Below are 111,194 nucleotides of genomic sequence, written 5' to 3'. Positions count from 1 at the left end.
GGCATGGCACTCACGGCCTCGGCGAACTTCTTCAGCCAGGCGTCCGAATGGTCGGCGCTCTCGACTGACACGAACACGGAGATGCCGAGCCCGATCTTGTTCTGGTCGACCAGGGCGACCCGCTTCAGGATCACGCCGTCGGCCTCGAGGCGCTGGATGCGCTTCCAGCAGGGGGTCGAGGACAGCCCGACGCGGTCGCCGATCTCGGCGACGGAGAGGGAGGCATCCTCCTGGAGCACCATCAGAATCTTGCGGTCGATGGCATCGAGGCGGCGGCTGGTCTCGGGGAGTTGCACGGCGAGGTCAGTCATTTGAAGAACTTTGTTCCATTTCAGGGGCTGATTTCCCTGATATAGAGAAAATCTTTCCACGGCAAGCCCATAATCTCGGCTCCGTGGTGGAACCGCTCTAGAGTCGGCCTCGCAAAAGCTCTTCAACTTCAACGCGTTGTGGGGCGGCCATGCCGCCACCGTGGCGGGTGCATTTCAGCGCTGCGGCGGCCGCGGCGAATCGCAGCGCCTCCCGCACCTCCTCGCCCTCGGCGAGGCGAAGCGTGAAGGCGCCATGGAAGACGTCGCCGGCCCCGAGCGTATCGACCGCCTGAACCGGGAAGGCCGGTGTCTCCTCCAGCTCGCCCGCCTCGTCCAGCCAGATCGTGCCACGCGGGCCGCGCGTGGCGGCGAGGAAGGCCGGCGTCAGCCCTGCCAGGCGCTTCAATGCCTCGCCGTCATCGGCGACACCGGCCGTCTCCTGCACCTGGTCGCTGGCGAACAGCAGGTGCGAGGCGGCCGTGAGCAGGCCGTCCTGCAACGACATCGCGCGATCGACGCCGACGATGACGGGAATGCCGCGTCGTCGCGCCTCGGCGCAGAGATCGATACAAAGGGCGCCGCAGCGGCTCTCGACGAGGACCGCCCGGCAATCGGCGAGCAGTGCGTCACCGTCTGGCAGCTTCACGCCCCACAGAGCGGGATCGCGATAGATCGTCAGCGTCCGCTCGCCCGAGGGCTCGATCAGGATCGCGGAGACCGGCGTGGTCAGGCCGGGCATGCGCACGACGTGCGTCGTGTCGATGCCTTCACTGGCCATCTGTTCGAGAATGAAGCCGCTCGACGCTTCCCGTGCATCACCCATCGGTCCTGCGAAGGAGACCCGGCCACCGAGCCGCGCGATGGCGATCGCAGCATTGAGCGCGTTGCCGCCGCAGATCTCGGCGAGATGCGTGGCGTTGGCCTTGCTGCCGCGCGCGGGCACGGCCTCGACGCGAAAGGTGAGGTCGCGCACGGGAATGCCGATGCAAAGGGTGTGTGGCGCGGTCCGTGATGTGGCCACCGGCGGCCCCAGCTTACGCGCCGGTCTTGTCGTGCACCCAGCGGCCGAGCAGGTGGTGGGCGATCGCGAACGGATGCGGGCCGGCGAGCCCGTCCGGATGCGTCCGCGTCAGCATCAGCGCGGCCTCCTCGCGGGTGAACCAGCGCGCGTCCTCTAGCTCGGAATGATCGACGACGACGTCCTCGTTGAGCGCCCGCGCGCTGCAGCCGATCATCAGCGACGATGGATAGGGCCAAGGCTGCGTCATGTAATACTGCACGTCGGTGCAGCGGATTCCGGATTCTTCGAGGATTTCCCGGCGTACCGCGTCCTCGATGGTCTCGGCGACCTCGACGAAGCCGGCGAGGCAGGAATACATGCCCGGCGGAAACTGCTTCTGGCGGCCGAGCAGGCACTTCTCGCCCGAGGCGACCAGCATGATCACGACGGGATCGGTGCGCGGAAAATGCTCGGCCTTGCAAGCAGGGCACTCGCGCTTCCAGCCGCCTTCCTTCATCGCGCTCCGCGTGCCGCAATTGGCGCAATAGCCATGGCGCTGGTGCCAGCTCACCATCGACTTCGCCATCGCGATCGCCGAGAGCTCGTCGGGCGGAATCGCGCCCTGCATCGCCATGCCGCGCAGCTCGGTGACGGTGTAGTCCTCGCGGCCGATCAGCTTCTCGGCCGCCGCCTGCGACATCCCCATGCCGAACACCGCGGCGCCGTCGCGCAACCCTAAGAAGATCGTGCCGGGGTTGGCGCCGCATTTCAGCGCCTCGTCTACTCCCAGCAGCGCGCGCGCCTTGTCGCCCTCGCGCTTCACCAGCAGCGAGTCGCGGTAGACGACATAGGCGCGTGACGATGGCTTCTGCTCCATCGCGAACAGCTTCTCGTCGTCGCGGCGCAGATGCGCGGCGCGATCGAGGATGTTGGTGACGAAAGCCGGCTGTCCCAGCGGAAACGAGTCGAATGCTGACATTTCTTGTTCTCAACCCAACCAGATCTTGCGGCGAAGCGCGCTGATGAAAGTCTGCACCTCGGTGGCGTCATGCGCCAAGGGCTTCATCACGCCCCAGACCGGCCGCGGCCATGCAGCGTCGCTGGTCCGGCGTGCGATGATGTGGACATGAAGCTGCGGCACGAGGTTGCCGAGCGCGGCGACATTGAGCTTGTCGCATTTGGTGATCTCTTTCAGCGCGCGCGAGACGCGGGAGATCTCCGTCATGAGTTGCGCCTGCTCCACCTCGTCGAGATCGATGATCTCGACCGCATCGGGCCGCCGCGGCACCAGCAGCAGCCAGGGATAATGCGCGTCCTTGATGACCAGGACCTTCGACAGCGGCAGGTCGCCGATGTCGATGGTGTCCTCTTTCAGGCGGGAGTGCAGCGACCAGGCGGGATCAGACATATGCGTTTCCGGATAGCCCGATGGGGCGGGCGTGTTTGGCCGGACCATACGATAGGGAGTCCCTGAGGGGAAGGTTAGGGGCCGCGGGGGCGGCATGCTCCGCTGTCGTCCCGGGGCGCGCAAAGCGCGAGCCCGGGACCCATAACCACAGGGAGAAGTTTGGCGAAGATGCGTGGTGACCAGCTCGCGCGACAACCACTTCCTGTGGCTATGGATTCCGGGCTCGCGCTGCGCGCGCCCCGGAATGGCGGAATTACGCCTCCGCAAGCACCCGCGCATTGGCGCGGACGGAGGCCTCGCTGACGCGGATGCCGAGGCCCGGGCCGTCGGGCACCACGACATGGCCGGCTCGGTTGGCAACGCGCTCTTCCAGCACGTCCTCGGTCAGCACGTGATGCGGCATGTAGAATTCGCAGCCGAGCGAGATGCCCGGCGTTGCCGCGATCAGCTGCGTCCCGGCGGCAAGCCCGATGCCGCCCTCCCACAGCGTGCCGCCATAGCCGGGCAGGCCGGCGATGTCGGCGATCGCCATGATCGCCTGCGCCTCGAACAGGCCGCCGGCTTTCATCAGCTTGATCGAGACGGCATCGGCCGCCTCGCGGCGCACCACCTCCATCATGTCGCGGCGGTCGAAGCAGCTTTCGTCGGCGAGAACGGGTGTTTCCAGCGCCGCGGTGAGCTGCGCCATCACGTCGAGATATTTGCGCGGCACCGGCTGTTCGATGAAGGTCGGCGCAAACTCTTCGACATCGCGCAAAATCTTGATCGCGCCGAACGGCGCCAGCGCCTGGTTGTAATCGACGCGCAGGTCGACCTTGTCGCCGAATTCCTTGCGGATCGCTTCGAGATGATCGAGGTCCTCGCGATGCGGTTTTACGCCGGTCTTGACCTTGTAGATGACGTTGCCGTCCGGAACCATTTTTCGCATGCGTTCGAGATCGGCGGCGAAATCGGGATCGGCGATGGAGAAGGAGAGGGGAATCGTGTCGCGCACGCGGCCGCCGAGCAGGTCGGCGACCGATAATCCTGACGACTTGCCGACGATGTCGAGCAGCGCCATCTCGATTCCGACCTTGGCCTCGGCATGACCGACCAGCGTACGGTCGAGCTCGGCCATCAGCGCGCGAATGCGGCGCACGGGTTTGCCGAGCACGATCGGCCGCAGATAGATGTCGAGCGCGGAGAAGGCCGCTTCCGGCGTTCCCGTGAACACTTCCCACGGTGCCGCCTCGCCCCAGCCGATCACGCCGTCGCTCGCGGTGAGCTCGATCAGCACGCGCTTCACCGTGCCCTTGACGTTGCCGACGCCTTGGAGGCGCGCCATCTTGATCGGGCTCTCGATCAGGAACAGCCTGATGCGTTCGATGGTTGCTTCGGTCATGTCAGGCCTCCATTGACGTGCCAGACCTGGCCGGTGACGTAGGACGCCTTCGGTGATGCCAGGAAGACGATGATCTCGGCCACTTCTTCCGGCCGCCCGCGACGGCGCATCGGGATCAGTGCCTCGGTGGTGGCGATCTGCTCGGGCGAGAGCCGGCTCTCGCTCGGCTTGTCCTTGATGATGAGGCCGGGTGACACCGCATTGACGGTGATGCCGTCTTTGGCGAGCTCGATCGCGGTGAGACGCACCAGCGCTTCGAGCGCGGAGCGGCTTGCCGCCGTTGCGGCAAACGGTGCGAATTCCGGCCGGATCGCATGCGCGACGAAAGAGGACACCGCCACGATCCGCGCATCGCGCCCGTCACGCAGCAGCGGCAGCGCGGCGTCGACCAGCCGCGTGAACGCCAGCGCCGATTCGTCCATCGCCTGCCGGAACTGATCCGCCGGCGTGCCGATCGCGCTGCCGCGACGGGCATGACCGCCGACCAGGATCAATCCATCGAGCCGTCCGAAAGCGCGTTGCGCGGCGGCGGCGGCGTCGGTGACGACTGCTTCCTCGGCGAGATCGCCGAGGCATTTTGCCACCGCGGCGCCTTTCGCTTCGGCTTCGGCCGCGGTGGCATCGAGACCTTCCACGTTCGAGCGGGTGTGGAGCAGAAGCGCGGTGCCGGGGGCCGCGAGCAGTTTTGCGGTGGCGCGGCCGATGCCGCTGGCGGCACCGGTGACGAGATAGGTGCGATCGATATCAGGCATCACGGTGCTACGTTGGCCGGCGGCAACGCGCCGGTGCGGTGGAAATGGCTGAGGAAGGCGCGCGTCGCGGCTTGCTGCGGATTGTCGATCACCTGCCGCGCCGGACCTTCCTCGACCACGACGCCGTCGCGCATGAAGATGAGGCGGTCGGCGACTTCGCGGGCGAAGGCGATCTCATGGGTGACGATCACCATGGTCATGCCTTCCGAGGCCAGCCGCTGCATGACGGCGAGCACCTCGCCGACGAGCTCGGGATCGAGCGCCGAGGTGGCCTCGTCGAACAGCATCACGTCCGGCTCCATCGCGAGCGCACGCGCGATCGCGACGCGCTGCTTTTGCCCGCCGGACAGCGTCGCCGGATATTGGTCGGCCTTCTCCGCGAGGCCCACCTTGGCAAGTTGCGCCCGCGCGAGCTTCTCGGCGTCCGCCTTGGCCATGCGGCGCACCGTGACCGGTCCCTCCATGACGTTCTGAAGCGTCGTCATGTGCGGGAACAGGTTAAAATGCTGGAACACCATGCCGGTGGTGGTGCGGAATTTTGCGAGTGTCTTCACGTCCGGAAGCCTCGCGCCTTCGCCGAATTGGAAGCTTGTGTCGCCGACGCGGACGCTGCCGCCGTCGGGTACGACCAGCAGATTGATGCAGCGGAGCAGTGTCGACTTGCCGGAGCCGGATGGGCCGATCAGCGCCACCACGCCCCCCTTGACCACGTCGAGGCTGATGTTCTTCAAAACCTCGTTGCTGCCAAAGCTCTTGCGCAGGCTGCGGATCTCGATCTTCGAAGCGTTCTTGGATGGCTCGCTCATTCGCTGACCGCCAGTCGCTTCTCGCCGCGGCGGACGATGATGGTCAGGGGAATCAGGATCGCCGCATAGGCGACCGCGACCGCGGTGTAGGTCTCCAGCGGCCGGTAGCTGTCATGGGCGGCGACCTGGCTCTGGTAGACGAGGTCGGGCACGGCGAGCACCGAAACCAGCGAGGTGTTCTTGAACTGGATGATCGACTGGTTCATCAGCGCCGGGATCATGCGCTTGATCGCCTGCGGCAGCACGATGCGCCGCATGCTCTGGCCCGGTGTCATGCCGAGCGCGGCGCCGGCTTCGGACTGGCCCTTGTCGATCGAGATGATGCCGCCGCGGATGATCTCGGAATAGAACGAGCCGCCATAGAGCGAGAGCGCGAGCGCCGAGGCCGTGATCGGCGTCATCTCGACGCCGGCCAGGATCGGCAGCGCGTAATAGAACCAGATCAGCTGCACCAGGATCGGCGTGCAGCGGAACGCCTCGATGAAGGTGAGGGCGATCAGACGCACCGCCTTGAAGCGCGACAGGCTGCCGAACGCGCCGAACAGGCCGAAGACGAGACCGAGCACGACGATGACCACGGTGAAGCCGACGGTGACGCCGAGCCCGTTGAGAAAGAGCCAGCGATAGCTCCAGAGGATGCCGAAGTCCCACTGATACATGCGTGTTCTTACTCGTACCCGATGTCGCCCAGAAATTCGTCGTCATGCCCGGGCGTAGCCGTCCGAAGGACGGCGTCGCTTCCGCTTGCCTATGTCCCGGGCATCCACGTTCTTGGTGCCGCGGGTCAGACGTGGATGGCCGGGACAAGCCCGGCCATGACGATGTGGATACTTCAGGTGCTCATCACACCTTACAGCGAAACGCCCGGCGGAATGTCCGCTTCGGTCACGCCCACCAGCTCCATGTTGGTGATGATCGCGTTGCGGATGAAGCCGAGGCCCTTGTTGAAGTCGATCCAGGTGTTGACGTAGTCGCGGAAGGTCTTGTCGTTCTCGCGGCGGAAGCCGGCATTCGACGTGGTGGCGAAGATCGGCGTCGGCAGCACGAACTGGCCGAGCGAGGGATTCTTCTTCAGCACGGTCAGCGACAGCATGGTGATCAGGCACTGTGCGTCGACGCGGCCGGTTTGCAGCGCGGCGGTGGCATCGTCGGCGGTCTTCAGTCGCGAGATCTGCGCCTTCGGCGTCAGGCGGCTGACGACCTGGTCGTGGGACGAGCCCTGGTCGACGGCGATCTTGACGTCGGGCGAGTTCAGCTCGGCCCAGCTCTTCGGCTTGAAGTCCTTCTTGCAGAGGATGCCGAAGGCGTTGTTGAAGACCGGCACCGAGAAGTCGACCACCAGCGCGCGCTTCGGGGTCGGGTTGAGGCCGAAGAAGATGTCGATCTTGTTGGACTGCAGATCGAGCACCGAATTGCCCCAGGTGGTCTCGGTGATCTCGAGTTCAGCCTCCATGTCGTCGGCGAGCGCCTTGGCGATGTCGACATAGAAGCCCTTCCACTGGCCGCTGGCGAGGTCCTTCATGTAATAGGGCGCGCCGCCGCCGACCGCGCCGATCCGCATCTTCTTGGTGCGGCGAATGCGGGCAAAGGTCGATTCGCTGGGATCCGCTGCGGTCTGCGCCACGGCCGGTGAGGCCAGCGTGGCCGCAGCCATCGCGCCAAGTCCGACAATCGATGCGACATCACGACGTGTAACCATTTTGAGGAATCGCTTTTCTGGTTGGATGAAGGTGTGTGGTTGATCTCGCGCGAAAAATTCGCCCATCAATCGGCGTCAGCCGGCTGAAGAATGCTCAGGATCGGATTTTCGCGCACCCTTTGTTTCGGTTCCGGCAGGATTTCATAGAAAGGCGCTGCCGGGCGGGCCCTGTCAAGACTCGATTGCCTCAGAGATGTGCGGGGCCTCGAAGATAGGCAGGGAGCCTATCGGCTTGACGCATTCGGAGGCGAATTGCGGCGTCTGTGCTTCGCGGCAAAAATGCCGCGGCGATGCGCTACAGCACCGGCCGGCGGGCGCGTCGGCTCGAGCTATTTTCGCGAGAAAATTGATAGGTTTCGGCGGTTCGCTTTAAAAATGCGAACGGCGCCCTGTCGGCGCCGTTCGCCGAAGACGGCGAGAGCTCGGTGCGGATCGACCGACCCTATTCTGCGGCCTTTTCCGTTCCCTTGGCACGAACGGTCGCGAGGCGCGTCAGCGCGTCGCGGACGCCCGCGCCATAGGCGGGATCGGCCTTGGCGCAGTTGGCGATGTGCCGTTCCTGGATCGGGATGGCAGCGGCGCCGACAGCACGCGCCGTGTTGTCGAACAAGGCCTGCCGCTGGGCTGCGTTCATCTTGCGAAAGAGGTCGCCGGGCTGCCGATAGTGATCGTCGTCGATGCGGTGATCCCAATGTGCGGCTGCACCATCGATCTCGAGCGGCGGCTCGTTGAGATCGGGCTGGTCCGTCCACTCGCCACCGCTGTTCGGGAAATAGGTCGGCGTCCTCCCGAGATTGCCGTCGGTCCGCATTGCGCCATCGCGATGGTAGCTGTGATACGGGCATTTCGGCGCGTTGACCGGGATCAGATGATGGTTGACGCCGAGGCGATAGCGCGCCGCGTCCCCGTAGGAGAACAGCCTCGCCTGCAGCATCTTGTCGGGCGAGAAGCCGATGCCGGGAACGACATGGGCCGGCGAGAAGGATGCCTGTTCGACCTCGGCGAAGACGTTTTCCGGATTGCGGTTCAGCTCGAAATAGCCGACCTCGATCAGTGGAAAGTCCGCCTTCGGCCAGATCTTGGTCAGGTCGAACGGGTTGAAGGCAAACGCCTTGGCCTGATCGTCGGTCATGGTCTGCAAGAACATCGTCCAGCGCGGGAAATCGCCGCATTCGATGCTCTCGAACAGGTCGCGCTGGTGAGTCTCGCGGTCCTTGCCGATGAGGGCTTCGGCCTCGGCGTCGGTCAGGTTTTCGATGCCCTGCTGCGTCCGGAAGTGAAACTTCACCCAGGTCCGCTCGTTGGCGGCATTGATGAAGCTGTAGGTATGGCTGCCGAAGCCATGCATGTGCCTGAAGCTTCTGGGAAGGCCGCGCTCGCTCATCACGATGGTGACCTGGTGCAGAGCCTCCGGCAACAACGTCCAGAAATCCCAATTGTTGTCGGCGCTGCGCATTCCGGTTCGGGGATCGCGCTTGATCGCATGATTGAGGTCGGGAAAGCGCAAGGGATCGCGGAAGAAGAACACGGGCGTGTTGTTGCCCACCATGTCCCAATTGCCTTCCTCGGTGTAGAACTTCAGCGCAAAGCCGCGGATGTCGCGTTCGGCGTCGGCTGCGCCGCGCTCGCCGGCCACCGTCGAGATGCGCGCGAACATCGGCGTGACCTTGCCGATCTCCGAGAAGATCCTGGCCTTGCTGTAGCGGGAGATGTCATGGGTGACCGTGAAGGTCCCGAAGGCGCCGGATCCCTTGGCGTGCATGCGTCGCTCGGGAATCACCTCGCGATCGAAGTGAGCCAGCTTCTCGATCAGCCAGACATCCTGCAACAATGCGGGCCCGCGGCGGCCCGCGGTCATGATGTTGAGGTTATCGCTGACGGGCGCGCCCGTCGCATGGGTCAAACGTTTCGGCTCATCGGCCATGGGATGCTCCTGAATATGGGGTCATTGGCTATTGCGGCCCGCGTGCGAAATCTCAGGCTCGCATGGGTCCACAGCAGTCGATTTCGAGATCGCACTGTCCTTGCGCGAACGCCGGTCAGCCGTGCCAATGCGAGTTGCGGATGACGCTGCAGAAATTGCCGCGATGGAAATGCGGCTCCTTGTCGGCGATGACGTCGGCCTTGACGTTGCCGAACGTCGTATCGGGCCGATGCTTGATGCCGTCGTAGAAGGCCTGGATGATGTCTTCCTTGAAGTGCGGCGTGCGCGGAAACGCCTTCACGACCGCCTCGCGCTCCGCGTCGGAATATTCGTCGTAGGTGAGCCCGAGCACGTCCATCTCGACGCCCGCGGTCACCAGCGCGACGACGGGGTGCATGTGCTGGGGAACGCCCGGCGTGGTGTGCAGGGCGATCGCGGTCCAGACCGTGTAGGCGTCGGCTTCCGAAATGCCGTGGCTGCGCAGGAAGTCGCGCGCGGCGTGCGCGCCGTCGACCTCGAACCGCTCGTGCTGGCTGCCATGGCCCGGCATCAGGCCGATGTCGTGAAACATGGCGCCGGCGTAAAGCAGCTCGCGGTCGAATGTCAGCCCGCGGCGGACGCCGGCCATCGTGCCGAACTGGTAGACGCGGCTGGAATGGTTGAAGAGCAAATCCGTTTCGGTGTCGCGGATGTATTCGGTGATGGCACGCGCCAGCTTGCTGTCGGGAATGACGGCGGCCTCGGTGATTTCTGACATGAGCAGCTCCTGAAATTTTGGATCGCGTTTACTGTAAATCCGAGCTACGTTGTCTTAAATCAACGTAACACGTCAAAAACGGACAAATCCGGATCGAGGCGGACATGGGCGCAAAGCCGAAACCAAGGACGGTTGTGATCGTGGCACTGCCAGGCGTGCAGCTGCTCGATGTCGCAGGGCCGCTCGATGTGTTCGCTGAGGCGAACAACCAGGCCGGCTATCCCGCCTATGCCTTGTTCGTGGCGGGCGCGGAGCCGGGGCCGATCCGCAGTTCCTCAGGTATCCAGCTGATGCCCGACCGAATCGTCGACCGCGACTTCCAGGAGCCGATCGACACCTTGCTGGTGGCGGGATGCCCGAACGCGGCCGAAGTCCCGGCGGATGGGAGCGTGATCGACTGGCTGCGGCGGCGGGCTTCGCGGACCCGCAGATTCGGCTCGGTGTGCAGCGGGGCCTTCTTCCTTGCCGCCGCCGGTCTCCTTGATGGCAGGCGGGTCACGACGCATTGGGCGGTCGCAGACATGCTGGCCAGCAAATTCCCGTCGGTCACCGTGGACAAGGATGCCATCTACGTCACCGACGGCAAGCTCCGCACGGCCGCCGGCGTGACCGCAGGGCTCGATCTGGCGCTGGCACTGGTCGAGGAAGATCTCGGGCGCGATACGGCCATGAAGGTCGCAAGCCAGCTCGTGATGTTCTTCAAGCGTCCGGGTGGGCAGATGCAGTTCACCCGCAAGGGCGAGGCTGTTCCCGCCGGCCGCGCCGCGCTGCAGGAGCTGCAGCGCTGGGTCGCCGCCAATCCCGGGCTCGACCACAGCGTTGCGAGCCTGGCGACGCGCATGGAGCTCAGCCCGAGGCACTTTGCACGGCTGTTCCGCGCCGAGGTGGGCGTCACGCCTGCGACCTGGGTCGAGGAAGCCCGCGTCAATGCGGCGAGGCGGCTGCTCGAGTTTGGCAATGAAGCCCCGAAGCAGGTCGCGCTTCATTGTGGCTTCGCGGACGCCGATACGCTGCGTCGCGCGTTCAATCGTCACGTCGGCGTGACGCCCGCCGAGTATCGCAAGCGGTTTGCGCGAATCACGGAGGTTCCAGCTCGCCAGCACTGAGCCGGCTTCCGCGTCCAAATGGGCCGGCGGGGGCCGCCCAGCGGGGTGTGCGGGACCCACGGATACCCGCTTGCTTTCCCGACCTTTTGGCCCCAAATAGGGACCGGGAGATTGGCGGTGGACGAGCCACTCGCCAACCGGGTCAGGTCCGGAAGGAAGCAGCCCTAACGAGGTCCGGATCGGGTCGCTCGTCAGTCTCCTACCTGTTTTTCCGAGCGAATTGCGCCGGCGGGCTTCCCGCCAGCGCGCTCCTTTCCGCAAAAGCCGGGCGAAAGACATTCCATTGCGGATCGACCGATGACCGACGCTGGCGCCCCTCCCAACCCCGACAGCGCCGGCCAGGCCACCACGCCCTACCGGGTGCTGGCGCGCAAATACCGGCCCTCCAGCTTTGACGACCTGATCGGCCAGGAGGCTGTGGTCCGCACCGTCTCGAACGCGTTCGAGACCGGGCGCATTCCGCAGGCCTGGATCCTCACCGGCGTCCGCGGCGTCGGCAAGACCACCACCGCGCGTATTCTGGCCCGTGCGCTCAACTATGAGATGCCGGATGGATCGGTGAAGGGCCCGACCATCCACATGCCGACGTTAGGGGTGCATTGCCAGGCGATCATGGAAAGCCGGCACATGGACGTGCTGGAGATGGACGCGGCCTCGCACACCGGCGTCGACGACGTCCGCCAGATCAATGACAGCGTGCGCTACGCGCCGGCCAGCGCCCGCTACAAGGTCTACATTATCGACGAAGTCCACATGCTGTCGACGGCGGCGTTCAACGCCTTCCTGAAGACGCTGGAGGAACCGCCGGAGCACGCCAAATTCGTGTTCGCGACCACCGAGATCCGCAAGGTTCCGGTCACCGTGCTGTCGCGCTGCCAGCGTTTTGACCTGCGCCGGGGTCGAGGCCGACGTGCTGATGAAGCACCTCGCCAATATCGCGGCCAAGGAGAACGTCGAGATCGAGCCCGAGGCGCTCGGCATCATCGCGCGCGCCGCGGAAGGCTCGGTGCGCGACTCTCTGTCGCTGCTCGACCAGGCGATCGCGCACGCGGCGGGCACCGTGAAGGCGGATGCGGTCAGGCAGATGCTGGGGCTCGCCGATCGCACCCGCGTCATAGACCTCTTCGATTCGCTGGCGCGCGGCGACATCGCTGCCGCTTTCAAGGAGTTCCGCGACCAGTACGACGTCGGCGCCGATCCGATCGTCGTGCTGTCGGACCTTGCCGAGTTCGTCAATTTCGTCACCCGCGTGAAGATCGTGCCGGCGACCGCCGACAACGTCGCCTATGGCGAGACCGAGCGCGTGCGCGCGCGGGATTTTGCCTCGAAGATCTCGATGCGCGTACTGTCGCGGATGTGGCAGATGCTGCTCAAGGGCATCACCGAGGTGCAGGCCGCGACGCGCCCGGCAGCGGCCGCCGAGATGGTGCTGGTGCGCATCGCCTATGTCGCCGACCTGCCGACGCCGGACGAAGCGCTCAGGATGCTGGAGCAGAACGGCGGCGGCTCGCCGGTCGTGGGCGGCGAAAGCGCCGCGCGCAGCGGCACGCCGGGTGCGCCGGTGGCCTCCGCGGCGCCGATTGCTTCGGCTGCACCCATGCGCGCACCGACCTCGTCACCGTCCGCGTTCGGCGGCGGCGCCGCCCGGCCGCAGATGGCGGCGCCCGCGCCGGATCCGCAAGGGGCCGCGCCCCAGCTGCGCATCACGAGCTTCACCCAGCTCGTCGCAGTCGCCGGGCAGAAGCGCGATCTCATGACCAAGGCCGCGCTCGAAGGCGACATGCGCCTCGTTCGTTTCGAGGAGGGCCGGCTGGAAGTCGCGCTCGAGCCCAACGCCTCCAAAACCATGATCTCCGAGCTCGCGCGAAAATTCGAGCTCTGGACCGGCCGGCGCTGGACCGTGATCGTCTCCAACGAGCAGGGCCAGCCGACGCTGCGTTCGGTGAACCACGCGGCGAAGCAGGAACATGCGCGCTCCGCCGAAGCCGATCCGCGCGTGCAGGAGGTGCTGTCGCTTTTTCCCGGTGCGAAGGTCGTCGAGGTCCGCAGGCTTGCCCCCGAGGCGCCGGAAACCAATATGAATGCGGACTATGGCAGTGACGATCCGCCCGATGGTTCCGACGGCGACGATCTCTAGAGCATGATCCGGACCCGAAGGGCCGCGTAGCGCAAAGTGTGAAGCGGTTTTCCGATTAGATCAGGCTCAAACCAAAAGTTAAGGCGCGATGACGAGTCATCGCGCCAACCAAGGACAGCACCGATGGTCGATATTTTCGGCATGATGAAGCAGGCGCAGCAGCTGCAATCCAAGATGCAGGAGATGCAGGATCAGCTCTCCAACGTCGAGGTCGAAGGCATCTCCGGCGGCGGTCTCGTCGCCGTGCGCATGACCGCGAAGATGGACGTGAAGGGCATCAAGATCGATCCTTCGCTGATGAAGCCGGAAGAGCGCGAGGTGCTCGAGGACCTGCTCGTCACCGCCCTCGGCGATGCCCGCCGCAAGGCCGAGACGGCCGTGCAGGAGAAGATGCAGGCGCTCACGGGCGGGCTCAGCCTGCCGCCGGGTATGTTCGGCCAATAAGATGGGTTCGGTTGCAGGTCCCGAAATCGAGCGGCTGGTCCAGCTCCTCGCACGGCTGCCGGGCTTGGGCCCGCGCTCCGCGCGGCGTGCGGCGCTGCATCTGATCAAGAAGCGCGAAGCGCTGATGATGCCGCTGTCCTCGGCCCTGCAGGTCGCGCTCGACAAGGTCCAGGTCTGCAAGACCTGCGGCAACATCGACACGCAAAATCCCTGCACGGTCTGTACCGATCCGAAGCGCGATGATGCAATCATCGTCGTCGTCGCCGATGTCGCCGATCTCTGGGCGCTGGAACGGGCCAATGCGACCCAGGGGCGCTATCATGTGCTCGGCGCGACCTTGTCGCCGCTCGACGGCGTCGGGCCGCAGGACCTCACCATCGACGCGCTGGTGGCGCGCGCGCATGCTGCCGAGGTGCATGAGATCATCCTGGCGCTGAACGCGACGGTCGACGGCCAGACCACGGCGCACTACATCACCGACCTGCTTCAGGACGCCAACGTAAAAGTAACCCGCCTGGCCCATGGTGTGCCGGTCGGTGGCGAGCTTGATTATCTCGACGAAGGTACGCTATCGGCCGCGATGCGGCAGCGGACCCTGTTCTAGCCATCCAGACTTACGGAACGGACGACATGACGAAACTTTTCGCCACACGATCGGCTTTGGTCGCGACGATGATAATGCTGGCGACCCCGGCCATCTCCGCGCAGCAGGACGACGGGGCGCCGCCGCCGCCGAAGCCCGGCAAGCCGATCAGTGCCGGCGAGGTGCTCTCGGGCGAATTGAACGCAATGAAGGTGCGCGACATCAAAAATGCCGGCAAGCGGATTGCGATGTACCAGATCACCTCGGAGCCGCGTCGACTGCCGGCGCCGAACGGGCTGTGCAATCTCGAGACCGGTCCTGAGACGTTCCAGCTCGTCACTTCGAGCGACGCGCAGGCCACGCAGCTGAAATCCTTCGTCGGCAAGGCGATCTCGGTCAAGGTCGACGAAGTCGCCTGCGCCAGCGATCCCGGCCAGATGAGCGAAGCCGTGATCACGAAGTGGAGCCTGATCAAGAAGCAGTAGGGGGCGCGGCTCCAGCCGAGCTACCGTAGGGTGGGCAAAGGCGCAAAGCGCCGTGCCCACCATTCTCCCGGCGACGATTCAGGTGGTGGGCACGCTTCGCTTTGCCCACCCTACGGCATCGCGGGCGTGGCGCGTGCCGAGTTTAAACCCTCACCGGCCCCAGCGCCTCAAAGTGCCCGCGCTTCTGCAGCCAGGCCAGTAGCACCAGGCTCGGGATCGCCACCAGCACGCAGATCACGAAGAACAGCGGCCAGCCCGTCGTGTCCGCCACGAAGCCCGCACTCGCTGACAGATATGTGCGCCCGACCGCGGCGAGCGCGGTGAGCAGCGCGTATTGCGTCGCCGTGTGCAGCGGATTCTGACACAGCGCGGAGAGATAGGCGACGAAGATCACGGTGCCGATGGCGCTGGTAAAGTTCTCGCAGGTGATGGCAAAGGCCAGCGCCCATTGGCTGGTGCCGACGAATGCCAGCCAGGAGAAGGAGAGATTGGCGAGCGCCTGCACCACGCCGCCGATCCACAGGCTGGTCGCGAGCGAATAGCGCCGCGCGAGGAAGCCGCCGGCAAAGCCGCCGATCAGCGTTGCCGCGAGACCAACGCCCTTCACGATCGCCGCATAATCGTTGCGGGAAAAGCCGAGGTCGATCACGAACGGCGCGGTCATGGTGCCGGAGAAGGCGTCGGTGAACTTGAACAGCACGACGAAGGCGAGCGCGGCGAGCGCATCCTTGCGCGACAGGAATTCCGAGAAGGCTCCGATCGCCGCGTGCAGCACGCGCGCGAACGCCGTCTCGGTTTGTGTCGCGGCTTCCGCCCGCACCGATTGCTCGGGCTCTGTCGCGGCCAGCGCGGTGATCGTGCCGATCAGCACCATCGCCGCCATCACCACGTAGCCCCACATCCAGGCCGACGCGCGCGGAATGCCGGTGCCCTCGAAGCCGGACACGATGAACAGCGCGCCCGCGGTCGAAACCAGCATGCCGATGCGGTAGGCCGCGACGTAGGAAGCCATTCCGGCAGCCTGCTCGCTCTCCGGCAGGCTCTCGACGCGGAACGCGTCGACCACGATGTCCTGCGTCGAGGACGTCGTCGCGACCAGCAGCGCGCCGAGCGCGACGTAGAACGGCGAGCGCGCGGGATCGGTAAGCGCCAGCAGCAGGATCGCGATGATCAGCAGCAATTGCGAGAACAGCAGCCAACCGCGCCGCCGCCCGAACGCGCGAGTGAACAGCGGCACATGCAGCGCATCCACCAGCGGCGCCCACAGGAATTTCAGCGTGTAGGGCGTGCCGACCAGCGCAAACAGCCCGATGGTCTTGAGGTCGACCCCGGCCTCGCGCATCCACACCAGCAGCGTCGAGCCCGACAGCGCCAGCGGCAGCCCGGACGAGAAGCCGAGGAACAGCACGATCAGCACCCGCGGTTGCAGGTACACGGCCAGGCCATCGCGCCAGGACGTGGGGGCCGTGTCGGGGCTGGCAGGGGAGGTCGCGTCGGGTGCGGTCATGGGGAGGTGTTAGCAGATTCTGGCTGCCACAAGTGAGGTGTCGTCGCCCGGTCAAGCCGGGCGACGACAGTGTGCCTCAAAACTCACTCCCCCGCCTGGAGCTTCCTCGGGAACAGCTCCGCGGCACCGGTTGCCACCAGATGCGGCCCCTCCGGCGCATCGGTCTTGCTGAAATCGAGCTCCTCGATTCGCCCGGCGCGCTTCTCGATCTTGTCGGCGGAGATCAGCACCTGCCGCACGTCCTCGTTGGCGTCGGCAAAATGCTTCTGCAATTTCAGCACGCGGTCGCGCAGGCGTCCCAAATCGTCGCCGAGCTTGATCACCTCGGTGCGGATCTGGTCGGCGGCGTCGCGCATGCGCGCGTCTTTCATGATCTGCTGCATCACCTGGATCGCGAGCATCAGCAGCGAAGGCGACACCAGCACGACGCGGGCGCGATAGGCCTTCTGGATCACGTCGTCGAAACCGTCATGGATCTCGGCGTAGACCGATTCCGACGGCACGAACATCAGCGCCATCTCCTGGGTCTCGCCGGCGACGAGATATTTGTCGGCAATGTCGCTGACATGCTTCATCACGTCGCCGCGCAGCCGCTGCGTGGCGATGCGCTTCTCCTCGTCGGTGCGGGCGTCGTGCAGCGCGGTCATCGCCTCCAGCGGAAATTTTGCGTCGATGCAGAGCGGGCGCTGGTCGGGCAGGAACACCACGCAGTCCGGCCGCTTTCCCGTCGAGAGCGTGAACTGGAACTCGTAGGCGCCCTTCGGCAAGCCGTCCTGGACGATCGCCTCCATCCTTGCCTGGCCGAAGGCGCCGCGCGACTGCTTGTTGGCGAGCACGTCGCGCAGGGTCGTCACCTGCGTGGTGAGGTCGGTGAGGTTCTTGTGCGCGTTGTCGATGATGCCGAGCCGCTCGTGCAGGGCGCGCAGGCTCTCCATGGTGTTGCGGGTCGAGTGTTCCATGGATTGGCCGACCCGATGGGTCACCGAATCCAGCCGCTCGTTGACCGCGCGCGCCATGTCAGCCTGGCGGCCGGCCAGCGCCTGGGTCATGGCGTCGGCTCGGCCGGCAGCCTCGCTCTGGGCGTGCAGCACCTGGCTGAGGCGCTCCTCGAGCTCGTCCGCGCGGATGGCATTGGCCATGGCGAGTTCCGCGCCGCGCCGCCCGGATCGCGCGATCACGACCGCGATCACCAGCAGCAGGATGACGACGAGGGCGCCGAAGCCGATCAGCGCATCGATCGTGCGGACCGGCCAGTCGCCAGCCAGGAAAATGATCTCGTTCATGGCGGCCCTTGTAGCCGATTCGACACCCTCCGCGAACGAATAGCGAACGCTTATGGTTAATAGCCCCCTAATTTTTATGGTTAACGAAACCTGAAGTTTTATGGTTAGCGGAGGGTTAACGGAGTTCCTCGCCGCATTGACCGCATCCGGCATGCGGCTTAAATCGCGGCCATGGCCCTCAGAGAAATCATCATCCTGCCCGACAAGCAGCTGCGTCTGGTCTCCAAGCCGATCGAGAAGGTCACGACGGAGATCCGCAAGCTTGCTGACGACATGTTCGAGACCATGTACGACGCGCCCGGCATCGGGCTCGCGGCGATCCAGATCGCGCAGCCCTTGCGGCTGATCACCATGGACCTCGCCAAGCCTGACCCGGACGGCGAGACAAAGCCGGAGCCGCGTGTCTTCATCAACCCTGAAATCATCGCATCCTCCGAGGATCTGTCGGTCTACGAGGAAGGCTGCCTCTCGATTCCCGAATATTACGAGGAGGTCGAAAGGCCCGCGAAGGTGCGGGTGCGCTTCACCGACCTCGACGGCAAGGTGCACGAGGAGGACGCCGAAGGCCTCTACGCCACCTGCATCCAGCACGAGATCGACCATCTCAACGGCGTGCTGTTCGTCGACTATCTGTCAAAACTCAAGCGCGACCGCGTGATCAAGAAGTTCGAGAAAGCCGCCAAGCGCGCGGAGTAGCCACGTCCTCCGCCGTCATGCCCGGCCTTGTGCCGGGCATCCACGTTCTTTGCCGCCGCGAGCAGCGAGAACGTGGATGGCCGGGACAAGCCCGGCCATGACGAGTAACTTGCTCGTTCCCGAGGATTGTCTCGTCATATGTCTCTCCGCCTGATCTTCATGGGTACGCCCGATTTCTCCGTGCCGACGCTGCTCGAGCTGGTCTCGCACGGCCACGAGATCGCGGCGGTCTATACCCGCGCGCCCAAGCCCGGCGGACGGCGCGGCCTGCAATTGCAGCCGACTCCGGTCGAGGAAGCCGCGCGAAAGCTCGGCGTGCCCGTGCTGACGCCGAAGTCGTTGAAGCCGCCCGAAGCGCTCGACGAGTTTCGTGCCTTTGATGCGGATGCCGCCGTCGTCGTCGCCTACGGCATGATCCTGCCGCAGGCGATCCTCGATGCGCCAAAGCTCGGCTGTTACAATCTGCACGCTTCGCTGCTGCCGCGCTGGCGCGGCGCCGCGCCGATCAACCGCGCGATCATGGAAGGCGATGCGGAGAGCGGCGTCATGGTGATGAAGATGGATGTCGGTCTCGACACCGGTGACGTCGCCATGGCCGAGCGCATCGCGATTCCCGACAACATGACCGCGGTCGATCTGCATGACCGCCTCTCCCGGATCGGTGCCGATCTGATGGTGCGCGCGATGGCCGCGCTCGCCCGCGGCGGGCTCCAGCTCAAGAAGCAGAGCGAGGATGGCGTCACCTACGCCGCCAAGATCGACAAGGCCGAAGCGCGGATCGACTGGTCCAGGCCGGCGCGCGCTGTGCTGCGCCACATCCACGGCCTGTCGCCGTTTCCCGGCGCCTGGGCAGAGCTTGAGAATGCGCGCGTAAAAATCCTGCGCTGCGAGCTGGCGAAGGGCTCCGGTGCACCCGGAGAGGTGCTCGACGACCAGCTCACGATTGCCTGCGGTGAGGGCGCGATCCGCATCCTCGAGCTTCAGCGCGAGGGCAAGGCGCGGATGCAGGCCACGGACTTCCTGCGCGGCGTGCCTGTGAAGCCGCCGATGCGGCTGGCCTGATGCCCCGCTACAAGCTCACCATCGAATATGACGGCGCGCCGTTCTTCGGCTGGCAGGTGCAGGACACGCTGCCTTCCGTGCAGGGCGCGCTCGAAGCGGCGGTGAAGGCGATGACCGGCGCGGATCTGCGCGTGCACGGTGCGGGCCGCACCGATGCCGGCGTGCATGCGCGCGGCCAGGTCGCGCATGTCGACATCGACAAGCAGTTTCCGCCGGGCCGGTTTCGCGACGGACTGAACGCGCATCTGCGCCCGCATCCGATCGCGGTGCTGGAGGCCGAGATCGTCCTTGACACCTTCGAGGCACGCTTCTCGGCCGTGAAGCGGCACTACCGCTACCGTGTCGTCAACACCCGCGCCAATCTCGCGCTTGATATCGGTCACGCCTGGCGCGTGCCGCGCCGGCTCGATGCCGATGCGATGCATGCGGCGGCACAACGCCTGCTTGGCAAGCACGATTTCACGACGTTTCGCGACACCGAGTGCCAGGCCAAGTCGCCGGAGAAAACGCTCGACCAGCTCGACGTGCACCGCGACGGCCGCGAGATCACGATTCTCACCTCGGCGCGCTCGTTCCTGCACAGCCAGGTGCGCTCGATGGTGGGATCGCTGGTCTGGGTCGGCGAGGGCCGCTGGACCGCGGACGATCTCACCGCAGCGCTCGAAGCCCGCAACCGCGCGGCGTGCGGCATCGTCGCGCCGCCTGACGGGCTGTATCTGATGAAGGTGGATTACTAGCGCCCGCTGCCGCCACAGACGTCATGGCCGGGCTTGTCCCGGCCATCCACGTGCGCCAACATGCAACCATGCATGGTGGATGGGTCTACATCCTGGCGAGCGCGCCAAACGGCATTTTGTATGTCGGTGTGAGGAGCGACATTATTCGCCGCATCTATGAGCATCGAAACGGACTCGTTCCCGGCTTCACCAAGAAGTACGGCGTCAAGCTGCTGGTCTATTTCGAGCGCTATGAGGATATCCAAACCGCTATCCAGCGCGAGCACAACATCAAGCATTGGTCGCGGACGTGGAAGGTGAGGTTGATCCTCAGGGATAATCCCGAATGGAAGGATCTGTACGAGACGATTGTTCAATAAGTCGTGCCGAGCTCTCGCCACATCGTCATGGCCGGGCTCGTCCCGGCCATCCACGATCTTTCTTGTCAGGAGCGCCGAAGAACGTGGATGCCCGGGACAAGCCCGGGCATGACGGCGGTGGGTTGGGCGGCGATTAGCGCCCTACCCAAAATACCGCGCCAAAATCCCCCGATACACCTGCGTCAGCTTCTCCAGATCCACCACCGGCACGCGCTCGTCGACTTGGTGCATGGTCTGGCCGACCAGGCCGAACTCGATCACCGGGCAATAGCTCGAGATGAAGCGCGCGTCCGAGGTGCCGCCTGAGGTCGATAGTTCCGGCTTGCGCCCCGTCACCTCTTCGATCGCCGACACCGCAAGATCGGTGAACGGGCCGGGCTTGGTCACGAACACATTCGAGTTCGAGGGCTCCCAGACGATGCGAGCCTTGATGCGGTTGCCGCAGGCTTTCGTCAGGCGCGTCTCGACCAGCTCGCGCAAGGATGCCTGGGTGTGGTTGTCATTGTAGCGGATGTTGAATTTTGCGCGCGCCTCGCCGGGGATGACGTTGTTGGCCTTGTTGCCGACGTCCACCGAGGTGAATTCGAGATTGGAGGCCTGGAACTGCGCACTGCCATGGTCGAGCGGCTCGTCACTGATCGCCACGATCAGCCGCGAAATGTCAGGCACCGGATTGGCGGCGCGGTGCGGGTAGGCGACATGGCCTTGCACGCCGTCGACGAACAGCGTGCCCGATTGCGAGCCGCGCCGGCCGACCTTGATGGTGTCGCCGAGCGTCTCGACATTGGAGGGCTCGCCGAGCACGCAATGGTCGAATTTTTCGCCGCGCTCCGCGGCCCATTTCAACAGCTTGATGGTGCCGTTGACCGAGACGTCTTCCTCGTCGCCCGTGATCAGGAACGAGATCGAGCCCTTTCCATCGGCGCGCGGCGCGCCGCCATTGGCGGCGAGATGCTCGAGCACGGCTGCCACCGAGCAGGCGATGCCGCCCTTCATGTCGACCGCGCCGCGGCCGTGCAAAAAGCCGTCCTTCACCTCGCCCGAGAATGCGCCGACGCTCCAGGCGTTCTCGTCGCCGGGCGGCACCACGTCGGTGTGGCCGGCGAAGGTGATGTGCGGGCCCTCAGTGCCGATCCGCGCATAGAGATTGTCGACGTCGGCTGTGCCTGCTTCGCTGAAGGTCACGCGGTGGCAAGTGAAGCCGGCAGCGTTGAGGGCTTTCTCAAGCACGCCCAGCGCACCGGCATCGGCCGGGGTTACCGAGGGGCAGCGGATGAGATCGCGGGCAATCGAGAGAGCATCGGTCATGCGCCCCGCTTAACATGCATGCCGCCGGGTGGGCTAGCGCTGGGCGGCACCAATTCGAGCTCGCTTTGCTGGTCCCAGCTTTTTGCAGGGGACGAGCCGTCCTCGGTCTTGGCCAATGGATCAGGACCGAACCGGTTATCGCCGACGCTGCCTGATACGATGAACATCTCGACAAACCCCCACAGCCACGGGATGGACGCGACCAGCCAGAACGGAAGCATCCAGGTGGAGTTCGGCAGCAGGTCCGAGAACTGGTTGTACAGGCCGGGCAGGAAGAAGAACGGAACGAGCCACCAGCCACTCCTGTCGCGATCATGCAGCCGCTTGATCGCCGTCGCGAGATAGATCCAGAGGAACAGCGACAAGCCGAACGCCTTCAGGATCAGGTTGGTGCGATCAACGGGCGCCAGCGAGCGATAGGCCCGGGGATCGACCAGCTTGAAGAGGTCGTCGAGGCCGAAGTCGAAATCGAGTTTCAGGGATAGCTTCAACGCCCCCTCGGCGTTGATGAGGTGGATCACCTGACCGATCACCCCGAGCAGGGCCGCCAGCAACGCGACGATCAGCAGCGCCTGCCACAGCAAGGCGCGATTGATGCGGCCGTCGAAGCGAAAAAGATACCAGGTCCAGTCCATGGCGAAGGTTCCGGGCAGCGGAGGCCGTCCGGTGATTGGTCGCGATGGGGAGAAGGAGGGTTCGATACGGTAGCAAACCCGTCATCCCCGCGCAGCGGCGAAGCCGCTGTCGCTGGAGGTGCGAGTGGCGCGATGCAAAGCATCGCGCCGGGAGCCTCGAAGGATGGGCGGCCGGGATGTGGCGGCAGCCGGGCCGTCGCCCTTCGAGGGCCGCCGAAGGGGCGGCCACCTCAGGGTGACGGTAAGGGAATGGCGCTGGTGGCGCCGATCAATCCCGCAGCAGCTCGTTGATGCTGGTCTTCGAGCGCGTGCGCTCGTCGACGCGCTTGACGATCACGGCGCAGGCCGTGCTTGGGCCGATCTGGCCGTTCTTCATCGGCTTGCCGGGCAGCGCGCCGGGCACCACCACCGAATATTCCGGCACCTCGCCGATGAAGATCTCGCCGGTCTCGCGGTCGACGATCTTGGTCGAGGCGCCCAGGAACACGCCCATCGCCAGCACCGCGCCCTTGCGCACGATCACGCCTTCGGCGACTTCGCTGCGCGCGCCGATGAAGCAGTCGTCCTCGATGATGACGGGCTCGGCCTGCAGCGGCTCGAGCACGCCGCCGATGCCGGCGCCGCCGGAGATGTGCACGCGCTTGCCGATCTGCGCGCAGGAGCCGACGGTCGCCCAGGTGTCGACCATGGTGCTCTCATCGACATAGGCGCCGAGATTGACGAAGGACGGCATCAGCACGACGTTCTTGGCAATGAAGGCCGAGCGGCGCACCACCGAACCCGGCACCGCGCGAAAGCCGGCATCGCGAAAACGGTTCTCGCCCCAGCCCTCGAACTTCGAGGGCACCTTGTCCCACCAGGTCGCCTTGCCGGAACCGCCGGGAATGACACCCATGTCGTTGAGGCGGAAGGACAGCAGCACGGCCTTCTTCAGCCATTGATTGACCTTCCACTTGCCATCGGCCCCGCGCTCGGCGACCCGTGCCTCGCCCTTGTCCAGGATCTCCAGCGCCTGGTCCACGGCCTCGCGCACCTCGCCCTTGGTCGAGGTCGAGATGCCGTCACGCGCGTCGAAGGCGCTGTTGATGGTGGATTCGAGGGCGGACAGGGACATCGGGATTTCCTCTGGGGAATGAGAATTTTGGCGGATTGGGGCGCTTTTTCGGGATTTGGCGGGGAGGAGTCAAGGCATACTCCGCCGTCGTCCCGGGGCGCGCGAAGCGCGAGCCCGGGACCCATAGCCACGGGCAGTCATTTGGCGAGGATTCGGAGTAATCGATCTCGCGCCACAACCGCTCCCTGTGGTTATGGGTCCCGGGCTCGCTTCGCGCCTCGGGACGACGGCGGCTATTTGGGCGACAGCTTGCCCAAAAACCCCGTCAGGTCATCCGTGACGTGGTCGACATGGGGCGCGTCCCGGCCCTCCAGTTCCCAGTCCTCCCGCACCACTTCCTTGGTGCCATCAGGCACCACCAGCACGGTGGTCATGCCGAGCGCGTGCGGGACGGTGAGGTTGCGGGCGAGGTCTTCGAACATCGCGGCTTTGGTCGGATCGACCGCATGGTCGGCGAGGAATTTTTGATAGGTCTGCGGCGACGGCTTCGGCTCGAACCCGGCGGCGATGATGTCGAACACGCCGTCGAAATGCGTTGCCAGGCCGAGCCGCGCCAGCACGGCATCGACATGGTCGACCGAGCCGTTGGTCAGGATCAGCTTGCGCCCCGACAGTTTTGCTATGGCTTCGCCGAGCGCCGGGTTCGGCTCCAGCGGCGAGTGGTCGATCTTGTGGACGTAGGCGAGGTAGTCGTCGGCGTGCACGCCGTGCAGGGTCATCATGCCGCGCATGGTGGTGCCGAAGCGCTGATAATAATCCTTCTGGATCTTGCGCGCTTCCTCCGGGCCGACGTTCAGCCAGTTGCAGACGAACTCCCCGATCCGCGCGTCGACCTGCTGCCACAGATTGACGTGATGCGGGTAGAGCGTGTTGTCGAGGTCGAACACCCAGGTGTCGACATGGGCAAAGGTGCGCGAGGAGGTCATATCAAATCTCTATCGGTTGGGTGCAAGCGCCGCCCCACTCTCCGCTGTCGTCCCGGACAAGCGTAAGCGCAGATCCGGGACCCATAACCACAGGGAGGAATCGTTTGCGGGATCGTAGTTACATCGTGCCCAACAACTGCGGCCTGTGGTTATGGGTCCCCGCGTTCGCGGGGACGACAGCGGAGTTTGTGGCGCGGTCTGACCCATCACGGCATCGCAAAGCGCAGCGTCTTGCCGCCGCTCGACATATCCACCACGCCAAAACCCGTCGCCGCGAATCCGCGCGCGCCGCAATCGGCCTGCTCGTTGGTCTCGAACTTGGTCTCGCGCGTGCACAGCTGTTTGTCGCCGCCCCAGTTCAGCGGCTTGTCTTTCAGCTTGATGACGCGGTTGTCAGCATCGATGGCCTCCGCGAAGCTGAAGATCTGCTTCGGCTGCCCGGTCACATCGGGGTGCAGGCACGTCTTGGGATCGATGCGATACCAGCCGCGGCTGGTCACGGACTTGCCGTCGTCGGTGGCGACCGCCGCCATCACCTTGTGCGGCGTGTCGTTGCACCAGGTGAGGCCGGTTGCAGAAGGCGTCTGCACCGCATCGACCATGGTCTTGAAGAAGTTCGGCGACGACATGATGTCCGCCGCCAGTCCGCGGCTCTTCAGGAAGGCGGCAAGTGCTGCTTGCGTCTTCGGCCCGTCGACGCCGTCGATCGGCGCCGCGTCGTAGCCCGCGATCACCAGCAGCCGCTGGATGCCGGCGAGGCGGGCCTGCTCGTCGTCATATTCGGAATCCTCGGCGAGATAGGCCGTGAAATTGCCGTCCGCGGCTTGCGTCGGCGTGATCTGGGTGAACGCGGCCTGGGTCTGGCCGCTGCGGCATTGCCGCGCAGCCGCGATAACGAAATTGTCCTGTGCCACGCACAGCATGTCGCTGCCGTTCTGCGGGATTGGCGAGGCGCCGTAAACGCCGAGCGCGCGGGCGTTGAGCAGGATGCGGTCGGCGGTCAGCGTGCCCTGCACCACGACGCGGCAGGTGGCGGGATCGATCCTGAACCAGCCGCGCGTCGCGGTCGCCGCCTTGTCGTCGATGCCGATCGCGGCCTCGACAACATAGGACATGCGGTTGCAGATTTTCAGGTCGGCCAGGGCGGGCGCGGAGGAGAAGAAGAACGAGACGGCTGCCGCGGGCAGCGTCATCAGCAAGCGGGTCAGGGTCGAGCGGCGGGGACGACGCGCTCGCTCGACATGCCCGGCCTTGTGCCGGGCATCCACGTTCTTGGCGCGAGACGAAAGGTCGTGGATGGCCGGGACAAGCCCGGCCATGACGGCTTGCTTTGGCCCGCTCATCATCACTTATGGATCAGCGTTCCCGTGCCCGTGTTGGTGAAGAGCTCGAGCAGCACCGCGTGCTGCATCTTGCCGTCGATGATGACGACGCCCTCCACGCCCTGTTCGAGCGCGTAGATGCAGGTCTCGACCTTCGGAATCATGCCGCCGGAAATGGTGCCGTCGGCGATCAGCTTTCGCGCGTCCTTCACCGAAAGCTGCGGGATCAGCTTCTTCGACTTGTCGAGCACGCCAGGCACATCGGTGAGCAGCAGCAGGCGCTTCGCCTTCAGCGCGCCGGCGACCGCGCCGGCAAAGGTGTCGGCGTTGACGTTGAGCGTCTGGCCGTCCTTGGAGGTCGCGAGCGGCGCCAGCACCGGGATCAGCTCGTAGCCGATCAGCTGGTTGAGCAGCGTGAGGTCGACCTTCTCGGGGTCGCCGACGAAGCCGAGATCGATCGCCTTCTCGATGTTCGAACCCGGATCGACGATGGTGCGCGTCGTCTTCGACGCCTTCACCATGTTGGCGTCCTTGCCCGACAGCCCCACGGCCTTGCCGCCGGCTTCGTTGATGTAGCCGACGATCTGCTTGTTGACGGAGCCGGCCAGCACCATCTCGACGATCTCGATGGTCGCGGCATCGGTGATGCGCAGGCCCGCTGCGAACTCCGACTGGATGCCGAGGCGCTTGAGCATGGTGGCGATCTGCGGCCCGCCGCCATGCACCACCACCGGGTTGATCGCGGTCTGCTCGAGCAGCACGATGTCGCGGGCAAAGTTCTTCGCGGTCTCCTCGTCGCCCATGGCATGGCCGCCATATTTGATGACGATGGTTTCCTCGTCATACTGCTGCATGTGCGGCAGCGCTTCGGACAGGATGCGGGCCTGGTCGAGCGGGGAGATGTCGGTCATGAGGCGGATCTCGCTGGCGGGACTGTCGGTGCGCGTTCTATCCGATTGGCGGGCGCGGCGCAAAGTGTGACTGGCATGTCGCTCTCGTGTCCCCGGACGGAGCCTCGTAGCCCGGATGGAGTGCAGCGTAATCCGGGATTCTTACCGCAGGCACCGGCCCCGGATTACGCTGCGCTCCATCCGGGCTACAGGTCAGCGCTTTGCCACCACCGCTGCGAGCGTCACCGCCAGCCAGCTCAGGATCATCACCGTTCCACCCGTCGGCGCGGCATACGGAAACAGCGAGTGCCCCGCATATTGCCGCAAGGTGAGATCGCCCGCGAACAGCGCGGCGCCGATCACGAAGCCGAACGCCGCGATGAGGCCAATTCCGCCGTGCAGAAGGCCGCGCGCGAGCAGGGCGACACCTGCGAGTATGGCAGTTGCGTGAAACAGCAGCATGGCGCTGGCGGAGGCGAGCCGGCTGGCGTCGGCGCCGTGGGCCGAGGCGGCGGCCAGCGCGACGCCGGCGGCGCCCATCAAACCGGCAAGCCCAATCAGCAGGTGGAATGCAGGCGTCACGAGGTTCGCTCTTCCAGCAGCTTCGCCATCGCGGCGCGCAGTTCGGCCATGCCGGTCGAGCTCCGTGACGAGGTCGCGAGCACGTTCGGAAACGCCGCCGGATGTTTTGCCAGCGCGGCCTCGGTCTCGGTGATGCGGGACTCAAGCTCGGACGCCTTCACCTGGTCGGCCTTGGTCAGCACGATCTGGTAGCTCACCGCGGAACGGTCGAGCGTCCCCAGGATTTCGAGGTCGACGTCCTTGAGGCCATGCCGCGCGTCGATCAGCACGTAGACGCGTGCGAGTGAGGCGCGCCCCAGCAGGAATTTGTGGATCAGCTCGGTCCAGGACGCGACTTGCGTCTTCGGCGCCTTGGCGTAGCCGTAGCCGGGCATGTCGACGAGGCGCAGGTCCTTCTTGCCGGGGACCTCGAAGAAGATCAGCTCCTGGGTGCGGCCCGGCGTGTGCGAGGTGCGCGCAAGCGCGTTGCGGCCGGTCAGCGCGTTGATCAGGCTGGACTTGCCGACATTGGAGCGGCCGGCAAAGGCGATCTCCAGCCCGTCCATCGGCGGCAGCGTCGCAATCGAGGGCGAGGCCCAGATGAACTGCCAGTCGCGGGTGAACAGCTTTCGCCCGGTTTCGATCAGCTTCGCATCTTTGTCGTCGGTCATGCGAAGATCTCACCTCTCGTCATGGCCGGGCTTGTCCCGGCCATCCACGTCTGTCCACACGGTACCCTCCAAAACGTGGATGCCCGGGACAAGCCCGGGCATGACGATGTGGAGGCATTTGCGCCCAACAATGACTGCGCTACGTCGCCTTCTTCGCGAACGTCGCCTTGAGATTGTCGAACAGCTCCACCTTCACGCCGTTGCGGCGCATGATGAAGCTCTGCTGGAGCACCGAGAGCGTGTTGTTCCAGGCCCAGTAGATCACGAGACCGGCCGGGAAGCCCGCCAGCATGAAGGTGAAGATCAGCGGCATCCAGTTGAAGATCAGCTGCTGGGTCGGATCCGGCGGCGTCGGGTTCAGCTTCATCTGGAACCACATCGTGATGCCCATGATGATCGGCCAGATGCCGAGCGCGAGGTAGTGGCCGAACACCGGAATCGTCGTCGGATCGAACGGGATCAGGCCGAACAAGGTGAAGAGGTTGGTCGGATCGGGCGCGGAGAGATCCTTGATCCAGCCGAAGAACGGCGCGTGCCGCATCTCGATGGTGACGAACAGCACCTTGTAGAGCGAGAAGAACACCGGGATCTGGATCACCACGGGAAGACAGCCGGCGACCGGATTGATCTTCTCCTTGCGGTAGATCTCCATCATCTCCTGCTGCTGCTTCACCTTGTCGTCGGGAAAGCGCTCCTTCAGCGCCTGGAGCTGCGGCTGGACCGACTTCATCTTCGCCATCGAGGCGTAGGACTTGTTGGCCAGCGGGAAGAACAGCAGCTTGACGATCACGGTGACGAGCAGGATCGAGATGCCGAAATTGCCGAAGAAGCGGTAGAAGAAGTCGAGGCCGAGGAACATCGGCTTGGTGATGAAGTAGAACCAGCCCCAGTCGATCAACAGATCGAAATGGTTGAGGCCGAGCTCCTTGTTGTAGCCGCCGAGGCCGGCGAACGGGAACACGCCGACCACGCCGGCTTCCTTGGCGCCGGCGAACAGCCGCGCGTTCGCAGTCGCGGTGCCGCCGATCGCGACGGTGACGGGGTCGAGCAGATAGTCGGTCTGGTAGGTGTGGACGTTGCCGACCGGGTTCGACGAGAAACGCGCCTGGAGCTGCGCACTGGTGTCCGGCAGCAGCGCCGAAGCCCAGTACTTGTCGGTGATGCCGAGCCAGCCATTGGTGGCCTTGAAGTTCACCGCCTTGGCTTCGTCGATCTTCTTGTAGGCGTATTCCTGCAAGCCATCGAGATAGCCGATCAGGCCTTCATGCAGGATGTAATAGCCGGAGACCTGCGGCGTGCCGTGGCGCGAGATCAGCGCGAACGGGTAGAGCGTAACAGGCGCGTTGCCGACATTGCTCACCTCGTCCTTGAGCGTGAAGAGATAATGGTCGTCGACCGCGATGGTGCGGCGGAAGGTGAGGCCCTCGCCATTGTCCCATTTCAGCACCACCGGCGTCGTCGGCGTCAGGCTGCCGCTGCCGTCCTGCTGCCAGAGGGTCTGGGCGTCCGGCAGCTTGGCCGTCACGCCCGTCGCCGGCACCCAGCCGAACTCGGCGTAATAGGGTTCTGCGGTGCCCGAGGGCGAATAGAGCACGATCGGCGGCGACTTCGGGTCGACCGTCTCGCGGTATTGCACCAGCGCAATGTCGTCGATGCGGCCGCCCTTCAGCGAGATGCTGCCGGCAATCCGCGGCGTGTCGATCTTCACGCGCGGGCTGGCTGCAATCGCGCTTTCGCGGGAAACGACCGGCTGGGCCTGGTTCGCGGCCGGTGTTGCCGGCTGGGCCGCGCTGCCGGGCTGCGGCGCGGCGCCCGGCGTTGCGGAGGCCGTCGGCTGCGGCGTGTTCTTCTGGAGCTCGGCCTGCGCCTGCTGCTGGGCGCGCTGCTTCTCCATCGCCGGCACATTGTAGAAATATTGCCAGGCGATCAGGACGAGGCCCGACAGAATGACGGCGAGGATGGTATTGCGATTGTCGGTCATCACTATTGTCTCGTCATCAATCCGGTTTGCGGCTGGTCGCAGGAGCGGGGCCGGGCCTTGAGCCGTCGGTTCTTGAGCCGCGTCCCTTGTGCGTATGCCGCGCAGGCTTCGTGAACGCTATGCGCAGATCGTCGAGCATGGTGGCGAAGTCGCGCGAGAGCGCGTCCCTTCGGCCGACCAGTACATAGTCATGATGGGGCTGCATCGACACCGGGTCGAGCCGCTTCACCAATTCGCGAAGCCGGCGCCGGATGCGATTGCGCTGGGGGGCGTTGCCGTTCTTTTTGGTAACGGTGAAGCCGATCCGGATCGGGCCGCTGTCGTCGCGGCGGCGGCTTTGCAGGACGAACGCGGGACTATTCGCCCGCGCGCCATTGGCAACGGCGAGGAAATCCGCTCGCTGCCTCAGCCGATCCATGATGAAATCCCAAAAATGGGGGTCCGGCTCAGGCGCTCAGACGCTTGCGGCCGCGGGCGCGGCGGGCGGCGAGAACCTTGCGGCCGCCGGCAGTGGCGAGACGGGCACGGAAGCCGTGACGGCGCTTGCGCACCAGTTTGCTGGGTTGATAAGTCCGCTTCACGGGTTTTTCTCCGCTGACCGGGCAATTTGCCTGTAGAATTGATGATAAAGTCCGGAAGATGCGGCCCAAAACGGGCCCTTTTCGGCCCCAAGAGAGCCGCTCCCGGCGTGCGCACCGGGTCATCGCGGACAATTTGCGCGGCTTATATGCGAGCGTCTTCTTTTCGTCAACGTCGCAAGAGCGCGCTGTTCCGGTGAATATCACTGTTTGTGCGGGGTTTTTAACCCTTGAGGTGGCGACTCGCGATATCAGAGCTTACATCCCACCTTGAGAGATTAGCGATCCGTAATTTGACCGGCCCCCGGCCGGGTCGCATCCTTCATCAGCCAGGCTCTATTACAAAGCCAACAGGGGCGAATTTCGTGGCAGCGACAGACCTCCAGCCGGTCCATGATACGGATCAGCCGGGCCAGCCGGCGATGCGGCCGCGTGGGCCCAGCGGGCTCGGGCTATCCGGCAAGCTGCTGCTGCTCACCGTCCCCCTGGTGATGATCGCCGCTGTCCTGCTCTACGTGCCCGCCATCGCCAACTTCTGGGTCAACCGGCTCAATGACCGCGTCGCGGCGGCTAACACCGCCGCGCTGGTGCTCGACGCCGCCCCGCTCGGCATGGTCCCCGAGTCGCTGTCGCGCGAGATCCTGAAAAGCATCAATGCGCGTGCCGTCGCCATCAAGATGGGGCAGCAGCGACGGCTGCTCGCCAGCGACAACCTTCCCACGGCCATCGAGCATGACATCGACCTGCGCGACATGACGGTGTGGGAGGCGATCACCGGCTCGTTCCGGATGATGCTGGAGACCGGCAACCAGGCCATCCGCATCGTCGGGCCCGGCGTCGGCAATGCCCAGTTCATCGAGATCGTGACCGATGAGCTGCCGCTGCGGCAGCAGATGTATCGCTTCTCCCGCAACGTCGTGGTGGTCGCGCTGATCATCGCGGTGCTGACCGCGGGCCTCGTCTATCTCGTGCTGCATTATCTCTTCGTGCGCCCGATGCGGCGGCTGACCGCGAGCCTGGTCGGCTTCCACGAAAACCCCGAAAGCTCGGCGCGGATCATCGTGCCAAGCCAGCGCAGCGATGAAATAGGCGTCGCCGAGCGCGAATTGTCGGACATGCAGCGCGATCTGATGTCGATGCTGCACCAGAAGAGCCGGCTCGCCGCCCTCGGCCTCGCCGTCTCCAAGATCAACCACGATCTGCGCAATCTGCTCGCGTCGGCCCAGCTCCTGTCCGACCAGCTCGCCAGCGTGCCCGATCCGCGGGTGCAGCGCTTTGCGCCGAAGCTGGTGCGCTCGCTCGAGCGCGCCATCGCCTTCTGCCAGTCGACGCTGTCCTACGGCCGCGCCCAGGAAGCGGCCCCCGACCGCCGCATGATCATGATCGAGCCCGTGGTGCTGGAGGTGCGCGAAACCGCGGGCCTCGCCAGCGACGCCTCGATCGCCTGGGTCGCCGCGATCGAGCGCGGGCTTGCGGTCGATGCCGATCCCGACCAGCTCTTCCGCGTGCTGCTCAACCTCGTCCGCAACGCCGCCCAGGCGCTGGAAAGCCATTCGTCGGGCGACGGCGGCGCCCAGCAGATCCGGATCACGGGAAAGCGCGAAGGTGCCGTCGCCATCCTGGAGGTCTCCGACACCGGCCCCGGCGTCCCGCAGAAGACCCGGGACCATCTGTTCGAGGCGTTCCAGACCTCCGGCCGCCCCGGCGGCAGCGGGCTTGGCTTGGCGATCGCCGCCGAGCTGGTCCGTGCCCATGGCGGCGAGATCCATCTGGTCGAGGGCACCATCGGCGCCACCTTCCGGATCGTCATCCCCGACCGCCCCGTGGAACTCCTCTCCATCCGCAACGAGCGGCAGAGGGCGTAGTCGGCCAGCGACCGAGCCTCTTTCGTCATTCCGGGTATCGAGCACTCATCTATCCGTCATTCCGGGGCGCGACGAAGTCGCGAGCTATGGTGCGCTATTGCGCACCTGAGAATCCATAACCACCAGCCGGGGTTATGGATTCCGGGCCTGGCCCTTTGGGCCATCCCGGAATGACACCGAAACCCTCATCTCCCTACAAAATCTCCCCAATCCAGACCTTGCCAATCGAGGCAAGAGCGGTTAGTCAGAGCGCTCTTTCGCACCCCTCCGGCGCTGTCCGGAGGCTGCCTGCGGGCCTAGCCCGCACTGTTTGCGAAAAACGCGCCCGTAGCTCAGCTGGATAGAGCATCAGACTACGAATCTGAGGGTCGGACGTTCGAATCGTTCCGGGCGCGCCATTTGCAGTCTTGTTCCACTGCAGGAACCCCCTAGTTTCTAATGGCCCGTTATTCATTTGCCGTTCAAGGCATCGTTCCTATATTGTGCGCCTACGGAAATGGAGTGGGCCATGCTGCGCCTCTTCGGAATTTATGCTTTTGGGATGCTTCTGACGCTGGCTGCTCTGTCGCCGGCGTTGGCGACCGTGACGCCTCCGTAAGCCTGCGCCCTTGATCGGACCACGCGAACAGGTGAGCCTATCCGCTCAGGTCGGCTCGTGCCTTCTCAATCTTCAAAAGCTGCTGCCTTAGCAACTCCTGAACCGAGACGGCGAGGCTCGGTGCGATTCGCTCCAGATATGGCCGATGCGATCGTTCGCGATCGATCCTGGCCAGATCATCGACGACTTGCATTCCGAGTTTGACGGCGCGCTCGGCTTCGTCGAGCCGCTTTTGCTGGGCGACCTGGTCATCCAACTTGGCGCGCAGCATGGTATAGGCAACGGCGTTCTCGGCGAACCCGAGCAGCGATTGCCCATAGATCACCTCCCGCTCCGGAAATTTGGTGCCGCACGACATGTCGAAATTGGCGAGTCGATGGGCGGCGTCGTTCACCGCTTCGGCAAGTTTCGCGGCGTAGTCTGGATGCTCCAGTGCCCGGTGGATATAGGTGTACTCCATGGTCACGTAGGACGTGTACAGGCCCCCCCAAAGCTTCATCCGTGTTTGCGATTCATCCGATTCGCATGTTGCCGGCCGCTTGAAGGTGAGCGGGCATGTCGTGGGACACTGCTTATTCAACGCCTGGAAGAAATCGACCTTCAACAACCGGCTCTTGAGGCCGTCGATTGTCTCCTGGAGATTTTGCAGGTGCTCCGTCCGGACGATGGTGGCTGCTTGTGAGTTCTGGTCTTCCAGCCATTCTTCCACATAGGTTACGAGCATCGCGCGTATGCGCAGGGCGAACCATTCGTCCCTGACCTGCAGCATTGGATTGGCCGCATATCTTCGCTGTTGTTCGTCGCTTGAATTTGTCTCCCGTCGTTCTCGGAGCCAGTTGTCCAGAACGGCGGCTGCAGCCTCGTGTTGTCCAGCTTGCGTCATCAGGCTAGCACGACCGATCGCGAAGTAAGGCAGCGTCTCCAGCCCGCGCCGGTTGGCTGGCTGTGGTGTGATCATCTTCTCCAGATTTCGGAAAACATAGTCGAGCCGGTCCTGGACATTGTCCGACCTGGCTGCGCCATCCGACCGGGTGAACTCGGACAGCGTTTCGCGCAGGCACCGACCGGCATACGTGTCGTCGTCGATTGACGCCGGTTTTTCGTTAAGAGGGCAATAGATATCATACCATGGCTTGCAGGCCTCGAAGGTTTTTGGAGACGTCGATGACAAGGCGATATCCACCGCCATGCGAAGGCCGTTATGAACGAAGTCCGAGCTGACCTGCTTCAATCCGGCTTCGAACTCCCTCGGGTCGATTGCCGGGCCGCGGGCGGCCGCTCGGCGATCGAGTGCTTCAAGTCGGCGGAATACGTTGCTGTAGCTTGCGAGATATCTTTCGACAGGACCGGAATCCGCGGATTGCTCGAACCAGGCGGACAGACACTGCAACGGAAGTGCGATGGTGGACTGCGTGAACGTCTCGCTGCTGCGCAAGTCGTCGACCGGCATATCCGAAACCGGCCTATCCTGCGGCCTTCGGGTGAATATCTCGGTCAAATAGTCCTTGTCGCGTCTGATGATGAGGTGAAGCCTCGCGAGATTTTGCAGGCCGTTCGGTCCCCCGGCCGCATATGTTTCCTTGCTGGCGCTCGGAATGGTCGTCGATGCGAGCCGATCCCGGCTGCCCTGCTCCTTGGATGCAAACGACAATTCGGCGACGCCGAGCTTCACGGATGACAAGCTTCTTGCGTACTGCTTGATCAGGCCCGACCCCTCGCCACCGAGGACTCCCAGGAGGAACAGGAGTGCCAAGCCCGCCCCTGCGAACATCTGGCCGCGGGTCAAGTCCTCATTGGCGCGGTGAACGACGACACTGTTGATCCAGATCGCAAACAGCGGGCCGAAGATGAAGCCAATGATGACGTTGACCTCATACCTCGCGAGTGTGCTGAATGGTGATGAGACCTCATGGATGGTCAGGACACCAAGCAGGATTACAAGGACAATCAGAAATTGGACCATCCTGCGCAACGCCCGTGCAGCAGGCCCTTGCAGACCCAGGGTTTCCTCGCTGAATTCTATGAAGCTTCCCTGTGGCGGCCATTGCGTGAATGCAATCAACTCGAACAGCGCGAATGCTATGGTGGCAGACAGGATGAATGCAGTCATTCGCGGTGCCCCTCTCGCGTGTCCCGACCAGCGGCGGACGCAGTCAACAGAGCTGCTCGATCGACTGCGCAAAAAAACCAATGCGGGGCGCATTATAGATATGGTGTAGCTTATGGTTGCAAATGCTTTCTGATGTGACTAAAATTTCGCGTGGCCGGGATTTCCACCAATGAAGCTTTTTTCGCAGATCATGCTGATTGTCGTGGGACTCGGTGTGATCTATTTCGGCTGCAATCTGCTGTTTCAGCACGAAACGAATGAGTTCGCGTTCCAGAAGAATCTTCTGGCCACGTTCCAGACAGAGTATCATTGGCGGTCGATCGGCGTTGCCTATGGCGGCATCGCCACGGTGATAGTCGGGGCTGCAATGATGGCCGTTGCAGCCATCGTGGCCCGCCTCGGCTGAAATCACCTCGGGTCGCAATCCGGTTACGTCGCGAGCGGCTGCCGGAGCGCGCTACTCGCGCCTGGCTCACTCCGGCAGTTGCACCGCGGCGAAGCGGCAGTGCCCATCTTTATCGGCCGTGTGGCGCCGGTTAGATTGAGGACCGGCCAGAGACGCCTGGACATTTCGGTGAATACGGAGATGACCCATGAAGCTCGCGCATAACGGAATCCAGCTGTCCTTCGACATTGCCGGCGCGGGACCGCTTCAATTCCTGTTCGTCCATGGCCTCGGCGGGGATCGCACGCATTTTGCGCCGCAGATGGAGTATTTCGCCCGTCAAGGTCGGGCATTGAATGCCGAGCTGCGGGGGCATGGTGAGAGCGACAAGCCGCAACAGGCGTATTCGATCGAAGGCTTCGCCGATGATCTCGTCTTTCTGTGCAACCGACAGCAGATCACAAAGCCGATCATCGTGGGTCAGAGCATGGGTGGCAACATGGCGCTCGAAATCGCCGCCCGCTATCCGGACTTTCCTGCAGGCCTGGTGCTGCTCGACTCAGGGGTGCTCTTCCCTGCCTCGGCAGGGACGGTGTTCGCCGGGTATCTGGAGGGCTTAAGGGGCGCGAATTTTGCGGACGAGGTACGGAAGATCGTGGCGGACTCCTGTCTGCCGACCGACCGATGCCGCGCCCATGTTGAACAGACCTTTCTGGCGACGCCACAGCACGTGCTGGTGTCCACGTTTACAAGTCTGTTTCCCTGGGATGTGCATCGGGCGCGTGAATGCGCCCAGGCGTGCCGGGTCCCGGTGCTCTACATCGAAGCGGCCCATCGGCTCGCGGATCTGGATCGTTTTGCGGAGCTGTGTCCGCAACTGGTCACGGCCAAGGCCGTCGGCTCCGGGCATTTCCTGTCGCTGGAAGTGCCGGAGCAGATCAACCCGATGATCGACCGGTTTATCTCGCTCTACGTGCGAAGACCCGGGTAAGCTTCGTCATCGGCCGTGACGCGCCGCGACCGGCGTCCGTCGGGAAGCCACAATGCGCTGCCGGGCAGGGACGAAACCCTTTGCAGGCCGGGTGAAGCCGGCCGGAAACAAACCGGGCCTAACCTCCCGGGAGCTTTCCCGTCCAACCCGATTCAAGGGAGGATTTTATGAAAGCAGCGCTCTTGGTCCTGTCGCTTCTTGGCCAGCCCACGATTCCGATTTCAGACCGTGTGCCCATCTTCAATGTGGAAGCCCTTTGCCGGGACGTTTCCGCCGACGACAAGGCCTCAGGGCTCACCCTGGCGCAGGACGCCGGCGAGTGCGTGCGTGACGAGACAATTGCGCAGCAACAGCTGAGCTCGACCTGGCTGACTGTTCCGGGCCCCGCGCGCGCTAGTTGCGAAGGCGAGGCTGCGGCAGGGGGAATAGAAAGCTATGTCGATCTACTCACCTGCCTGCAGATGGCAGGTTGGGCGAATCCGACTCCGCCGCCGAAGCCCCCGCTCAGGGGAGCGAGCAAGATGCGGAACGCCAAGAATGAGCTGCGGAACGAATTGAAGAATTAGCTGCGCAGGTGACAATGGGGACGAGAAGACGGCGGAGCAGCTTCTTGGCAGGTCGCGTATCATAGCCTGCGCGTTCGCCGGCAGCGGGGTCCTGCGAGCGATGCGACGAAGTTCCGGGCGCCGGGTGGCGGTCGCCATCAATGATGGGCCGACACGCCCTTGACGCATTGGGTCAACAGATCAACGCTGGCGAATTGGCTGACATCGCCCAGGCTGATCATGCCGACCATCCGCCTGCTCTTGTTGATCACGGGCAGCCTGCGGATTTTCAGCGTCTCCATGTGATGCACGGCTTTCGCCAGATCGTCGTCTTCCCGGCAGCAATGGATGCCTTCGGTCATCACGTCCCGCGCCGTCATGCGCGCGGCGTTGAAGTTCTTGCTCGCGAGGCCTTTGCAGACGATGTCGCGATCGGTCACCATCCCGATCAGATGGTCGTCATCGCCGATCGGAATGCAGCCGATGTCGTGCCCTTGCATCAACTTCGCGATCTCGGTGATCGGGGTGTCCGGGCTGACCCAATCGACACCCTTGTGCATCACGTCCTTGACCTTCATGGAGGACCTCCGTTGCGAACGCAGCCCCCGTGACGTGATTATACTACGAACCGGGCGCGACCGCACGCGCGCCGCGACGAAGGCGCAGGAAAAATCATCCCGCCGCCATGCTGCGTCAACCGTGCGTGCTGAAGCGTCCATGCGGCGCATTGGCCGTCAGCCGTTCAAACTGTGCATGCGTCAGGTGAAGCAGCGTCTCATGGTCGCCGGCTTCGATATAGATCTCGGGCTGCGCCCGGATGCTGTCATCGACGATGAGATCGAGCCCGTAGCATCGGCCTACCGCCGGAACGGCTCCATGCGCGCAGTCCGCGAACAGCCTGTTGATCTCGGTTTCGTTCGCCATCACGAGATCCGCGCCGAGCTTCTCCTTCAAGTCCGGCAAGTTGAGACGGTGCGATGCCGGAACGATCGCGAGCATATAGCCGCCGTCATGGCGCAGCACGACGGCCTTGGCGAAACGATCGCCCGAGACGTGGCAGGCCTGCGCCGTGCGCGCGGATGACATGGTGAAAACGTGCGGGATCTCGACATACTGGATGTTCTCGGCAGCCAGGTATCGGTGGAGCGTGGGGGCAATGGTCATGGCGTAGCCTTTCGGATGGATATGCGAGCCATCCATCGTGAGGCTGCCCCGCCGCACGATGGGCGGCCGCGTGATTGCCGGATGCCAGCATAGGCCTCGCGCTCGAATGCGGCAATCGAGTCGGGGGTTCAGATCGTTCCGGGCGCGCCTTTCCGCTTCGTTTGCCGCCGATCGATTGTGGCTTTTGCTGCGCTTCTCGTGTCCTACGGGATCCTTGCCACAACGTTGGGCCGGTTCTCCCTGAGCCACGCGACGGCCTCGGGTCCATCGACGACGCACGCGAAGGTTTCCCAGGTCGGGTCCTCCAGGGATTCCGATTGCAATCGCTTCGCCGCATATTCGACGAGGTCGTGCAAGCCTTCGTAGCCTCGCCGGTGTTCGAGGGACTCTGCAATCGCCGTGCTGGTCCAGCCTCGTCGGGCCAGATCGACAATGCTCGGAGCGTCAGCCTCGCTGAACCACGGTGTGGCATCGAACTCGATGCAGCGGACATTATCGGCGGTGTGGCAAGTGGCGTGGATCATGGGGTTCCTCCGTTCGCCGGCTCAGTTTCACATCGCTGCCTCGCACGCTCTCAGACTTTGACCAGGTCCCCCAGCAGGTTCGCCGCCACCGTCAGCTTGGCAAGCGTCAGGCCGCTGGCCGCAATCTCCTCGACCGAGCGGCGGATACGCGCCGCTTCGGGGTGAGCCGCAAGCCACGTCTCGACGGCCTGCTGGCCGGACTGGCCGGTTGCCAGCATATCCGCGGCCAGTCTTCTCTCGGCGCTGGCGATCTGCTCGACGGCGCGATCGACCGCCATGCGTTCGAAATAATCATTTGCCGGCACGCTGCGCGCGGCGGCGATGATGCGGTCGAGACGGAAATTGGCTTCCGCAGCGAAGAAGGTTGCGGCAGCATCGCCGATGGCGCGGGAGGTGCGCTCGGCGACCGTCACGATATCGGGTGCCGCAATCAGAGGGTCGAGATCGGCGAGCTCGCCGGCGAGGCCGGCCGGGACGCCGGCATCGGTGAGTTCCTGGCGCCGCTTGCCGCGCGCGGCCTGCAGGTCCGGCGGCAGTGTGGTGTCGAGGGAGGCCGCGATCTCGCGGATACCCGGGCCAAAACGCCCGATGACCGCCTCGAGGCCGTCCTTGAAATCGACATTGCGCACGTACCAGACCATGCGGGAAATCAGGAGGTCCTGGACCGTCGCGCAGAGGCCGAGCTGCACCTGCCCGTCGATCCGGGTGTCGAGCGCGTCGATCGCGTCATTGAGCCGCCTGAGCTCGTAGATCGCGTCCACCGCCACCTGCGCCATGACGATGGTGGAGATATCGGCGTCGGTCTCGTCGGTCAGGCGGACGACACACGCCGGGCCGCCGCGGTTGATCACGGCATTGACGAGACTGGTCGCGATGATCTCGCGTCGCAGGCGATGGAGCTCGACCGCGGCCGGGAATTTATCGGGAACCTCGCGCGGAAAATACAGGGACAGTCTGCGAGCGAGGTAAGGATCATCAGGCACGCTGGTGAGGAGCAGGTCCTCGTAGAGCGTCAGCTTGGCGTAGGCGAGCAGCACGGCAAGCTCGGGCCGTGTCAGGGCCTGGCCGCGCCGTGTCCGCTCGGTGAGCGCTGCGTCGTCGGGCAAGAACTCCACGGCGCGGCTGAGCAGGCCGCGCTGCTCGAGCGACTGCATCAGGCGGGTGAGGAAGCCGGTCTCGGCCACGCCCTTGCGCTCGGCCAGCGAGAGCGCCAGCGTCTGCAGATAGTTGTTGCGCAGCACCAGCGTGCCGACCTCGTCGGTCATCGCGGCCAGCAGGCTGTTGCGATCGGCGAAGCTGAGGCGTCCCTCGCGTTCGGGGCGCGCCAGCGCGACCTTGATATTGACCTCGACGTCGGAGGTGTTGACGCCGGCCGAATTGTCGATGGCGTCGGTGTTGAGCTTGACGCCCTTCTGTGCCGCTTCGATGCGGCCGCGCTGGGTGACGCCGAGATTGGCGCCTTCGCCGATCACCCGGGCGCGAACGTCAGTGCCTGCGATGCGGATCGGATCGTTGGCGCGGTCGCCGGCCTGATCGTCGCTCTCTGCCGATGCGCGGATATAGGTGCCGATGCCGCCGAACCACAACAGGTCCGTGCGCGCTTTCAGGATCGCCGTCATCACCTCGAACGGCGTGGCCTGCTCCTTGTCGAGATCGAGCAGGCTGCGGACTTCCGGTGCGAGCGGGATCGCCTTGAGCGTGCGCGAGAACACGCCGCCGCCCTGCGAGATCAGCGACTTGTTGTAGTCCTGCCAGCTCGATCGCGGCAGGTCGAACAGACGCTTGCGCTCGGCGAAGCTGGTCGAAGGGTCGGGGGAGGGATCGATGAAGATGTCGCGATGATCGAACGCGGCCACGAGCCTTGTCGCCGGCGAGAGCAGCATGCCGTTGCCGAAGACGTCGCCGGACATGTCGCCGACGCCGGCAGCCGTGAACGGCATGGTCTGAATGTCGGTGCCGAGCTCACGGAAGTGGCGCTTGACCGCCTCCCAGGCGCCGCGCGCCGTGATCCCCATCTTCTTGTGGTCGTAGCCCTGGCTGCCGCCGGAGGCGAAGGCGTCGCCGAGCCAATGGTTCTTCTCGGCCGAGATCGCGTTGGCGACATCGGAGAAGGTGGCGGTGCCCTTGTCGGCGGCGACCACGAGGTAGGGGTCGTCGCCGTCATGGCGCACGGTGGAATCGGGCGGCACGACGGCGTCGCCGTCGAGATTGTCGGTGAGCTCGAGCAGCGAGCGCACGAAGATGCGATAGGCCGCGGTGCCTTCCGCGAGCCAGGCGTCGCGATTGGACGGTGGCGGCAGGCGCTTGGGCACGAAACCGCCCTTGGCGCCGACCGGCACGATCACGGCGTTCTTGACCTGCTGCGCCTTCACGAGACCCAGGATCTCGGTGCGGAAATCCTGCGGCCGGTCGGACCAGCGCAAGCCGCCGCGCGCGACCTTGCCGAAGCGCAGGTGAATGCCTTCGACCCGCGGCGAGGAGACGAAGATCTCGTAGAGAGGCCGCGGCGCCGGCAAATCGTCGATCCGCCGCGCGTCGAACTTGAAGGAGATGACCGGACGCGGATGTCCATCGTCGCCGATCTGCCAGAGATTGGTGCGGATGGTTGACTGCACCAGATTGGTGAAGCGGCGCAGGATGCGGTCTTCATCGAGCGAGGCGACGGATTTGAGCTGCTCCTCGATCTCGGCAAGGAGTGCCGTCTCGCGCGCCGAACGCTCGCGATCGGTAAGCACGAGGCGTGGATCGAGGCGGGTCTGGAACAGTGCGACGAGGGTGGCCGTGATCGCGGCGTTCTTGCGCAAGGTCTCCCACATGTAATCCTGGGTGAACGGAGCGCGGATCTGGTGCAGATAGCGCGACAGCGCCCGGATCGTCGAGACCTCGCGCCAGCCCAGCGCGGTGCGCAGGATCAGGGCGTTGTATCCGTCGGATTCGGCGCGATCTGTGACCACCGCCATGATCGAGGCTTCCAGGCGATGGCTGAATTCCGGGTTGATCTCGATCGGCTGGCCGTCGCTGGTCTCGATCGTCATCTCATGCAGCCAGACCGGCTCCGGCCTGTTGCCGGGCACGATCTGATAGGTGCGTTCGTCGACCACGCGCAGGCCGTGATTTTCGATCACCGGCACGCGGTAGGACAGCGATAGCGGTGCGGCGTCGGAGAACACCTTGAGGCCGAAGCGCCTGGGATCGTCCTCGCCCTTGTCGCGGTGCACCGAGATCGTCACCGGGCGTGCCGGCGTCAGCTTTTCGATGGTGGCGATGTCGGCGATGGCCTGCTCCGCCGTGAAAACCTCGGTATAGCCGCCGCTAAAGGCCTGGGCATAACGATTGGCGATCATGCGCGCCCGCATGCCGTCGGTCGACGCGGTGAGCGCGGCCTTGAGCTTGTCGGTCCAGGTCGCGGCAATGGCGCTGATGCCGGCTTCGAGCGCGGCGCGCTCGACGACGGGCGTTTTGCCTTCATAGCGTCCGATGATGAAGTGGACGCGCGCCAGCGCGCCTTCAGGGAACGATACGTAGGACGCCGACAGGGTCCCCTTGTAGACCTGCGACAGGAAGGCTCCGACGCGCGTGCGGACGTCGGTGTCGTATTTGTCGCGCGGAATGAAGGTGAGGATGGAGACGAAGCGATCGAACTTGTCGACCCGCGCCAGCGCCCGGACGCGCGGGCGCTCGTAGAGGATCAGGACCTCGATGACGAAGTTGTAGAGCGTGTCGACGTCGATCTGGAACAGCTCGTCACGCGGATAATCTTCGAGGATATGCATGAGCGCCTTGCCCGAATGGCCGTTCGGGTCGAAGCCGGCGCGCTGCAGCACCCGCGCAACCTTGTGGCGCACATAAGGGATCTGCCGCACCGAGCGGGTATAGGCGCCGGAGGTAAACAGGCCGACGACGCGCAATTCGCCCTCGAGCCGGCCGTCGGGTGCATAGAGCTTGATCCCCACATAATCCATCCGGATGCGCCGATGGACGAGGCTTGAGACATTGGCCTTGATGACGATCAGCAGCGTCGGCTCGTGCATGAACTCGCGGATTTCCGATGTCATCACCACCATTTCGTTGCCGCGTCGCAGGACTTTCACGTCGGGATCGCGCAGGATGCCGAGGCCTTCGCCGGTGGTGATGTCGTCCGACGCGTCGCTGTCGGGCGAGAAGCGATATTCGCGCACGCCGAGGAAGGTGAAATTGTCCGCGCAGAGCCATTGCAGGAACTGATTGGCTTCGGCGACCTCGTCGATCGGCAGCGGCGGCGGATTGGAAGCGAACGTCTTGATTGCCTCCTCGACGCGGTCACGCATGGCGCGCCAGTCGGTGACGCAGGCGCGGACGTTGTTCAATGCCCTGGTCAGTCCGTCGATCAGCTTCTGGCGATCGGCGTCGGCGTCCAGGCGGGTGATGTGGAGGTGAATCAGGCTTTCGCGAACGCCTCTTGCTCCCTCCGGCAGTGCTTCGCCGTAGAATCTCAGCAGCTTGCCCTCGGCATCGCGCTCGACGGCGATGATCGGGTGGGCGACGAGGGTGACTTCGATGCCCTGCTCGGCGAGTTCCGCCATCGTGGAGTCGTACAGGAAAGGCATGTTGTCGTTGAGAATCTCGAGCACGGAAATCTCGCGCCCGTTCGGCAACGTCGGATTGACCACGCGGATATCGGCGCTGCCCGACGTGCGCCGCTGCACATGCTCCCAGGCTTGCTCCGCCAGGACGGCAAGCGAGGCGGCATCGTAATTGTCGAGATCCTCGATATTGCTGTAGCCGAACAGGGGCTCGGCAAAGGCCCGCGGGCTCTTGCCCGGCGGCACGCTGCCGGCTGCATCGCGGATCAGGGTTGCCCGGGCCTTGTCGTCACGCCACGCCATCATGTCCTCCATTTGCCGCGCCGTCCGACCGCAGTCGCGATCCTCAGCCTAATTCTGGAGTGCATCTCGTCGAGCACCGCGATCGAGTGGATACGCAAGATCCTCGGTCTCGTGCGTCGGCGACTTCCGGCGACAATACTACGATCCCGGAGCGAAAGGCGCACGCTGTTGTGAGGCGTGCCGAAATTCCCGACGGCAGCGGCGCTGACGGCCGCCGAATCATTGAGGCGAGAAAAATCACGAGCAATTTCAAATCTGTATGAGCTCGTGGTTTTATTCTGAATGGCGCGCTGGAGCTCCGTTCCGATTGCGCTGCAGCGGGCTCTAGTGAGTGCGGGTCAGCTCCACGCCATCGACCACCATTTTCCAGGTTCCCGCTTCCCGGTGAGGCGGCGTCGACACCTCGAATGTCGTCGAGAGGAATGCAATGCCGACGACGAAATGATCGCCCTCGAACTGCCGCAGCGGAGCGTTGATCGACGTCGTGGTGGTCGCGCCAGCCCGGTTCAAAACCGGACTCGCCGATGCAGCGCGGCGCATCGGCACGCGCGTTAACAGATTGTTCATTGAGCACGGCGCGCCAGCCGTAACCGCCGGTTAACCATGGATATTTACGGTGTAGCAAGCCTCTGAACCGGGGCTGTCAGTTGATTTCGAGTCCAACCTTATGGCGTTCGGTCGAAGCGCATCTCCGCGAAGCATCGCCCCGACGGAGCCTGCGGCTTCGTGGGAAGCGCCGCGGGCTGCGACGGCGAAGCCTGACAGCGCTGCTCCTGCGCTGATCAAGGGATCGCTGACCGTCACCGGTGCGCTCTCCTTCCTGCGCGAGAATGGCCGGCGCATCCTGACGCTGGCGCTGGCGCTGTTCGCCCTGGGCGTCATTGTCCTGATGGTCTTGCCGGTCCGGTATGCCGCGACGGCCCTGGTCGTCGTCGATCCCCGCGAGCTGCGCGTCACCTCGGAGCAGGACGTACTGCCGGGCATCGGCCAGGATGCCGCGGCACTTCAGAGCCAGATCGAGATCGCCAAATCGGACGGCTTTCTCCGCCCCCTGATCGAGCAGCTCAAGATCGCCGACGACGCGGACATCGCGGGTGGTTACACCGACATGACGCGCCTGCTCGAAAAATTCCGCAACCGTCTCGATATCTCGCGCCGCGGACTGACCTACGTCATTGCGATTTCATTCACCTCGAACAATGCGGAACGGGCCGCGCATTACGCCAATGCCATCGCCGAGGCGTTCGTCGCCAGCCAGGGCCGTGTCCGCACCGAGGCGACGGACGAGGCGGCCGACTGGCTCAAGGACCGGCTGAAGGCATTGAACGAGCGCCTGCGCGTATCGGAAGATGCCGTTGCCGCCTTCAGGTTCGAGCACAAGATACTCAATGCCGGCAAGGATTCCACGACCCAGCAATTGCGGGTGACCGATCTCAACCAGCAGGTCTCCGCTGCTCGCGCGCGCACCGAGGAAGCCAAGGCGCGTTACGAGCAGGTGCAACGCGATCTCAAGGCCAATGTCGAAGGTCCGGTGAAGCAGGACCTTCTGAGCATGCTGCGCGCGCAGCGCTCGACCCTGAACGATCAGATCGCGCAGAAGAAAGCGGTGTACGGCGACCGCCATCCCGACCTCGCGATCTCCTACAGCCAGCTGGCTGACATCAACAGGCAGATCGAGGTCGAGCGGAAGAAGAACATCGACACGGCGAAGTCCGAATATGAGGCTCAGCTGGAGCAGCAGAACGCGCTGGAAAAGCAGCTCAGGGCGGTCGAGACGCAGATGCTGGTCGACGGTCAGGCACTCGTGAAGCTGCAGGAGCTGCAGCGCGACGCCGATGCCAACAAGAACATCTACGAGCAGTTCCTGTCGCGGTTCAAGACGACCAACGAGCAGCGCCAGCTGCAGAGCTCCCAGACCAAGATCGCCTCGCTCGCCATTCCGCCGATGCGCTCGACGCGTCCGCCCCTCGCCTTGCTGCTCGCGGCGCTCGCGATCGGCTCGATCCTGACCTCGACGGCGGCCGTTGCGGCGATGGGAAGCATGTCCGACGGGCCTGCGCCTGCCGAGGCTCCTGCTCAAACTCCTGCTCAAACTCTTGCGCGTGCTGAAGCGGCGGAGGCGCAAGTCCAGCGACCGGCCCCGGCCGCGCGCCAGCCCGAGGCGATGCCGAACCTGCCTGTCTGGGCCCGCATTCCCGATCTGGCGCCTGGCGCCGTGGCCAACACTGTATGGCAAAGGCCAATCACTGCGACGGCCGAGCTCGATCTCGGCGCATATCTGCGTCCGCTTCTCGAGCGGATCGATCGCGCGCCGGTGCGTGGCTGCAAGGTCGCCCTCGTGTTGTCGGTCGGCAAAGGTGCCGGCGGCAACACCGTTGCGCGCTCGCTCAATCGCGCGGCGGTGAATCGGGGCATGATGAGCGTGCTGATCCGGCTCCAGCCGGAATTCGCCGGTACCCAGCCTCCGGTGACCGAATGGCAGGACGGCTCCACCACGGCAGGGCTCCAGTCGATCGACGAGCTGCTGAGCGCCGGCAGAAAAGCCGATGCGCGGCCCGAGGACGATATTCGCTCGGAGTTCGATCTGATCGTCGTCCATGCGAGCAATCTCGCACTTCAGCCCGACGCCATCGCGCTGGCCGCGCACGCGGATCTGATCATCCCGGTGGTCCGCGCCGGCGAGCTCGGTTCGGCGGCGATGCGGCGGGTCACCGCTGCGCTGTCGAGGTACAACACCGTGCCGACCGGTCTCGTCGTCAATCACGCGCCGGCGGGTTCGGTGGCGCCTGAGGGCAGCGCGTTAAGCAGGGCGGTTTGACGATGCCGACCGGTGGCAAAGCTACGGCTTGCGTCTGAGGCGCAGCACGCAAGCGCACCTGTAATCTGCTTCACACGCAAACGCGCCCAATCACGCTAGATGAACCAGGGCCCGCCTCCGCGCGGCCCGGTTCGGAGCTGGCGATGATGGCTGCACTGGCAAAGGCGATATCCCGCGCGACGAGAACCAACGTTGATGTCGAAACCGTAAAGGTGCTCGTGATTTTCTCGGGCGCGGGCTTGCTGCTCTCCCTCGTCGCCGCGATGATCTACGGACAGGCCGTCAGCGCCGCCTTGTTCTGAGATCGCGCGAGTTGATCCCCAGGAGCCCGCCCAAAGCGGGCGTCTCGCAGGTGCCGGCCTTGCATTCGAGCCGTCATTGACGCCGCGAGGCGGCGCCCGCAGGATGCGGCGTCTCCAATGCGCGACTATTTCGGCTCGGGATTGCGGCGATGACTTCTCAAGCTCACTCCGCAACGTTGGTGCTCATTGCCCGAATACCGCCTGAGGGTATCGAGGCCTTCCGCGCCTACGAGGATGCCGTCTTGCCGCTATTCGCTGCGTTCAACGGGCGTGTGTAGCGTCGTCTTCGAAATCCGGATGGCACGATCGAGGTGCACATCGTCAGCTTCGCATCCGATGCGGACTTCCAAGACTATCGCAATGATCCCCGGCGCCTTGCGCATGCCTCATTGTTGGAAAAATCGTCCGCGAAGCTGGAATTGCTTTCGATGGCGGACGTCTCGCAATGGCCGGTGACATCGGCGCCGGGATGATCGACGGGGCAATGACCGAAATGTAACCGGGCGGCCGGGCATCATCGAACTGTCATCCCTTCGTCATGCGCGCTCTATGGATCGCTGCTCCCTTCGCCGCGCATCGTGGGGGGCTGATATGCATCTGAATGAGACAATGTCGTCCGACCGCCGGTCGATCCTGAAGGGCCTCGCGGCCGCAGCCGTCACGTCCCTGGCGGCACCGGCCATGGCAGCCGACGGCCTGCCGGCGCAGCCGACCGGAGCGGCGGCCGCCATCGCCACCGACAATGCCTATTGGGCGGCGGTGAAGGGGCTCTATTCAGTGACGCCGGATGTCGTCAATCTGGAGAACGGCTTTTGGGGCATTATGGCCGAGCCGGTGAGGCGCGAGTTCATTCGCCAGACCGATATGGTCAACTATCAAAACACCTACTACGCGCGGCAGCGCGCGGGTGCGGATTTCGAGGCCGTGCGCATCAAGGTGGCCCAGGCGGTCGGCGCGGCGCCCGAGGAGATCGCGCTCACCCGCGGCGCGACCGAAGCGCTGCAGCTCCTGATCGGCGGCTACAACATGCTGAAGCCCGGCGACAGCGTTCTCTACGCCGACCTCGACTACGATTCGATGCAGTACGCGATGAACGCGCTTAAGGCGCGCCGCGGTGTCGACGTGGTCAGGTTCGATGTGCCGGAGCCGGCCACCCGCCAGGCCGTGCTCGACGCCTATGCCCGCGCCCTCGAGGCGAATCCCAGGACCAGGCTCCTCCTCCTCACCCATGTCAGCCATCGCACCGGCCTCGTCATGCCGGTCGCCGAGATCGCCCGCATGGCCAGGGTCAAGGGCATCGACACCATCGTCGACGCCGCGCATTCCTGGGGGCAGATCGACTTCAGGGTAGGCGAGCTCGACGTCGATTTCGTCGGCTTCAACCTGCACAAATGGATCGGCGCGCCGCTCGGCGTGGGCTTCCTCTACATCAGGAAGGATCGCCTCGCCGACATCGATCGTGACATGGGCGACGAGGATTTTGCGGAGACCGATATCCGCTCGCGGGTGCACACCGGCACGGTCAATTTCGCGACGGTCCTGACGGTGCCCGCGGCCGTGGCGCTCCATCAACAGATCGGCGCGGCGGCAAAGCAAGCCCGCCTCCGCTATTTGCGCGATTACTGGGTGAGCCGCGCCCGCGGATTCAAGGACATCGAGATCCTGACGCCGGATGAGGTCGGCTCATATGGCGCGATCACGTCCTTCCGTCTCGCCGGCAAGACCAGCAAGGCGGACAACGATGCTATCGTCGTGAAGCTGAGGGATAGCCACAAGGTCATGACGGTGCGCCGGGCGGGCGTCGCCAAGGGCCAATGCATCCGTGTGACGCCGGCGCTCTTTACCGACGAGGCCGATCTCGACCGCCTCGTCGAGGCGCTCGCCGTCGTCACGGGGACGAAGACGGGGTAGGCCCGGGCGCGGGACTGACATCACCACGAATTCACGGGACTTCATCCTCCGCGCATCTGACAAATGTGAGATGCGGGGGCGTCCATGAGCCCTGGCCGCCCCATTTTATCGGCCCACGGTCTGGTTTATCTCTGTCACTCCGGTGCCCTGCGCAAGGAGGAGACGCGTGCTCGACCATATTCTCAGATTCGTGACGCTCGGATCGATCATCGTTGGCATGGCTGCGATCTATGCGGCGCTACACACCAACAATCGGCGTCTGGGCGCGGACATCTTCCTTCGATATTCCGACCGGGTCTCCGACCTGCGACGCCGCCTTCCGGTCGCGGCATTCCTCGAGCGAGGGGCTGCCGGCGACATTGAGATCACACCGGAAGAGCGCCGGGCGGTACACGAGATCATTCATTCGATCTTCGAGCTCTACGAACTCAAGGTGCATGGCTTCTTTCCGCCGGCGATCTGGAAGATCAGGGAGCCCGATATCGAACGGCTGCTCTCGCTGCCGGTCTTTCAGCAGGAACTGGCGGGCCTGGAGGGCCGATATACGAGACATCCGCGTTTGACAGCTTGGCTTGAGAAGATCAGGGGCCAGCGCGAGACGGCCTGACTTTCGCAGTGAATCGGTCGGCGGTCTCACCGCCAGCCAAGCGCCGGCGCGACGTGCTTCAAGATCGCCTCGATCGCATGTGCGCAATAGTCGACGCCGAGCTGGTTCGGAATCGTCAGCAGCAGCGTATCGGCCTCGGCGATCGCCTCGTCCTGCCGTAGTTGCTCGATCAGTGCCTCCGGCTCGGCCGCATAACTCCGGCCGAAGATCGCACGCGTTTGCGGGTCGATGAAGCCGATCTGGTCTTCGCCTCCGCGCTCCCCGCCGAAATAGGCGCGGTCGCGATCATTCATCAGCGCGAAGATGCTGCGGCTGACGGACACGCGGGGCTCGCGGGCGTGGCCGGCCTCCGTCCACGCGGCGCGATAGCTCCGGATTTGCGCCGCCTGCTGCACATGAAAAGCTTCGCCGGTCTCGTCGTTCTTCAGCGTCGAGCTCTGCAGATTCATGCCGAGCTTCGCTGCCCACACCGCGGTCGCGTTCGAGCCGGCGCCCCACCAGATCCGTTCGCGAAGGCCCGCCGCATGCGGTTCGAGGCGCAGCAGCCCCGGCGGATTGGGAAACATCGGTTGCGGATTGGGCTCGGCAAAACCTTCGCCGCGCAACAGGTCCAGAAAGACCTCCGCATGGCGCCGGCCCATGTCGGCATCGCTCTGGCCGTCGGCCGGGCGATAACCAAAGTAGCGCCAGCCGTCGATCACCTGCTCCGGCGAGCCGCGGCTGATGCCGAGCTGGAGCCTCCCGCCGGCGATGAGATCGGCGCTACCCGCATCCTCGATCATGTAGAGCGGGTTTTCGTAGCGCATGTCGATCACGGCCGTGCCGATCTCGATTGTGCTGGTTCTCGCGCCGACGGCGGCGAGCAGCGGGAAGGGCGAGGCCAGCTGGCGCGCGAAGTGATGCACGCGGAAATAGGCGCCATCCGCGCCGAGCTGTTCCGCCGCGACGGCCAGCTCGATGGATTGCAGCAGCGTGTCCGCCGCCGAGCGGGTCTGCGATTGCGGCGAGGGCGTCCAGTGTCCGAAGGACAGAAATCCGATCTTTTTCATGGGCGTCATTTAATGATGGCGGGGGCGGCGTCAACCGCCTGCGCCGGCGGTGCGGGTATGCGACGGGGCTGGCGCGAAATGCTCGGCGCGGTCGACCAGGAGATCCAGAAAGCTTCGCGCGCGCAACGACATCCACTGCGTCTCCGGATAGACCGCGTGCAGGGGCAGCGCGGCGATGGTGTACTCCGGAAGCACATGTTCGAGCTCGCCGCTGCGAAGGCCCTCCGCGGCATTCCATTCGGGCAGGATCGCGATGCCGAGATGCTGCATCGTCGCCTCCTGCATCGCATCGGCGTCGTCGACGTGAATGGGTCCGTTGATCGATGCGACGTGACGGCCATGCTCGGATTCGAAGGCCCATTGCTGCGCCGGCGACATCCGCGAATAGACGATGCACTGGTGCGAGCTGAGATCGTCAGGTGTCCGCGGCAGCGGGCGGCCGTGCAGATAGGTGGGTGTCGCAACAAGATGGCGCTGCACGGTCCCGAGCCGGCGGGCGACCAGCGTGCTCGCTTCCAGGTTTCCAATGCGCAGCGCCAATTCGATGCCTTCTTCCACCAGATTGACGAACCGCTCGCTGAAGCGGATGTCGACCCGCACTTCCGGATAATTCCGAATGTACTCGGCGATGACGGGCATCACGTAGCGCCGTCCGAACGACGACGGCACGCCGATCCGGAGCGTGCCGGTGGGGCGGGGTGCGGCCTGTTCGACACTCGACCGCGCCATGTCGAAGCTGTCGAGGATCTGCCGCGCGAGATCGTAGATCCGGTGCGCTTCGGCCGTCGGCTTCAGTGTGCGCGTCGTGCGCGAAAACAGCTGCGTGCCGAATTCGCTTTCAAGCATCGCAATGCGCTTGCTGATCGCGGGCTGGCCGATTCCGAGCTCCTTGGCCGCAGCCGAGAAGCTGCCGCCCTCCAGGGCGCGAACGAAAGCGCGCAGGCAATCGATCCGGTCCATAATTCATTCCGATCTGGAATAAATTATATCCCATTTATTCCGTAGTGCGCAACTCGGCGGGTCGCTAGGCTCCCTCAAAACAAGCATTCACAGGGGAGGAGACGAAATTGGCACGCCATATCGGAATTGTCGGCGCCGGCATCGCCGGCCTGCATCTCGCGCTTTACCTGCAGAAGCACGGCGTGGACGCGACGATCATCACGGATCGACCGCCCGAGGAATACAAGAACATCCGCCTGCTCAACACCGTCGCGCATCACCACGTGACGATCGCGCGCGAGGACTATCTCGGCGTCAATCACTGGAGCGATCCGAAGGACCATTATTACTACCACGATCACGTCTTCAATTTTCCGCAGCCGCTGAGCTTTCGCGGTGATTTCTCGAAGCCGAGCCGCGCCGTCGACTACCGGATCTATCTTCCTGCCCTGATGCAGGATTTTGTCAGCCGCGGCGGCAAGATCGAATATCGCCGCATCGAAGAGCGCGACATCCGTCCGCTGGTCGCCCGTTTCGATCTCCTGGTCGTCTCGACCGGCAAGGGTCCGCTGGGCCAGCTCTTCACTTACCGGCCGGAGCACACCCCCTATTCGCAGCCGCAACGGCGGCTGTGCGTCGGGCTTTACACCGGCATGCGGCAGCCCGATCCCATGAACGTCACGCTCTCGGTGTCTCCAGGCCATGGCGAGATGATCGTGATCCCGACCATTACGTTCGGCGGTGTCGCCAACGCGCTGCTGATGGAGAATGTGCCGGGCGGCGACATGGAGGAACTGGCCACGCTCAGCTACGACGACAACCCGAAGCACTTCTTGAAAGTGCTGCTCGGCAAGCTCGAGAAGCATCACCCGACGACCTACGACCGCATCGACACCGCGCGCTTCGATCTCGCGCAGCCGCAGGATCTGCTGCAAGGCGGCGTGGTCCCGACGGTGCGCAACACTGTGGTCGAGTTCGACGACGGCAAATGCGCGATCGCGCTCGGTGACGTCCATGCGATCGTCGATCCCATGATGGGCCAGGGCGCCAATGTCGCCTCCTATGCGGCCTTCGTGCTCGGCGAGGAGATCGTCAACGCGGATGCGCTCGACTTGCGCCTGTGCGAGAAGATCGAGCTGAAACGACAGGATCGCGTGCTGGCGGCCTCGCGCTGGACCAATGTGATGCTGCAGCCGCCGACGGAAGCGCTGGGCATGCTGATCGGCGCGATGAGCCAGAACCCGGCGCTGGCCAACGAGTTCACCGAGAATTTCAACTACCCGGACCGGCAGTGGGACCGCATCTGCACGCCGCAGCGCATCCAGGCCTGGATCGAGCGCATGTCGGCGCCGCCTGAGCCGGTCAGGGCGATTGCGTGAGGACCGATGCGAGTGGGGATTGACATGCCGCGCGCCAATCCGGCCTCATTCCGCGAGGCCGCATCGCGCTTTACGACCGGTGTCGCGGTGCTGACCGCGCTGGACGAGCACGGCCGCGTCTGCGGCATGACCGCGAACAGTTTTGTCACCGTCAGCCTGTCCCCGCCGACCGTGCTGGTGTCGGTCATGCCAGGACGCATGCACCGGGCGATCTCGGCGACTGGACGCTACTGCGTCAACGTCCTGCCCGAGCATGGCCGGGACCTGTCGCGGCACTTCGCGAGCCAGCCGAACACCGGCGCGACGCCGGATTACGTCATCGTCGACGGCCTGCCGCGTCTGTCGGGCTGCATGGCCTGGTTCGCCTGCGAGGTCACACGCCACGTCGATGTCAGCGACCACACGCTGATCATCGCCGAAGTTTCGAGCTGCGACTATCGCGACACTACGCCGCTGGTGTTCTTCTCGAGCCGGTATCATCTCGGGCCGGGCGTGCCGGTGGATCGGTGAGGGTTGCAGCGGTCCGCGGCTTGACTGGATCTGGTGTTTTCCTGGCTGCATCGGGGCGCTTTGGCGTTACCGCCGGGACTAGCTTGCCCTGGCGTTCTTTGCGCGAGGGGGCGTATCGTTGACGTTGTCGGCGCGCTTGGGATCGTCCGCGGCACGCCATTGTCGTGGCGTCATTCCGGTCCAGCGCCTGAAGGCGTGGGTGAATGCGCTGACTTCGCCATAGCCGAGCAGCCAGGCGGTTTGCGAAATCGGCAACTCGTCCTTTTTCAAATAGCTTTTGGCGAGGTCGATTTTCAGCTCGTCCATAATGCCGGTGAAGGTCAGTCCTTCCGACGCGAGGCGCCGCGCCAACGTGCGGTGGCTCATGCCGAGCCGGCGCGCGATCTCCTCAGCCCGTGCCTCGCGATGGGGAAGCAGTGGCGCGATGGCATTCTCGACGCTCGATCTGAGCGAAACTCCCCCAGGCTTCCGATGTGCAAGCGCCTCCTCGCAGAAGGTCACCAGCAGATCGTTCAAGTGGTGATCGGCACTTTCGATGGGCATCTGTCCCACGGACTGAGGGAAGGCGATCTCATCGACGTCTGATCCGAACTCGATCTCGCAACCAAGGAACGACCTGACCTCCGCGGGCATCGCTCGACGGCGATGGGCGACTTTGACACGGCTTGGCACCACGCGGCGGTTGGTCAGTGCGCGGTTGATTCGAATGATAGAGGTCACCCAGAATTCGATCTGGTGCCGATCCGACCGCCGTTCCACGCCGACATAGCTCAACGCAATCGCCATGTCCTTCGCGGCAAATCGCAGTGAAATTCCCTCGTTCGCGAGGCGGCAATAGCGCTCCGTCTTTGACAATGCTTCAGCGACTGTCCCGGATGAGGCCGCGACATAGTAGAGCAGGCCGATCTCACGAAGGTCGAAGTCCCGTGCCAGGTGAAATCCCAGGGCGTCGTCGTGCAGCGCCTCGGCACCAAGCTCCAGAAACTTGATCTGGCTTTCAACGCTAAGCCGCGCCTTGCGGTCTTGGATCTGCTCGAGGGTCAATCTGGCCTTGGACAGCAAGCCGTCCGCCTGAATGCCGGCTTCGCGCAGGCGGGCCCACACCAGGCGGGCGATGCCGCCGGTCGCACTGGGCATGGCTTGCAATTGGGGCGAACGGGCAGCAGCCACATCGAACCCTTTCGTCGTTGCCGCTGCGGCCTTGAGTCCTCGGCTCGCGCATCGGGATCGCGGCATAGAAAATCAAGTTATTGGCTCACGATAACAAGAAACCGGGTGTCATGTGACTTAAATCGGCGATCTGTCCCCCTAGGTGCGTCGTCTGTACTCGGGGGCGAACCCACCCCGAAAAAGCCCGAAGGCCTTGATGTCCAGCTGCGATGGCGCGCCGCCTATAAACGTGAAGATATTGCGAAGTTACGGAAAATTGCTCGGAATTCCTCATATCGCTCATGGCCCACGGACGGTTGCGCTTGAGCGCGTTGGCGATTGCGAGATCAACATGTTCGAAACGCTTGAAGCCGGTTCAGCTGCGGCGCCCCTGTTCTGGATGGAGCTGTTCGATCTTCGCGTTCACGCCTCGCGCGACAGCCGCGGATGCCGCAACATGAGCGACGCAGTCGCAGCGTTCAACGATTTTGCTTCGCAGGCGAGCCGCCTGGCGGAGGTGCCGCCGTGCGACACCGGCGAAGCCGTAGGCTGACAATTGCCGCGTCCACCGAGAGTATCCCCAGCGGAAAACGCAGCGCTTCTGACGCGCGGCCAGATTCTTGGCTACGACACGGAGCGGATGGCGTTTCTGTTTACGATGACGTATGGCGCCAGCATCGTCGACTGCGAGATAAGCAGCGTCGCGCTGGACGACCTTCACGGCTCGAAGGGCACGCGTCCCGACGAAAGGGAGACCCAATTCAGGTGTCTCCGCGACGCGGTCGAGCGCCTTGCATCATACGCTTTCGAACAGCAGGGCAGGCGGCAGCGCGAGCGGCTCCGCATCTTCTCCAAGCACGTCAAGGCGCTCTGACGACCGCCAAAGCAAGGCCGCCGCCGCAACGGCAACGCATATGCAATTTGTGCCACGTGAGATGCTCGACATCTCCCTCTTAAACATTTCACTCGACCATGGTCTGCAAGACCGGGTTCCGCAGTTGTCGCCGGCTGGGTGTTGCCGCGCCGTGACATCCAGGCACGCTCAGCCGGTATAGACTGGTCGATATCCGGTGCCCCTTCCGTTGCCCGGATGGTGAGTTATCGCGCTCTTGCGTCCAGTTGTGAGTGTTGCCGGTGGTCCGGACGAGTCGCATCAGTGCTCCAGCAGTTTTGTTGGCTTTGTCGATCGCAGCAGTCCTGGGCGGCTGTGCAGGACGTCCGTCGCAGGGCGTGCTTGTTCCGACAGCGCAGGTCGCCCCCGGAAACACAAATGTCCCGATCTACGTCGTCACCAATCGCAAGCGATCCGACGTCGATCCCGGTGAGATGTTCAGCGGGGACCGTTCGGACGAGCTGTCCTTTGCCGAGGTGACTGTCTCGATCCCGCCAGATGCCGCGCGGAAGATCGGCGAAGTGCAGTGGCCCGCGAGCCTGCCCGGCGACCCCCAACGGGATTTCACGACTGTGTCGGCCGACTATCTCGACAAGACGCATTTCGCTGCGTCTGTCGCCGCGGCGATGAAGCAGTCCGGTCGCAACAAGGTGCTTGTCTTCGTCCACGGCTTCAACAACCGCTTCGATGATGCGGTCTATCGCTTCGCGCAGATCGTGCACGACTCCAAAGTGCCGGTCGTTCCCGTGCTTTTCACCTGGCCATCGCGCGGCGAGCTGAGGCTGCGCGCGTATACCTATGACCGGGAAAGCGCCAATTTTTCGCGTGACGCGCTCGACAATCTGTTGAGCACGCTCGACGCCTCGTCTGCCGTCGGCGAAGTTTATCTTCTGGCTCATTCGATGGGCAATTGGATCGCACTGGAAGCACTGCGAACGCGGGCGATCCGCGCCCCGGCTGTCGCGTCGAAGCGCAGCAAGCTGAAGAATGTGATGCTGGTGGCACCCGACGTGGATGTCGATGTCTTCCGCTCGCAACTGAACCGGATGAGCGGCGCGCGGCCCCCCATCTCGTTGTTCGTCTCGCGTGACGACGGCGCGCTCTCGCTGTCGAAGACGATCTGGGGAGACGTCGCCCGCCTGGGCGATATCGACCCGACCCAGGAGCCTTATCGAACTGAGCTCGCGCGCGACCGGATCGACGTCTACGACCTGACGAAACTGGCGGTCGCCGGCGACGACGCCCACGACCGGGCTTTCGAGCAGGTAGGCCCGGTTGTCGCAATGATCCGCCAACGCATGGCCCAGGGCCAAGCGCTGGGTGAACAGAAGGCGGCCGCGGGCCCGCTCGCGCGGCTTGCGGAGTAGCGCGAGAGGCAGGCCCTGCCTGGCTTCTTCATGGCGACGTGTCGACGAGGCCGTGACGTCTCAGGCGTAGGCGACCCAGCCGCGGAACGTGAAGCCGATGTAGAACAGGGTTGGGACGGAGAAGCCTGCGTCGCGCAAAATTGCTTCGTCTCGCGCGGGCGCCAGAATGCTCAACTGGCCGTCGACCGCCTTTCGCGCGGCGGCCGCCTTGTCGGGCTCGACTCCGGCTGCGGCGAGAAAGGCGGAATAGCGCGAGAGCCAAAGCGGCCGTTCATCGTCGTCGCCGGGGATGCTGAAATGGGCCGCGACGAACGGCGCGCCGGGCTTGAGGCGGCGGCGGATTTCGGACGCTATTCGCAGCCGTTCCTCGACATCGACGAAGTGCAGGGTCAACAGGCACGTCGCGCCGTCGAACGGCCCCTCCGGTGCATCGTCGATATAGCCTTGGTGCAGACGCGCGCGCGACGCGAGCGGGCCCAGCGTCTGCTTCGCGAGATTCAGCATCGCAGCGGACGGGTCCACGCCGTCGAAGGTCCAGCGCGGCTGCGCTTGCGCAAAGGCATTCAGCTCCAGGCCGCCGCCGGCGCCAAGAACGAGTATTCGCGCATCTTCACGCGCACGCTCGCCCAAAAGGATCGCCGCCATGGACAGCATCGAATTGTAGCCGGGAACAAACCGTGGCGGCCCTTCGGTGTACTTCGCCACCATCTGCGGATCGGAGAACGCGTTTTGAATGTCGGTCACGATGTTGTCCTGCTGAGGGGAATGGGTCACGCGTGATGCGCGCTCATGCTGTGAAGCTTTCGCGCACCCAGGCGCTTGCGCAGATCGTCGCTCAGCATCGCCAGCGTCACTTCGCCAAAGCGCGACAGCAGCAACGCCTCTGCATCGTCAAAGGCCTGATCGAGCGCGGCATTGACGGCCTGCTCGACGAGGCAGCCAGGCGCCTCGGTCCGGTTGCCCATGGCCAGAATCGAGGGGCTGCCGAGCGCGGTGTAGACGTCGCGCAGCGTCACCCTCGACAGATCGCAAGCCAGCGTCCAGCCACCGCCGTGCCCCTTCTCGGAGCGGACGTAACCGAGGTCGCGCAGGCCCGCCATGATGCGGCGGATCACCACCGGGTTGGTGTCCATGGCCTTCGCCAGGGTCTCGGAGGTGAACGGGCCAGGCTGCTGCGCCATGTGCAGCAGGACGTGGAGAACCCCTGATAATCGGCCGTCTCGTTTCATGTAACTTCATATGTTACATGATGGCGCCGAGGTCAACTGGTTTCGGAGCGTGCGTTAAGGAACGCGCGCCTCATCGGCCGGCGCGTCGATTGGATTCGAATCGATGGAAGATGCCGTTTCGAGCATGATCCGCACAGCGCGCGCGGAAAAAGCTTGCGTGCGGGACGCGATGTGAAGCTTTGGGATATCGATACGGAGGAGCGTCGGGGACTTGCTCAGCCAACGCTGCCGAGGATGCCATCCAGCGCCTGTTTTGCCCGACGGGTCAACGTCGCCGCAGACCGCCTAAGCCATTGATCCCGCTCATGCCGTCTACTGTGCATGGGGTTGTTTTCGACATTTTATTTTGGAGCACAACTGCCGCAGGCCGAACCGGACCTCATCCGGCTCTGCCGCTACTTCATCACCCGCAGACCCTTGGTCGTGAACCGCTGCGTCTTGCCGCCGGGGCGCACCGGTCGCCGTGTGCCGGCGGCCTTGCCGGTGCCGGGCGGCTGATGCGCGGGCACGAGCTGGTCGGGACGCGAGCCGATCAGGTCGCGGCGGCCCATCTCGATCAAGGCCTCGCGGAGCACCGGCCAATTGTCGGGGTCGTGATAGCGCAAAAACGCCTTGTGCAGCCTTCGCTGCCGCAGGCCCTTGATCGCCTCGACCTTGTCGCTGCCGCCGCGGCGTACGCCGCGCAGCGGGTTGACGCCGGTGTGGTACATCGCGGTCGCGGTCGCCATCGGCGAGGGCAGGAAGGTCTGCACCTGATCGGCGCGATAGCGGTTCTTCTTGAGCCAGAGCGCGAGGTTCATCATGTCCTCGTCGGTCGTGCCCGGATGCGCCGCGATGAAATACGGGATCAGATAGTATTTCTTGCCGGCCTGCTCGGCCGCGGCATCGAACATCCGCTTGAACTGGTTGTAGGCGCCGATGCCCGGCTTCATCATCTTGTCGAGCGGGCCGCGCTCGGTATGTTCGGGCGCGATCTTCAGGTAACCACCGACGTGATGGGTGACGAGCTCCTTGATGTATTCGGGGCTCTCGACCGCGAGGTCGTAGCGCACGCCCGAAGCGACCATCACCTTCTTGATGCCCTTGGTCTCGCGCACCTTGCGATAGAGCCGGATCAGATCGTCATGCGAGGTGTTGAGGTTCGGGCAGATCTCGGGGAAGACGCAGGACGGCCGGCGGCACGCCGCCTCGACCTTCGGATCCTTGCACGCCATCCGGTACATGTTGGCCGTGGGGCCGCCGATGTCGGAGATCACGCCGGTGAAGCCCGGCGTCTTGTCGCGGATCTTTTCGATCTCGCGCAGAATAGAACCCTCAGAGCGGTTCTGGATGATGCGGCCCTCATGCTCGGTGATCGAGCAGAAGGTGCAGCCGCCAAAGCAGCCGCGCATGATCGTCACCGAGAACTTGATCATGTCCCAGGCGGGGATCTTTGCCTCGCCATAGGACGGATGCGGCGCGCGTGCGTAAGGCAGGTCGTAGACCGCATCCATCTCGTCGCTGGTCAGCGGGATCGGCGGCGGATTGAGCCAGAGGTCGCGGTCGCCATGACGCTGCACCAGCGGCCGTGCATTGCCGGGATTGCTCTCCCGATGCAGCACGCGTGACGCGCGCGCATAGGCTTCCTTGTCCTGCTCGACCTGCTCCAGCGCCGGCAGCCGGATGACGGTCGCACCCTTCTGGCGCGTTGCGCCCTCGTCGGCGGAATCGAGATCGTCGGCGTGCAGTTCGCTGTAGTCCTCCGGGACGCGGCGGAACAGCGCGACGCCTCTGATGTCGTTGAGGTCGCGCGGTGCCTCGCCGTCAGCGAGCCGCTGCGCCACTTCGACGACGGCGCGCTCGGCATTGCCGTAAAGCAAGAGGTCGGCCTTGGCGTCGGCCAGCACCGAGCGGCGCACCTTGTCGGACCAGTAATCGTAATGCGCGATCCGGCGCAGCGAGGCCTCGATGCCGCCGAGCACGATCGGCACGTCCTTGAACGCCTCGCGGCAGCGCTGCGCGTAGACGACGGTGCAGCGGTCGGGCCGCTTGCCGCCTTCGCCGCCGGCCGTATAGGCGTCGTCGCTGCGGATGCGCCGGTCCGCGGTGTAGCGGTTCACCATCGAGTCCATGTTGCCGCCGGTGACGCCGAAAAACACTTTTGGCTTGCCGAGCACCTTGAACGGATCGGCCGAATGCCAGTCGGGCTGGGAGATGATGCCGACCCGAAAGCCCTGCGCCTCCAGCAGCCGGCCGATGATGGCCATGCCAAAGCTCGGATGGTCGACATAGGCATCGCCGGTCACCAGCACGATGTCGCAGGCGTCCCAGCCGAGCGCGTCCATCTCGGCGCGGCTCATGGGAAGGAATGGCGCCGGCTTGCGCGGGCGCGCCTGCGCCATCAGGGGCTTTTCGGCGGTGATGATCTGGATGTCCATGGCGCCTACGCATAGGACTCCGGGCGTACGAATACAACCGACGGACGCGTGAAGATTTGCGGTTCCGCCAGGGGCTATCCGGCTTGCGGGAGTGCGTTAACCGTTCGCGAACCCTTGCCGGACCTCGGCAGTCGTGGCCGGCTCGCCGCCATGCTGGCGGACCATCGGTACGGCGTCCTCGACGAGGCGGAGATTGGTTGCCGTCGAGCCCGGCAACGCCGCTTCGATCCAGACCTTGCGCATGGCGCGCATCGCCTCGCCGCCCGGAACAGTGCGCGTGCCCCATATGCACATGAGCGATCCCTCTTCCGGGTTCTCACCGCGGCCGACATCGGATATCCGATTGCTCCATGGGCAAGGAAACTTCTGACGGCGGTGATGACGCCGGCGCGGCGCCGTCCACCGAGGCCTGGCTCGGTGCGGTTGCGTTGATCGGCTTCATCCTGGTGGCGACCGCGCAGGCCTCAAATCAGATTCTGGCGCGCGGGCTTGCGGGCTCGGTCCCGCCCTTCGCGCTCGCCTTCTTCCGCTGGAGCATCGTTGCCATCGGGCTCGCGCCGATCGCGTTCGCCGAGATCCGCGCCGGCCGCGTGCCACTTGGCAAGAACATCTGGCCGATCCTCGCCGCCGGCTTCATGGGCATGTTCCTCTGCGGCGGCCCGGTCTATGCCGCGGGTCTCGACGACGGCGATCCACATCGCGTTGATCATGGCGCTGTCGCCGGTCACGGTGCTGATGATCTCTGCGGTGCTCGGCATCGAGCAGGTCGGCCCGCTGCAATGGCTCGGCACGGCGCTTGCGCTCGCCGGCGCCTTGCTCATCATCTCCGGCGGTCATCCGGAGACCTTGTTCGCACTGGAGACGGCAGCGGGCGACGGCCTGGTCGTGATCGCGATGCTCGGCTGGTCCGGCTACACGCTGCTGCAATCGCGCGCGGCGCCCAAGGCGTCGCTGCTGGCGCGCATGAGCCTGTTCGCAGGCGCCGGCGCGCTGTTCTCGCTGCCGCAGGCGCTGATCGAGATGTGGACCACGCCGGCGCAGGTCTTCAGCACGAAAGCGGTGTCGGCTTACGTCTTCGCCGGGATCGTTCCCGGGCTGCTCGCCTATGCCGGCTTTGCCTGGCTCGGCGGCAAATTCGGTTCGGTCCGAACCTCGCTCGTGCTTTATCTCGGACCGATCGCGAGCGCCCTGCTGTCGTTCGCAATTCTCGGTGAACCGCCAAAACTGATCCATCTGTTCGGCGGTGTGCTGATCCTCGGCGGGGTCTGGGCGAGCCTGCGCAAATAGTTCCATCGATCGGAGTTGTGGTTCATTCGCAGGAACCAACCGCCTCCGCGAACATTCTGATCAAGGGACCGGTGCGAGCCATGCTCGCGCGCGCCCCGACCATCCCGGCGCCAGTGCCGTAACCGGATTTTGCCTCGACGTTTCGTTTCGGGGCGATGGGGGACTTGTGAGTACGGTCATAGAGAACTTGTTGTCACGGAAGCAGAAGCTTGTGGAACAGCTCGAGAAGGCGCAGTCGGTCGACGATCGCGACAAGATCGAGCACCAGCTCGAACAGATCAACACCGCGCTGGATTTTCTGGACAGGCCGGGATCGAAGGACGCGGGGTAGAGGCGCTCAGTCCACCTTCAGCGCCTCCACTTTCAAGGCCTCCACTTTCAAGGCCTTGGCGTAGACCAGGCCGGAATTGGTGATGTGCGTCGTCATCAGCGCTTCGAAGGCCGCGAACTCGCCGCGCGCGAACAGATCGAGCAGCTTGCGATGCTCGTCGAAGGACGAGCGGGTGCGCACGTCGATCGGCGACGTCAGGTTGGTGCGCAGCGCGGCGACGCGGCCCGAGACGAGCTGGTAGGATTCGATGAGATAGCGGTTGCCGCAATGCGCGAACAACCCTTCGTGAAAGCTCGCATCGGCGCGGCCATAGGCGATGTTGTCCTTCGCCGCGATCGCCGGCTCCATCGCCGCGATTGCCTCGCTCATCGTCGCAATTGCGCCGTCGCGATCGTGACGAAACGCGAGCTCGGCGGCCTTGGGCTCGAGCGCGATCCGGAAGGTGCAGAGCGCAGTGATGTCGTCCGCGCTCGGCGTGAACACGAAGCTGCCGACCTGCGGCCGGATCACGACCAGGCCCTGCGCCTGCAACTGGCCCATCGCCTCGCGCACCGGCGTGCGGCTGACGCCGAAGGAATTCGCCACCATCTCCTCGGAGATGGCGGCGCCAAGCGCGAACTCGCCGTCGATGATAGCCTGGCGCAGCCGCAGCACCACCCGCTGCGACAGCGATTTCGGCGTATCGAGCTTGAGCGATCGCATCTGCTGTCTCAGATCACCTTGCCGGGATTGAGCAGGTGATCGGGATCGAGCGCGGCCTTCAGCGTCCGCATCAACGCAATCTCGGCTTCGCTCCTGGCATGGCCCAGCCACTTCTTCTTCAGCGTGCCGATGCCGTGCTCGGCGGAGACGCTGCCGCCCAGTTCACGCACCAGACCGTAGATGATCGCGTCCATCTCTTCCTTCGGCTGCTGCGCGACGGAAAGACCGGTGACCCAGGACACGAGATGCAGATTGCCGTCGCCGATATGGCCGTAATAGACGCTCTCGCATCCCTTGATGCCGGAGGCCAACGCGGCCTTGCAGCGGGTGACGAACTCGTCCATCCGCGCCACCGCAAGCCCGATGTCGTAGGAGATGTGCGGACCCAGCACCTGGCCGAACTCGGCGCAGATGTCGCGCACGCGCCAGAACGCCTGCGTCTGCGCCAGCGATTGCGCCACGGCGGCATCTGCGAGCAGCCCGCGCTCCATCAGCTCTTCGAGCCAGGCCTGGAAACGCGGTGCATCCAGGCTCTCGTCGGTGCCTTGGGCCTCGACGAGCACGTAGAGACCGTGGCCTGCGGCGACCGGCGGCTTCACCCCGGCGCGATTCGTGATCACGTCCCAATAGTCCGGCCACATCACCTCGAATGCCGACAGCAGCGGTCCGAGCCCGCTTCGCGCGGCATCGAGCAGGGCGATCACCGCGGCATAGTCCTTCAGCGCGCACAGCGCCGCCATGGTCGAGCGCGGTTTCGGGAACAGCCGCAACACCACGCGGGTGATGATGCCGAGCGTGCCTTCGGAGCCGATGAAGAGATGCTTGAGGTCATAGCCCGCGTTGTTCTTCATCAGCTTGTTGAGGCTGGTGATGATGGTGCCGTCGGGCAGCACCACCTCCAGGCCGAGCACCAGTTCGCGCGTCATGCCGTAGCGGATCACGCGGTTGCCGCCGGCATTGGTGGAGAGATTGCCGCCGATCGCGCAGGAGCCGCGCGAGCCGAGATCGAGCGGAAAGAAGAAACCGGCTTCGTCGGCGGCCTTCTGGATCGTCTCCAGCGGCGTGCCCGATTTCACCGTCATCGTCATTGACGCCCGATCGATCTCCTCGATGCCGGTCATGCGCTCGAGCGAGATCGCGACCCAGCCCGCTTCGGGCGATGCGCCGCGGCACAGCCCGGTCAATCCGCCCTGCGGCACGAAGGGCAGCCGCGCCTGCCGGCAGGCCGCAATCGCATCGGCGACGCCTTGCGCATCGACCGGCCGGATCACCGCAAGCGGCGTTTGCGGCAGGCTCGCGCTCCAGTCGTTGCAATTGCGCGTCGGCACCTCGGTGCCCATCAGCACGGCGGCCGCGCCGAGCTTGTCGCGCAAGGCGCCAAGCAACTGATCGGGACGCTCAATGGGGCTCAACATGTTCATGCGAGACCTCCTCGGAATCTGGCTGCGTCTCATGCGCGCCGTGATGGTGGAAAGGATTTGCGTCCGTCTTGTATGTAAGGTACAACATAAAAAGTAAAGCAAAAACAAGGCTCGGAAGGCCTCCTAAGATCGTTCGAGATCAGGGGCTTAGTCCGGGACCGCAGCTAATGGGTGGTGAGATGACGGAGGCAATTCGCGGGTTCTGGGTGGCGTCGGCGACGCCGCTGGCGACTGATGGCAGCGTGGACTCCGCCAAGCTCGCCGCTCACGCCAGGCAGCTCTTCGGCAAGGGCGTCGACGGCGTTGTGCTGTTCGGTACCACCGGCGAGGGCACCTCCTTCAATGTCACCGAGCGTGTCGCGACCATCGAGGCCGTGCTCAAGGCCGGCGTCGCGCCCGAGCGTATCGGCATCGGCGGCGGCTTTCCCGCCATCACCGACAGCATCGCGCTGACGCGCACCGTGCTCGGCCTCGGCCTGCGCCACCTGCTGTATCTGCCGCCCTATTTCGACCGTGGTGTCACGCCCGAAGGCATCGAGGATGCTTTTGCTGCGATCATCGACGGCGTCGCCGACGATCGCCTGCGCGCCTCGCTCTATCACATCCCGCAGGTCTCCGGCGTTGCGATCCCGACCGGTGTCGCTGCGAACTTGCGCAAGCGTTACGGCAAGGTGGTTGCGGGCCTGAAGGACTCCAGCGGCGACTTCAAGCAGTTCCAGGCATTCCGTGCTGCCGCGCCGGATCTCGCCATCACCGTCGGCAACGAAGCCGACATCACCCGCGCGATCGTCGCCGGCGGCGCCGGCACCATCTGCGGCATGGCCAACGTCGTGCCCGAGCTGGTCAAGGGCATGGTTGACGGCAAGGACGTCGAGGCGCGCATGCAAGCCGCGACCGATGTCGTGCTGAACACGCCGTCGTTCCTCGCGACGCTGAAGGCAATCCTCGCCGCACAGACGGGCGACGCCGGCTGGCTGCGCGTACGCCCGCCGTTCCGTGCTTCGTCCGATGGTGCGGCGCTCAAGCGAAAGATTGACGAGCTGATTGCTCCTGCCATCGCGTGAGATGCGAAACTTTCGTGACACGTTGCCGCGGATTCGCGTGCAGCGTGTTGCGATCCCTGCGACGTCAATCGGTGATTGCCGTTCGGTGCGCCGATGCGCTTAGAACGATTCAACACTAGAGCGATTCAAGCTCGCCTACGGTTCTCTTCGATCCCGCCGACTGTTACAGGCGCACACTTCAATGTTCTTGACTTGAAGTGGAATGAAAGTGCGTGCCCTCGTGGATGGCCAACGCGTCAGCGGCCATCGTCATCATGCCGGCAAGAGCCGTGCAGGTCTTCTCCTCGGCGCAGCGGTGCTGCTCGTCGAATCCCCCTCGAACACGACGACCGCGCAGGCGCAGTCAGCGCTGCCGCCGGTGACAGTGGAAGCGCCGGTGCAGCGACCGAAGCCGGCCCGCGCATCTGAATCGCCCCAGCGCCGGACGCAAGCCGCCGCGCGCCAGCGCAGCCGGAATGCCGCCACACCAGCAGCACCGACAATATCGGAACGTGCTGCAGCCGCGGCCGCCGCGCAGCAAGCTGCCAAGCTCGGTTACCGCGCGATGCCGAGTTCGACCACACTGCGCAGCGGCGCCTCGCCCCTCGATACCTCGCAGGCGGTCAACATCGTGCCTGAACAGGTGTTGAAGGACCAGCTCCCGCGGAACATCGACGATGCGCTCATCAATGTCTCCGGCATCACTCAGACCAACACGCTCGCCGGCAGCCAGGACGCGGTGATCCGCCGCGGCTTCGGCGACAACCGCGACGGTTCGATCATGCGCAACGGCATGCCGCTGGTGCAGGGCCGCAGCTTCAATCCCGCGGTCGAAAGCGTCGAGGTGCTGAAGGGGCCGGCCTCGCTGCTCTACGGCATCATGGATCCCGGCGGCATCGTCAACACGATCAGCAAACGCCCGGAGCTCTATCAGCACGGTTCGGTCACGCTGCTCGGCTCGGCATTCAGTGCCTCGAAAACCGGCGCTGACGGCCTGCTCGACGTTACCGGTCCGATCGGCGATCAGGGCCTTGCCTATCGCTTCATCGGCTACGGCGTCAGCGAAGATTACTGGCGGAATTTCGGCCGTCACCGCGAAATGCTGGTCGCACCGTCGCTGGCCTGGTACGGCCAGGACACGACGGTCCAGCTCAATTACGAGCACCGTGAATTCATCTATCCGTTCGATCGTGGCACGGCGTTCAATCCGGTGACCAAGGCACCGCTCGCAGTGCCGTCCACGCGCCGGCTCGATGAGCCCTTCAACAACACCTGGGGCACCTCGGACTTGATGCAAGCCTCGATCGAGCATCGCTTCAACCAGGACTGGAAGCTTTACGCCGGCTACAGCTACAACACCGAAACCTTCAGCGCCAACCAGCTCCGCATCTCCACCCTCAACTTCACGACGGGCGTCGAGACGCGCAGCAACGACGGCACGCAGGGCTCGCTCAGTAATGCCAGCTATGGAACGTCGTACATTTCCGGCGGCTTCTGGCTCGGCAATATGCGCAACGAGGTGGTATTCGGCGGCGACGGCCAGTATCGCACCATCTATCGCGACAATCTGATACGGCAGGCGACTCCCGCCATCAACGTCTACAATCCAGTCTACGGGCTGGTCGGACCGGGCACGACGGTGTCGAACAGCGATAGCGCACAGACAGACAAGCTCGGCCAATGGTCGCTGTTCTTCCAGGACACCCTGCATCTCACCGAACGGTTCGCGCTGGTCGGCGGCGTCCGTTACATGGACTACGACCAGATCGCCGGGCGCGGGAAACCGTTCGTCACCAATACCAACGTGTCGCAAGACAAGGTGCTTCCCCTCGGCGGCGCCATCTTCAAGCTGACCGACGAGATCTCGCTGTATGCGAGCTACACCGAATCGCTGAAGCCCAACTCGACCATCGCGCCGATCGGCATCGTGATCGATTCCAACGTCGCGCCCGAAGAAGGCGTGTCATATGAGACCGGCGTGAAGTTCGATCTGAACAAGCGTATCTCCGGTACGCTGGCGCTCTACGATCTCGACAAGAAGAACGTGCAGACGACGAAGACGAACAGCGCTGGCGTGGTGGAACTCCATACCGTCGGCCGCGCCCGCTCCCGGGGCGTCGAGCTGGACGTGACCGGCAGGCTTACCGACAGCTGGGCCTTGATCGGCAGCTATGGCTATACCGACGCGCGGGTGACGGCATCCGAAGATCGGTCGCTCTACGGCATGAAGCTGCAGAACGTCGCGCTGAACACGGCCTCGCTCTATCTGGTCTATGATTTCGGTACAGCTTTGCCGGGCCAGCTCCGCCTCGGCGGCGGCGCGCGCTATGTCGGCGACCGTCCCGGTGATGCGATCAACAGCTTCTTCTTGCCGTCCTATGTGGTCGCCGATATTTTCGCGACCTATGAGACGAACTACCAGAACACGCCGGTGATCTATCAGCTCAACGTCAAGAACCTGTTCGACACCGTCTATTATCCCTCCGCCGTCAACAATCTGAACGTCGCGATCGGCGATGCGCGCCGCGTTTCGCTGTCGGCAACGGTGAAGTTCTAGCGATGGCGGTGCGGCACAAAGCCATCGCGGTCCTGATCGCGGCGGCGTCTGCCTGCCTTGCTGCCACAGGTGCGAGCCGCGCCGAGGAGATCACGCTCTATTCGACCAGGGAGGTTGCCCTGGTCGAGCCTGTCGTTGCGGCCTTCACGGAAGCCAGCGGCGTCAAGGTGAAAATCGTCTTCGTCGAGGACAGTCTCGTCAAGCACTTGGTATCGGAAGGTGACGCGTCGTCTGCCGACCTATTGATGACGATCGGGCTGGACAAGACGACCCAGCTCTCCACCCGCGGTCTGACGCAAGCCTTCACGCCGTCGCGTCTCGACCAGGTGGTCCCTCCAAATCTCCGTGGTAACGGCGCGCAATGGCTTGCGCTTTCCGTCCGCCCGCGCGTTGCCTTTGTGCGCAAGGACAGCGCGCTTGCTTCGATCGACTATGAAGACCTCTCCGATCCCAGATGGCGCGGCAAGCTCTGCATGCGCTCGCCGCTGCATCAGAACAATGTCGCGCTGGTTGCGGCCTATCTCGTCCATCACGGCGAGGCCGCGACGGAGGCCTGGCTCGCCGGGCTGAAGGCCAATCTCGCGCACAAGCCTGATGGCAAGGACAACGACGTGATCCGCGAGATCGCGCAAGGCGCGTGCAAGATCGGCATCGGCAACACCGTGGCATTGGCGCAATTGCGCGACGGACGCGAAGGGGCCGACTGGCGTGCCTGGGCGATGGAGGTCAAGGCGGTGCCATCGACCTTCAAGGGCGGCGGCACGCATGTGAACCTCACCGGCGCGGCCATCGCGAAACAGGCGCCACATCCGGCGTTGGCGCGACAATTCCTCGAATTCCTTGTCACGCCGGCAGCGCAGCGGATCTTTGCCGCTGCCGAGTTGGAATACCCCGTGCTTGCAGCAGCGGAGCGTGCACCGATCGTTGCCGAAATGGGCACGTTCATCGCCGATGCAATTTCGATCGACCAGATCGCCGCACGTCAGCAGGCCGCGATCTCGCTTATCAAGAAGGTTGGCTTCGATGAGTAGGGTGGGGCATCACATCAAGGCCGCTCTGCACCAGATTCACTCGATCGCGGGCCTCGTGCTTGCGCTGCTGCTGGCCTTGATCGCGCTGACCGGCGCGATCATGAGCTTTGAGGACGAGATCGGCGATCATCTGAATAGCGGTATCATGCAGGTCGCGCCGCGCCAGGCGCCGGCGCTGATGCCGGACGAACTGGTGGCCCGGCTGAAGGCGGGGCAGGACCTCGGCAAGGTCTCGGCCGTCACGCTGTCGAGCGATCCGGCCGCGGCGGTGCGTGTCCGCTTCGCGCGTGACGAGCAGGGCGCGCGGCCGACATCGCTCTATGTCGATCCCTACGACGCGCGCGTGCTGGGTGCGCCGCGTGGCGAGGAGTTCTTCGCGACCGTGCGCAGGCTGCATCGATGGCTGTTGATCCCCGGCGATGCCAAGGGGTGGGGACGCCAGATCACCGGCATCGCCGCGCTCGGCCTGATCGTCATGCTCATCTCGGGCCTCGTGCTGCGCTGGCCGCGCCGCGCCGGCAGCGTGAAGATGTGGCTGAAACCCAATCTCGGACTCAGCGGGCGCGGCCTGCACCGCTCGCTGCATGCCGTCATCGGCACCTGGGTACTGCCGGTCTATCTGGTGATGACGCTGACCGGGCTGTGGTACTCGTTCGACTGGTACAAGGACGGGGTGGTCTGGCTGCTGTCGCGTCCAGAGGTCGCTGCTGCGAAGATGCAGCCGAAGATGTCCGCAAAGGTGCCGCGTCCGTCCGCCCGGCCCGAGCCGGCCCAGCCGATCGGATTCGATCAGGCATGGACGACGCTCCAGCATGAGGAGGGGAAACATTTCTCCAGAGCGTTGCTGACGCTGCCCGCCGGACCCGGCACGGTCATCCGGATCCGGTCGTGGCCGAAGGATTCGACGCTCGATACCACGCGCGACGAATTCCGCGTGGATGCGGTCACGGGGCAGGTGATTTCGGCGGAGCGCTATGCCGACAAGACGCTCGGCCAGAAGATCATCGCGAACGTGCTCGACATCCATCGCGGCGCGTTCCTGGGCTGGCCGGGCAAGCTCGCCTTCATGATTGCAGCAGCGTTGATGCCGCTGTTCTCGGTCACCGGCATTTTGCTCTATCTGTCGCGCCGCAGGCTGCGGCGTCCCGCGCAGCCGCCGCTCGGGCGGCTGGTTCCGGGCGAGTGAACGGCCGCGAAGGCTAGCCAAGCGCGCGACAATCGTTCAAAAGCCCTTGGCCGTACTTGCCAGGGTTCACGCCATGAAGCTCTTCACCGTTACCCCCGCCGATATCCGCCGCGCGCTGCTGCTCCGCGAGGAGATCGCGCTGCTCGATCTCAGGTACGAGGCCGGCTTCGCCACCGGGCATCCGCTGTTTGCCGCCAACATGGCCGCGGACCGGATCGCGATCGAGGCCGAGCTGCGGTTGCCGCGCAAGGACGTCGCGATCGTGCTCTACGATGATGGCGAGGGACTTGTTGCAACCGGCGCCGAGCGGCTTGCCGCGCTCGGCTACACCAATGTCAGCGCGCTCGACGGCGGGCTGAAGGCCTGGCGCGATGCGGGCTATCAGGTGTTCGAGGACGTCAATTCCTATTCCAAGGCATTCGGCGAGCTGGTCGAGGCCCGCCGCCACACGCCGTCGTTCAGTGCCGACGAAGTGGCAAAGCTGATCGCGGACAAGGCCGACATCGCCATCCTCGATGTTCGCCGCTTCGACGAATATGCGACCATGAACATTCCGGGCTCGGTCAGCGTGCCCGGCGCTGAGCTGGTGCTGCGCGCAGGACAGGCCGCGCCCGACCCTGAGACCACCATCATCGTGAATTGCGCCGGGCGCACGCGCTCGATCATCGGCACCCAGTCGCTGATCAACGCCGGCGTGCCCAACAAGGTGCGGGCGTTGCGCAACGGCACGATCGGCTGGACGCTGGCGCGGCACACGCTCGATCATGGCGCGGACCGGCGTGGCGCGATCGGGCCATTCGAGGGGGGCCCGGCCAATGCGCGCGACGTCGCCTATCGCGCCGGTGTTCGCCATATCGGCGCGAGCGAGGCGAAGGCGCTCGCAGCTCAGACCGATCGCACGCTCTATCGTTTCGACGTGCGCGACGCAGAGGAGTATGCGGCCGGCCATCTCCCCGGCTTCCGCCATTATCCCGGTGGCCAGCTCGTCCAGGAAACCGACATGGCCGCGCCCGTGCGCGGCGCGCGCATCCTCCTGACCGACGACAAGGGCGTGCGTGCCGACATGACGGCATCCTGGCTCGCGCAGATGGGCTGGGAGGTCTACGTCCTCGAAGGCGGTTACGAGGGTGAGCTCGAGGTCGGCCCGCCGCGCGTGCTGCCGAAGCCCGATCCGGCGCACCGCTACCGCCGGCCCTATGAGGGCACTGACGTCGCCGAGCGCGCGATGCAGGCCTATCTCGACTGGGAATATGGCTTGGTCGAGCAGCTGCGTCTCGACGGCACGCATGGGTTTTACGTCATTTGACCGGGCGGCCACCGTAAACACTTACCGCCCCGCCATCTTCTCCCCATATCCAAACCCTATTGTGCTGCATCTCCCCCGCGGTCTATGAGCTGCGGCAAAGCTGTGACCTACGGAGATTCCATGCCAGCCCCAGGCCAAAGCCCCGAGCGGAACGCGAAGGCGCTGTTGCTCGAAGGCGTCAATGACAGCGCTGTCGACCTGTTCCGGAGCGCGGGCTTCACCAATGTCGAGCGGTTGACCAAGGCGCTGGACGGCGAAGACCTGCGGCGCGCGCTGAAGGGCGTGTCGCTGCTCGGCATCCGCTCGCGCACCCAGATCACCGATGAGGTGCTCGCGGCCGCGGACGGGCTTCTCGCGGTTGGCTGCTTCAGCGTCGGCACCAACCAGGTCGATCTCCTGGCGGCCCGCAAGCGCGGCATTCCCGTGTTCAACGCGCCGTTTTCCAACACGCGCAGCGTCGCCGAGCTCGTGATCGGCGAGATCGTGATGCTGCTGCGGCGCATCTTCCCGCGCTCGGTGTCGGCCCATGAGGGCGGCTGGGACAAGTCGGCGACCGGCAGCCGCGAGGTGCGCGGCCGCACGCTCGGAATCATCGGCTACGGCAATATCGGCTCGCAGCTCTCGACGCTGGCCGAAGCGATCGGCATGCGCGTGATCTATTTCGACCGCACCGACAAGCTCCGCCACGGCAACACCGAGCCGGTCGAGAAGCTGGAAGAGCTGCTGGCGCAGAGCGATGTCGTCAGCCTTCACGTGCCCGAGACGCCGGAGACCGCGGGCATGATCGGCGAGACGGAGGTGCGGGCGATGAAAGCAGGCTCGTTCCTGATCAACAACAGCCGCGGCACCGTGGTTGATCTCGATGCGCTCGCGGGCGCCCTGCGCGACGGCCATCTCGCCGGCGCAGCCATTGACGTGTTTCCGGTCGAGCCGTCCTCGAACTCGGATCGCTTCAAGAGCCCGGTGCAGGGCCTCGAGAACGTCATCCTCACCCCGCATATCGGCGGCTCGACCGAGGAAGCACAAGAGCGCATCGGCGGGGAAGTCGCGCGAAAACTGGTCGACTATTTCATCACGGGATCGACCATGGGCGCGGTGAATTTCCCGGAGGTGCAACTGCACTTGCGTCCCGCCGGTGCGCGCTTCAGCCATGTCCATCGCAACGTGCCGGGCATGCTGCGGCGGCTGAACGAGGTTTTCCTCCAGCGCGACATCAACATCGTCGCGCAATATCTGGAGACCGCCGGCGACCTCGGCTACGTCGTGCTCGACGCCGACCTCGGGGGCGAGGATTCAGGCGCGCTGCTTGCGCAGATCCGCGCGCTTGAGGGCACGGTCGGCGCACGGCTGGTATTCGAGCACTGAACCGCCCTACGTTCCGGTTGCATCTTGCGGTCACAGCTCCCACACTGCTGTCATCCTCGGCGTGCTACAATCACGTCGAATTTGAGCTTCAGTTGCGTGAGTGTCCGCCATGGAACGAGACGCCGTACTGATTGATCTCGCGCTTCAGGGCGGCGGTTCGCACGGCGCCTTCACTTGGGGTGTGCTCGACCGCCTCCTGGAAGAGAGATGGCTAGAGATCGCAGCGATCTCCGGAACCTCCGCAGGCGCGATGAACGCGGCCGTGCTGGCGGACGGCTGGACGGCCGGTGGCGCCGAGGGCGCGCGCGACGCGCTCGAAAAATACTGGCGCCGCGTTTCGAAGGCTGCCGCCTTTAGTCCGCTCCAGCGCTCGCCGCTCGATCGATTGATGGGGCGCTGGACGCTCGATACGTCGCCCTTCTACATTCTCACCGATTTGATGTCGCGCGTGCTGTCGCCCTACGATCTCAATCCGACCGGCTACAATCCGCTGCGCGCCGTGCTGGCCGAGAGTATCGATTTCGAGCGGCTCGCGAACTCGCCAATAAAGCTGTTCGTCACCGCGACGCGGGTGCGCACCGGCCGTGGACGGATCTTCCGCAATGCCGAGATCACGGCGGACGTGCTGCTGGCGTCGGCCTGCCTGCCGACCATGTTCCGCGCGATCGACATCGACGGCGAACCCTATTGGGACGGCGGCTTCGCCGGCAACCCCACGATCACGCCGCTTATTCGCGAAAGCGATGCGCACGACACGATCCTGGTGCAGATCAATCCGACCGAAACGCTCGAAGAGCCGCGGACGGCTGCGGAGATTCTCAATCGATTGAACGAGATTTCGTTCAATTCGCCCCTGATGAAGGAATTGCGCATGATCGCGCTGCTGCGCCAGGCGGCCGACCCCGGCAGCGGCGAGGGCGCGCGCTGGGCAAAGATGCGGACCCACCGCGTCAAGAGCGACATGCTGGCGAAGTTCGGCGCGTCATCCAAGCTCAACGCCGAATGGGAGTTCGTCTCGATGCTGCGCGCCGAGGGGCGCCTGGCCGCGGACGCGTTTCTCGCCGCGCACGGTGCCGACATCGGCCGGCAATCGACCGCCGATCTCGACGTCCTGCTGTCGGAGTGCTGAGGCATGGGTCTTCTCGGCCTCCTCGTCGGGCTCGCCCTGCTCGTCCTGTTCGCTTTTCGCGGCTGGAGCGTGCTTCTGCTGGCGCCGTTTGCAGCGCTCGTTGCCGCGTTGTTCGGCGGCGAGCCGCTGCTTGCGAACCTGACCCAGGTGTTCATGGTGCATGCGGCGGGATTTCTGGCGCAATTCTTCCCGATCTTCCTGCTTGGCGCGGTCTTCGGCAAGCTGATGGACGATAGCGGTGCGGTCACGTCGGTCGCCGCCTTCATGGCGGAGCGCCTCGGCGAGCGTCGCGTGATCCTGGCGGTGGTGCTCGCCGGTGCCGCGGTGACCTATGGCGGCGTCAGCCTGTTCGTTGCGTTTTTCGTCATCGTTCCCATGGCCCGCTCGCTGTTTCGCGCGGCTTCGATCCCGCGTCGCCTGATCCCGGCTGCGATCGTGCTGGGAACGTCGACCTTCACCATGTCGGCCTTGCCGGGCACGCCGTCGATCCAGAATGCGATCCCGATGCCGTTCTTCGGCACGACGCCGTTCGCAGCGCCAGGTCTCGGTATCATCGCCTCCCTCATCATGCTCGTGACAGGATTGTGGTGGCTGCACCGCGCTGAAGCCGCAGCGCGCCGTACCGGAGAAGGCTATGGCGACGACATCGAGGGCGCGACCGAGCGCGCCGCCGCCGACGAGCTCGTGCGCGAGCGCGCCACGACCGCGCGCGAGTTCGATCCGGCGGAACTCCAGCACGGTCAGCGCAGCGAGCGGCCGTCGCCCGTGTGGAGTGCGATCGCGCCGCTGATCGTGGTCGTCATCGTGAATCTGGTGATGTCGCTCGTAGTGCTGCCGCGGCTCGATGTCAGCTATCTCGCCGAGCAGCGTTTTGGTGAAACCACGCTCGCGGCCGTCGCAGGCGTGTGGTCGGTCGCGGTCGCGCTGACTGCGGCCATCGTCACGACCATCGTGCTGAACCGGGCTCGCCTGCCGGCGCTTCGCCGCACCATGGACGCCGGAGCCAATGCATCCGTCCTGCCTGCGTTCAGCGTCGCGAGCCTCGTCGGGTTCGGCGCGGTCGTCGCCTCGCTGCCGGCGTTTACGATCGTGCGCGACTGGGTGCTGGCGATCGAAGGCGGACCGCTGGTCTCGCTAGCGGTCGCGACCAACATCCTGGCCGCTCTGACCGGGTCGGCGTCAGGCGGCCTGACCATTGCCCTCGACGCGCTCGGCCAGACTTATGTCGAGCTCGCCGCGCGCACCGGCATAGCCCCTGCGCTGATGCACCGCGTGGCGGTGATCGGCTCGGGGACGCTCGACATCCTGCCGCACAATGGCGCGGTGGTCAGCCTGCTCGCGATCTGCGGCCTGACGCATCGCGATAGCTATTTCGACATCGTCATGGTCGGCATCGTGACCTCGCTGCTGGCGCTGGTGGCTGTGATCGCCCTGGGCAGCGCGCTGGGATCGTTCTGAAGGAAGGCCAGCGCAAGCGATTGACGGAAGGGCGAAGGTTGCATTGAATGCGGCCAACCGTCGGATACAAAAATAGGGAAAGCCAGGGTGGAAACGATGACGCGAAAGAACGCGAAGCGGTGTGCATTGCTCGTGGGTGCGGCGGTCGCGCTGAGTGCGAATGCCGTGTCGGCGGCGACGCTGGCGGAGGATGCGGAGATGGTCTGCAAAAGCCTCGCTGGCGGCGCCGATGCCGTGAAGATCGTTTCCGCGACATTGCTGGCGCCGTCGCAACTGGCTGTCGCCGAGCGCGGGCCGACGCCGTCTGGGCGCATCACGCCGGCCAATCCCGGTTTCTGCAAGGTGCTGGGTCACATCGACCCAACCGATCCCAAGGCGCCGCCGATTAAATTCCAGGTCAACCTTCCCGTCGAATGGAACGGGCGCTCCGTTCAGTATGGCGGTGGGGGCTTTAACGGCGTGCTGATCACCGGCCTTGGGCTGCCGCCGGCCTATCCGTTCGACAAGCCGTCGCCGCTGGCGCGCGGCTTCGTCACCTACGGCACCGATTCCGGCCATGAGTCCAAGCCAGGCGAGCCGCCGCAACTGTTCGCGCTGAATGACGAAGCCTTCGAGAATTTCGCCCACCGTGCCTACAAGAAGGTGCGCGACGCCGCGGTTGGGCTGATGGAGCGCACATACGGCAAGAAGCCGGAAAAAATGTACTTCATGGGCTCGTCCGAGGGCGGCCGCGAAGGCCTCACCATGGCGCAGCGTTACCCTGATGATTTCGATGGCATCTTCGCCCGCGTGCCCGTGATCAACTGGGTCGGCCTGCAGCATGCCGGCACGCGCTCGGGGCTCGCGACCATGGGCGAGGGCTGGATCAATCCGGCGCAGGTCAAGCTCGTGGCCGATTCCGTGCGGCAGGCTTGCGACAAGGCCGACGGCTCCGATAATGCGCTGGTGCAGGACCCCGTAGCCTGCAAGGCAGCGTTCAAGGTCGAGACGCTGCGTTGTGCGGCGGGCCAGAGCGGCGATCAGTGCCTCACCGATGCACAGATCAAGGCCGTGAACACGCTGCACGGGACCTACAAATTCCCGTTCGCGCTCGCCAACGGGCTCGACGATTATCCGGGCTGGGGCGTGTCGGGCGAGGATGCGGCGGCGATCGGACCGACCGGTGGCTGGGTGGCGTGGTGGCTTGGCACAGCGCCACCCGCGCAGCCGCCTGCCCCCAACAACGGCATCGCCTGGATCTACGGCGCCGGCGGCATTCAACATGTGTTCGCACGCGATCCCAAGCTCGACGTCACCACCTACAAGGTCGAGGAGCACAAGGCGCGGCTGCTAGAGGTCTCGAGCCTGATGGATTCGACCGATCCGGATCTCAGCCGTTTTCGCGGACGCGGCGGCCGGCTGATCATGCTCGAGCACATGGCCGACTATGCGCAGAGCCCCTATGCCGGCATCCGCTATTTCGAAAGCGTCGAGCGCAAGCTCGGCAAGGCCGAGACGGCGGAATTCGCGCGGCTCTACACCGCCCCCGGCGTCGACCATGTCGGCTCCGGCGCGCCGGCCAATGTCGACATGCTGAGCGCATTGGTCGACTGGGTCGAGAAGGGCAAGGCGCCCGGCGATCTCGAAGTTAGCGAGCAGAAGGTCGAGGCGCCGTCGTTTGCCGTGTTGCGCGCGATGCCGCTGTGCCGCTGGCCGTCCTGGCCGCGTTACAAGAGCGGCCCGGTCACGGAGGCGTCCAGCTTCACCTGCGCGCCGTGAGGCGGCTCTTCACCTCTCCCGCTTGCGGGGAGAGGTCGGATCGCTCTTGCGATCCGGGTGAGGGGGTACAGGTCCCTCGACGATCTCACGTGTGGAGAGAGGCCCCTCACCCCGACCTTCTCCCCGTAAGAACGGGGAGAGGGGGAAGAAGAGCCTAATGCACCGGCCCACCGGCCGCCTTCACGCGCCGCGTCAGCAGCACCGCGATCGCGGCGATCACCAGCACGATGCCGATCACGGCAAAGGCGTCGGAATAGCCCATCACCAGCGCCTGGCGCTTGACCGTCTTGCCGAGCGCGATGATGGCCTGCTCGCGCGCGGCGTGGGGGTCGGGCACGCCGTGGGCCATGAAGTAATCCGTCATCTGCGCGATGCGGGTGCGGACTTCCTCGCGGCCGAGCGTGACCGATTGGCCGATGATGTTGGAGTGGAACTGCTCGCGCTTGGTGATGATGGTCGCGAGCGTCGCCGTGCCGATCGCGCCGCCGAGATTGCGGAACATGTTGCTGATGCCGGAGGCCGCGGCCGCGTCCTGCGGCGCGATGCCGCCCGTCAGCACCGAGGTCAGCGGCGTCAGCACCATGGCCTGTCCCACGGCACGCACGATGTTCGGAATCCAGAGCTGGTCGCCGGCATAGTCCGGCGACATCGCCGTGTTCATGAAGCAGCTATAGGCGAAGATCAGAAGGCCGGTGATCGCGATATAGCGCGTGTCGAAGCGTTGCATCAGCTTCGGGATCAGCGGGATCAGCACGAGCTGCGGCAGGCCGGTCCAGGCCAGCACATTGCCGATCTGCTCGGCGTTGTAGCCCTGCGCCTGGCCGAGATAGGCGGGCAGGATATAGACCGAGCCGAACAGCGCGAAGCCGACCATCGTCATCGCAATGGTGCCGAAGCCGAAATTACGCTGCGTCAGGAGACGCAGCCGGATCAGCGGCTTCTCGATCGTGAGCTCGATCGTGACGAACAGCGTCAGGCTGACGGCCGCGATCACGGCGAGCTTGACGATGAAGGGCGAGGAGAACCAGTCGTCCTTGTTGCCTTCCTCGAGCACGGCCTGCAGTGCCGACAGCCCGATCGCCATGGTGAAGATGCCGGCCCAGTCGCCTTCCTTCAAGAGACCGAGCTGCATCTTCTGCTTCTCCAGCGTCAGATAGAGCGCCGCCACCATCACCGCGGTCGGGATCACGTTGACGAAGAAGATGGTACGCCAGCCGTAGTTCTCCGTGAGATAGCCGCCGATGGTCGGGCCGATCGCGGGTGCGAAGGTGACGGACAGCGCGAAGATCGCAAGACCCACCGGCTGCTGCGGCTTCGGCAGCTTGGTCAGCACCAGCGTGAACGCCATCGGGATCAGCACGCCGCCGGCAAAGCCCTGCAGGCCGCGCATCGCGATCATCGACGGCAAATCATGTGTGAAGGCGCAGGCGACCGAGAACGCCGCGAACAGCGTCGCGCTCGCCAGCATGTAGCGGCGGAACGAGAACACGCGGCTCAAATAGTCGGTCAACGGGATCACGATGATCTCGCCGATCAGATACGACGTCGAGATCCAGGAGCCGTTGTCGGCGCCGGTTCCGATGCCGCCCTCGATGTTGGCCAGCGAGGCGTTGGTGATCTGGATGTTCAGGATCGCCATGAACGAGCCGATCATGGCGGCGAGCACGGCGATCCAGATCGCGGCACTCGCGCGGTTCGGGTCGGCTATTGCCGGATCAGGCGTCGCGGCCGGTGTTGCTGGCGTCGAAAGTGAGAGGCTGTTTGACATAGCACGACCCTCCGGAAACGAGCTTCGCCTTTACGTTTGTCTTGGGCGTCACGGCCGCATTCGCGGTCGGCGCGGTCGAACGTGTTGCAATAGTCGGGATCACCGACATGCCCGGCCGTAGCGCGATCGCGGGACCGTGCGCGGCATCGAGCGCGATCTTGACGGGGATGCGCTGCACCACCTTGGTGAAATTGCCGGTGGCGTTGTCGGGCGGCAGCAGCGCGAACTCCTGGCCGCTCGCCGGCGCGATGGAATCGACGTGGCCGTGCACGACCTGGCCCGGGAAGGTGTCGACCTCGATATCGACGGCCTGGCCGGCCTGCACGTGGGTGAGCTGCGTCTCCTTGAAGTTGGCGACCACATAGGCGCCCTCGGCCGGCACGATGGCCATCAGCTGCGTGCCCGCCTGTACGAACTGGCCGACGCGCAAGGAGCGGTTGCCGACCACGCCGTCGATCGGCGAGACGATTGTGGTGTAGCCGAGATTGAGCTCGGCCTGACGCTGGAGTGCGGCCGCGCGTGCGGCGGCGGCCCTGGCTTGCAATATCTCGGCGTTGAGGAGATCGACCTGCTTCAAGGCGGAGGTGAGATTGGCGATATCGCGCTGGATCGCCGCGTCTGCGCCGGCGTCGCGCGCTTGCGCCTGCTGCGCGTTCTGCACGCTGCCGAAACCCGTTGCCGCGAGATCGGTGTAGCGCTTGTTCTCCTGCTTCGCGAAAACCTTCGCGGCATTGTCGACATCAATGGTCGCTCTTGCCGCCGCGATCACGGCCTCCTGGACCTCGAGCTGCGCTTGCTTGCTTGTCACCGTCGCATTCGCGGCGGCGACGTCGGCCTTGGCCTGGTCGAGCGCGACGCGGAAGTCGCGATCGTCGATCCTGGCGAGCACCTGGCCGGCCTTCACATGCTCGTTATCGCCGACCAGGACGCGGTCGAGGTAGCCGCTGACCTTCGGCGCGATCGTGGTGTTGTCAGCCTTCACATAGGCGTCATCGGTGGAGACGAGGTACTGCCCGACGGTCCAGTAGTCGTAGCCGTACCAGCTCGCGCCGGCCAGCGCGACGATCGCCGCACCCATCAGCAACAGCTTGCGGAGATTGATTTTTTGCCGGCGGACGCCGGTCGGTGCGGTGGGCAGCACGCCCTCCGGCACGGTTGCTGGAATAGCGGTTTGGGTCGCAGCAGATGGGGTCGTGTGGACGGACATGGCCGGCTCCCCTGAATTAGGAAACTTGACGATTTCCAAAATGAGACTAGCTTTGGAATTGTCAATGGAATGACAGGCGTCATTTAAAAGCATGGCTCAGGCAAAGCCATCAGGTGAATGCCGCCCCCGCGGGCGGCCGCAACTGCGCAGCGACGAGGAGACGAGGCAGATCGTCTTCGACGCCGGGCGCCACGCCTTCGCCGTCGACGGCTATGCCGCGACCAGCACCGAAGAGCTGGCACGCCGCGCCGGCATCTCGACCAAGACGCTCTATCGCCTGTTTCCGGGCAAGGCCGCGCTGTTCGAGGCGATGTGCGCGGACAGGCTCGAGCGGCTGCTCTCCGCCGTCGATCTGCAAGGAAGCGACGAGGTCGATATCGAGACGGGCCTGCGTGCCGCGCTGCTGGCCTGCGCCGATCTCGCGCTCGATCCTGAGGTCGTGGCGCTGCAGCGCATGGTGCTGCAGGAATCCGCCGCGTTCCCCGAGCTCGCCGCCAACTTCTACAGCAACGGCATTTCCCGCACCGTCAGGACGCTCGCGGGCTGGCTGCGTGTCCAGGTCAAGCGCAAGCGCATCGCCATCGATGATGCGGAGGAAGTTGCCGGCATGCTGATCGGCATGGTCGCATCGGCGCCGCAGCGCGCGGCGATCTATGGGGGCATGCCGCTGCCGTCACGCAAGCAGATCGAGCGCCGCGTGCAAACCTGCGCGGCGCTGTTCCTCGATGGCTGCCGCGCCGCGTAGCCGTCTCCCTTTGACAATCCGGTTCGGCTCGGCTATCTATTTCGCATGCGAAATAAAGAAGCCGCAGCGAGGCATCATCGGCTTATTTACCTCCTGAACGTCGCGCAACGCCGTTTGCAGCGCTGGATGGCGGCGCAGCCGCAGAACGAGGTCACGCCGGCGCAGGCGGGGCTGTTGTTCATCCTCGGCAAGCAGGACGGCGTGCTGATGGGCGAGGCAGGCGCGGCGCTCGACATGGGGCCGGCCGGCATCTCAGGCCTCGTCGATCGCAGTGCTGCGGCGAGGCTGGTCGAGCGGCGGGCCGATCGCGAGGATGGCCGGGCCTGGCGCGTATGGCTGACGCCGAAGGGGCGCACCGTGCTGACGCAGGCGAAGACTGACGCGGCGCAGATCAACGCCGCGTTGACGGACGGATTTACCAGCGCGGAGATCGACATCGTCGCGCGCTGGCTGACCAGCATTCAGGACAAGTTTCCAAGACCTTCAGACGACTAAAGGAGAGACCCATGACCGAGCACGTCCGGATCGAGAACAACAACGGAATTCTCACCCTCACGCTGGCGCGCCCCGACAAGAAGAACGCGCTGACGGATGCGATGTACGGCAAGCTCGCCGACACCATCGAATCCGCCGAGTTCGATCCGTCCGCCCGCGTGATCCTGATCCGCGGCGAGGGTGACATGTTCACCGCCGGCAACGATGTCGGCGAATTCGCCGCCGTGGCAGCCGGCAAGTCCGAAGGCAGCCGTAACGTCGTGCGCTTCATCCAGTCGCTGGCGCGCTGCACCCGGCCGCTCGTCGCGGCCGTGCAGGGCCGCGCCGTCGGCGTCGGCACCACGACGCTGCTGCATTGCGACCTCGTCGTGCTCGCCGACAACGCGCAATTGTCGACGCCCTTCGTCAGCCTCGCGCTGGTGCCGGAGGCCGCCTCCAGCCTGCTGATGCCGGCACGCATCGGCTACGCCCGCGCCTACGAGATGTTCGCGCTGGGCGAGACCGTACCGGCGAGGTCGGCGTTGGAATGGGGCCTTGCCAACCGTGTGGTGCCGCTCGACAAGCTCGATGCCGAGGCGCTCGCGCTGGCGCAGCGGCTCGCTCGCCAGCCGGCCGGCGCGCTTACTGCGACCAAGAAGTTGATGCGCAACGGCGAGGCGCTGGTCGCACAGATGCAGGCCGAAGGCGAGCAATTCGCGCAGCGTTTGCGCACGGCGGAAGCACGCGAGGCCTTCACCGCCTTCGCCGAGCGCCGGCCGCCGGATTTCACCAAGGTTGCCTGATTTCGCTAGTCTTAAAGCGCTTACAGACCGGGCACTTCCGGCAATTTGACTAAAACCTTAACCGATCCTTGGCATGTCGCGATGCAGGGTGGCCGGCAGTACAATGCAGGCCCCCTGACTCATGGCAATGTTTAAGAAATCGGTAAGCTCGCTTCTCCTGACCTTGATGGCTCTGCTGGCCGCCGGTGCGCTGGCCTCTACCGCGATCCAGATGTTCGGAGCGTTCGGTCGCTACAGCGACAGTCTCGAGACGGCGCGGCTCGCCGCTGCCGACAAGGCGATCTTCCATGGCGTGCTCGCGTTGCGCAACAATCGTGGCGATGCCCAGAGCGCCATCCTTGGCGAGGACGATCCCAAGGCAAAACTCGCCGAAGCCGAGAAGGCCGAGCAGGGCGGCTATGAAGGGATCAGCGCTGCACTCCCGACCGTCGATTTCGCACGCCGCGACGAGCTCGCCGGCACGCTGAAGCAGCGCTGGAACGAAGCCGCGCCGCAATTCCAGCTGTTCTACGACGAGGCCAGGCTTCCGCGCGCCGAGCGCAAGATGGAGCGAACCAATTCCTGGTACGATGCCGTCACCAAGGTCATCGACACTGCGAACCTCGCCTCCACCGCGGTGTCGAACCGCGCCTGGATGAACGATCCCTACATCGCCCGCATGATCCAGGTCCGCCGCTTCGCCTGGCAGGTGCGCGACCGCTATGGGGTCCATTGTTCGTCGCTTCGCTCGAACATCAACAGCAGCAAGCCGCTCGACGACGTTCAGAAGCGGTCGGTGGCGCAATGGGACGGCACGATCGCCTCCGGCTGGGCGGGCATGGCCGAGTTGCTGGCCGCGCCCGACGTGACGGCGGAGCTGGTGACGGCAGCGTCGGACGCGAAGACCAAGACCGATGGCGTCCTGAAGCAGATCGGCGATCTCACCAAGAATCTCGACGGCAGCGGCAAGCCCGCGATGCCCGCTTCGGAGTGGAATACGCTCTGCCAGTCGCCGTTCCCGCTCATTGTCGGGGTCGCGACCAAAGCGCTGGATCAGTCGATCGCGCGTGCCGAGGCCGTGCAGACCAAGGCGCTCACCAACCTCATCGTGCAGTCGCTCGCGTTTCTGCTCGCGCTCGCCGTGACCCTCGCCGGCGTCTACGTGGTGCGCAATCGCCTGATGCGCCCGGTCCGCGCCATCCTCGACGCCATCGCGCGAATCGGCGCCCGTGATTATGCGACGCCCGTGCCGCGATCCCGATATCCCGACGAGTTCGGCACCATGGCTGCCGCGCTCGAGAGCCTGCGCGAGAGCGCGGCGACCGCCGAGCGGCTGGGCCAGGACGCGAATCGCAGCAGGCGTTGCAACTCGCCCGCTCCGGCACCGTGGACGACGCATGCCGCAGCTTCGACGACACCGTGCAGGCGGTGATCCACAGTGTCGCGGCGTCGGCGAGGGAGCTCGATGCCACCGCGACCGATGTGCGCACGCTGGTATCAGAGTCGACCAGCCAGACCGCGGCAGTCTCTTCCGCAGCCGAGCAGGCCACCAACAATCTCGAGACCATCGCGGCCGCGACCGAGGAACTCTCCGCATCCGTCGGCGAGATCTCCGCACAGGTGCAGTTGAGCGCCCGCGAGGCGCGCGAGGCGGTGTCGCAGGCCGAGCGGACCAACGCGACGGTCGAGATCCTCGATCAGACCGCGAGCCGGATCGGCGAGGTCGTGAAGATGATCAACGCCATCGCCGGCCAGACCAATCTCCTGGCGCTGAACGCGACCATCGAAGCGGCGCGTGCGGGCGAGGCCGGCCGCGGCTTTGCCGTGGTCGCCGGCGAGGTCAAGAGCCTCGCCGCGCAGACCGCAACCGCAACCGAAGAAATCTCGCGCCAGGTCGAGGAGATCCAGGGCGCGACGGGCCAGGCCGTGACCGCCATCCGTTCGATCGGGGGCGCCATCAGCGGCATCGACGAGAAGATGACGGCGATCGCAGCCGCCGTCGAGGAGCAGCGCGCGGCCACCACCGAGATCTCGCGCAACTTCCAGCAGGCCGCCCAGGGCACCCGCGAGGTCACCGACACCATCGGCAGCGTCGCGAGACTCAACCAGGAAACCGGCAACGCCGGCACGGTGCTGTCCGAATCCGTGAAGAAGATGTCGGGCGATGCCGATCGTCTTCGCGTCGCGGTCGAGGGCTTTTTGGGGGCCGTGAAGACCGCATAACCTCGATCGTCATCCGTCTGGGCGTCGCGCGAACGGCATTGCCGCCGCTTCACGCGGCGGGTACATCTGTGGCGCTGCGGGAGTGCCGCAACAGACGTATCAAGGATGGAGAGTTCGATGCCGGCCACCCCACACAACGCCCAGCGCCCCTATCGCGGCGTGTTCCCGGTCGCGCCCACCATCTTCGACGAGCGCGGCGAGCTCGACCTCGAGGGCCAGCGCCGCTGCATCGATTTCATGATCGATGCGGGCTCGAATGGTCTCTGTATCCTCGCCAATTTCTCCGAGCAGTTCGTGCTCACCGATGCCGAGCGCGAAACCGTGATGCATGCGGTGCTGGAGCATGTCGCGGGCCGGGTTCCCGTGATCGTCACCACCACGCATTTCAGCTCGGCCGTCTGCGCGGCGCGCAGCCAGCAGGCGGAGGCGGCGGGGGCCGCGATGGTGATGGTGATGCCGCCCTATCACGGCGCGACCTTCCGCGTGCCCGAGAAGGGCATCGTCGAGTTCTTCAAGGTGCTGTCCGGCGCGATCAACATTCCAATCATGATCCAGGACGCGCCTGTTGCCGGAACGCCGCTGTCGGTTGAGCTGCTCGCGCGGCTGGCGCGCGACTTCGCCAACATCCGCTATTTCAAGATCGAGGTGCCGGGCGCGGCGGCAAAGCTCCGCAGCCTGATCGAGGCGGGCGGCAAGGATATCGAGGGACCGTGGGACGGCGAGGAAGCCATCACGCTGCTCGCCGATCTCGACGCCGGCGCCACCGGCGCGATGACGGGCGGCGGCTATCCCGACGGCATCCGCCAGATCATCGATCCCTATTTCGCCGGCAAGCGCGAAGAGGCAAAGGCCGCCTATGAGCGCTGGCTGCCGCTGATCAACTACGAAAACCGCCAATGCGGCCTGATCGCCTGCAAGGCCATGATGCAGGCCGGCGGCGTGATCAAATCGGACGCCGTGCGGCATCCGCTCCAGCCGCTGCACCCGGCAACGCGGGCAGGGCTGCTGGAACTCGCGAAGGAGCGGGATGCGCTGGCGTTGCGGTGGGGGAAGTAGCGCCGCACCCACTCGGTTGTCGCTAGCTCTCTCGGCAGTCCCCGCCTTCGCGGGGGCGACGCCGAGTGTGAGGTGCGCGCTGGCCTGATCCCGCCGGCTTCCGTCTGGCTGAGGGCGTCGAATTAGCGCGGTTCGGGCGGTTTTCCGCACGCCGGCGATGACATATTGTACGCTCCTTGCACGCTCGCCAACCAGGTCCGCGGAGCTTCTCAAGACGTCGCTGAGCAGCTCTTCATTATGCCGCTATTCCGAGCCAGGTTGGAGCGAGCCGACGAAACAGGGAGGCAGTGCCATGACGATGAGGCCGGATCCCACCTTTCACGCATCGCCTAAGCTGGCGATGGAAGCACCTGCAGAGAACTTTGCCTACACGCTGCTGCTCAGTCCGGATTTCTCAAAACCGGATGCTCTCGCGGTCATCGACGTCAAGCCGGGATCGCCGACCTACAGCCAAATCGTCCACACGGTGACGATGCCCAACAAGGGCGATGAGTTTCATCACTTCGGCTGGAATGCCTGTTCCTCCGCCTTGTCTCCGCTCGCCGGACACGCCTTCATCGAGCGGCGCTATCTCATCATCCCCGGGATACGCTCGTCGCGGATCTACATCATCGATACCAAGCCCGATCCGACCAAAGCCAAAATCCACAAGATCATCGAGCCCGAGGAAATCTTCAAGAAGACCGGCTACTCGCGGCCGCATACCATCCATTGCGGGCCGGACGGCGTCTATGTGAGCACGCTGGGCGGCGGCGGCAAGGACGGCACCAACGGGCCTCCAGGCGTTTTCATCATGGATTGCGAGACGTTCGAGGTCCTTGGACGGTGGGAGATCGACCGCGGTCCGCAGACACTGCATTATGATTTCTGGTGGAACCTGCCGCGCGACTACATGGTGACGAGCGAATGGGCGTTGCCGCCGCAGTTCGAGAACGGGATCGTCGCGGAAGATCTGCTGGCGAACAAATATGGCCATCGTCTCCACTTCTGGGATCTCCGCGCCCGTCGCAACGTGCAGACCATCGACCTCGGCGCCAATCATCAGATGGCGCTGGAGGTGCGGCCCGCGCACGATCCGGTTCGCGAATACGGCTTCGTTGGCGTTGTGGTCGACACCACCAACCTCGAAGCGTCGATCTGGACCTGGTGGCGCGAAGGCGGAAAATTCCATGCGGAGAAGACGGCGACGATCCCGCCCGAGCCCGCGCCAAAGGAGAAGCTCCCGCCGCTGCTGCAGGGATTTGGCGCCGTGCCACCGCTGGTGACCGACATCGACCTGTCGATGGATGACCGGTTTCTCTATGTCTCGTGCTGGGGCACTGGTGAGATGCGCCAGTACGATGTGAGTGATCCGCGAAAGCCGAAGCTCGCGGGCTCGGTTCACATCGGCGGCATCGCGCGCCGCACGCCCCATCCGAACGGCAAGGCATTTGCGGCCGGTCCGCAGATGGTCGAGATCAGCCGCGACGGCAAGCGCGTGTACTGGACCAATTCGCTGTATTCCACCTGGGATGATCAATTCTATCCCGATGGGGTTCCGGGCGTCGAAGTCATGGCCAATGTCGGCCGCGACGGCGGCCTCGAGCTCGCCAAGGACTATTTCGTGAGCTTCCCCGACGGATATCGTGCGCACCAGATCAGGCTGGAGGGCGGCGATTGTTCGACGGACTCCTTTTGCTACCCGTCGGCCTAGGCTGGCAGCACGGGAGTTGGCCGCTCGGCTGGCTGTGGCTCGCTCTTGTTGCGAGCGGTCTCTATCACGGCGTCAATCCGGGAATGGGATGGCCGCTCGCCGTTTCGGCTGGGCTCATGGACAAGAGCCCGCGCGCGCTGTTCCGCGCGTTGTGGGCTCTGGCGGCCGGACATCTCCTGGCAACACTTCTCGTGCTGCTGCCATTCGCGTTCCTGCTCGTGCTGGCCGAGTGGCAGCGTTCGATCCAGCTCGGCGCGAGTCTTCTCGTCATCGGCTTCGGCGTCTATCGGCTGATCGAGCGACGCCATCCGCGCACGCTGGCACGAATTCCGCCAACGCAATTGGCGCTCTGGTCATTCGCCGTTGCCATTGCCCACGGCGCGGCCTTGATGCTCGTGCCGATCTATCTCGGGCTCTGCCAGGCCTTCGAGCTCGATGCCGGCCATGAGGCGGCGGGCGCGCTGATGAAGGCAAGTCTTCTGAAGACAAGTCTCGGGATGGCGGTGCTGGTGTCCCTGGTGCACGTTGTCGCCATGGTCAGTGCCGGCGGATGTCTGGCGTGGCTGGTCTACCGCTATCTGGGATTGAGGTTCGTCGCGCGAAGCTGGTTCAATCTGGATGCAATCTGGGCGACCAGCCTCATTCTGGTTGGCGCCGTGGCGCTTGCCTTCAATCTCGCGAGCTGGCGCTGAGGCCTACTTCGCCAACGCCCACTCGCCGACAAAGCGGAAGCGCGCCCTGGCATCATCCTGCTTGAACAGCGCGATCCGGTCGATCACCAGCGTCTCGAGGCCGAGCGTCGCAAACCTCGCGCGCAGCATCTCCAGGATCGGCCCGCGCCGTTCTGCATCCAGGCGTCCCGTCAGCGTCATGTGGAAGCGGAATTCTTCCATCACGTAAGGGTAACCCCAGCGGTCGAGATAGTCGCGCTGCCGCTCAGTGAGCTTGTCGGGCTTGCGCCGCGCGCGGTCTTCCGCCGTCATGGGCGCGCGGAAGTCGTCGAATTCGCGGACGCAATCGGCGGCAAGTTGCTGGAGCGCGCCCACCGGCTCGGTCGGAATCACCGCAATGAAGCCGCTGATGGAGTCGACGACCGGACGGATTGACGGCATCGGCCGCGCCTTGCCGGCAAAGGCCGCGCAGGCTGCGACGAGCTCGGCTTCAGTCCTGCCTGGCGCCAGCGACATCGGCGCCTTCAGCGTGCCGTGGAAACCGTATTTGCGGGGATCGGCCGTGACGTCGCGCCAATCCGGCGCAACACGCGATGCGTCGGCAGGGAACGGCATCTCCTCACCGGTGTAGACATCATAGCCGAGCAGCTTGGCGCCGAAGCGGGAGAGGGCGCTGTCGGCGCCGGCTGCGAAGTAGATCGCGTAGCGGGGAAAATCTGTCATTGCCCGAGCATAACCGGTTCAGGCCGCAACAACAGCCTCGCGCGGCGTCGCCGCCGCAGCGAGCAGTCGCGTCGCATCAGTGAGATGCACGAGCTTTCCGCCTGATACCACCGCGATCAGCCGCGGCCGCAGCGGCACGCTGTCGTCGACCAGCAGCATGTCGGCGCGGCATCCTTCTGCGAGCACGCCGCGATCGGCAAGGCCGGTCGCGCGCGCTGGTCCCGCAGAGACCAGATCCCAGGCCTTCGGCAGCGGCAGCACACCGTCGGCGGCGAGGCGGAACGCGGCGAGCAGTTGCGCGGGATAGTAATAGTCCGACGCCAGCACCGAGCAGAGCCCCTTCGCGATCATGTCGGATGCCCGGGTCCAGCCGGTATGGCTGCCGCCGCGCACGACGTTCGGCGCACCGTAGACGATCGCATCGCCCGCGGCCGCGGCCGCTCGCGCGGTCTCCTCGCTGATCGGAAACTCCGCGATGTCAGCGCCCAGCTCGCGAAACTCCTGCCGCATCGCCGGCGTCGCATCGTCATGCGAGAGCATCCGCACCTCGGCCGCGCGGGCAGTTGCGGCAAGCCGCGACACGGAAGCCGGCACTTCACTGGCGCGCGAAAGCACACGCTCGACCAGCCGGTCGAATTCCTCGCCCGAGAGGCCGGTGCGCTCCACCATGCGGTTGCGCTTGCGCGGCTTGGCCATGTCGGCAACGGTGCCGTCCATGTGGTCGTTGAAGGCGAACAGGTCGACGCGGCCCTCGGCGAGCCACTGGCTTATCTCGGCCTCGGCCTCGAGATTGTAGGTCTCGTGCCGCAGGTGGAAACGGGTATCGGCGGCGAATTGCGGGCGCTGCCGCTCGATCGCCTCCATCAGGGCGCGCGCATTGCCGGCGCTGCGCAGGCCCGGCTCCCACGAACAGGTCGTGGCGTGAAAGACGGTGGTGATGCCGTTGCTGATCGCCTGGCGGTCACTGTCGGCGAGCGCGACGTCGATCGGGAAGTCGACGCCGGCGCGCGGCATCATCTGGCGCTCGAAGGCATCGCCATGCAGATCGACGATGCCGGGCAGCACCAGCAGGTTGCGCGCATCGATCGCCAGCCGCGCACGGCCGCGAGAGGCATCGACCTGCGCAATGTCCGCGCCGGACACCAGAATGGAAGTTTCGACGAGCTCGGAGCCGATCAGGGCCCGGCCGCCCTCAAGGAAGATGTCTGTCAAGCGACCGCGCTTCGTTTGCTGGCAGGGGAACGGGTGAGGGAGCTTGCCCGTGCTTCATATGCCGAGAGGAAATCTTCAATCCCGAGCTTGCGGAAATCGGGCAGTGCTTCACGCAATTTGTCGTGATCCCAGTCCCACCAGGCGAGTTGGGCCAGCCGTCCGGCGACGTCTTCCGAGAACCGCCGCCGCACGATGCGCGCCGGATTGCCGGCGACGATGGTGTAGGCCGGCACGTCCTTGGTGACGATGGCGCCCGCCGCGATCACCGCGCCGGTGCCGATGTTGCGGCCGGGCAGCACGATCGCGCCATGGCCGATCCAGACGTCGTGGCCGATATGAACGTGATGCTGGCGCCGCCAGTCGAAGAACTCGGTGTCGTCGCTCTCGCCTTCGAAGTAGGCGCTGGAACGATAGGTGAAATGCGCCTGCGTGGCGCGATGCATCGGATGATTGCCGGGATTGATGCGCGTCATCGCCGCGATCGAGCAGAATTTTCCGATCGTGGTGTAGGTGATCTGGGCGTCGTTCACGACATAGGAGTAATCGCCCATCGTGACTTCAGTGAGGATCGTGCGCGCACCGACCTCGGTATAGGTGCCGAGCCTGGTCTCATGCAGCTTCGCCGAAGGGTCGATGGTCGGTTGAACCGAGAGCGTTTTGCCGGCCATGCTACATCCGATAGGTCGAGGGCGGGCGTACCTCTTCGAGTGCCCTGATGACAACGTCATGACGATGCGATGACAGGGGAAGAGGTGTGTAGGATCGCCGCAGCGCGATCCGCGTGTCACACAAGTGTCAAGTGCCGGCGCTAGCGGTGGCAGCCAGCTACTCTGGAGCCCTCTATGCTGGTGGTTGAAGGTCTGACGTGCCGCTTCGGCGCAAAAGCCGCGGTGGACGACGCTTCGTTTCAAATCTCCCCCGGCGGCTTCGTCGGTGTGATCGGGCGCTCCGGCGCCGGCAAGTCGACCATGCTGCGCATGATCAATCGCCTGGCGACGCCGACGCAGGGCCGCATCCTGTTCGACGGCCTCGACGTCACCGCGTTGCGCGGCAAGGAATTGCGGCAGTGGCGGGCGCGCTCGGCGATGATTTTCCAGCAGTTCAACCTCGTCGGCCGGCTCGATGTGCTCACCAACGTGCTGATGGGGCGCCTCGCGACGATGCCGGCCTGGCGCTCGCTGACGCAGACCTGGCCCGAGCACGACAAGGCGCTGGCGATGTCGGCGCTCGAACAGTTCGATATCGCCTCACTCGCCGCCCAGCGCGCCGACCAGCTCTCCGGCGGCCAGCAGCAGCGTGTTGCGATCGCCCGCGCACTGGTGCAGCAGCCCGACATCATCCTCGCCGACGAGCCGATCGCCTCGCTCGACCCGCGCAACACCAAGATCGTGATGGATGCGCTGCTGCGCATCAACAAGCATTTCGGCATCACCGTGCTCTGCAACCTGCATTCGCTCGATCTGGCGCGCAGCTATTGCGATCGCCTGATCGGCATGGCGCAGGGGCGCGTGGTGTTCGACGGCGCGCCTGCCGAATTGACCGACGACGTCGCGCGCGAGCTCTACGATCTCGAAGCCTCCGACGTCATGGGCGGAATGCCCGTGCCGGTGCCTGAGGGTGTGCCGGCGCTCGGAACGGCCGCGGCTGCCTGAGCTGCGCCTGTAGTTGCCAATTTTTGCGTCAACCGACCCCAACCGATGAAGAGGGTATCATGATCACTCGCAGACTGGTTCTTGCCGGCGCCGCCGCGCTCGCGTTCACGACTTCGGCCTCCGCCGACGACTGGAAAGCCAAATACCCCGAACTGACCTTCGCGGTCATTCCGGCGGAAAACGCCTCGGGCGTGACCGAGCGCTGGGCGCCGTTCATGAACTATCTCTCCAAGGAATTGGGCGTGAAGGTCACGCTGCGCATCGCCAACGACTACGCCGCCGTCATCGAGGGCCAGCGCGCCGGCAACATTTATATCGCCAGCTACGGCTCGGCGTCATTCGCCCGCGCCCGCCTGACCGGCGTCAAGACCGATGCCTTCGCCAACGACATCAACGCCGACGGTTCGACCGGCTACTACTCTGTGTTCTTCGTCAAGGCGAGCAGCCCCTACAAGAGCGTCGACCAGCTCAAGGGCAAGAACCTCGGCCTCGTCGATCCGAACTCGACCTCCGGCAACAACGTGCCGCGCTTCGAGCTCGACAAGATGGGCATCACGGATGCCGACACCTATTTCAGCAAGGTCGTCTTCACCGGCAGCCACGAGAACGCGATCCTGGCGCTGGCGCAGGGCACGGTCGACGTTGCGGCCAACCAGTGGACCAGCGATGACGATTCCACGCTGGCGCAGATGCTGACCAAGGGCATGCTGAAGAATGCCGACGGCTCGCCGATGAAGAAGGACGATTTCCGCATCATCCACAAGTCGGCGCCGATCATCAACGGCCCCTACGCCTACAATTCCGACCTGCCGGAAGATGCCAAGGCGGCGATCGCCAAGGCGTTCTTCGACGCGCCGGCCAAGGACAAGGCGGCCTTCGATCGCCTCCAGGACGGCCAGAAGAAGGGTTTTCATCCCGCCACCACCAAGGACTGGGATGGCACGATCGAGCTGATCAAGTTCGTCGATGCACTGCGTAAGAAGAAGGCGTCCTGAGTTTCGGGACGATAGCACTGGAGCCGGGTCGATGGACCCGGCTCTTTCTCTTTGATCGACTACCTTCCCTGGCCAGATGACCGTCGCGGTTTCGATCCTCCCCGAGCAGCAGCTCGCCGTGCTCAACGCGGCCTATCGCCAGGCGGTCGCGCGCAAGCGGCTCCGACTCCTTTTGGGGCTGGTGATCTTTGCCGCAGCGCTGTTTCTTGCCGCGATCGGCGCGGAAGTGAACCTGCGCACCTTCTTTGCCCATTTCGGCAATTTCATCAGCTATTTCGACCGCATCCTCACGCTCGATAGCGGCCAGCGGGTCTGGACCGATGCCGGCGAGTGGCTGTGGGGCTGGCGCAAATGGCTGAAGATGCTGGGCGAGACGCTGCTGATCTCCTACGTCGGCACGCTGATCGGCGCGACCTTGGCCTTCGCCTTGAATTTCTTCGCGGCTGAGAACACCTCACCGTCGCCCTGGCTGCGCTTCGTGGTGCGTCGCCTGCTCGAATTCGCCCGCACCGTGCCGGGCATCGTCTTCGCGCTGATCTTCGTGATTGCCTTCGGGCTCGGGCCGATGGCCGGCGTGCTCGCGATCGCGATCCACTCCACCGGCGCGCTCGGCAAACTGTTCTCCGAGATCGTCGAGAATGCCGACATGAAGCCGGTCGAGGGCATCCGTTCGACCGGCGCGAGCTGGCTCTCCTGCATGCGCTTTGCGATCGTGCCGCAGGTGACGGCGGGGTATGCCAGCTACGCGCTGCTGCGCTTCGAGATCAACGTCCGTGAAGCCTCCGTCATGGGCTTCGTCGGCGCCGGCGGCATCGGCCAGGAGCTCGTCGTCGCCATCCGCAAGTTCTATTACTCCGACGTCAGTGCCATCCTGCTCACCATCATCATCACGGTCTTCATCATCGACATCACTACGGGCTGGCTACGCGGCCGTCTGTTCGGCAAGGAGGCACGGACGTGACGAGACCGCAGGAGGTCGACACGCGAGAGCTTCGCGCGCGCTACCCCGATGTGTTCGATCGCCCCGCCTCGGCGCGGCTCGCGATGCCGGCGATGATCGTCGCGGCGTTTGCGATCCTGGTTTACGGCCTCGTCGATCTCGACTTCTCGCCGTCGCGATTCTTCGCAGGGCTGAGCCAGCTCGGCTGGATCGGCCTGATGATGATCCCGCCCGATCCGGGCTCTTCGCTGCCGGTCTATCTGAAAGCGCTGGGTGAGACGCTGTCGATCGCGCTGCTCGGCACGACGCTCGCCGCGCTGTTCGCGCTTCCGGTCAGCCTGCTGGCCGCGCGCAACGTCATACCTTCGCAGATCCTGCGTTTTCCGGTCCGCCGTTTCCTGGATTCGATCCGCGGCGTCGACACCCTGATCTGGGCGCTGGTGTGGATTAACGTCGTCGGGCTTGGTCCGTTCGCCGGCGTGCTCGCCATCGCCGTGTCGGATTTCGGCGCGTTCGGCAAACTGTTCTCGGAGGCGATCGAGGGCGCCGACCAGAAGCAGGTCGAAGGCGTCCGCGCCTCCGGCGGCAGTGCTTTGCACGAAATCCGCTTCGGCCTGCTGCCGCAGGTGCTGCCCGTGATCGCCGGCCAGGTGCTCTATTTCATCGAATCCAACACGCGCTCGGCCACCATCATCGGCATCGTCGGCGCCGGCGGCATCGGCCTCCAACTCGCCGAGCAGATCCGCGTGCTGGAATGGCAGCGGGTGTCGTTCCTGATCCTGATGATGATTCTGGTCGCCGTCGCCGCGATCGATTTTATTTCGAGCAAGTTGCGGTTTGCGATCATTGGGCGGCGAGCTGTCGCCTGATCGCCGGCGCCGTAGGGTGGGCAAAGCGAAGCGTGCCCACCACTTCTGCTTAGATATCGGGGAGAGATGGTGGGCACGGCGCAAGTGCGCCTTTGCCCACCCTACGAGCCCTGCGTGGTCGCCCGCTCACCCGTTCTCCACCAGAAACTCCACCCGCTCCGCTGCAAAGCGCGAGTGCTTGGTCACCAGCGGCTTGCCGGCGAGATCGTGGTCGGTCGCGTCGACCACCAGGATCGGCCGTCCCAGCGGCAGATCGAGCCGCGCGGCATCGGTTGCGTCCACGATGCCGGCGGTGATCCGGGTCGCGCCGCGGCTGTAGTCGCGGACGCCGTAATGCTCGAGCAGTTTCGTCATCGAGCGCGTCGCGGCGAATACCTCACCCGCGCCCGGAAACAATTCCGCTGACAGCCAGGTGGTGGAGACGCAGATCGGCGTGCGGTCGGCGAGGCGGATCGCCTCGATCCGCACCAGCGGCGCGCCGGCCTTCAATCCCAGTTCGCGCGCCAGTTCGCGGGTCGCGACGTCGTCGGACGCCTCGATCAGCCGGCCATGCGGTTCGCGGCCGTCGGCGCCGACGATCTCGGAGAAGCGGGTGCGCGAGCGCAAGGGATAAGCGAGGCGCTGCGCCTCGACATAGGTTCCGCTGCCGCGTTCGGCGCGCACGATGCCGCGCTCGGCAAGTGCGGCCAGCGCGCGCCGCACGGTGTGGCGGTTCACGCGATAGGTCTCGGCGATCTCCATCTCGCCCGGCAGCTTGTCGCCGGCTGCAAAGCGGCCGTCGGCGATGCCGCGCTCGATGCCGTCGGCAACGAGGCGCCACAGCGCGACGCCCGAAGAGGCTGTGTCCTGCATGCTCATGTCGCCGAGAAGCCTACTTCAGAAATCACACGTTTGTCACGAAACAGTCATGGCGCTTCCGTATCAAGTTGTCTATTATCATAGACAACTTGGATTCGGCAAGTTCTGTCAAAAGCTCGGTGGATTGGGTGACCCAGCACAACAACCAGCAAGTCCAGCGCAAGGCCGCGATGGCCGTGCTGGCGCACGCGGAGGCGGGCGAGATCGCCGCTCGCCTCCGCGCTCTCGCCCTGCCGGCGCATCAGGAGCTACGCGCGCCGGAAAACGGTCTCGTCATGCTGCGCGGCCGGGTCGGCGGCGACGGCGCGCCGTTCAATCTCGGTGAAGCCACGGTGTCTCGCGCAGCGGTCCGGCTCGCGAGCGGCGAGGTCGGCTTCGGCTACACGCTGGGGCGCGATGGCGAAAAGGCGCGGCTGATCGCGCTCTGCGACGCGCTGGCGCAGTCCAGTGATTTCGGTGAGGCGGTGGAGCGTGACGTTATCGCGCCGTTGCGCGAGCAGCTTATGATCCAGCGCAAGCAGGCGGCGGCCGAGACCGCCGCGACGAAGGTTGATTTCTACACCATGGTGCGCGGTGAGGGGTGAGGCCATGACCACGATTGCGGAACTGCCGCCGGGTTTCGTCGACAAGGTCTTGTCGGCGCAATCGACCTTTCGTTCCGTGATGGACGCGATGGCGCGACCGGGCTCGGTCCAGCGCATCGTGCCGATGGCGGGAGCGCCCGCGCCAACGATGCGCGGCACTGCCGCGATCGCGCTGACGCTGTTCGATCACGACACGCCGCTCTGGCTCGATGAGCGGATGACGGAGCGATCGGACGTGGTGAAATGGCTCAAGTTCCACACCGGCGCGCCGGTGGTGCAGGACTCCTCGATCGCGAGTTTCGCGCTGATCAGTGACGGTGCGGCGCTGCCGTCGCTCGAGCGCTTCGCACTGGGCACGAACGAGTATCCGGATCGTTCGACCACGGTGATCCTTCAGGTCGAGAGCCTGAATTCGGGGCGCAGTTTCGAACTGCGTGGCCCCGGCATCGACGGTGTCGCGACGCTTCAGGCCTCGATCAGGCCTTTCGACCTGTTCGAACGGCTGCAGTTCAACGAGGCGCTGTTTCCGCGCGGCATCGATTTGGTGCTGGTCGCCGATGATGCCGTGGTTGCGATCCCGCGCACCACGCGTGTCGTGAACAAGGGAAGCTAGTCGCATGTATGTCGCAGTCAAAGGCGGCGAGCGCGCCATCGAGAACGCCCATCGCCTGCTCGCCAATGCGCGGCGTGGCGACCAGAGCATTTCCGAAGTCACGCTGGATCAGATCTCGGAGCAGCTTGGCCTCGCCGTGGACCGCGTCATGAGCGAAGGGTCGCTCTACGACCGCGAGCTCGCGGCGCTCGCGATCAAGCAGGCGCGCGGGGATCTGATCGAGGCGATCTTCCTGGTCCGCGCCTTCCGCGCCACCCTGCCGCGCTTCGGCGCCAGCGAGCCGGTCGACACCGGCGCGATGCGCGTGCAGCGGCGGGTGTCGGCGACCTTCAAGGATATTCCCGGCGGCCAGATCCTCGGGCCTACCTTCGACTACACGCACCGCCTGCTCGATCCCTCGCTTGGCCAGGGCTTCGTGCCTGAAGTGCCGGCGACGGCCGAAGCTTCGACGGCGCCCACGCCGCGTGTGACCGACATTCTGGGCCGCGACGGGCTGATCGAATCCTCGCCGCGGGCCGAAGACGGCGCCAGCGTCGGCGACCTCACGCGCGAACCGCTGAACTTCCCGGCCGATCGCGACCTGCGCCTGCAAAACCTCGCGCGCGGTGACGAAGGCTTTCTGCTGGCCATGGGTTACTCCACCCAGCGCGGTTACGGCCGCAACCATCCCTTCGTCGGCGAGATCCGCTTCGGCGAGGTCGAGGTCGAATTTTTCGCGGAGGACGTCGGCTTCGCCGTGCCGCTCGGCTCCATCGAGCTCACCGAGTGCCAGATGGTGAATCAATTCAAGGGTTCGGCGACGGAAGCGCCGTGTTTCACCCGCGGCTATGGTCTCGCCTTCGGCCAGAGCGAGCGCAAGACCATGTCGATGGCGCTGGTCGACCGGGCGCTGCGTGCCCGCGAGCTCGGCGAAGAGGCCGTGGCCCCGGCGCAAGATGAAGAATTCGTGATGTCGCATTCGGACAACGTCCAGGCGACCGGCTTCGTCGAGCATCTGAAGCTGCCGCACTATGTCGACTTCCAGTCCGAGCTCGGGCTCCTGCGCAAGCTGCGCAAGGAATTTGCCGAGGCCAATGCGCCCGATGCCATGAAGGAGGCCGCGGAATGAACGCGCCCGCCTACAATTTCGCCTATCTCGACGAGCAGACCAAGCGGATGATCCGCCGCGCGATCCTCAAGGCGATCGCGATCCCCGGTTATCAGGTGCCGTTCGCCAGCCGCGAAATGCCGATGCCCTATGGCTGGGGCACCGGCGGCGTGCAGGTCACGGCCGCGATCCTCGGGCCCCAGGATGTGCTGAAGGTGATCGACCAAGGTTCCGACGACACGACGAATGCGATCTCGATCCGCAAATTCTTCGCCAAGACCGCGGGCGTCGCCACGACCACGGCAACAGAAGATGCAACCGTGATCCAGACGCGTCACCGCATCCCGGAGACGTCGCTGCACGCGAACCAGGTGCTGGTCTATCAGGTGCCGATCCCGGAGCCGCTGCGTTTCCTCGAACCGCGCGAGACCGAGACGCGGCGCATGCATGCGCTGGCCGAATACGGCCTGATGCATGTGAAGCTCTACGAGGACATCGCCCGCTTTGGCCACATCGCCACTGCCTACGCCTATCCGGTGAAGGTGAACGCGCGCTACGTGATGGACCCGTCGCCGACGCCGAAATTCGACAATCCCAAGATGGACAATTGCCCGGCGCTGCAATTGTTCGGCGCCGGTCGCGAGAAGCGCATCTATGCGATCCCGCCCTATACGCAGGTGGTGTCGCTCGATTTCGAGGATCACCCGTTCGAGCCGTACCGCTTCAACGCGCCCTGCGCGCTGTGCGCGGCGGAAAATTCCTATCTCGACGAGATTGTCACCGACGACAAGGGCGGGCGCATGTTCGTGTGCTCGGACACCGACTATTGCGAGGGCCGCCAGGCCGCCGGACATCACGGCAGCATGAGCGCCGCGCCGTACAAGGAGAAGGCGCAGGAGGGATCAAATGGCTGAGGAGATGCTGGAGAACGATCAGCCGCTGCTGGTCGCGGAGTCGCTCAGCAAGTCCTATGGCCGCATCGCCGCGTGCCGCGACGTGTCGTTCTCGCTCTACCCCGGCGAGGTGCTGGCGATCGTCGGCGAGTCCGGCTCGGGCAAGTCGACACTGCTGCAAATGCTCTCGGGCCAGCTCGCGCCGAGCGCCGGCCAGGTGTCGTACCGGATGCGCGACGGCGTCACCCGCGATCTCACGAGCCTTGGCGAAGCCGAGCGACGCTTCCTGTTCCGCACCGACTGGGGCTATGTGCACCAGGATCCCGCGCAGGGCCTGCGCATGGCGGTCTCGGCCGGCGCCAATGTCGGCGAACGGCTGATGGCGGTCGGCTGGAATCACTACGGCCGCATCCGCGATACCGCGTCGGACTGGCTCACCCGTGTCGAGATCGACATCGCGCGCATCGACGATGCGCCGCGCACCTATTCCGGCGGCATGCGCCAGCGTCTCCAGATCGCGCGCAACCTCGTCACCGAGCCGCGGCTGGTGTTCATGGACGAGCCGACCGGCGGTCTGGACGTGTCTGTCCAGGCGCGCCTGCTCGACCTCGTGCGCAGCCTCGTCGCCGAGCTGCACCTTGCCGTCATCATCGTCACCCACGATCTCGCGGTGGCGCGACTGCTGTCGCATCGCGTGATGGTGATGAAGGGCGGCCGTGTCATCGAGACGGGTCTCACCGACCAGGTGCTCGACGATCCCCGCGAGCCCTATACCCAGCTCCTCGTTTCCTCGATTCTGCCGCCATAAGCCTTCCAAGATGAGTTTTCCGATGACCGCCATGATCGACATCGCCGCCGCGAAAAAGACCTTTACGATGCACCTGCAGGGCGGCATCGAGCTGCCTGTCGTCAGCGGCGTGACCTTCCACGTCAACCCGGGCGAATGCGTCGTGCTCTCTGGCCCGTCCGGTGCCGGCAAGTCGTCGATCCTGAAGATGATTTTTGGCAATTACCGCTGCGACTCCGGCCGTATCGGCATTCGCCATCGCGGCGCGGTTGTCGATCTCGCCACCGCCGAGCCGCGGCAGGTTCTCAACATCCGCCGCTCCACCATCGGCTATGTCAGCCAGTTTTTGCGGGCGGTGCCGCGTGTTGCGACCATCGACGTCGTCGCGGAGCCACTGATCGTGAACGGCACGGCCCGAGCCGACGCGCAGGCACGCGCCGGCGAGTTGCTGCACCGCCTCAACATCCCTGAAAGACTCTGGCAGCTGCCGCCCGCGACCTTCTCCGGCGGCGAGCAGCAGCGCGTCAACATCGCGCGCGGCTTCATCTCGGACCTGCCGATCCTGCTGCTGGACGAGCCGACCGCCTCGCTCGATGCCGCCAACCGCGCCGTCGTGGTCGAGCTGGTCGCCGACAAGAAGCGCCAGGGCGTCGCCATGGTCGCCATTGTCCATGACGACGAAATCCGCCATTTGATTGCCGACCGTATTGTTGACGTCACCAGCTTTGCCGCCGCGGCCTGAAGGAAATGGAAATGAATGCCAAGCCGAAGGAAACATTGATCGCCAACGCCAGGATCGTGCTGGCTGACCGCGTGATCGAACAGGGCTGGCTCGCTCTCGCGGACGGACGCATCGCCGAGATCGGCGAGGGCAGGGCCCCCGCGGGTGCGGAGGATGCCGGCGGCGACCTCATCATGCCCGGCCTGATCGAGCTCCACACCGACCATCTCGAAGCGCATTACGTGCCGCGCCCGAAAGTGTTCTGGAATCCGGTCGCCGCCGTCATCTCCTATGACGGCCAGCTCGCGACCTCAGGCATCACGACCGTGTTCGACTCGCTCCGGGTCTGGCGTGAGGACGGCGCCGAGGAAGTCGATGGCCGCGCCGGCGTGCTCGCCGCCGCGATCACGACCGCGCGCGATGCCAGCCTGCTGCGCGCCGACCACTTCCTGCATCTGCGCTGCGAAATCCCGATGCCGAGCGTGGTCGAGGAAGCCAAGGAGCTGATCGACCGTCCCGACGTCAAGCTGATGTCGCTGATGGACCACACCCCCGGCCAGCGCCAGTTCCGCGACGAGGTCAAGCTGCGCGACTATTATCGCGGCAAGGGCGGCGGCAAGACCGATGCCGAGCTCGACGAGCTGTTCGCGAAGCGCTTCGAGTATCAGAAGCTCTATGCCGCGACCAACATGCGCGAGATCGTATCGCTCGCGCACAAGTACAACATTCCGCTGGCGAGCCATGACGACACCACCGAGGAGAACGTCGCGGACGCCGTGCGCGATCGCGTGTCGGTGGCGGAATTCCCGACCACGCTCGAGGCCGCGCGCGGCCTGCATCAGGCCGGCATCGACATCCTGATGGGGGCGCCGAACGTCGTGCGCGGCGGCTCGCACTCCGGCAACATCGCCGCGGTCGATCTCGCCCGAGAGGGCCTGCTCGACATCCTGTCGTCGGACTACATCCCGTCCAGCCTCCTGATGGCCGCGCTGCAATTGCCGGAGCATGTGCCTGCGATCAGCCTTCCGGCGGCGGTTCGCACCGTGACCAAGGCGCCGGCCGAGGCGGTTGGCCTGTCGGATCGTGGCGAGGTCGCGATCGGCAAGCGGGCCGACCTGATCCGCGTGCATGTCGCAGGCGACGTTCCCGTGGTCCGCAGCGTCTGGCGCGAAGGAAACCGCGTCGCATGAGCGAGACCGCGACCATGGCACACGATGAGGCCAGCGGGATCGGACCCGGGCGGCTCGTGCTCGTGGTCGGTCCCAGCGGTGCGGGCAAGGACACGCTGTTGCGGCTCGCACAGGCGGCCTGCGTCGATGATCGCGACATCGTCTTCCCGCGCCGTGTCGTGACGCGCGAATCCTCCGAGGCCGAAGACAACATCGCGATGAGCCAGGACGAATTCCGCCGCGCGCGCGAGCACGGCGATTTCGCCGTGCACTGGGAAGCGCATGGCCATTCCTACGCTCTTCCGCTCGAAATCAACGATGACATCCTCGCCGGCCGGGCCGTCGTCGCCAATGTCTCGCGCACAGTGATCGGCGCGCTCCGCCAGGCCTATGCCAACGTCGTCGTGGTCGCGATCACGGCGCCGCCGGACGTGCTGGCGCAGCGGCTTGCTGCCCGGGCCCGGCACAGCGACGGCAATATCGCAGATCGCCTCGCGCGCAGCGTCGACGACGCATCGGCCAATGCCGATGTCACTATCCTCAACGCGGGCAGCGCGGACTATCACAGTCGCCAGCTCGTGCGCGTGATCAGGAACGAAGGCTGGCACGAATAGCCGGCGCAACAAGGAGAACGGAATGTCGGTGATTGAAACGGTCGAACAGCTGGAGGCCATCTACGGTGCCGTTGGTGATGCCTCGACCGTGAAAGTCGCCGACCACGTTACCCCGCTCTACCGCATCTTCATCGAGAAGGCGCCGTTTGCCGCGCTCGCCACCATCGGACCGGAAGGGATCGACTGCTCGCCGCGTGGCGATCTCCCCGGCTTCGTCCGCATCCATGATCCGAAGACGCTGATGCTGCCGGATCGCCGCGGCAACAACCGGGTCGATTCCTTGCGCAACATCGTGCGCGATCCCAGGGTGTCGCTGATGTTTCTGATCCCCGGTTCCGGCAACGCGGTGCGGGCCAACGGCCGCGCTTGTCTCTCCGTCGATCCCGAGCTGCTCGCCTCGTTCAAGGTCGAGGGCAAGGCGCCGCGCAGCGTCATGGTGATGAATGTGGACGAAATCTATTTCCAGTGCGCCCGCGCCATCGTCCGCTCCGACCTCTGGAATCCCGACAAGCGGATCGATCCGAAGACGCTGCCGACGCCGGGCCAGATCCTGGCCGAGATGAGCGAGAACAAGGTCGGCGGCGCGGAATATGATCGCATCTGGCCGGAGCGCGCTGCGGCGACGATGTGGTAGCGCTCTCTTGCCCTCTCCCCCTGTGGGAGAGGGTGGCTCGCCGCGAGACGGGTGAGGGGTATCTCTCCTCACGAAAAGGAGCCGTAGGGTGGGCAAAGGCGCACTTGCGCCGTGCCCACCACCTATCCAACACCGCGATAGAAATGGTGGGCACGCTCCGCTTTGCCCACCCTACGGCTCACGAAGAGCGGTGCGCGCGGAGAGATACCCCTCATCCGGCGCTTCGCGCCACCTTCTCCCACAAGGGGAGAAGGAAAGGCGGCACCATCTTCGCTCCTAGTTAAACGCCATCCCGCCGCTCAGCGCGATGGTCTGCCCGGTCATGTAGGCATTGTCGACCGGCAGCATCACGGCTTTCGCCACCTCATCGGCCGTGCCGAAGCGGCCGAGCGGGATGCGGCTGACGAACCGGGGCTGGCCGCTCATCATGTCGGTCTCGATCAGCGACGGCGCCACCGCGTTGACGGTGATGCCTTCCTTCACCAGCCGCGCCGCATAACCGCGCGTAAGGCCCTCCATGCCGGCCTTGGATGCATTGTAGTGCGGGCCGATCGAGCCGGCACCGCGCGCCGCGCCCGAGGAGATGTTGACGATGCGGCCCCATTTCCGCGCACGCATCTCCGGCAGCACCGCCTGCGTGCACAGGAAGGCAGATTTCAGGTTGACCATCATGGTGCGGTCGAAATCCTCTTCGGTGAGATCGTCGACGCCGCGCGTGATCGCGATGCCGGCATTATTGACGAGGATATCGATCGGCCCGAGCCCGGCCGTGGCGCGCTCGACCATTGTAGCCACGGCGTCGCGCTGCGAGACGTCGGCGGCAACGACAATCGCGCGACCGCCTTGCTTGCCGATCTCGCCTGCCAACTGCTCGGCCTGCCCGATCTGCTCCCGGCAGTTGATCGCCACCGCCGCGCCTGATGCGGCCAGGGCGCGACAGACGGCTGCGCCAATCCCGCGCGAGCCGCCGGTGACGAGCGCGGTGCGCCACTTCAGATCATTCGCCATGTCCGGATCTCCCAGATTGTCTGTTTTTACGTTGCGCGAGCGTACCACGCCTGCCGCCCGCGCCTGCTGAACTCATCGCGAGATGAATCCGTCTGTCGGTACTTGCGCCGGGAGAAGCGCGCCAGCGCGCCGGTGCCAAATATGGATAGCCATTTCATTGACCGAGCTCACCAATCGCTCGATATTCGGAGCATCGAAACTGCTCCTCGAGCTTGATGCCGCGATATGAGAACCGATCACCAGCGTAATCCCAGCGACATGCACGCGTGCATGACGCGGCGCTGTTTCTCGGCGGCAACCGGCGCCTGTTGTTGTTGCTGATCGCCTCCTAGCAACCTCCCACAGCACAAATCCCACGACAGGAACGCCGACATTCCGGCGAACGAGCAGTCATGTCCCAGACCCAGTCGAACGCCTACATCATTGAAATCCACGACCGCGCCGCCGGCATCATCACAAGAGATGAGCGCGGCTTCCGCTTCTTCTCCTCCGAACGCCTGTTCGACAGCCTCGAAGGCCGCCAGTTCCGTTCGGCGCGCGAGGCCGAACGCGCAGCCCGTGCGGTGTTTTCGGAGCGGAGCCGCCGCGCCAATTCCTCACTCTTCGCTAACTGAACCTGACGCAAAGGACCGCAACATGATTGCACGACGACATATCCTGACCGCAGCGCTTCTCCTTGCAACCGCCCTGGCCGCACCAGCACGCGCCGAGGACAAGCCGGCGGAAATCCGCATCGGCACTCAGAAGGGCGGATTCTTCCCGGCGGTACGCCAGCGTCAAACGCTCGAAAACGCCTTCAGGCCGCTGGGCATCGAGGTCAGATGGATTGACTTCCAGTTCGGTCCGCCGCTGCTGGAGGCCATCAACGTCGGCAGCGTCGATTTCGGCTTCGTCGGCGACACGCCGCCGATCTTCGCGCAAGCCGGCGGCGCAAAAATAAAATATGTCGCGGCCGTGAAGTCCGAGGGCGACAACCAGGCGATCATCGTGCCGAAGGATTCAGCCATCAAGACGCTCGCCGATCTCAAAGGCAAGCGCGTCGCCTTCGGCAAGGGATCGAGCGCGCACAATCTCCTGGTCGCCTCGCTCGAAAAGGCCGGCCTGTCCTGGTCCGACATCACGCCCGCGCCGCTGGCGCCGGCCGATGCGACGGCGGCCTTCGTGAAGGGCTCGGTCGACGCCTGGTCGATCTGGGATCCCTATCTCGCGCTCGCCGAATTGAAGGAGAACGCGCGCGTTCTCGTCTTCGACAAGGACGTGCACAAGCCGAACGCCTACTACATCGCCAACACCGACTTCGTCGAGAAATATCCATCGCTGGTCGCGAAGCTCAACACGACCTTTGCCTCCGAAGGCAAGTGGGCGGAGCAGTATCACGAGGAGGTCGCAAAGGCGCAGGCCGAGGCGACCGGCGTCGACATCGAGGCTGTCAGGCGCTTCGTCAACCGCTCCGTCTACAGCGTGGTGCCGCTCGACGCCGAGGTGATCAGGACGCAGCAGGCCGTGGCCGACCGTTTTGCAAAGCTCGGGCTGATCCCGAAGCCGGTCAATGTCTCCGATATCGTCTGGAAGTGGACGCCGGGGTCGTAAGGCGGGGGCACTGGCAAGATGTCGTCATGCCCGGGCTTGTCCCGCCTGCGCGGCCGAAGCTGCTTCGGCGAGGCGAAGGCCCGGGCATCCACGTACTTCGCGCGCGCGGCCAGGCGTGGATGGCCGGGACTAGCCCGGCCATGCCGCCCGTGGCGGCTATCTGCGTCCAAACTTTCAAGTCGGATGCGGCTCAGCCCCTCAACGCCGCCAGCAATTCATCCGGGCGCTCGGCCATGATCATGTGGCCCGCGCCCGGCACCACGACGGTCTTCGCATGCGGGATCGCCGTGGCGAGCGCCTTGCCCGCCTTCGCCGGCGTCATCATGTCGCGTTCGCCGAGGATGAGGGTAGCAGGCACTTTCACGCTCGCCGCAGCGGTGAGTGCATTCGCGTAATCATTGCAGGCCGACAAATCCCTGAACAGCACGCCGGGCTCGCAAGACTTCAGCACCGCCTGCGCGCCGCCATGCATCCACAGGCCCGGCGCGAGGCTGCCGCCGAGCTCGGCGTTGAAGCCGAGGCCCCAAATCGACACCATGTCGTTGGCGTCCTGCGAGTTGGCTTCGGCCGCTTTCAAGAGATCCGGGCCGACTGTCATGGTCGCGGCGGTGCCGATCAGGCTCAGCGCGGAGACCTTGTCGGGATGACGCGCCGCCGTCTCCAGTGAGATCAGCGATCCCATGGAATGGCCGATCAGGTGCGCCTTCGCCACGCCGGCCGCGGCGAGCAATGCCGCCGTCCAATCCGCCATCTCGGCGATCGTTGACAGCGAAGGTCCGGCCGAGCGGCCGTGGCCGGGCAGATCGGGCGCCAGCACGGAAAATCCGTGATGGGCGAACCAGCGCGTATGCAGTGCCCAGGTCGAGTGATCGAAGCCGGCGCCGTGGATGAAGGCGACCGCGGGCAGGGACTTGTCGAACTCGCGGCCGCCGTTTGCGACAAACACCTCGGCGCCGTTGACAGTGAGCTTCATGGTGTCAGACCTTTTGCGAGATGCGCAGCGCCTGCGCAAGATCGTCGATGATGTCGCTTGCCGTCTCGATGCCGACCGACAGCCGCACCAGCTCCTCGCCGATGCCGGCGGCCTTGAGCTGTTCGGCATCCATCTGCTGATGCGTGGTCGAGGCCGGGTGGATCACCAGCGTCTTGGCATCGCCGACATTGGCGAGATGGCTGATCATGCGCAGCGCTTCGATGAATTTTCGGCCGGCGGGTCGCCCGCCCTTGATGCCGAAGGAGACGATTGAGCCGGCGCCGCGCGGCAGCAGCGTTTTTGCGAGCTGATAGTCGGTGTGGTCCTCCAGCGAGGGATGCAGGACCCAATCGACGGCCTTGTTCGACTTCAGCGCCTCCAGCACCAGATGTGTGTTCTGGATATGCCGGTCCATGCGCACGCCGAGCGTCTCCACGCCCTGCAAGAGCTGGAACGCGTTGGTCGGGGACAGGCAGGCGCCGAAATCGCGCAGGCCTTCGGTGCGCGCGCGCATGATGAAGGCGCTCGTGCCGAACTGTTCGTCGAAGACGATGCCGTGATAACCGCCATAGGGCTCGGTCAGCACGCCGAATTTGCCGGAGCCGCGCCAGTCGAACCGGCCGCCGTCGACGATGGCGCCGCCGATCGCGATGCCGTGGCCGCCGATCCACTTCGTCGCCGAATGCATCACGATGTCGGCGCCAAGCTCGATGGGGCGGCTGAGATAGGGCGTGGCAAACGTATTGTCGATCAGCAGCGGAATCTTTGCCTCATGCGCGATTCCCGCGACCTTCGGGATATCGAGCACTTCGAGCCCGGGATTGCCGATGGTCTCGCCGATCACGAGTTTCGTGTTCGGCTTGATCGCCGCGCGGAACGCGTCGAGGTCGCGCGGCTTGACGAAGGTCGTGGTGATGCCGAAGCGGGGCAGCGTGTGCGCCAGCAAATTGATGGTGCCACCATAGAGCGAGCTCGACGCCACGATATGGTCGCCGGCATTCAAGAGCGTCGCGATGGCCAGATGCAGCGCGGCCATGCCGCTCGCAGTGCAGATCGCGCCGACGCCGCCTTCGAGCGCCGCGAGCCGCTCCTCCAGCACACCGGTGGTCGGATTGGAGATGCGCGTATAGATGTGGCCGGCGCGCTCCAGATTGAACAGCGCGGCGGCGTGGTCGGAATCCTGGAACACGTAGGACGTGGTCTGGTAGATCGGCACCGCGCGGGCGCCGGTCGCGGGATCCGGATGCTGGCCCGCATGCAGGCTCAGGGTCTCGAAGGCAGGCGGTTTCGGCGCGGGCATGCGTGGCCTCGTTGGTCGGTCGGCGGAGGCGGCTCTTGTGCCACAAAATGGTGCGCGAAGTCAGCCCATTGACAGCGCCGCCTAACCCCGGATCGCCTGCTCGATCGTGCGCGCCTCCCGCAGCAGGATCTCCACGACTTCCTGCTCGCGGCGGGGGCCGAGCCTCGTCCGAACGGCGGAGACCGTCATCGCCGCGGCAGGCTGTCCGTCCGGGGTCTTGATCCAGGTGGAGATCGATTTCGTGCCCTGCACGAGGCCGATCTCCCTCATGCCGTACCCCAGCCGTCTCGCGGCGGTGACCTGGCCGAGCACCGACGCGACGTCGGTCCGGTAGGCCTCGAATCGCTTCTCGTTGGCCGCGACGATTTTTCGCGCGTCCTGAGCCGGCATCGCGGCGAGGATGGCGACGCCTGCGCTGCTGACGCCGAGCGGCCGCCGCGCGCCGACCTCGATCGACAGCACCTGGATCGGATAGATTCCGATCCTGCGATCGACGCACAGCGTGTCGTTGCCGGTCCGCACCGTCAGGAACAGCGTGTCGCCGATCTCGGTGGAGGCACGCCGCAGCGACGGATTTGCCGCGACCAGCAGCCGCGACGGCCGCGGGCGCGCAAGTGCGAGCTCCGGCACCTGGTTGCCGATCGCGTAGCGGCCGGTTCGCTCGTAACGTTCGACGATGCCTTCCTCGATCAGCACGTGGACGATGCGATGCACGGTCGGGCGGGTGAGGCCCGTCGCGCGCACGACCTCGGCCAGCGGCACGCCGTCTTCGCGCCCTGCGGCAAGAATACGCAGCACCGCGAGCGCGCGCCGGATGGTCTGCGCGCCCTGTCGCGGCTCTGCCGTTCCGCGGGCGGATCTTGCGGAGTTCGTCTTGTCCATATTATGGACAAGAACGCCACAATTCTCTCGACAGGTAAAGCGCTCATCTGGAGATTGCGCCGCGATCGAGCGCCATGCGCGACGTCACGGCACTCGATATGGAATTGGAAGCGCCGCCGGGAGGTTAACATGAGATTAATCTGGATTGCCATAGCTGCCGCAGCCGCGATGCTGGCGGGACCCGCATCGGGCCAGCAATGGCCGGCGCGCAGCGTCAAGCTGATCGTGCCCTATCCGGCCGGCGGCAATGTCGACAGCGCCGCGCGCATCGTCGCCGACAAGCTCCAGGAAAAGCTCGGCCAGCCCTTCATCATCGAGAACAAGGCCGGCGCCGGCGGCATGATCGCGGGCGAAGCCTTCGCGAAATCCGCGCCCGACGGCTACACGCTGTTCGTCGGCGCCAACGGCCCGGTACTGTTCGCGACCGAGATCAACAAGCGCGAGGCCTATAACTGGAAGAAGGATTTTCTTCCGATCTCGACGATCTCGATGACGCCGCTGGTGCTCGAAGTGCACCCGTCCGTGCAGGCCACGACGTTCAAGGAATTCATCGAACTCGCCAAGCGCGAGCCCGGCAAGCTGACGATGGCCTCGCCCGGCCCCGGCACCACCAACCATCTGCTCAGCGAGCTGATGCAGTCGAGCCTCGACCTGCAATGGGTCACCGCGCATTACCGCGGCAACGCGCCGGCGATCAACGATCTCCTGGGCGGCCAGGTGCAGTTCGCATTCGACCAGCTCACGGTCAGCCTCCAGCACATCAAGGCCGGCCTGTTCCGCGCGCTCGCCGTCACCAGCCCGCACCGCCTGAAGTCGTTGCCTGATGTCCCGACCTTCACCGAGCTCGGCTACAAGGATTTCGACGGCCAGACTTTTACGGGCCTGTTCGCGCCTGCCGGCACGCCGGCGCCGGTCGTCGACAAACTTCACGAGACGCTGGTTGCGATCCTGAAAGATCCCGGTGTGATCGACAAGTTCGAAAAGCTTGGCGGAGAATCCACCCCGATGACGTCGGACGAGTTCAAGGCCTATCTCGCGCGCGAGGACGCCAAGTGGATTCCGGTCGTGCGCAAGGCCAACATCAAGGCTGACTGAGCGATGCGGATCGACCCCACCGAGCTCGGCGCGGAGCGCATCTACCGGCTGATGACCGGCATCGTGGTGCCGCGCCCGATCGCGTGGGTCACGAGCCTGTCGCGCTCGGGCGTGCTCAACCTCGCCCCCTTCAGCGCCTTCACCTTCGTCTCGCAGAAGCCGCCGATGCTCGCCATCAGCGTCGGCCGCAAAGGTGCCGACTACAAGGACACCGCGCACAACATCCTCGACACCGAGGAATATGTGATCCACATCGCCGATACCCCGCTGATGTCCGCGGTGCACGACAGCTCGGTCGAGCATCCGCCTGAAATCAGCGAGGTCGAGCATCTCGGGCTGGAGACGATCGCGAGCGAGTGTATCAAGGTGCCGCGGCTTGCCGCAGCACCCGTCGCGATGGAGTGCCGTTTCCGGCAGTGCCTCGAATTCGGCGAGGCTCGCAGCCGGCTCATCGTCGGCGAGGTCGTGATGTTCCACATCCGCGACGGCCTCGTGAACGACGGCAAGGTCGAGACCGCGGCGCTCGACCCGATCGCGCGCATCGGCGGGCCCCGCTACGCGCGCCTCGGTGAGATCGTGACGCTGAACACCGTCTTCCAGACGCCCAAATCCAAAGACTGAGCGCGCAGCCCATCGCGCCGGCCTATGTGCCTGAAGACCATCGGAGAACACGACAATGCGACTCGTAAGCTATCTCTTGGACGGAGAGCTGCGCTATGGCGCGGCGGTGGATGGCGGTGTCGTCGATCTGACCAGGCGGATCGGCCGCGACTTCTCCGACGTGAAAGCGTTGATTGCAGCCAACGCGCTGGCCGATGCGCAGGAAGCGGTGGCCGGACAAAAACCCGACTACGCGCTGGAAAGCCTCGTCCTGCTTCCGCCGGTGCTGGCGCCGGAAAAGCTCTGGTGCATCGGCGTCAACTACGCCGAACGCAATGCCGAGTATAAAGACAGCTCGGACCTGCCCAAATATCCCAGCCTGTTCGTGCGCAGCATCTCGTCGATGACCGGCGCCGGCCAGCCGCTCGAGAAGCCTCATGTATCTGAGCAGCTCGACTATGAGGGCGAGCTCGTCATCGTGATCGGCCAGGGCGGCCGCCACATTCCGCGCGACAAAGCCTGGTCGCACATCTTCGGCATGACCCTGTGCAATGAGGGCACGATCCGCGACTGGCTGCGCCACGGCAAGTTCAACGTCACCCAGGGCAAGAATTTCGATCGCTCCGGCAGCATCGGGCCGTGGATCGTCACGTCTGACGAGCTCGATCCGCGCGGGCCTCATGACATCATCACGCGCGTCAACGGCGAGGTGCGGCAGCAGGACACGACCGAGCGGCTGATGTTCCCGTTCGATTTCCTGATCTCCTATCTCTCCACTTTCGCCACCCTGAAGCCCGGCGACATGATTGTAACAGGCACGCCGACGGGCGCGGGCGCGCGTTTCGATCCGCCGCGCTGGCTTAGGGTGGGCGACGTCGTCGAGGTCGAGTCGAGTCGTATCGGCGTTCTGCGCAACACCGTCGCCGCGGAGCAGTAAGCCATGCTCGATACCGCCACGATCGAACGCCTCGCCGCGCGCCTGGATGAGGCCGAGCGCAGCAAGACGCTGATCCCGATGTTCTCGAAGGAGTATCCCGATTTCGCCATCGAGGATGCCTACGCCATCCAGCGCGCCTGGACGAAACTGCAGCTCGGCCGCGGCCGTGTTATCAAGGGACACAAGATCGGCCTGACCTCGAAGGCGATGCAGAACGCGGTCGGCATCTCCGAGCCCGATTACGGCGTGCTGTTCGCCGACATGTTCTATGCCGACGCCACGCCCATTCCGTTTGACCGCTTTCACGCGCCGCGCATCGAGGTCGAGCTCGCCTTCGTGCTGAAGGCGCCGCTGCGCGGACCTGACTGCACCATCTTCGACGTGCTCAACGCCACCGACTACGTCACGCCTGCGCTCGAAATCCTGGAGACGCGCATGCATCGCATCGATCCCGAGACCGGCAAAACGCGGAAGGTGATGGACACGATCTCGGACAACGCGGCCAACGCCGCGCTGGTGCTCGGCGGCCGGCCGTTCCGCCCGATGGATGCGGATTTGCGCTGGATCGGCGCGCTGCTGTTCCGCAACGGCGAGGTCGAGGAGACTGGGCTTGCGGCCGGCGTGCTCAATCATCCCGCCAACGGCATCGCCTGGCTCGCCAACCGTCTTGCGCCGCATGACGAACATCTCGCGGCCGGCGAGGTGGTGCTGGCGGGATCGTTCACCCGTCCCGTCGACATCCGGCGCGGCGACACGTTCCATGCCGACTATGGCGCGTTCGGCTCGGTGTCGTGCCAGTTCGTCTGAATCAACACATAAGAGGGAGCGCATCATGACGGGTCAAACGCGGCGCAAGAGCATCCACATCGGCGGCTTCAAGCACGCCAACCCGATTCCCAACGCCTGCCGCATCGGCAATCTCGTGATGTCCGGTGTCATCCTCGGCCGTGATGCGGCCGGCGTGATGCCTGCGAGCCTGGACGCGCAATGCGCCAACATGTTCGCGCATATGAAGGCGACGGTGGAAGCCGCCGGCGGCACCACGGACGACATCATCAAGATGACGGTGTGGCTGAAGGACCGTACACACCGCGGCCCGGTCAATGTCGAGTGGCTAAAAATGTTTCCGGACGAGCATTCGCGCCCGGCGCGTCACGCGCTGCCGATGGACAATATGGACGGCGGCGCGCTGGTGCAGTGCGACTTCACCGCCGTGATCGACTGAG

At 64.9% G+C, this 111,194-nt stretch carries 108 protein-coding genes, 1 tRNA gene, 1 other RNA gene and 2 pseudogenes (1 of these 112 cut by a window edge); 62 read left to right on the top strand and 50 right to left on the bottom strand.

The window, feature by feature from the left end:
* The 11 genes from ACVJ5M_RS01420 to ACVJ5M_RS01370 form a co-directional block, all read right to left on the bottom strand.
* Positions 1–311, bottom strand: partial view of an Lrp/AsnC family transcriptional regulator gene (locus tag ACVJ5M_RS01420; protein WP_014491365.1) — the 5' portion only. Its footprint begins 199 nt before the window's first position; 311 of the gene's 510 nt are visible here — the first part of the coding sequence; it begins with the start codon at positions 309–311; its stop codon lies beyond the left edge, outside the window.
* Between the two features lie 97 nt (positions 312–408).
* Positions 409–1,332, bottom strand: coding sequence for a sugar kinase (locus ACVJ5M_RS01415; RefSeq protein ID WP_231143690.1), 924 nt, complete (start codon positions 1,330–1,332; stop codon positions 409–411).
* A 13-nt stretch (positions 1,333–1,345) separates the two neighbouring features.
* Positions 1,346–2,290 (bottom strand): NAD(+) diphosphatase, encoded by a 945-nt coding sequence (gene nudC / locus ACVJ5M_RS01410; RefSeq protein WP_063979833.1) that lies wholly within the window; start codon positions 2,288–2,290, stop codon positions 1,346–1,348.
* A gap of 9 nt (positions 2,291–2,299) precedes the next feature.
* A complete protein-coding gene (locus ACVJ5M_RS01405) occupies positions 2,300–2,719 on the bottom strand; it encodes an HIT domain-containing protein (protein WP_063979832.1) in 420 nt (139 codons plus the stop codon).
* A 253-nt stretch (positions 2,720–2,972) separates the two neighbouring features.
* The gene (locus tag ACVJ5M_RS01400) at positions 2,973–4,100 is read right to left on the bottom strand and encodes a muconate cycloisomerase family protein (protein WP_063979831.1); all 1,128 of its coding nucleotides are present in this window, start codon (positions 4,098–4,100) and stop codon (positions 2,973–2,975) included.
* Positions 4,097–4,852, bottom strand: coding sequence for an SDR family NAD(P)-dependent oxidoreductase (locus ACVJ5M_RS01395; RefSeq protein ID WP_063979830.1), 756 nt, complete (start codon positions 4,850–4,852; stop codon positions 4,097–4,099). The genes ACVJ5M_RS01400 and ACVJ5M_RS01395 overlap by 4 nt, the downstream gene beginning before the upstream one ends.
* Positions 4,852–5,658, bottom strand: a complete 807-nt coding sequence (locus ACVJ5M_RS01390; RefSeq protein WP_063979829.1) for an amino acid ABC transporter ATP-binding protein — start codon at positions 5,656–5,658, stop codon at positions 4,852–4,854. The genes ACVJ5M_RS01395 and ACVJ5M_RS01390 overlap by 1 nt, the downstream gene beginning before the upstream one ends.
* Entirely contained in the window at positions 5,655–6,317 is a 663-nt protein-coding gene (locus ACVJ5M_RS01385; RefSeq protein WP_063979828.1) for an amino acid ABC transporter permease, read from the bottom strand. Before ACVJ5M_RS01385 ends, ACVJ5M_RS01390 begins: the two co-directional genes overlap by 4 nt.
* A gap of 191 nt (positions 6,318–6,508) precedes the next feature.
* Entirely contained in the window at positions 6,509–7,357 is an 849-nt protein-coding gene (locus ACVJ5M_RS01380) for a transporter substrate-binding domain-containing protein (protein ID WP_063979827.1), read from the bottom strand.
* Positions 7,358–7,799: 442 nt separating this feature from the next.
* A complete protein-coding gene (locus tag ACVJ5M_RS01375) occupies positions 7,800–9,281 on the bottom strand; it encodes a catalase (protein ID WP_354097270.1) in 1,482 nt (493 codons plus the stop codon).
* 115 nt (positions 9,282–9,396) lie between these two features.
* Positions 9,397–10,038 (bottom strand): HD domain-containing protein, encoded by a 642-nt coding sequence (locus ACVJ5M_RS01370; RefSeq protein ID WP_071909180.1) that lies wholly within the window; start codon positions 10,036–10,038, stop codon positions 9,397–9,399.
* A gap of 104 nt (positions 10,039–10,142) precedes the next feature.
* Between ACVJ5M_RS01370 and ACVJ5M_RS01365 the strand changes: the two genes are divergently transcribed.
* The 6 genes and pseudogenes from ACVJ5M_RS01365 (at position 10,143) to ACVJ5M_RS01340 (ending at position 14,793) form a co-directional block, all read left to right on the top strand.
* Positions 10,143–11,144: a GlxA family transcriptional regulator gene (locus ACVJ5M_RS01365; protein WP_063985915.1), complete on the top strand. Its 1,002-nt coding sequence runs from the start codon at positions 10,143–10,145 to the stop codon at positions 11,142–11,144.
* Between the two features lie 106 nt (positions 11,145–11,250).
* Positions 11,251–11,347, top strand: an RNA gene (gene ffs / locus ACVJ5M_RS01360) — signal recognition particle sRNA small type.
* A 94-nt stretch (positions 11,348–11,441) separates the two neighbouring features.
* Positions 11,442–13,281: pseudogene (locus ACVJ5M_RS01355) on the top strand (DNA polymerase III subunit gamma/tau).
* A 123-nt stretch (positions 13,282–13,404) separates the two neighbouring features.
* Entirely contained in the window at positions 13,405–13,725 is a 321-nt protein-coding gene (locus ACVJ5M_RS01350; RefSeq protein ID WP_028148995.1) for a YbaB/EbfC family nucleoid-associated protein, read from the top strand.
* Position 13,726: 1 nt separating this feature from the next.
* The gene (gene recR, locus ACVJ5M_RS01345) at positions 13,727–14,329 is read left to right on the top strand and encodes a recombination mediator RecR (protein ID WP_063979823.1); all 603 of its coding nucleotides are present in this window, start codon (positions 13,727–13,729) and stop codon (positions 14,327–14,329) included.
* A 26-nt stretch (positions 14,330–14,355) separates the two neighbouring features.
* Entirely contained in the window at positions 14,356–14,793 is a 438-nt protein-coding gene (locus ACVJ5M_RS01340; RefSeq protein ID WP_063979822.1) for a hypothetical protein, read from the top strand.
* 142 nt (positions 14,794–14,935) lie between these two features.
* Here ACVJ5M_RS01340 and ACVJ5M_RS01335 read toward each other — a convergent pair whose 3' ends face one another.
* Together ACVJ5M_RS01335 and ACVJ5M_RS01330 are read right to left on the bottom strand one after the other, a co-directional pair.
* Complete coding sequence (locus ACVJ5M_RS01335) at positions 14,936–16,300, bottom strand: AmpG family muropeptide MFS transporter (protein WP_063979821.1); 1,365 nt, start codon at positions 16,298–16,300, stop codon at positions 14,936–14,938.
* Positions 16,301–16,383: 83 nt separating this feature from the next.
* Positions 16,384–17,583: a DNA recombination protein RmuC gene (locus tag ACVJ5M_RS01330; protein ID WP_063979820.1), complete on the bottom strand. Its 1,200-nt coding sequence runs from the start codon at positions 17,581–17,583 to the stop codon at positions 16,384–16,386.
* A gap of 171 nt (positions 17,584–17,754) precedes the next feature.
* Between ACVJ5M_RS01330 and def the strand changes: the two genes are divergently transcribed.
* The 4 genes from def (at position 17,755) to ACVJ5M_RS01310 (ending at position 20,437) form a co-directional block, all read left to right on the top strand.
* The gene (gene def / locus ACVJ5M_RS01325) at positions 17,755–18,279 is read left to right on the top strand and encodes a peptide deformylase (protein WP_063979819.1); all 525 of its coding nucleotides are present in this window, start codon (positions 17,755–17,757) and stop codon (positions 18,277–18,279) included.
* 138 nt (positions 18,280–18,417) lie between these two features.
* Positions 18,418–19,341, top strand: a complete 924-nt coding sequence (fmt, locus tag ACVJ5M_RS01320; RefSeq protein ID WP_063979818.1) for a methionyl-tRNA formyltransferase — start codon at positions 18,418–18,420, stop codon at positions 19,339–19,341.
* Complete coding sequence (gene truA / locus ACVJ5M_RS01315) at positions 19,341–20,078, top strand: tRNA pseudouridine(38-40) synthase TruA (protein WP_231143687.1); 738 nt, start codon at positions 19,341–19,343, stop codon at positions 20,076–20,078. Before fmt ends, truA begins: the two co-directional genes overlap by 1 nt.
* A 23-nt stretch (positions 20,079–20,101) precedes the next feature.
* Positions 20,102–20,437, top strand: coding sequence for a GIY-YIG nuclease family protein (locus tag ACVJ5M_RS01310; protein ID WP_354099461.1), 336 nt, complete (start codon positions 20,102–20,104; stop codon positions 20,435–20,437).
* 141 nt (positions 20,438–20,578) lie between these two features.
* Here ACVJ5M_RS01310 and dapE read toward each other — a convergent pair whose 3' ends face one another.
* The 11 genes from dapE to rpmH all read right to left on the bottom strand — a co-directional run bounded on the left by dapE (position 20,579) and on the right by rpmH (position 30,426).
* On the bottom strand, positions 20,579–21,745 hold the full coding sequence (gene dapE, locus ACVJ5M_RS01305) for a succinyl-diaminopimelate desuccinylase (RefSeq protein WP_063979815.1): 1,167 nt from the start codon (positions 21,743–21,745) through the stop codon (positions 20,579–20,581).
* Complete coding sequence (locus tag ACVJ5M_RS01300; protein ID WP_063979814.1) at positions 21,742–22,380, bottom strand: DUF805 domain-containing protein; 639 nt, start codon at positions 22,378–22,380, stop codon at positions 21,742–21,744. The genes dapE and ACVJ5M_RS01300 overlap by 4 nt, the downstream gene beginning before the upstream one ends.
* A gap of 268 nt (positions 22,381–22,648) precedes the next feature.
* Complete coding sequence (gene dapD, locus ACVJ5M_RS01295) at positions 22,649–23,494, bottom strand: 2,3,4,5-tetrahydropyridine-2,6-dicarboxylate N-succinyltransferase (RefSeq protein WP_063979813.1); 846 nt, start codon at positions 23,492–23,494, stop codon at positions 22,649–22,651.
* Positions 23,495–23,727: 233 nt separating this feature from the next.
* Complete coding sequence (locus ACVJ5M_RS01290) at positions 23,728–24,420, bottom strand: pyrimidine 5'-nucleotidase (protein ID WP_063979812.1); 693 nt, start codon at positions 24,418–24,420, stop codon at positions 23,728–23,730.
* Between the two features lie 206 nt (positions 24,421–24,626).
* On the bottom strand, positions 24,627–25,613 hold the full coding sequence (locus ACVJ5M_RS01285) for a DUF1036 domain-containing protein (RefSeq protein WP_063985919.1): 987 nt from the start codon (positions 25,611–25,613) through the stop codon (positions 24,627–24,629).
* A 152-nt stretch (positions 25,614–25,765) separates the two neighbouring features.
* On the bottom strand, positions 25,766–26,653 hold the full coding sequence (gene argB, locus ACVJ5M_RS01280) for an acetylglutamate kinase (RefSeq protein WP_063979811.1): 888 nt from the start codon (positions 26,651–26,653) through the stop codon (positions 25,766–25,768).
* A gap of 192 nt (positions 26,654–26,845) precedes the next feature.
* Positions 26,846–27,172, bottom strand: a complete 327-nt coding sequence (locus tag ACVJ5M_RS01275; RefSeq protein WP_063985914.1) for a DUF423 domain-containing protein — start codon at positions 27,170–27,172, stop codon at positions 26,846–26,848.
* 38 nt (positions 27,173–27,210) lie between these two features.
* On the bottom strand, positions 27,211–27,864 hold the full coding sequence (yihA, locus tag ACVJ5M_RS01270) for a ribosome biogenesis GTP-binding protein YihA/YsxC (RefSeq protein WP_063979810.1): 654 nt from the start codon (positions 27,862–27,864) through the stop codon (positions 27,211–27,213).
* 139 nt (positions 27,865–28,003) lie between these two features.
* Entirely contained in the window at positions 28,004–29,845 is a 1,842-nt protein-coding gene (gene yidC / locus ACVJ5M_RS01265; protein WP_063979809.1) for a membrane protein insertase YidC, read from the bottom strand.
* Between the two features lie 16 nt (positions 29,846–29,861).
* Entirely contained in the window at positions 29,862–30,263 is a 402-nt protein-coding gene (rnpA, locus tag ACVJ5M_RS01260; RefSeq protein ID WP_063979808.1) for a ribonuclease P protein component, read from the bottom strand.
* A gap of 28 nt (positions 30,264–30,291) precedes the next feature.
* The gene (gene rpmH / locus ACVJ5M_RS01255; protein WP_008542748.1) at positions 30,292–30,426 is read right to left on the bottom strand and encodes a 50S ribosomal protein L34; all 135 of its coding nucleotides are present in this window, start codon (positions 30,424–30,426) and stop codon (positions 30,292–30,294) included.
* A gap of 362 nt (positions 30,427–30,788) precedes the next feature.
* On the opposite strand from rpmH, the gene ACVJ5M_RS01250 reads away from it, so the two are divergent.
* Positions 30,789–32,288 (top strand): ATP-binding protein, encoded by a 1,500-nt coding sequence (locus tag ACVJ5M_RS01250; protein ID WP_094183985.1) that lies wholly within the window; start codon positions 30,789–30,791, stop codon positions 32,286–32,288.
* Positions 32,289–32,609: 321 nt separating this feature from the next.
* Positions 32,610–32,686: transfer RNA gene (locus ACVJ5M_RS01245), tRNA-Arg, on the top strand.
* Positions 32,687–32,923: 237 nt separating this feature from the next.
* Here the strand turns inward: ACVJ5M_RS01245 and ACVJ5M_RS01240 are convergent.
* Positions 32,924–34,996 (bottom strand): hypothetical protein, encoded by a 2,073-nt coding sequence (locus tag ACVJ5M_RS01240; protein ID WP_354099460.1) that lies wholly within the window; start codon positions 34,994–34,996, stop codon positions 32,924–32,926.
* A gap of 169 nt (positions 34,997–35,165) precedes the next feature.
* Here ACVJ5M_RS01240 and ACVJ5M_RS01235 point away from each other — a divergent pair, with 169 nt between their 5' ends.
* The 3 genes from ACVJ5M_RS01235 (at position 35,166) to ACVJ5M_RS01225 (ending at position 36,938) form a co-directional block, all read left to right on the top strand.
* Positions 35,166–35,402, top strand: coding sequence for a hypothetical protein (locus ACVJ5M_RS01235; RefSeq protein ID WP_063985912.1), 237 nt, complete (start codon positions 35,166–35,168; stop codon positions 35,400–35,402).
* A gap of 187 nt (positions 35,403–35,589) precedes the next feature.
* On the top strand, positions 35,590–36,372 hold the full coding sequence (locus ACVJ5M_RS01230) for an alpha/beta fold hydrolase (protein ID WP_063985911.1): 783 nt from the start codon (positions 35,590–35,592) through the stop codon (positions 36,370–36,372).
* 167 nt (positions 36,373–36,539) lie between these two features.
* Positions 36,540–36,938, top strand: coding sequence for a hypothetical protein (locus ACVJ5M_RS01225; RefSeq protein WP_063979804.1), 399 nt, complete (start codon positions 36,540–36,542; stop codon positions 36,936–36,938).
* A gap of 137 nt (positions 36,939–37,075) precedes the next feature.
* On the opposite strand, the gene ACVJ5M_RS01220 is transcribed toward ACVJ5M_RS01225, so the two are convergent.
* From ACVJ5M_RS01220 to ACVJ5M_RS01200, 5 genes are all read right to left on the bottom strand, one after another.
* Complete coding sequence (locus tag ACVJ5M_RS01220) at positions 37,076–37,495, bottom strand: CBS domain-containing protein (protein ID WP_063979803.1); 420 nt, start codon at positions 37,493–37,495, stop codon at positions 37,076–37,078.
* Positions 37,496–37,610: 115 nt separating this feature from the next.
* Positions 37,611–38,081: an aminoacyl-tRNA deacylase gene (locus ACVJ5M_RS01215; protein WP_028148973.1), complete on the bottom strand. Its 471-nt coding sequence runs from the start codon at positions 38,079–38,081 to the stop codon at positions 37,611–37,613.
* 203 nt (positions 38,082–38,284) lie between these two features.
* Complete coding sequence (locus ACVJ5M_RS01210; RefSeq protein ID WP_063979802.1) at positions 38,285–38,605, bottom strand: hypothetical protein; 321 nt, start codon at positions 38,603–38,605, stop codon at positions 38,285–38,287.
* A 50-nt stretch (positions 38,606–38,655) separates the two neighbouring features.
* Complete coding sequence (locus ACVJ5M_RS01205) at positions 38,656–43,482, bottom strand: NAD-glutamate dehydrogenase (protein ID WP_063979801.1); 4,827 nt, start codon at positions 43,480–43,482, stop codon at positions 38,656–38,658.
* A 312-nt stretch (positions 43,483–43,794) separates the two neighbouring features.
* Positions 43,795–44,037: a hypothetical protein gene (locus ACVJ5M_RS01200; RefSeq protein ID WP_063979800.1), complete on the bottom strand. Its 243-nt coding sequence runs from the start codon at positions 44,035–44,037 to the stop codon at positions 43,795–43,797.
* Between the two features lie 100 nt (positions 44,038–44,137).
* Between ACVJ5M_RS01200 and ACVJ5M_RS01195 the strand changes: the two genes are divergently transcribed.
* The 4 genes from ACVJ5M_RS01195 to ACVJ5M_RS01180 all read left to right on the top strand — a co-directional run bounded on the left by ACVJ5M_RS01195 (position 44,138) and on the right by ACVJ5M_RS01180 (position 49,108).
* On the top strand, positions 44,138–46,288 hold the full coding sequence (locus ACVJ5M_RS01195; protein ID WP_354099459.1) for a GumC family protein: 2,151 nt from the start codon (positions 44,138–44,140) through the stop codon (positions 46,286–46,288).
* Between the two features lie 143 nt (positions 46,289–46,431).
* A complete protein-coding gene (locus tag ACVJ5M_RS01190) occupies positions 46,432–46,590 on the top strand; it encodes a hypothetical protein (protein WP_231143684.1) in 159 nt (52 codons plus the stop codon).
* Positions 46,591–47,199: 609 nt separating this feature from the next.
* Positions 47,200–48,501: an aminotransferase class V-fold PLP-dependent enzyme gene (locus ACVJ5M_RS01185; RefSeq protein WP_063986745.1), complete on the top strand. Its 1,302-nt coding sequence runs from the start codon at positions 47,200–47,202 to the stop codon at positions 48,499–48,501.
* 166 nt (positions 48,502–48,667) lie between these two features.
* A complete protein-coding gene (locus ACVJ5M_RS01180) occupies positions 48,668–49,108 on the top strand; it encodes a hypothetical protein (RefSeq protein WP_063979798.1) in 441 nt (146 codons plus the stop codon).
* 26 nt (positions 49,109–49,134) lie between these two features.
* Here ACVJ5M_RS01180 and ACVJ5M_RS01175 read toward each other — a convergent pair whose 3' ends face one another.
* Together ACVJ5M_RS01175 and ACVJ5M_RS01170 are read right to left on the bottom strand one after the other, a co-directional pair.
* Positions 49,135–50,157, bottom strand: a complete 1,023-nt coding sequence (locus ACVJ5M_RS01175; protein ID WP_063979797.1) for an LLM class flavin-dependent oxidoreductase — start codon at positions 50,155–50,157, stop codon at positions 49,135–49,137.
* Between the two features lie 30 nt (positions 50,158–50,187).
* Positions 50,188–51,117: a LysR family transcriptional regulator gene (locus tag ACVJ5M_RS01170; protein ID WP_354099458.1), complete on the bottom strand. Its 930-nt coding sequence runs from the start codon at positions 51,115–51,117 to the stop codon at positions 50,188–50,190.
* 107 nt (positions 51,118–51,224) lie between these two features.
* Here ACVJ5M_RS01170 and styA point away from each other — a divergent pair, with 107 nt between their 5' ends.
* Both styA and styB read left to right on the top strand, forming a co-directional pair.
* The gene (styA, locus tag ACVJ5M_RS01165; protein ID WP_063979795.1) at positions 51,225–52,475 is read left to right on the top strand and encodes a styrene monooxygenase subunit StyA; all 1,251 of its coding nucleotides are present in this window, start codon (positions 51,225–51,227) and stop codon (positions 52,473–52,475) included.
* Between the two features lie 24 nt (positions 52,476–52,499).
* Positions 52,500–52,985 (top strand): styrene monooxygenase NADH-dependent flavin reductase subunit StyB, encoded by a 486-nt coding sequence (gene styB / locus ACVJ5M_RS01160; RefSeq protein WP_063979794.1) that lies wholly within the window; start codon positions 52,500–52,502, stop codon positions 52,983–52,985.
* Between the two features lie 78 nt (positions 52,986–53,063).
* Here the strand turns inward: styB and ACVJ5M_RS01155 are convergent, their stop codons facing one another.
* Positions 53,064–54,155 (bottom strand): AraC family transcriptional regulator, encoded by a 1,092-nt coding sequence (locus ACVJ5M_RS01155; RefSeq protein ID WP_224580953.1) that lies wholly within the window; start codon positions 54,153–54,155, stop codon positions 53,064–53,066.
* 331 nt (positions 54,156–54,486) lie between these two features.
* Here ACVJ5M_RS01155 and ACVJ5M_RS01150 point away from each other — a divergent pair, with 331 nt between their 5' ends.
* From ACVJ5M_RS01150 to ACVJ5M_RS01140, 3 genes are all read left to right on the top strand, one after another.
* Positions 54,487–54,687 (top strand): hypothetical protein, encoded by a 201-nt coding sequence (locus tag ACVJ5M_RS01150; protein WP_224516821.1) that lies wholly within the window; start codon positions 54,487–54,489, stop codon positions 54,685–54,687.
* Positions 54,688–54,690: 3 nt separating this feature from the next.
* Positions 54,691–55,008, top strand: a complete 318-nt coding sequence (locus tag ACVJ5M_RS01145) for a DUF1488 family protein (protein WP_256376441.1) — start codon at positions 54,691–54,693, stop codon at positions 55,006–55,008.
* 590 nt (positions 55,009–55,598) lie between these two features.
* Positions 55,599–56,393 carry an alpha/beta hydrolase gene (locus tag ACVJ5M_RS01140; protein ID WP_224516823.1) on the top strand — a complete coding sequence of 265 codons (795 nt, stop codon included), beginning with the start codon at positions 55,599–55,601 and terminating at the stop codon, positions 56,391–56,393.
* A gap of 60 nt (positions 56,394–56,453) precedes the next feature.
* Here the strand turns inward: ACVJ5M_RS01140 and ACVJ5M_RS01135 are convergent, their stop codons facing one another.
* The 5 genes from ACVJ5M_RS01135 to ACVJ5M_RS01115 all read right to left on the bottom strand — a co-directional run bounded on the left by ACVJ5M_RS01135 (position 56,454) and on the right by ACVJ5M_RS01115 (position 60,749).
* Entirely contained in the window at positions 56,454–57,167 is a 714-nt protein-coding gene (locus ACVJ5M_RS01135; RefSeq protein WP_063979789.1) for a class I SAM-dependent methyltransferase, read from the bottom strand.
* Positions 57,164–57,622, bottom strand: coding sequence for an Rrf2 family transcriptional regulator (locus ACVJ5M_RS01130; protein WP_063979788.1), 459 nt, complete (start codon positions 57,620–57,622; stop codon positions 57,164–57,166). Before ACVJ5M_RS01130 ends, ACVJ5M_RS01135 begins: the two co-directional genes overlap by 4 nt.
* A 395-nt stretch (positions 57,623–58,017) precedes the next feature.
* The gene (locus ACVJ5M_RS01125) at positions 58,018–60,039 is read right to left on the bottom strand and encodes a YgiQ family radical SAM protein (protein WP_063979787.1); all 2,022 of its coding nucleotides are present in this window, start codon (positions 60,037–60,039) and stop codon (positions 58,018–58,020) included.
* A gap of 96 nt (positions 60,040–60,135) precedes the next feature.
* Complete coding sequence (locus ACVJ5M_RS01120) at positions 60,136–60,333, bottom strand: hypothetical protein (RefSeq protein ID WP_063979786.1); 198 nt, start codon at positions 60,331–60,333, stop codon at positions 60,136–60,138.
* 170 nt (positions 60,334–60,503) lie between these two features.
* Positions 60,504–60,749: a hypothetical protein gene (locus ACVJ5M_RS01115; RefSeq protein ID WP_456679234.1), complete on the bottom strand. Its 246-nt coding sequence runs from the start codon at positions 60,747–60,749 to the stop codon at positions 60,504–60,506.
* On the opposite strand from ACVJ5M_RS01115, the gene ACVJ5M_RS01110 reads away from it, so the two are divergent.
* Together ACVJ5M_RS01110 and ACVJ5M_RS01105 are read left to right on the top strand one after the other, a co-directional pair.
* On the top strand, positions 60,748–61,326 hold the full coding sequence (locus tag ACVJ5M_RS01110; protein ID WP_456679233.1) for a DMT family transporter: 579 nt from the start codon (positions 60,748–60,750) through the stop codon (positions 61,324–61,326). The two genes, ACVJ5M_RS01115 and ACVJ5M_RS01110, sit on opposite strands and share 2 nt — an antisense overlap.
* Positions 61,327–61,516: 190 nt before the next feature.
* Positions 61,517–61,657 carry a hypothetical protein gene (locus ACVJ5M_RS01105; protein WP_162131457.1) on the top strand — a complete coding sequence of 47 codons (141 nt, stop codon included), beginning with the start codon at positions 61,517–61,519 and terminating at the stop codon, positions 61,655–61,657.
* A gap of 6 nt (positions 61,658–61,663) precedes the next feature.
* Here the strand turns inward: ACVJ5M_RS01105 and ACVJ5M_RS01100 are convergent, their stop codons facing one another.
* Together ACVJ5M_RS01100 and ACVJ5M_RS01095 are read right to left on the bottom strand one after the other, a co-directional pair.
* Positions 61,664–62,359: a GntR family transcriptional regulator gene (locus ACVJ5M_RS01100; RefSeq protein ID WP_063979784.1), complete on the bottom strand. Its 696-nt coding sequence runs from the start codon at positions 62,357–62,359 to the stop codon at positions 61,664–61,666.
* Positions 62,360–62,367: 8 nt separating this feature from the next.
* Positions 62,368–63,780, bottom strand: coding sequence for an FAD-binding oxidoreductase (locus ACVJ5M_RS01095; RefSeq protein ID WP_063985910.1), 1,413 nt, complete (start codon positions 63,778–63,780; stop codon positions 62,368–62,370).
* Between the two features lie 179 nt (positions 63,781–63,959).
* On the opposite strand from ACVJ5M_RS01095, the gene ACVJ5M_RS01090 reads away from it, so the two are divergent.
* The 9 genes from ACVJ5M_RS01090 to ACVJ5M_RS01050 all read left to right on the top strand — a co-directional run bounded on the left by ACVJ5M_RS01090 (position 63,960) and on the right by ACVJ5M_RS01050 (position 76,613).
* Positions 63,960–64,844, top strand: a complete 885-nt coding sequence (locus tag ACVJ5M_RS01090; protein WP_063985917.1) for a dihydrodipicolinate synthase family protein — start codon at positions 63,960–63,962, stop codon at positions 64,842–64,844.
* A gap of 202 nt (positions 64,845–65,046) precedes the next feature.
* Positions 65,047–67,380: a TonB-dependent siderophore receptor gene (locus ACVJ5M_RS01085; protein WP_063979783.1), complete on the top strand. Its 2,334-nt coding sequence runs from the start codon at positions 65,047–65,049 to the stop codon at positions 67,378–67,380.
* A gap of 2 nt (positions 67,381–67,382) precedes the next feature.
* Positions 67,383–68,411: an extracellular solute-binding protein gene (locus ACVJ5M_RS01080; protein ID WP_283017793.1), complete on the top strand. Its 1,029-nt coding sequence runs from the start codon at positions 67,383–67,385 to the stop codon at positions 68,409–68,411.
* A complete protein-coding gene (locus ACVJ5M_RS01075) occupies positions 68,404–69,597 on the top strand; it encodes a PepSY-associated TM helix domain-containing protein (protein WP_063979781.1) in 1,194 nt (397 codons plus the stop codon). Before ACVJ5M_RS01080 ends, ACVJ5M_RS01075 begins: the two co-directional genes overlap by 8 nt.
* A 73-nt stretch (positions 69,598–69,670) precedes the next feature.
* Complete coding sequence (locus ACVJ5M_RS01070; protein WP_063979780.1) at positions 69,671–70,903, top strand: rhodanese-like domain-containing protein; 1,233 nt, start codon at positions 69,671–69,673, stop codon at positions 70,901–70,903.
* A gap of 120 nt (positions 70,904–71,023) precedes the next feature.
* Positions 71,024–72,268, top strand: coding sequence for a phosphoglycerate dehydrogenase (serA, locus tag ACVJ5M_RS01065; protein WP_063985916.1), 1,245 nt, complete (start codon positions 71,024–71,026; stop codon positions 72,266–72,268).
* Positions 72,269–72,377: 109 nt separating this feature from the next.
* Positions 72,378–73,397: a patatin-like phospholipase family protein gene (locus ACVJ5M_RS01060; protein WP_063979779.1), complete on the top strand. Its 1,020-nt coding sequence runs from the start codon at positions 72,378–72,380 to the stop codon at positions 73,395–73,397.
* 3 nt (positions 73,398–73,400) lie between these two features.
* Complete coding sequence (locus tag ACVJ5M_RS01055; RefSeq protein ID WP_063979778.1) at positions 73,401–74,855, top strand: GntP family permease; 1,455 nt, start codon at positions 73,401–73,403, stop codon at positions 74,853–74,855.
* A gap of 96 nt (positions 74,856–74,951) precedes the next feature.
* On the top strand, positions 74,952–76,613 hold the full coding sequence (locus tag ACVJ5M_RS01050) for a tannase/feruloyl esterase family alpha/beta hydrolase (RefSeq protein ID WP_085400028.1): 1,662 nt from the start codon (positions 74,952–74,954) through the stop codon (positions 76,611–76,613).
* A gap of 154 nt (positions 76,614–76,767) precedes the next feature.
* On the opposite strand, the gene ACVJ5M_RS01045 is transcribed toward ACVJ5M_RS01050, so the two are convergent.
* Entirely contained in the window at positions 76,768–78,381 is a 1,614-nt protein-coding gene (locus tag ACVJ5M_RS01045) for an MDR family MFS transporter (protein ID WP_063979777.1), read from the bottom strand.
* Positions 78,329–79,588 carry an HlyD family secretion protein gene (locus ACVJ5M_RS01040; protein WP_063979776.1) on the bottom strand — a complete coding sequence of 420 codons (1,260 nt, stop codon included), beginning with the start codon at positions 79,586–79,588 and terminating at the stop codon, positions 78,329–78,331. The genes ACVJ5M_RS01045 and ACVJ5M_RS01040 overlap by 53 nt, the downstream gene beginning before the upstream one ends.
* 91 nt (positions 79,589–79,679) lie before the next feature.
* On the opposite strand from ACVJ5M_RS01040, the gene ACVJ5M_RS01035 reads away from it, so the two are divergent.
* From ACVJ5M_RS01035 to ACVJ5M_RS01005, 7 genes and pseudogenes are all read left to right on the top strand, one after another.
* Positions 79,680–80,333, top strand: coding sequence for a TetR/AcrR family transcriptional regulator (locus tag ACVJ5M_RS01035; protein ID WP_063979775.1), 654 nt, complete (start codon positions 79,680–79,682; stop codon positions 80,331–80,333).
* 45 nt (positions 80,334–80,378) lie between these two features.
* Positions 80,379–80,828 carry a MarR family winged helix-turn-helix transcriptional regulator gene (locus ACVJ5M_RS01030; protein ID WP_063979774.1) on the top strand — a complete coding sequence of 150 codons (450 nt, stop codon included), beginning with the start codon at positions 80,379–80,381 and terminating at the stop codon, positions 80,826–80,828.
* Positions 80,829–80,839: 11 nt separating this feature from the next.
* Positions 80,840–81,610: an enoyl-CoA hydratase gene (locus ACVJ5M_RS01025; protein WP_354099456.1), complete on the top strand. Its 771-nt coding sequence runs from the start codon at positions 80,840–80,842 to the stop codon at positions 81,608–81,610.
* Positions 81,611–81,731: 121 nt separating this feature from the next.
* A pseudogene (locus ACVJ5M_RS01020) lies at positions 81,732–83,812 on the top strand (methyl-accepting chemotaxis protein).
* 117 nt (positions 83,813–83,929) lie between these two features.
* The gene (locus ACVJ5M_RS01015; RefSeq protein WP_028148940.1) at positions 83,930–84,868 is read left to right on the top strand and encodes a dihydrodipicolinate synthase family protein; all 939 of its coding nucleotides are present in this window, start codon (positions 83,930–83,932) and stop codon (positions 84,866–84,868) included.
* Positions 84,869–85,160: 292 nt separating this feature from the next.
* A complete protein-coding gene (locus ACVJ5M_RS01010; RefSeq protein WP_028159106.1) occupies positions 85,161–86,561 on the top strand; it encodes a selenium-binding protein SBP56-related protein in 1,401 nt (466 codons plus the stop codon).
* A gap of 83 nt (positions 86,562–86,644) precedes the next feature.
* A complete protein-coding gene (locus tag ACVJ5M_RS01005; RefSeq protein ID WP_085965313.1) occupies positions 86,645–87,253 on the top strand; it encodes a hypothetical protein in 609 nt (202 codons plus the stop codon).
* Between the two features lie 3 nt (positions 87,254–87,256).
* Here the strand turns inward: ACVJ5M_RS01005 and ACVJ5M_RS01000 are convergent, their stop codons facing one another.
* Genes ACVJ5M_RS01000 through ACVJ5M_RS00990 form a run of 3 tightly spaced genes read right to left on the bottom strand, consistent with a single transcriptional unit; the run spans position 87,257 to position 89,835 of the window.
* Positions 87,257–87,955, bottom strand: coding sequence for a DUF1045 domain-containing protein (locus ACVJ5M_RS01000; protein WP_063979771.1), 699 nt, complete (start codon positions 87,953–87,955; stop codon positions 87,257–87,259).
* A gap of 18 nt (positions 87,956–87,973) precedes the next feature.
* The gene (locus ACVJ5M_RS00995) at positions 87,974–89,167 is read right to left on the bottom strand and encodes an alpha-D-ribose 1-methylphosphonate 5-triphosphate diphosphatase (RefSeq protein WP_063979770.1); all 1,194 of its coding nucleotides are present in this window, start codon (positions 89,165–89,167) and stop codon (positions 87,974–87,976) included.
* Entirely contained in the window at positions 89,164–89,835 is a 672-nt protein-coding gene (locus ACVJ5M_RS00990; protein WP_063985907.1) for an LbetaH domain-containing protein, read from the bottom strand. The genes ACVJ5M_RS00995 and ACVJ5M_RS00990 overlap by 4 nt, the downstream gene beginning before the upstream one ends.
* A 174-nt stretch (positions 89,836–90,009) precedes the next feature.
* On the opposite strand from ACVJ5M_RS00990, the gene phnC reads away from it, so the two are divergent.
* The 4 genes from phnC (at position 90,010) to phnE (ACVJ5M_RS00970) (ending at position 93,623) form a co-directional block, all read left to right on the top strand.
* Positions 90,010–90,819 carry a phosphonate ABC transporter ATP-binding protein gene (gene phnC, locus ACVJ5M_RS00985; protein ID WP_283017791.1) on the top strand — a complete coding sequence of 270 codons (810 nt, stop codon included), beginning with the start codon at positions 90,010–90,012 and terminating at the stop codon, positions 90,817–90,819.
* Between the two features lie 59 nt (positions 90,820–90,878).
* Positions 90,879–91,814 carry a phosphonate ABC transporter substrate-binding protein gene (gene phnD / locus ACVJ5M_RS00980; protein WP_283017790.1) on the top strand — a complete coding sequence of 312 codons (936 nt, stop codon included), beginning with the start codon at positions 90,879–90,881 and terminating at the stop codon, positions 91,812–91,814.
* A 76-nt stretch (positions 91,815–91,890) separates the two neighbouring features.
* Positions 91,891–92,775, top strand: a complete 885-nt coding sequence (phnE, locus tag ACVJ5M_RS00975; RefSeq protein WP_231143682.1) for a phosphonate ABC transporter, permease protein PhnE — start codon at positions 91,891–91,893, stop codon at positions 92,773–92,775.
* On the top strand, positions 92,772–93,623 hold the full coding sequence (phnE, locus tag ACVJ5M_RS00970; protein WP_456679232.1) for a phosphonate ABC transporter, permease protein PhnE: 852 nt from the start codon (positions 92,772–92,774) through the stop codon (positions 93,621–93,623). Before phnE (ACVJ5M_RS00975) ends, phnE (ACVJ5M_RS00970) begins: the two co-directional genes overlap by 4 nt.
* 126 nt (positions 93,624–93,749) lie before the next feature.
* Here phnE (ACVJ5M_RS00970) and phnF read toward each other — a convergent pair whose 3' ends face one another.
* The gene (gene phnF / locus ACVJ5M_RS00965) at positions 93,750–94,481 is read right to left on the bottom strand and encodes a phosphonate metabolism transcriptional regulator PhnF (RefSeq protein WP_028151386.1); all 732 of its coding nucleotides are present in this window, start codon (positions 94,479–94,481) and stop codon (positions 93,750–93,752) included.
* Positions 94,482–94,600: 119 nt separating this feature from the next.
* On the opposite strand from phnF, the gene phnG reads away from it, so the two are divergent.
* Genes phnG through ACVJ5M_RS00920 form a run of 9 tightly spaced genes read left to right on the top strand, consistent with a single transcriptional unit; the run spans position 94,601 to position 101,583 of the window.
* Positions 94,601–95,065, top strand: a complete 465-nt coding sequence (phnG, locus tag ACVJ5M_RS00960; RefSeq protein WP_084795316.1) for a phosphonate C-P lyase system protein PhnG — start codon at positions 94,601–94,603, stop codon at positions 95,063–95,065.
* A 4-nt stretch (positions 95,066–95,069) separates the two neighbouring features.
* Complete coding sequence (gene phnH / locus ACVJ5M_RS00955; protein ID WP_063985905.1) at positions 95,070–95,678, top strand: phosphonate C-P lyase system protein PhnH; 609 nt, start codon at positions 95,070–95,072, stop codon at positions 95,676–95,678.
* Between the two features lie 4 nt (positions 95,679–95,682).
* Positions 95,683–96,786: a carbon-phosphorus lyase complex subunit PhnI gene (locus ACVJ5M_RS00950; RefSeq protein WP_063985904.1), complete on the top strand. Its 1,104-nt coding sequence runs from the start codon at positions 95,683–95,685 to the stop codon at positions 96,784–96,786.
* Positions 96,783–97,679 (top strand): alpha-D-ribose 1-methylphosphonate 5-phosphate C-P-lyase PhnJ, encoded by an 897-nt coding sequence (locus ACVJ5M_RS00945; protein WP_063985903.1) that lies wholly within the window; start codon positions 96,783–96,785, stop codon positions 97,677–97,679. The genes ACVJ5M_RS00950 and ACVJ5M_RS00945 overlap by 4 nt, the downstream gene beginning before the upstream one ends.
* On the top strand, positions 97,672–98,466 hold the full coding sequence (gene phnK / locus ACVJ5M_RS00940; RefSeq protein ID WP_063985902.1) for a phosphonate C-P lyase system protein PhnK: 795 nt from the start codon (positions 97,672–97,674) through the stop codon (positions 98,464–98,466). Before ACVJ5M_RS00945 ends, phnK begins: the two co-directional genes overlap by 8 nt.
* A gap of 22 nt (positions 98,467–98,488) precedes the next feature.
* Positions 98,489–99,187 carry a phosphonate C-P lyase system protein PhnL gene (phnL, locus tag ACVJ5M_RS00935; RefSeq protein ID WP_063986744.1) on the top strand — a complete coding sequence of 233 codons (699 nt, stop codon included), beginning with the start codon at positions 98,489–98,491 and terminating at the stop codon, positions 99,185–99,187.
* 11 nt (positions 99,188–99,198) lie between these two features.
* On the top strand, positions 99,199–100,356 hold the full coding sequence (locus ACVJ5M_RS00930) for an alpha-D-ribose 1-methylphosphonate 5-triphosphate diphosphatase (protein ID WP_063986743.1): 1,158 nt from the start codon (positions 99,199–99,201) through the stop codon (positions 100,354–100,356).
* Positions 100,353–100,949, top strand: coding sequence for a phosphonate metabolism protein/1,5-bisphosphokinase (PRPP-forming) PhnN (phnN, locus tag ACVJ5M_RS00925; RefSeq protein ID WP_063985901.1), 597 nt, complete (start codon positions 100,353–100,355; stop codon positions 100,947–100,949). Before ACVJ5M_RS00930 ends, phnN begins: the two co-directional genes overlap by 4 nt.
* 22 nt (positions 100,950–100,971) lie before the next feature.
* Complete coding sequence (locus ACVJ5M_RS00920; protein WP_071909237.1) at positions 100,972–101,583, top strand: pyridoxamine 5'-phosphate oxidase family protein; 612 nt, start codon at positions 100,972–100,974, stop codon at positions 101,581–101,583.
* Between the two features lie 276 nt (positions 101,584–101,859).
* Here ACVJ5M_RS00920 and ACVJ5M_RS00915 read toward each other — a convergent pair whose 3' ends face one another.
* Positions 101,860–102,591 carry an SDR family NAD(P)-dependent oxidoreductase gene (locus ACVJ5M_RS00915; protein ID WP_354099455.1) on the bottom strand — a complete coding sequence of 244 codons (732 nt, stop codon included), beginning with the start codon at positions 102,589–102,591 and terminating at the stop codon, positions 101,860–101,862.
* A gap of 392 nt (positions 102,592–102,983) precedes the next feature.
* On the opposite strand from ACVJ5M_RS00915, the gene ACVJ5M_RS00910 reads away from it, so the two are divergent.
* Positions 102,984–103,205, top strand: coding sequence for a hypothetical protein (locus tag ACVJ5M_RS00910; RefSeq protein WP_063985898.1), 222 nt, complete (start codon positions 102,984–102,986; stop codon positions 103,203–103,205).
* A gap of 22 nt (positions 103,206–103,227) precedes the next feature.
* Complete coding sequence (locus ACVJ5M_RS00905) at positions 103,228–104,181, top strand: aliphatic sulfonate ABC transporter substrate-binding protein (protein WP_084795315.1); 954 nt, start codon at positions 103,228–103,230, stop codon at positions 104,179–104,181.
* A gap of 190 nt (positions 104,182–104,371) precedes the next feature.
* On the opposite strand, the gene ACVJ5M_RS00900 is transcribed toward ACVJ5M_RS00905, so the two are convergent.
* The 3 genes from ACVJ5M_RS00900 to ACVJ5M_RS00890 form a co-directional block, all read right to left on the bottom strand.
* Positions 104,372–105,154, bottom strand: a complete 783-nt coding sequence (locus tag ACVJ5M_RS00900; RefSeq protein ID WP_063985897.1) for an alpha/beta fold hydrolase — start codon at positions 105,152–105,154, stop codon at positions 104,372–104,374.
* 4 nt (positions 105,155–105,158) lie between these two features.
* Complete coding sequence (locus ACVJ5M_RS00895) at positions 105,159–106,454, bottom strand: O-acetylhomoserine aminocarboxypropyltransferase (RefSeq protein WP_063985896.1); 1,296 nt, start codon at positions 106,452–106,454, stop codon at positions 105,159–105,161.
* An 81-nt stretch (positions 106,455–106,535) separates the two neighbouring features.
* Complete coding sequence (locus ACVJ5M_RS00890) at positions 106,536–107,336, bottom strand: IclR family transcriptional regulator (RefSeq protein ID WP_063985895.1); 801 nt, start codon at positions 107,334–107,336, stop codon at positions 106,536–106,538.
* Between the two features lie 129 nt (positions 107,337–107,465).
* Between ACVJ5M_RS00890 and ACVJ5M_RS00885 the strand changes: the two genes are divergently transcribed.
* From ACVJ5M_RS00885 to ACVJ5M_RS00865, 5 genes are read left to right on the top strand one after another with little or no spacing between them, the layout of a single operon-like run.
* Positions 107,466–108,431, top strand: a complete 966-nt coding sequence (locus ACVJ5M_RS00885) for a Bug family tripartite tricarboxylate transporter substrate binding protein (RefSeq protein ID WP_063985894.1) — start codon at positions 107,466–107,468, stop codon at positions 108,429–108,431.
* A 3-nt stretch (positions 108,432–108,434) separates the two neighbouring features.
* Positions 108,435–109,052 carry a flavin reductase family protein gene (locus ACVJ5M_RS00880; protein ID WP_283017788.1) on the top strand — a complete coding sequence of 206 codons (618 nt, stop codon included), beginning with the start codon at positions 108,435–108,437 and terminating at the stop codon, positions 109,050–109,052.
* A gap of 55 nt (positions 109,053–109,107) precedes the next feature.
* Positions 109,108–109,968 carry a fumarylacetoacetate hydrolase family protein gene (locus tag ACVJ5M_RS00875; protein WP_063985892.1) on the top strand — a complete coding sequence of 287 codons (861 nt, stop codon included), beginning with the start codon at positions 109,108–109,110 and terminating at the stop codon, positions 109,966–109,968.
* Between the two features lie 3 nt (positions 109,969–109,971).
* Positions 109,972–110,775, top strand: coding sequence for a 2-oxo-hept-4-ene-1,7-dioate hydratase (hpaH, locus tag ACVJ5M_RS00870; RefSeq protein WP_231143681.1), 804 nt, complete (start codon positions 109,972–109,974; stop codon positions 110,773–110,775).
* Between the two features lie 25 nt (positions 110,776–110,800).
* The gene (locus ACVJ5M_RS00865) at positions 110,801–111,193 is read left to right on the top strand and encodes a RidA family protein (RefSeq protein WP_063985890.1); all 393 of its coding nucleotides are present in this window, start codon (positions 110,801–110,803) and stop codon (positions 111,191–111,193) included.
* Position 111,194 lies beyond the last annotated feature (1 nt).

The sequence above is a fragment of the Bradyrhizobium sp. S3.7.6 genome, from assembly GCF_054061875.1.
The sequence above is the reverse complement of the archived record's forward strand: the minus strand, read 5'-3'. Positions and strand labels throughout refer to the sequence as shown.

Bases quoted from the DNA above. Each gene is read 5' to 3' on its own strand.
- phnK (WP_063985902.1), top strand. From the start codon at position 97,672: ATGGCTGAGGAGATGCTGGAGAACGATCAGCCGCTGCTGGTCGCGGAG.
- ACVJ5M_RS01015 (WP_028148940.1), top strand. From the start codon at position 83,930: ATGCCGGCCACCCCACACAACGCCCAGCGCCCCTATCGCGGCGTGTTC.
- ACVJ5M_RS01075 (WP_063979781.1), top strand. From the start codon at position 68,404: ATGAGTAGGGTGGGGCATCACATCAAGGCCGCTCTGCACCAGATTCAC.
- ACVJ5M_RS01335 (WP_063979821.1), bottom strand. From the start codon at position 16,300: ATGACCGCACCCGACGCGACCTCCCCTGCCAGCCCCGACACGGCCCCC.
- ACVJ5M_RS01150 (WP_224516821.1), top strand. From the start codon at position 54,487: ATGTTCGAAACGCTTGAAGCCGGTTCAGCTGCGGCGCCCCTGTTCTGG.
- nudC (WP_063979833.1), bottom strand. From the start codon at position 2,290: ATGTCAGCATTCGACTCGTTTCCGCTGGGACAGCCGGCTTTCGTCACC.
- ACVJ5M_RS01330 (WP_063979820.1), bottom strand. From the start codon at position 17,583: ATGAACGAGATCATTTTCCTGGCTGGCGACTGGCCGGTCCGCACGATC.
- phnL (WP_063986744.1), top strand. From the start codon at position 98,489: ATGACCGCCATGATCGACATCGCCGCCGCGAAAAAGACCTTTACGATG.
- ACVJ5M_RS01310 (WP_354099461.1), top strand. From the start codon at position 20,102: ATGGCCGGGCTTGTCCCGGCCATCCACGTGCGCCAACATGCAACCATG.
- ACVJ5M_RS01060 (WP_063979779.1), top strand. From the start codon at position 72,378: ATGGAACGAGACGCCGTACTGATTGATCTCGCGCTTCAGGGCGGCGGT.
- ACVJ5M_RS00910 (WP_063985898.1), top strand. From the start codon at position 102,984: ATGTCCCAGACCCAGTCGAACGCCTACATCATTGAAATCCACGACCGC.
- ACVJ5M_RS01050 (WP_085400028.1), top strand. From the start codon at position 74,952: ATGACGCGAAAGAACGCGAAGCGGTGTGCATTGCTCGTGGGTGCGGCG.
- ACVJ5M_RS01350 (WP_028148995.1), top strand. From the start codon at position 13,405: ATGGTCGATATTTTCGGCATGATGAAGCAGGCGCAGCAGCTGCAATCC.
- ACVJ5M_RS01185 (WP_063986745.1), top strand. From the start codon at position 47,200: ATGTCGTCCGACCGCCGGTCGATCCTGAAGGGCCTCGCGGCCGCAGCC.
- ACVJ5M_RS01035 (WP_063979775.1), top strand. From the start codon at position 79,680: ATGGCTCAGGCAAAGCCATCAGGTGAATGCCGCCCCCGCGGGCGGCCG.
- phnE (WP_231143682.1), top strand. From the start codon at position 91,891: ATGACCGTCGCGGTTTCGATCCTCCCCGAGCAGCAGCTCGCCGTGCTC.
- ACVJ5M_RS00900 (WP_063985897.1), bottom strand. From the start codon at position 105,154: ATGAAGCTCACTGTCAACGGCGCCGAGGTGTTTGTCGCAAACGGCGGC.
- ACVJ5M_RS01370 (WP_071909180.1), bottom strand. From the start codon at position 10,038: ATGTCAGAAATCACCGAGGCCGCCGTCATTCCCGACAGCAAGCTGGCG.
- ACVJ5M_RS01275 (WP_063985914.1), bottom strand. From the start codon at position 27,172: ATGGGCGCCGCCGGCGTCGCGCTGGCCGCCGCCTCGGCCCACGGCGCC.
- ACVJ5M_RS01215 (WP_028148973.1), bottom strand. From the start codon at position 38,081: ATGACCATTGCCCCCACGCTCCACCGATACCTGGCTGCCGAGAACATC.
- ACVJ5M_RS01120 (WP_063979786.1), bottom strand. From the start codon at position 60,333: ATGTGCATATGGGGCACGCGCACTGTTCCGGGCGGCGAGGCGATGCGC.
- yidC (WP_063979809.1), bottom strand. From the start codon at position 29,845: ATGACCGACAATCGCAATACCATCCTCGCCGTCATTCTGTCGGGCCTC.
- ACVJ5M_RS01175 (WP_063979797.1), bottom strand. From the start codon at position 50,157: ATGAAAAAGATCGGATTTCTGTCCTTCGGACACTGGACGCCCTCGCCG.
- ACVJ5M_RS01210 (WP_063979802.1), bottom strand. From the start codon at position 38,605: ATGATCCACGCCACTTGCCACACCGCCGATAATGTCCGCTGCATCGAG.
- argB (WP_063979811.1), bottom strand. From the start codon at position 26,653: ATGACCGACATCTCCCCGCTCGACCAGGCCCGCATCCTGTCCGAAGCG.
- dapD (WP_063979813.1), bottom strand. From the start codon at position 23,494: ATGTCCCTGTCCGCCCTCGAATCCACCATCAACAGCGCCTTCGACGCG.
- ACVJ5M_RS01390 (WP_063979829.1), bottom strand. From the start codon at position 5,658: ATGAGCGAGCCATCCAAGAACGCTTCGAAGATCGAGATCCGCAGCCTG.
- ACVJ5M_RS01285 (WP_063985919.1), bottom strand. From the start codon at position 25,613: ATGACGCTGCCCGCGGCAGCCGTCTCGTTCTTCTTCTCCTCCGCGCCC.
- phnC (WP_283017791.1), top strand. From the start codon at position 90,010: ATGCTGGTGGTTGAAGGTCTGACGTGCCGCTTCGGCGCAAAAGCCGCG.
- ACVJ5M_RS01010 (WP_028159106.1), top strand. From the start codon at position 85,161: ATGACGATGAGGCCGGATCCCACCTTTCACGCATCGCCTAAGCTGGCG.
- ACVJ5M_RS01090 (WP_063985917.1), top strand. From the start codon at position 63,960: ATGACGGAGGCAATTCGCGGGTTCTGGGTGGCGTCGGCGACGCCGCTG.
- ACVJ5M_RS00865 (WP_063985890.1), top strand. From the start codon at position 110,801: ATGACGGGTCAAACGCGGCGCAAGAGCATCCACATCGGCGGCTTCAAG.
- styB (WP_063979794.1), top strand. From the start codon at position 52,500: ATGCCGCGCGCCAATCCGGCCTCATTCCGCGAGGCCGCATCGCGCTTT.
- ACVJ5M_RS00880 (WP_283017788.1), top strand. From the start codon at position 108,435: ATGCGGATCGACCCCACCGAGCTCGGCGCGGAGCGCATCTACCGGCTG.
- def (WP_063979819.1), top strand. From the start codon at position 17,755: ATGGCCCTCAGAGAAATCATCATCCTGCCCGACAAGCAGCTGCGTCTG.
- ACVJ5M_RS01030 (WP_063979774.1), top strand. From the start codon at position 80,379: ATGCGAAATAAAGAAGCCGCAGCGAGGCATCATCGGCTTATTTACCTC.
- ACVJ5M_RS01395 (WP_063979830.1), bottom strand. From the start codon at position 4,852: ATGCCTGATATCGATCGCACCTATCTCGTCACCGGTGCCGCCAGCGGC.
- recR (WP_063979823.1), top strand. From the start codon at position 13,727: ATGGGTTCGGTTGCAGGTCCCGAAATCGAGCGGCTGGTCCAGCTCCTC.
- ACVJ5M_RS01110 (WP_456679233.1), top strand. From the start codon at position 60,748: ATGGCGCTGTCGCCGGTCACGGTGCTGATGATCTCTGCGGTGCTCGGC.
- phnD (WP_283017790.1), top strand. From the start codon at position 90,879: ATGATCACTCGCAGACTGGTTCTTGCCGGCGCCGCCGCGCTCGCGTTC.
- truA (WP_231143687.1), top strand. From the start codon at position 19,341: ATGCCCCGCTACAAGCTCACCATCGAATATGACGGCGCGCCGTTCTTC.
- ACVJ5M_RS00875 (WP_063985892.1), top strand. From the start codon at position 109,108: ATGCGACTCGTAAGCTATCTCTTGGACGGAGAGCTGCGCTATGGCGCG.
- ACVJ5M_RS01405 (WP_063979832.1), bottom strand. From the start codon at position 2,719: ATGTCTGATCCCGCCTGGTCGCTGCACTCCCGCCTGAAAGAGGACACC.
- ACVJ5M_RS01125 (WP_063979787.1), bottom strand. From the start codon at position 60,039: ATGGACATCCAGATCATCACCGCCGAAAAGCCCCTGATGGCGCAGGCG.
- ACVJ5M_RS00990 (WP_063985907.1), bottom strand. From the start codon at position 89,835: ATGGCCGGCAAAACGCTCTCGGTTCAACCGACCATCGACCCTTCGGCG.
- serA (WP_063985916.1), top strand. From the start codon at position 71,024: ATGCCAGCCCCAGGCCAAAGCCCCGAGCGGAACGCGAAGGCGCTGTTG.
- ACVJ5M_RS01380 (WP_063979827.1), bottom strand. From the start codon at position 7,357: ATGGTTACACGTCGTGATGTCGCATCGATTGTCGGACTTGGCGCGATG.
- phnH (WP_063985905.1), top strand. From the start codon at position 95,070: ATGACCACGATTGCGGAACTGCCGCCGGGTTTCGTCGACAAGGTCTTG.
- ACVJ5M_RS01195 (WP_354099459.1), top strand. From the start codon at position 44,138: ATGGCGTTCGGTCGAAGCGCATCTCCGCGAAGCATCGCCCCGACGGAG.
- ACVJ5M_RS01080 (WP_283017793.1), top strand. From the start codon at position 67,383: ATGGCGGTGCGGCACAAAGCCATCGCGGTCCTGATCGCGGCGGCGTCT.
- dapE (WP_063979815.1), bottom strand. From the start codon at position 21,745: ATGACCGATGCTCTCTCGATTGCCCGCGATCTCATCCGCTGCCCCTCG.
- ACVJ5M_RS00945 (WP_063985903.1), top strand. From the start codon at position 96,783: ATGAACGCGCCCGCCTACAATTTCGCCTATCTCGACGAGCAGACCAAG.
- ACVJ5M_RS00905 (WP_084795315.1), top strand. From the start codon at position 103,228: ATGATTGCACGACGACATATCCTGACCGCAGCGCTTCTCCTTGCAACC.
- ACVJ5M_RS01230 (WP_063985911.1), top strand. From the start codon at position 35,590: ATGAAGCTCGCGCATAACGGAATCCAGCTGTCCTTCGACATTGCCGGC.
- ACVJ5M_RS01205 (WP_063979801.1), bottom strand. From the start codon at position 43,482: ATGGAGGACATGATGGCGTGGCGTGACGACAAGGCCCGGGCAACCCTG.
- ACVJ5M_RS00895 (WP_063985896.1), bottom strand. From the start codon at position 106,454: ATGCCCGCGCCGAAACCGCCTGCCTTCGAGACCCTGAGCCTGCATGCG.
- hpaH (WP_231143681.1), top strand. From the start codon at position 109,972: ATGCTCGATACCGCCACGATCGAACGCCTCGCCGCGCGCCTGGATGAG.
- ACVJ5M_RS01000 (WP_063979771.1), bottom strand. From the start codon at position 87,955: ATGACAGATTTTCCCCGCTACGCGATCTACTTCGCAGCCGGCGCCGAC.
- ACVJ5M_RS01025 (WP_354099456.1), top strand. From the start codon at position 80,840: ATGACCGAGCACGTCCGGATCGAGAACAACAACGGAATTCTCACCCTC.
- ACVJ5M_RS01170 (WP_354099458.1), bottom strand. From the start codon at position 51,117: ATGGACCGGATCGATTGCCTGCGCGCTTTCGTTCGCGCCCTGGAGGGC.
- ACVJ5M_RS01200 (WP_063979800.1), bottom strand. From the start codon at position 44,037: ATGAACAATCTGTTAACGCGCGTGCCGATGCGCCGCGCTGCATCGGCG.
- phnN (WP_063985901.1), top strand. From the start codon at position 100,353: ATGAGCGAGACCGCGACCATGGCACACGATGAGGCCAGCGGGATCGGA.
- fmt (WP_063979818.1), top strand. From the start codon at position 18,418: ATGTCTCTCCGCCTGATCTTCATGGGTACGCCCGATTTCTCCGTGCCG.
- ACVJ5M_RS00930 (WP_063986743.1), top strand. From the start codon at position 99,199: ATGAATGCCAAGCCGAAGGAAACATTGATCGCCAACGCCAGGATCGTG.
- ACVJ5M_RS01045 (WP_063979777.1), bottom strand. From the start codon at position 78,381: ATGTCAAACAGCCTCTCACTTTCGACGCCAGCAACACCGGCCGCGACG.
- ACVJ5M_RS01240 (WP_354099460.1), bottom strand. From the start codon at position 34,996: ATGACTGCATTCATCCTGTCTGCCACCATAGCATTCGCGCTGTTCGAG.
- ACVJ5M_RS01085 (WP_063979783.1), top strand. From the start codon at position 65,047: ATGAAAGTGCGTGCCCTCGTGGATGGCCAACGCGTCAGCGGCCATCGT.
- ACVJ5M_RS00920 (WP_071909237.1), top strand. From the start codon at position 100,972: ATGTCGGTGATTGAAACGGTCGAACAGCTGGAGGCCATCTACGGTGCC.
- rnpA (WP_063979808.1), bottom strand. From the start codon at position 30,263: ATGGATCGGCTGAGGCAGCGAGCGGATTTCCTCGCCGTTGCCAATGGC.
- ACVJ5M_RS01400 (WP_063979831.1), bottom strand. From the start codon at position 4,100: ATGACCGAAGCAACCATCGAACGCATCAGGCTGTTCCTGATCGAGAGC.
- ACVJ5M_RS00915 (WP_354099455.1), bottom strand. From the start codon at position 102,591: ATGGCGAATGATCTGAAGTGGCGCACCGCGCTCGTCACCGGCGGCTCG.
- ACVJ5M_RS01100 (WP_063979784.1), bottom strand. From the start codon at position 62,359: ATGCGATCGCTCAAGCTCGATACGCCGAAATCGCTGTCGCAGCGGGTG.
- ACVJ5M_RS00890 (WP_063985895.1), bottom strand. From the start codon at position 107,336: ATGGACAAGACGAACTCCGCAAGATCCGCCCGCGGAACGGCAGAGCCG.
- ACVJ5M_RS01290 (WP_063979812.1), bottom strand. From the start codon at position 24,420: ATGACCTCCTCGCGCACCTTTGCCCATGTCGACACCTGGGTGTTCGAC.
- ACVJ5M_RS00885 (WP_063985894.1), top strand. From the start codon at position 107,466: ATGAGATTAATCTGGATTGCCATAGCTGCCGCAGCCGCGATGCTGGCG.
- ACVJ5M_RS01375 (WP_354097270.1), bottom strand. From the start codon at position 9,281: ATGGCCGATGAGCCGAAACGTTTGACCCATGCGACGGGCGCGCCCGTC.
- ACVJ5M_RS01070 (WP_063979780.1), top strand. From the start codon at position 69,671: ATGAAGCTCTTCACCGTTACCCCCGCCGATATCCGCCGCGCGCTGCTG.
- ACVJ5M_RS01365 (WP_063985915.1), top strand. From the start codon at position 10,143: ATGGGCGCAAAGCCGAAACCAAGGACGGTTGTGATCGTGGCACTGCCA.
- ACVJ5M_RS01235 (WP_063985912.1), top strand. From the start codon at position 35,166: ATGAAGCTTTTTTCGCAGATCATGCTGATTGTCGTGGGACTCGGTGTG.
- ACVJ5M_RS01190 (WP_231143684.1), top strand. From the start codon at position 46,432: ATGATGGCTGCACTGGCAAAGGCGATATCCCGCGCGACGAGAACCAAC.
- ACVJ5M_RS01220 (WP_063979803.1), bottom strand. From the start codon at position 37,495: ATGAAGGTCAAGGACGTGATGCACAAGGGTGTCGATTGGGTCAGCCCG.
- phnF (WP_028151386.1), bottom strand. From the start codon at position 94,481: ATGAGCATGCAGGACACAGCCTCTTCGGGCGTCGCGCTGTGGCGCCTC.
- ACVJ5M_RS01055 (WP_063979778.1), top strand. From the start codon at position 73,401: ATGGGTCTTCTCGGCCTCCTCGTCGGGCTCGCCCTGCTCGTCCTGTTC.
- ACVJ5M_RS01340 (WP_063979822.1), top strand. From the start codon at position 14,356: ATGACGAAACTTTTCGCCACACGATCGGCTTTGGTCGCGACGATGATA.
- ACVJ5M_RS01095 (WP_063985910.1), bottom strand. From the start codon at position 63,780: ATGAACATGTTGAGCCCCATTGAGCGTCCCGATCAGTTGCTTGGCGCC.
- ACVJ5M_RS01300 (WP_063979814.1), bottom strand. From the start codon at position 22,380: ATGGACTGGACCTGGTATCTTTTTCGCTTCGACGGCCGCATCAATCGC.
- ACVJ5M_RS01385 (WP_063979828.1), bottom strand. From the start codon at position 6,317: ATGTATCAGTGGGACTTCGGCATCCTCTGGAGCTATCGCTGGCTCTTT.
- ACVJ5M_RS00950 (WP_063985904.1), top strand. From the start codon at position 95,683: ATGTATGTCGCAGTCAAAGGCGGCGAGCGCGCCATCGAGAACGCCCAT.
- ACVJ5M_RS01130 (WP_063979788.1), bottom strand. From the start codon at position 57,622: ATGAAACGAGACGGCCGATTATCAGGGGTTCTCCACGTCCTGCTGCAC.
- ACVJ5M_RS01225 (WP_063979804.1), top strand. From the start codon at position 36,540: ATGAAAGCAGCGCTCTTGGTCCTGTCGCTTCTTGGCCAGCCCACGATT.
- yihA (WP_063979810.1), bottom strand. From the start codon at position 27,864: ATGACCGACGACAAAGATGCGAAGCTGATCGAAACCGGGCGAAAGCTG.
- ACVJ5M_RS01040 (WP_063979776.1), bottom strand. From the start codon at position 79,588: ATGTCCGTCCACACGACCCCATCTGCTGCGACCCAAACCGCTATTCCA.
- ACVJ5M_RS01115 (WP_456679234.1), bottom strand. From the start codon at position 60,749: ATGATCAACGCGATGTGGATCGCCGTCGTCGAGACCCGCGGCATAGAC.
- ACVJ5M_RS01005 (WP_085965313.1), top strand. From the start codon at position 86,645: ATGGGATGGCCGCTCGCCGTTTCGGCTGGGCTCATGGACAAGAGCCCG.